At 41.3% G+C, this 110843-nt stretch carries 141 protein-coding genes and 1 riboswitch (1 of these 142 cut by a window edge); of the genes, 72 read left to right on the top strand and 69 right to left on the bottom strand.

The window, feature by feature from the left end:
- The 3 genes in view from smc to IMZ31_RS23085 are tightly spaced (at most 51 nt apart) and all read left to right on the top strand, a layout consistent with a single transcriptional unit that may run on beyond the window.
- On the top strand, positions 1–2620 hold the 3' portion of the coding sequence (gene smc, locus IMZ31_RS23095) for a chromosome segregation protein SMC (RefSeq protein ID WP_207530796.1). Its footprint begins 935 nt before the window's first position; only the last 2620 of its 3555 coding nucleotides appear in the window; its start codon lies beyond the left edge, outside the window; it ends in the stop codon at positions 2618–2620.
- Between the two features lie 51 nt (positions 2621–2671).
- Positions 2672–3361 carry a segregation and condensation protein A gene (locus IMZ31_RS23090; protein WP_207530795.1) on the top strand — a complete coding sequence of 230 codons (690 nt, stop codon included), beginning with the start codon at positions 2672–2674 and terminating at the stop codon, positions 3359–3361.
- A gap of 5 nt (positions 3362–3366) precedes the next feature.
- On the top strand, positions 3367–3840 hold the full coding sequence (locus IMZ31_RS23085) for an SMC-Scp complex subunit ScpB (RefSeq protein WP_207530794.1): 474 nt from the start codon (positions 3367–3369) through the stop codon (positions 3838–3840).
- Positions 3841–3856: 16 nt separating this feature from the next.
- Here the strand turns inward: IMZ31_RS23085 and rpoD are convergent, their stop codons facing one another.
- Both rpoD and IMZ31_RS23075 read right to left on the bottom strand, forming a co-directional pair.
- Positions 3857–4984: an RNA polymerase sigma factor RpoD gene (rpoD, locus tag IMZ31_RS23080; protein WP_242705739.1), complete on the bottom strand. Its 1128-nt coding sequence runs from the start codon at positions 4982–4984 to the stop codon at positions 3857–3859.
- 26 nt (positions 4985–5010) lie between these two features.
- Complete coding sequence (locus IMZ31_RS23075) at positions 5011–5625, bottom strand: hypothetical protein (protein ID WP_207530793.1); 615 nt, start codon at positions 5623–5625, stop codon at positions 5011–5013.
- A gap of 83 nt (positions 5626–5708) precedes the next feature.
- Here IMZ31_RS23075 and IMZ31_RS23070 point away from each other — a divergent pair, with 83 nt between their 5' ends.
- Positions 5709–6314, top strand: coding sequence for a hypothetical protein (locus IMZ31_RS23070; protein WP_207530792.1), 606 nt, complete (start codon positions 5709–5711; stop codon positions 6312–6314).
- A gap of 319 nt (positions 6315–6633) precedes the next feature.
- Here IMZ31_RS23070 and IMZ31_RS23065 read toward each other — a convergent pair whose 3' ends face one another.
- The 3 genes from IMZ31_RS23065 to IMZ31_RS23055 all read right to left on the bottom strand — a co-directional run bounded on the left by IMZ31_RS23065 (position 6634) and on the right by IMZ31_RS23055 (position 10052).
- Positions 6634–7782 (bottom strand): PHP domain-containing protein, encoded by a 1149-nt coding sequence (locus IMZ31_RS23065; RefSeq protein WP_207530791.1) that lies wholly within the window; start codon positions 7780–7782, stop codon positions 6634–6636.
- Positions 7783–7854: 72 nt separating this feature from the next.
- Positions 7855–9129 (bottom strand): hemolysin family protein, encoded by a 1275-nt coding sequence (locus IMZ31_RS23060; protein WP_207530790.1) that lies wholly within the window; start codon positions 9127–9129, stop codon positions 7855–7857.
- An 89-nt stretch (positions 9130–9218) separates the two neighbouring features.
- A complete protein-coding gene (locus tag IMZ31_RS23055) occupies positions 9219–10052 on the bottom strand; it encodes a hypothetical protein (protein ID WP_207530789.1) in 834 nt (277 codons plus the stop codon).
- A 155-nt stretch (positions 10053–10207) separates the two neighbouring features.
- Here IMZ31_RS23055 and IMZ31_RS23050 point away from each other — a divergent pair, with 155 nt between their 5' ends.
- Complete coding sequence (locus tag IMZ31_RS23050) at positions 10208–11932, top strand: FMN-binding glutamate synthase family protein (RefSeq protein WP_207530788.1); 1725 nt, start codon at positions 10208–10210, stop codon at positions 11930–11932.
- Between the two features lie 40 nt (positions 11933–11972).
- Here IMZ31_RS23050 and IMZ31_RS23045 read toward each other — a convergent pair whose 3' ends face one another.
- The 3 genes from IMZ31_RS23045 to IMZ31_RS23035 form a co-directional block, all read right to left on the bottom strand.
- Positions 11973–12833, bottom strand: coding sequence for a V-type ATP synthase subunit I domain-containing protein (locus IMZ31_RS23045; RefSeq protein WP_207530787.1), 861 nt, complete (start codon positions 12831–12833; stop codon positions 11973–11975).
- Position 12834: 1 nt separating this feature from the next.
- Positions 12835–13752, bottom strand: a complete 918-nt coding sequence (locus IMZ31_RS23040) for a tyrosine-type recombinase/integrase (RefSeq protein ID WP_207530786.1) — start codon at positions 13750–13752, stop codon at positions 12835–12837.
- A gap of 95 nt (positions 13753–13847) precedes the next feature.
- Complete coding sequence (locus IMZ31_RS23035; protein WP_207530785.1) at positions 13848–14609, bottom strand: sigma-70 family RNA polymerase sigma factor; 762 nt, start codon at positions 14607–14609, stop codon at positions 13848–13850.
- 127 nt (positions 14610–14736) lie between these two features.
- On the opposite strand from IMZ31_RS23035, the gene IMZ31_RS23030 reads away from it, so the two are divergent.
- Positions 14737–15456: an HD-GYP domain-containing protein gene (locus IMZ31_RS23030; protein ID WP_207530784.1), complete on the top strand. Its 720-nt coding sequence runs from the start codon at positions 14737–14739 to the stop codon at positions 15454–15456.
- A gap of 51 nt (positions 15457–15507) precedes the next feature.
- Here the strand turns inward: IMZ31_RS23030 and IMZ31_RS23025 are convergent, their stop codons facing one another.
- Together IMZ31_RS23025 and IMZ31_RS23020 are read right to left on the bottom strand one after the other, a co-directional pair.
- Positions 15508–15774, bottom strand: coding sequence for a hypothetical protein (locus IMZ31_RS23025; RefSeq protein ID WP_207530783.1), 267 nt, complete (start codon positions 15772–15774; stop codon positions 15508–15510).
- Positions 15775–15781: 7 nt separating this feature from the next.
- The gene (locus IMZ31_RS23020; RefSeq protein WP_207530782.1) at positions 15782–16066 is read right to left on the bottom strand and encodes a hypothetical protein; all 285 of its coding nucleotides are present in this window, start codon (positions 16064–16066) and stop codon (positions 15782–15784) included.
- Positions 16067–16164: 98 nt separating this feature from the next.
- Between IMZ31_RS23020 and IMZ31_RS23015 the strand changes: the two genes are divergently transcribed.
- The 5 genes from IMZ31_RS23015 (at position 16165) to IMZ31_RS22995 (ending at position 20240) form a co-directional block, all read left to right on the top strand.
- On the top strand, positions 16165–16689 hold the full coding sequence (locus IMZ31_RS23015; RefSeq protein ID WP_207530781.1) for a PilZ domain-containing protein: 525 nt from the start codon (positions 16165–16167) through the stop codon (positions 16687–16689).
- Between the two features lie 96 nt (positions 16690–16785).
- Complete coding sequence (locus IMZ31_RS23010; protein ID WP_207530780.1) at positions 16786–18012, top strand: N-acetylmuramoyl-L-alanine amidase; 1227 nt, start codon at positions 16786–16788, stop codon at positions 18010–18012.
- A gap of 73 nt (positions 18013–18085) precedes the next feature.
- Positions 18086–19180, top strand: coding sequence for an RNA-guided endonuclease InsQ/TnpB family protein (locus tag IMZ31_RS23005; RefSeq protein ID WP_207530779.1), 1095 nt, complete (start codon positions 18086–18088; stop codon positions 19178–19180).
- 111 nt (positions 19181–19291) lie between these two features.
- Positions 19292–19621, top strand: coding sequence for a hypothetical protein (locus tag IMZ31_RS23000; protein WP_207530778.1), 330 nt, complete (start codon positions 19292–19294; stop codon positions 19619–19621).
- A complete protein-coding gene (locus tag IMZ31_RS22995; protein ID WP_207530777.1) occupies positions 19584–20240 on the top strand; it encodes a TerC family protein in 657 nt (218 codons plus the stop codon). The genes IMZ31_RS23000 and IMZ31_RS22995 overlap by 38 nt, the downstream gene beginning before the upstream one ends.
- Positions 20241–20260: 20 nt before the next feature.
- Here IMZ31_RS22995 and IMZ31_RS22990 read toward each other — a convergent pair whose 3' ends face one another.
- Positions 20261–20419, bottom strand: coding sequence for a hypothetical protein (locus IMZ31_RS22990; protein WP_207530776.1), 159 nt, complete (start codon positions 20417–20419; stop codon positions 20261–20263).
- A gap of 53 nt (positions 20420–20472) precedes the next feature.
- Positions 20473–20847: a hypothetical protein gene (locus IMZ31_RS22985; RefSeq protein ID WP_207530775.1), complete on the bottom strand. Its 375-nt coding sequence runs from the start codon at positions 20845–20847 to the stop codon at positions 20473–20475.
- 176 nt (positions 20848–21023) lie between these two features.
- On the opposite strand from IMZ31_RS22985, the gene IMZ31_RS22980 reads away from it, so the two are divergent.
- Together IMZ31_RS22980 and IMZ31_RS22975 are read left to right on the top strand one after the other, a co-directional pair.
- The gene (locus tag IMZ31_RS22980) at positions 21024–22058 is read left to right on the top strand and encodes a D-alanine--D-alanine ligase family protein (RefSeq protein ID WP_207530774.1); all 1035 of its coding nucleotides are present in this window, start codon (positions 21024–21026) and stop codon (positions 22056–22058) included.
- Complete coding sequence (locus IMZ31_RS22975; RefSeq protein ID WP_207530773.1) at positions 22055–23065, top strand: NAD(P)H-dependent glycerol-3-phosphate dehydrogenase; 1011 nt, start codon at positions 22055–22057, stop codon at positions 23063–23065. The genes IMZ31_RS22980 and IMZ31_RS22975 overlap by 4 nt, the downstream gene beginning before the upstream one ends.
- Before the next feature lie 58 nt (positions 23066–23123).
- Here IMZ31_RS22975 and IMZ31_RS22970 read toward each other — a convergent pair whose 3' ends face one another.
- Positions 23124–23585: a hypothetical protein gene (locus IMZ31_RS22970; RefSeq protein WP_207530772.1), complete on the bottom strand. Its 462-nt coding sequence runs from the start codon at positions 23583–23585 to the stop codon at positions 23124–23126.
- A gap of 78 nt (positions 23586–23663) precedes the next feature.
- On the opposite strand from IMZ31_RS22970, the gene IMZ31_RS22965 reads away from it, so the two are divergent.
- Positions 23664–23894, top strand: a complete 231-nt coding sequence (locus IMZ31_RS22965) for a hypothetical protein (RefSeq protein WP_207530771.1) — start codon at positions 23664–23666, stop codon at positions 23892–23894.
- 415 nt (positions 23895–24309) lie between these two features.
- Here IMZ31_RS22965 and IMZ31_RS22960 read toward each other — a convergent pair whose 3' ends face one another.
- The 6 genes from IMZ31_RS22960 to IMZ31_RS22935 form a co-directional block, all read right to left on the bottom strand.
- Positions 24310–25137, bottom strand: a complete 828-nt coding sequence (locus tag IMZ31_RS22960; protein ID WP_207530770.1) for a sigma-70 family RNA polymerase sigma factor — start codon at positions 25135–25137, stop codon at positions 24310–24312.
- 137 nt (positions 25138–25274) lie between these two features.
- On the bottom strand, positions 25275–25658 hold the full coding sequence (locus IMZ31_RS22955; RefSeq protein ID WP_207530769.1) for a hypothetical protein: 384 nt from the start codon (positions 25656–25658) through the stop codon (positions 25275–25277).
- Positions 25659–25795: 137 nt separating this feature from the next.
- Positions 25796–25975: a hypothetical protein gene (locus tag IMZ31_RS22950; RefSeq protein ID WP_207530768.1), complete on the bottom strand. Its 180-nt coding sequence runs from the start codon at positions 25973–25975 to the stop codon at positions 25796–25798.
- A 391-nt stretch (positions 25976–26366) separates the two neighbouring features.
- Positions 26367–27566: an ABC transporter permease gene (locus IMZ31_RS22945; RefSeq protein WP_207530767.1), complete on the bottom strand. Its 1200-nt coding sequence runs from the start codon at positions 27564–27566 to the stop codon at positions 26367–26369.
- A complete protein-coding gene (locus tag IMZ31_RS22940) occupies positions 27563–28453 on the bottom strand; it encodes an ABC transporter ATP-binding protein (RefSeq protein ID WP_207531579.1) in 891 nt (296 codons plus the stop codon). Before IMZ31_RS22940 ends, IMZ31_RS22945 begins: the two co-directional genes overlap by 4 nt.
- 60 nt (positions 28454–28513) lie before the next feature.
- A complete protein-coding gene (locus IMZ31_RS22935) occupies positions 28514–29443 on the bottom strand; it encodes a 3'-5' exonuclease (protein ID WP_207530766.1) in 930 nt (309 codons plus the stop codon).
- Between the two features lie 193 nt (positions 29444–29636).
- Between IMZ31_RS22935 and IMZ31_RS22930 the strand changes: the two genes are divergently transcribed.
- Positions 29637–32705, top strand: coding sequence for an efflux RND transporter permease subunit (locus IMZ31_RS22930; RefSeq protein ID WP_207530765.1), 3069 nt, complete (start codon positions 29637–29639; stop codon positions 32703–32705).
- A 74-nt stretch (positions 32706–32779) separates the two neighbouring features.
- On the opposite strand, the gene IMZ31_RS22925 is transcribed toward IMZ31_RS22930, so the two are convergent.
- The 3 genes from IMZ31_RS22925 to IMZ31_RS22910 form a co-directional block, all read right to left on the bottom strand.
- Positions 32780–33286, bottom strand: coding sequence for a hypothetical protein (locus tag IMZ31_RS22925; RefSeq protein WP_207530764.1), 507 nt, complete (start codon positions 33284–33286; stop codon positions 32780–32782).
- 165 nt (positions 33287–33451) lie between these two features.
- On the bottom strand, positions 33452–34471 hold the full coding sequence (locus IMZ31_RS22920) for a 5'-3' exonuclease (protein ID WP_207530763.1): 1020 nt from the start codon (positions 34469–34471) through the stop codon (positions 33452–33454).
- 587 nt (positions 34472–35058) lie between these two features.
- Positions 35059–35196, bottom strand: coding sequence for a hypothetical protein (locus IMZ31_RS22910; RefSeq protein WP_207530762.1), 138 nt, complete (start codon positions 35194–35196; stop codon positions 35059–35061).
- A gap of 648 nt (positions 35197–35844) precedes the next feature.
- On the opposite strand from IMZ31_RS22910, the gene IMZ31_RS24810 reads away from it, so the two are divergent.
- The 8 genes from IMZ31_RS24810 (at position 35845) to IMZ31_RS22875 (ending at position 40430) form a co-directional block, all read left to right on the top strand.
- Positions 35845–35964: a hypothetical protein gene (locus IMZ31_RS24810; RefSeq protein WP_371825514.1), complete on the top strand. Its 120-nt coding sequence runs from the start codon at positions 35845–35847 to the stop codon at positions 35962–35964.
- 110 nt (positions 35965–36074) lie between these two features.
- Positions 36075–36497: a glutamine synthetase beta-grasp domain-containing protein gene (locus tag IMZ31_RS22905; RefSeq protein ID WP_207530761.1), complete on the top strand. Its 423-nt coding sequence runs from the start codon at positions 36075–36077 to the stop codon at positions 36495–36497.
- Positions 36498–36567: 70 nt separating this feature from the next.
- The gene (locus IMZ31_RS22900) at positions 36568–37617 is read left to right on the top strand and encodes an IS1595 family transposase (protein WP_207528076.1); all 1050 of its coding nucleotides are present in this window, start codon (positions 36568–36570) and stop codon (positions 37615–37617) included.
- 95 nt (positions 37618–37712) lie between these two features.
- Entirely contained in the window at positions 37713–37937 is a 225-nt protein-coding gene (locus IMZ31_RS22895; RefSeq protein WP_188653570.1) for a hypothetical protein, read from the top strand.
- 214 nt (positions 37938–38151) lie between these two features.
- Positions 38152–38496: a DUF6176 family protein gene (locus IMZ31_RS22890; RefSeq protein WP_207528075.1), complete on the top strand. Its 345-nt coding sequence runs from the start codon at positions 38152–38154 to the stop codon at positions 38494–38496.
- 117 nt (positions 38497–38613) lie between these two features.
- On the top strand, positions 38614–39591 hold the full coding sequence (locus tag IMZ31_RS22885) for a glutamine synthetase family protein (protein ID WP_207531578.1): 978 nt from the start codon (positions 38614–38616) through the stop codon (positions 39589–39591).
- A gap of 50 nt (positions 39592–39641) precedes the next feature.
- Positions 39642–39989 carry a hypothetical protein gene (locus IMZ31_RS22880; RefSeq protein ID WP_207530760.1) on the top strand — a complete coding sequence of 116 codons (348 nt, stop codon included), beginning with the start codon at positions 39642–39644 and terminating at the stop codon, positions 39987–39989.
- 84 nt (positions 39990–40073) lie between these two features.
- A complete protein-coding gene (locus tag IMZ31_RS22875) occupies positions 40074–40430 on the top strand; it encodes a hypothetical protein (RefSeq protein WP_207530759.1) in 357 nt (118 codons plus the stop codon).
- Between the two features lie 51 nt (positions 40431–40481).
- Here IMZ31_RS22875 and IMZ31_RS22870 read toward each other — a convergent pair whose 3' ends face one another.
- On the bottom strand, positions 40482–42068 hold the full coding sequence (locus tag IMZ31_RS22870; RefSeq protein ID WP_207530758.1) for a M20/M25/M40 family metallo-hydrolase: 1587 nt from the start codon (positions 42066–42068) through the stop codon (positions 40482–40484).
- A gap of 81 nt (positions 42069–42149) precedes the next feature.
- Positions 42150–43220 carry an RNA ligase gene (locus IMZ31_RS22865; protein ID WP_207530757.1) on the bottom strand — a complete coding sequence of 357 codons (1071 nt, stop codon included), beginning with the start codon at positions 43218–43220 and terminating at the stop codon, positions 42150–42152.
- A gap of 813 nt (positions 43221–44033) precedes the next feature.
- Between IMZ31_RS22865 and IMZ31_RS22860 the strand changes: the two genes are divergently transcribed.
- The 3 genes from IMZ31_RS22860 to IMZ31_RS22850 all read left to right on the top strand — a co-directional run bounded on the left by IMZ31_RS22860 (position 44034) and on the right by IMZ31_RS22850 (position 46541).
- Positions 44034–44738 (top strand): ATP-grasp domain-containing protein, encoded by a 705-nt coding sequence (locus IMZ31_RS22860; RefSeq protein WP_207530756.1) that lies wholly within the window; start codon positions 44034–44036, stop codon positions 44736–44738.
- A 64-nt stretch (positions 44739–44802) separates the two neighbouring features.
- On the top strand, positions 44803–44994 hold the full coding sequence (locus IMZ31_RS22855) for a hypothetical protein (protein ID WP_207530755.1): 192 nt from the start codon (positions 44803–44805) through the stop codon (positions 44992–44994).
- 80 nt (positions 44995–45074) lie between these two features.
- On the top strand, positions 45075–46541 hold the full coding sequence (locus IMZ31_RS22850; RefSeq protein ID WP_207530754.1) for a methyl-accepting chemotaxis protein: 1467 nt from the start codon (positions 45075–45077) through the stop codon (positions 46539–46541).
- Positions 46542–46595: 54 nt separating this feature from the next.
- On the opposite strand, the gene IMZ31_RS22845 is transcribed toward IMZ31_RS22850, so the two are convergent.
- Together IMZ31_RS22845 and IMZ31_RS22840 are read right to left on the bottom strand one after the other, a co-directional pair.
- Entirely contained in the window at positions 46596–46934 is a 339-nt protein-coding gene (locus tag IMZ31_RS22845; RefSeq protein ID WP_207530753.1) for a hypothetical protein, read from the bottom strand.
- Between the two features lie 286 nt (positions 46935–47220).
- Positions 47221–47691, bottom strand: coding sequence for a macro domain-containing protein (locus tag IMZ31_RS22840; protein ID WP_207530752.1), 471 nt, complete (start codon positions 47689–47691; stop codon positions 47221–47223).
- Between the two features lie 137 nt (positions 47692–47828).
- Here IMZ31_RS22840 and IMZ31_RS22835 point away from each other — a divergent pair, with 137 nt between their 5' ends.
- Positions 47829–48329, top strand: a complete 501-nt coding sequence (locus tag IMZ31_RS22835) for a hypothetical protein (RefSeq protein ID WP_207530751.1) — start codon at positions 47829–47831, stop codon at positions 48327–48329.
- Positions 48330–48417: 88 nt separating this feature from the next.
- Here the strand turns inward: IMZ31_RS22835 and IMZ31_RS22830 are convergent, their stop codons facing one another.
- The gene (locus IMZ31_RS22830; protein WP_207530750.1) at positions 48418–49800 is read right to left on the bottom strand and encodes an HD domain-containing protein; all 1383 of its coding nucleotides are present in this window, start codon (positions 49798–49800) and stop codon (positions 48418–48420) included.
- 295 nt (positions 49801–50095) lie between these two features.
- Between IMZ31_RS22830 and IMZ31_RS22825 the strand changes: the two genes are divergently transcribed.
- Positions 50096–50359, top strand: a complete 264-nt coding sequence (locus IMZ31_RS22825) for a hypothetical protein (RefSeq protein WP_207530749.1) — start codon at positions 50096–50098, stop codon at positions 50357–50359.
- On the opposite strand, the gene IMZ31_RS22820 is transcribed toward IMZ31_RS22825, so the two are convergent.
- The 3 genes from IMZ31_RS22820 to IMZ31_RS22810 form a co-directional block, all read right to left on the bottom strand.
- A complete protein-coding gene (locus IMZ31_RS22820; RefSeq protein ID WP_207530748.1) occupies positions 50335–50532 on the bottom strand; it encodes a hypothetical protein in 198 nt (65 codons plus the stop codon). The genes IMZ31_RS22825 and IMZ31_RS22820 overlap by 25 nt on opposite strands.
- 178 nt (positions 50533–50710) lie before the next feature.
- Complete coding sequence (locus IMZ31_RS22815; RefSeq protein ID WP_207530747.1) at positions 50711–51697, bottom strand: DHHA1 domain-containing protein; 987 nt, start codon at positions 51695–51697, stop codon at positions 50711–50713.
- 78 nt (positions 51698–51775) lie between these two features.
- Positions 51776–52747 (bottom strand): DNA methyltransferase, encoded by a 972-nt coding sequence (locus IMZ31_RS22810; protein ID WP_242705737.1) that lies wholly within the window; start codon positions 52745–52747, stop codon positions 51776–51778.
- Positions 52748–52854: 107 nt separating this feature from the next.
- Here IMZ31_RS22810 and IMZ31_RS22805 point away from each other — a divergent pair, with 107 nt between their 5' ends.
- Positions 52855–53022, top strand: a complete 168-nt coding sequence (locus IMZ31_RS22805) for a hypothetical protein (RefSeq protein WP_207530746.1) — start codon at positions 52855–52857, stop codon at positions 53020–53022.
- Between the two features lie 57 nt (positions 53023–53079).
- On the opposite strand, the gene IMZ31_RS22800 is transcribed toward IMZ31_RS22805, so the two are convergent.
- The 7 genes from IMZ31_RS22800 to IMZ31_RS22770 all read right to left on the bottom strand — a co-directional run bounded on the left by IMZ31_RS22800 (position 53080) and on the right by IMZ31_RS22770 (position 60762).
- Positions 53080–54117, bottom strand: a complete 1038-nt coding sequence (locus tag IMZ31_RS22800; protein ID WP_207530745.1) for a hypothetical protein — start codon at positions 54115–54117, stop codon at positions 53080–53082.
- A gap of 39 nt (positions 54118–54156) precedes the next feature.
- Entirely contained in the window at positions 54157–54621 is a 465-nt protein-coding gene (locus IMZ31_RS22795) for an NUDIX hydrolase (RefSeq protein WP_207530744.1), read from the bottom strand.
- An 84-nt stretch (positions 54622–54705) separates the two neighbouring features.
- Positions 54706–57363 carry a COG1361 family protein gene (locus IMZ31_RS22790; protein WP_207530743.1) on the bottom strand — a complete coding sequence of 886 codons (2658 nt, stop codon included), beginning with the start codon at positions 57361–57363 and terminating at the stop codon, positions 54706–54708.
- Entirely contained in the window at positions 57360–58049 is a 690-nt protein-coding gene (locus IMZ31_RS22785) for a hypothetical protein (protein ID WP_207530742.1), read from the bottom strand. Before IMZ31_RS22785 ends, IMZ31_RS22790 begins: the two co-directional genes overlap by 4 nt.
- A 116-nt stretch (positions 58050–58165) precedes the next feature.
- Positions 58166–59704, bottom strand: coding sequence for an Ig-like domain-containing protein (locus IMZ31_RS22780; RefSeq protein ID WP_207530741.1), 1539 nt, complete (start codon positions 59702–59704; stop codon positions 58166–58168).
- 23 nt (positions 59705–59727) lie between these two features.
- A complete protein-coding gene (locus tag IMZ31_RS22775; RefSeq protein ID WP_207530740.1) occupies positions 59728–60069 on the bottom strand; it encodes a helix-turn-helix domain-containing protein in 342 nt (113 codons plus the stop codon).
- Positions 60070–60414: 345 nt separating this feature from the next.
- Positions 60415–60762 (bottom strand): fluoride efflux transporter FluC, encoded by a 348-nt coding sequence (locus IMZ31_RS22770; RefSeq protein WP_242705764.1) that lies wholly within the window; start codon positions 60760–60762, stop codon positions 60415–60417.
- Positions 60763–60861: 99 nt separating this feature from the next.
- Here IMZ31_RS22770 and IMZ31_RS22765 point away from each other — a divergent pair, with 99 nt between their 5' ends.
- From IMZ31_RS22765 to IMZ31_RS22755, 3 genes are all read left to right on the top strand, one after another.
- Positions 60862–62562: a hypothetical protein gene (locus IMZ31_RS22765; protein WP_207530738.1), complete on the top strand. Its 1701-nt coding sequence runs from the start codon at positions 60862–60864 to the stop codon at positions 62560–62562.
- Between the two features lie 559 nt (positions 62563–63121).
- Complete coding sequence (locus IMZ31_RS22760; protein WP_207530737.1) at positions 63122–63562, top strand: hypothetical protein; 441 nt, start codon at positions 63122–63124, stop codon at positions 63560–63562.
- Positions 63541–64161 (top strand): zinc metallopeptidase, encoded by a 621-nt coding sequence (locus IMZ31_RS22755; protein ID WP_207530736.1) that lies wholly within the window; start codon positions 63541–63543, stop codon positions 64159–64161. Before IMZ31_RS22760 ends, IMZ31_RS22755 begins: the two co-directional genes overlap by 22 nt.
- A gap of 29 nt (positions 64162–64190) precedes the next feature.
- Here IMZ31_RS22755 and IMZ31_RS22750 read toward each other — a convergent pair whose 3' ends face one another.
- The 4 genes from IMZ31_RS22750 to IMZ31_RS22735 form a co-directional block, all read right to left on the bottom strand.
- Positions 64191–64652: a GIY-YIG nuclease family protein gene (locus tag IMZ31_RS22750; protein WP_207530735.1), complete on the bottom strand. Its 462-nt coding sequence runs from the start codon at positions 64650–64652 to the stop codon at positions 64191–64193.
- Positions 64653–65021: 369 nt separating this feature from the next.
- On the bottom strand, positions 65022–65450 hold the full coding sequence (locus tag IMZ31_RS22745; RefSeq protein ID WP_207530734.1) for an HD domain-containing protein: 429 nt from the start codon (positions 65448–65450) through the stop codon (positions 65022–65024).
- Between the two features lie 21 nt (positions 65451–65471).
- Positions 65472–66053, bottom strand: coding sequence for a lysophospholipid acyltransferase family protein (locus tag IMZ31_RS22740; RefSeq protein ID WP_207530733.1), 582 nt, complete (start codon positions 66051–66053; stop codon positions 65472–65474).
- Positions 66029–66268 (bottom strand): hypothetical protein, encoded by a 240-nt coding sequence (locus IMZ31_RS22735; protein ID WP_207530732.1) that lies wholly within the window; start codon positions 66266–66268, stop codon positions 66029–66031. Before IMZ31_RS22735 ends, IMZ31_RS22740 begins: the two co-directional genes overlap by 25 nt.
- 736 nt (positions 66269–67004) lie before the next feature.
- Here IMZ31_RS22735 and IMZ31_RS22730 point away from each other — a divergent pair.
- Entirely contained in the window at positions 67005–67268 is a 264-nt protein-coding gene (locus tag IMZ31_RS22730; protein WP_207530731.1) for a hypothetical protein, read from the top strand.
- A gap of 14 nt (positions 67269–67282) precedes the next feature.
- Positions 67283–68263, top strand: a complete 981-nt coding sequence (locus IMZ31_RS24550) for a phosphatidylglycerophosphatase A (protein WP_242705736.1) — start codon at positions 67283–67285, stop codon at positions 68261–68263.
- A gap of 47 nt (positions 68264–68310) precedes the next feature.
- On the opposite strand, the gene IMZ31_RS22720 is transcribed toward IMZ31_RS24550, so the two are convergent.
- From IMZ31_RS22720 to IMZ31_RS22705, 4 genes are all read right to left on the bottom strand, one after another.
- Entirely contained in the window at positions 68311–69330 is a 1020-nt protein-coding gene (locus IMZ31_RS22720; RefSeq protein ID WP_207530730.1) for a rod shape-determining protein, read from the bottom strand.
- A 168-nt stretch (positions 69331–69498) separates the two neighbouring features.
- A complete protein-coding gene (locus IMZ31_RS22715; RefSeq protein WP_207530729.1) occupies positions 69499–69882 on the bottom strand; it encodes a GIY-YIG nuclease family protein in 384 nt (127 codons plus the stop codon).
- A 17-nt stretch (positions 69883–69899) separates the two neighbouring features.
- The gene (locus IMZ31_RS22710; protein ID WP_207530728.1) at positions 69900–70793 is read right to left on the bottom strand and encodes a DUF4349 domain-containing protein; all 894 of its coding nucleotides are present in this window, start codon (positions 70791–70793) and stop codon (positions 69900–69902) included.
- Positions 70794–70860: 67 nt separating this feature from the next.
- Positions 70861–71556 carry a DUF3603 family protein gene (locus tag IMZ31_RS22705; protein ID WP_207530727.1) on the bottom strand — a complete coding sequence of 232 codons (696 nt, stop codon included), beginning with the start codon at positions 71554–71556 and terminating at the stop codon, positions 70861–70863.
- A gap of 142 nt (positions 71557–71698) precedes the next feature.
- Between IMZ31_RS22705 and IMZ31_RS22700 the strand changes: the two genes are divergently transcribed.
- From IMZ31_RS22700 to IMZ31_RS22675, 6 genes are all read left to right on the top strand, one after another.
- Positions 71699–72148: a hypothetical protein gene (locus IMZ31_RS22700; protein ID WP_207530726.1), complete on the top strand. Its 450-nt coding sequence runs from the start codon at positions 71699–71701 to the stop codon at positions 72146–72148.
- A gap of 91 nt (positions 72149–72239) precedes the next feature.
- Complete coding sequence (locus tag IMZ31_RS22695) at positions 72240–72563, top strand: YbjQ family protein (RefSeq protein WP_207530725.1); 324 nt, start codon at positions 72240–72242, stop codon at positions 72561–72563.
- Positions 72560–72796, top strand: coding sequence for a hypothetical protein (locus IMZ31_RS22690; RefSeq protein ID WP_207530724.1), 237 nt, complete (start codon positions 72560–72562; stop codon positions 72794–72796). Before IMZ31_RS22695 ends, IMZ31_RS22690 begins: the two co-directional genes overlap by 4 nt.
- A gap of 79 nt (positions 72797–72875) precedes the next feature.
- The gene (locus IMZ31_RS22685; protein WP_207530723.1) at positions 72876–73757 is read left to right on the top strand and encodes a fibronectin type III domain-containing protein; all 882 of its coding nucleotides are present in this window, start codon (positions 72876–72878) and stop codon (positions 73755–73757) included.
- Positions 73658–74977, top strand: coding sequence for a fibronectin type III domain-containing protein (locus tag IMZ31_RS22680; protein WP_371825513.1), 1320 nt, complete (start codon positions 73658–73660; stop codon positions 74975–74977). The genes IMZ31_RS22685 and IMZ31_RS22680 overlap by 100 nt, the downstream gene beginning before the upstream one ends.
- Before the next feature lie 92 nt (positions 74978–75069).
- Positions 75070–75777, top strand: coding sequence for a metallophosphoesterase family protein (locus IMZ31_RS22675; RefSeq protein ID WP_207530721.1), 708 nt, complete (start codon positions 75070–75072; stop codon positions 75775–75777).
- Positions 75778–75961: 184 nt separating this feature from the next.
- Here IMZ31_RS22675 and IMZ31_RS22670 read toward each other — a convergent pair whose 3' ends face one another.
- Positions 75962–76924 (bottom strand): hypothetical protein, encoded by a 963-nt coding sequence (locus tag IMZ31_RS22670; protein ID WP_207530720.1) that lies wholly within the window; start codon positions 76922–76924, stop codon positions 75962–75964.
- Between the two features lie 163 nt (positions 76925–77087).
- Between IMZ31_RS22670 and IMZ31_RS22665 the strand changes: the two genes are divergently transcribed.
- Complete coding sequence (locus IMZ31_RS22665) at positions 77088–78524, top strand: DNA cytosine methyltransferase (RefSeq protein WP_207530719.1); 1437 nt, start codon at positions 77088–77090, stop codon at positions 78522–78524.
- A 55-nt stretch (positions 78525–78579) separates the two neighbouring features.
- Here the strand turns inward: IMZ31_RS22665 and IMZ31_RS22660 are convergent, their stop codons facing one another.
- Positions 78580–78765, bottom strand: a complete 186-nt coding sequence (locus IMZ31_RS22660; protein ID WP_207530718.1) for a hypothetical protein — start codon at positions 78763–78765, stop codon at positions 78580–78582.
- A 62-nt stretch (positions 78766–78827) separates the two neighbouring features.
- Complete coding sequence (locus tag IMZ31_RS22655; RefSeq protein WP_207530717.1) at positions 78828–79157, bottom strand: hypothetical protein; 330 nt, start codon at positions 79155–79157, stop codon at positions 78828–78830.
- 87 nt (positions 79158–79244) lie between these two features.
- Here IMZ31_RS22655 and IMZ31_RS22650 point away from each other — a divergent pair, with 87 nt between their 5' ends.
- Positions 79245–79532, top strand: coding sequence for a hypothetical protein (locus IMZ31_RS22650; protein WP_207530716.1), 288 nt, complete (start codon positions 79245–79247; stop codon positions 79530–79532).
- Between the two features lie 69 nt (positions 79533–79601).
- Complete coding sequence (locus tag IMZ31_RS22645) at positions 79602–79817, top strand: hypothetical protein (RefSeq protein ID WP_207530715.1); 216 nt, start codon at positions 79602–79604, stop codon at positions 79815–79817.
- Between the two features lie 34 nt (positions 79818–79851).
- Here the strand turns inward: IMZ31_RS22645 and IMZ31_RS22640 are convergent, their stop codons facing one another.
- The 3 genes from IMZ31_RS22640 to IMZ31_RS22630 all read right to left on the bottom strand — a co-directional run bounded on the left by IMZ31_RS22640 (position 79852) and on the right by IMZ31_RS22630 (position 82501).
- Positions 79852–80979 carry an Ig-like domain-containing protein gene (locus IMZ31_RS22640; RefSeq protein WP_207530714.1) on the bottom strand — a complete coding sequence of 376 codons (1128 nt, stop codon included), beginning with the start codon at positions 80977–80979 and terminating at the stop codon, positions 79852–79854.
- Between the two features lie 30 nt (positions 80980–81009).
- A riboswitch (cyclic di-GMP riboswitch) is annotated at positions 81010–81092 on the bottom strand.
- 266 nt (positions 81093–81358) lie between these two features.
- Positions 81359–81574, bottom strand: a complete 216-nt coding sequence (locus IMZ31_RS22635) for a hypothetical protein (RefSeq protein WP_207530713.1) — start codon at positions 81572–81574, stop codon at positions 81359–81361.
- Between the two features lie 132 nt (positions 81575–81706).
- On the bottom strand, positions 81707–82501 hold the full coding sequence (locus IMZ31_RS22630) for a hypothetical protein (protein ID WP_207530712.1): 795 nt from the start codon (positions 82499–82501) through the stop codon (positions 81707–81709).
- Between the two features lie 196 nt (positions 82502–82697).
- On the opposite strand from IMZ31_RS22630, the gene IMZ31_RS22625 reads away from it, so the two are divergent.
- From IMZ31_RS22625 to IMZ31_RS22585, 9 genes are all read left to right on the top strand, one after another.
- Complete coding sequence (locus IMZ31_RS22625) at positions 82698–83477, top strand: apurinic/apyrimidinic endonuclease family protein (RefSeq protein ID WP_207530711.1); 780 nt, start codon at positions 82698–82700, stop codon at positions 83475–83477.
- A gap of 126 nt (positions 83478–83603) precedes the next feature.
- Positions 83604–83924 carry a hypothetical protein gene (locus IMZ31_RS22620; protein ID WP_207530710.1) on the top strand — a complete coding sequence of 107 codons (321 nt, stop codon included), beginning with the start codon at positions 83604–83606 and terminating at the stop codon, positions 83922–83924.
- Positions 83925–84002: 78 nt separating this feature from the next.
- Complete coding sequence (locus IMZ31_RS22615) at positions 84003–84377, top strand: hypothetical protein (RefSeq protein WP_207530709.1); 375 nt, start codon at positions 84003–84005, stop codon at positions 84375–84377.
- 89 nt (positions 84378–84466) lie between these two features.
- Entirely contained in the window at positions 84467–84940 is a 474-nt protein-coding gene (locus IMZ31_RS22610) for a hypothetical protein (protein WP_207530708.1), read from the top strand.
- A 77-nt stretch (positions 84941–85017) separates the two neighbouring features.
- Entirely contained in the window at positions 85018–85527 is a 510-nt protein-coding gene (locus tag IMZ31_RS22605) for a hypothetical protein (protein WP_207530707.1), read from the top strand.
- Between the two features lie 66 nt (positions 85528–85593).
- On the top strand, positions 85594–85776 hold the full coding sequence (locus IMZ31_RS22600) for a hypothetical protein (RefSeq protein ID WP_207530706.1): 183 nt from the start codon (positions 85594–85596) through the stop codon (positions 85774–85776).
- Between the two features lie 87 nt (positions 85777–85863).
- Entirely contained in the window at positions 85864–87249 is a 1386-nt protein-coding gene (locus IMZ31_RS22595; RefSeq protein ID WP_207530705.1) for an SNIPE associated domain-containing protein, read from the top strand.
- 191 nt (positions 87250–87440) lie between these two features.
- The gene (locus IMZ31_RS22590; RefSeq protein WP_207530704.1) at positions 87441–87728 is read left to right on the top strand and encodes a hypothetical protein; all 288 of its coding nucleotides are present in this window, start codon (positions 87441–87443) and stop codon (positions 87726–87728) included.
- A gap of 186 nt (positions 87729–87914) precedes the next feature.
- Entirely contained in the window at positions 87915–88175 is a 261-nt protein-coding gene (locus IMZ31_RS22585; RefSeq protein WP_207530703.1) for a hypothetical protein, read from the top strand.
- A gap of 51 nt (positions 88176–88226) precedes the next feature.
- On the opposite strand, the gene IMZ31_RS22580 is transcribed toward IMZ31_RS22585, so the two are convergent.
- Positions 88227–88430: a hypothetical protein gene (locus IMZ31_RS22580; protein WP_207530702.1), complete on the bottom strand. Its 204-nt coding sequence runs from the start codon at positions 88428–88430 to the stop codon at positions 88227–88229.
- A gap of 184 nt (positions 88431–88614) precedes the next feature.
- Between IMZ31_RS22580 and IMZ31_RS22575 the strand changes: the two genes are divergently transcribed.
- On the top strand, positions 88615–88920 hold the full coding sequence (locus IMZ31_RS22575; protein WP_207530701.1) for a hypothetical protein: 306 nt from the start codon (positions 88615–88617) through the stop codon (positions 88918–88920).
- Between the two features lie 49 nt (positions 88921–88969).
- Here the strand turns inward: IMZ31_RS22575 and IMZ31_RS22570 are convergent, their stop codons facing one another.
- From IMZ31_RS22570 to IMZ31_RS22555, 4 genes are all read right to left on the bottom strand, one after another.
- Positions 88970–89200 carry a hypothetical protein gene (locus IMZ31_RS22570; RefSeq protein ID WP_207530700.1) on the bottom strand — a complete coding sequence of 77 codons (231 nt, stop codon included), beginning with the start codon at positions 89198–89200 and terminating at the stop codon, positions 88970–88972.
- 128 nt (positions 89201–89328) lie between these two features.
- Positions 89329–89523 carry a hypothetical protein gene (locus IMZ31_RS22565; RefSeq protein ID WP_207530699.1) on the bottom strand — a complete coding sequence of 65 codons (195 nt, stop codon included), beginning with the start codon at positions 89521–89523 and terminating at the stop codon, positions 89329–89331.
- A gap of 2 nt (positions 89524–89525) precedes the next feature.
- Positions 89526–89735 (bottom strand): hypothetical protein, encoded by a 210-nt coding sequence (locus IMZ31_RS22560; protein WP_207530698.1) that lies wholly within the window; start codon positions 89733–89735, stop codon positions 89526–89528.
- Between the two features lie 16 nt (positions 89736–89751).
- Positions 89752–90060 (bottom strand): hypothetical protein, encoded by a 309-nt coding sequence (locus tag IMZ31_RS22555; protein WP_207530697.1) that lies wholly within the window; start codon positions 90058–90060, stop codon positions 89752–89754.
- A 195-nt stretch (positions 90061–90255) separates the two neighbouring features.
- Here IMZ31_RS22555 and IMZ31_RS22550 point away from each other — a divergent pair, with 195 nt between their 5' ends.
- Complete coding sequence (locus tag IMZ31_RS22550) at positions 90256–90630, top strand: hypothetical protein (protein WP_207530696.1); 375 nt, start codon at positions 90256–90258, stop codon at positions 90628–90630.
- 33 nt (positions 90631–90663) lie between these two features.
- Here the strand turns inward: IMZ31_RS22550 and IMZ31_RS22545 are convergent, their stop codons facing one another.
- Positions 90664–91236 (bottom strand): hypothetical protein, encoded by a 573-nt coding sequence (locus IMZ31_RS22545; protein WP_207530695.1) that lies wholly within the window; start codon positions 91234–91236, stop codon positions 90664–90666.
- 570 nt (positions 91237–91806) lie between these two features.
- Between IMZ31_RS22545 and iscB the strand changes: the two genes are divergently transcribed.
- The 7 genes from iscB (at position 91807) to IMZ31_RS22510 (ending at position 98873) form a co-directional block, all read left to right on the top strand.
- A complete protein-coding gene (gene iscB, locus IMZ31_RS22540; protein WP_207530694.1) occupies positions 91807–93126 on the top strand; it encodes an RNA-guided endonuclease IscB in 1320 nt (439 codons plus the stop codon).
- A 465-nt stretch (positions 93127–93591) separates the two neighbouring features.
- Positions 93592–95583 carry a phosphoadenosine phosphosulfate reductase domain-containing protein gene (locus IMZ31_RS22535; protein ID WP_207530693.1) on the top strand — a complete coding sequence of 664 codons (1992 nt, stop codon included), beginning with the start codon at positions 93592–93594 and terminating at the stop codon, positions 95581–95583.
- A 13-nt stretch (positions 95584–95596) separates the two neighbouring features.
- On the top strand, positions 95597–96811 hold the full coding sequence (locus IMZ31_RS22530; RefSeq protein WP_207530692.1) for an adenine nucleotide alpha hydrolase family protein: 1215 nt from the start codon (positions 95597–95599) through the stop codon (positions 96809–96811).
- Positions 96774–97274, top strand: a complete 501-nt coding sequence (locus IMZ31_RS22525) for a hypothetical protein (RefSeq protein ID WP_207530691.1) — start codon at positions 96774–96776, stop codon at positions 97272–97274. The genes IMZ31_RS22530 and IMZ31_RS22525 overlap by 38 nt, the downstream gene beginning before the upstream one ends.
- 89 nt (positions 97275–97363) lie before the next feature.
- A complete protein-coding gene (locus IMZ31_RS22520) occupies positions 97364–97558 on the top strand; it encodes an FmdB family zinc ribbon protein (RefSeq protein ID WP_207530690.1) in 195 nt (64 codons plus the stop codon).
- A 33-nt stretch (positions 97559–97591) separates the two neighbouring features.
- Positions 97592–98023 (top strand): IDEAL domain-containing protein, encoded by a 432-nt coding sequence (locus IMZ31_RS22515; RefSeq protein WP_207530689.1) that lies wholly within the window; start codon positions 97592–97594, stop codon positions 98021–98023.
- Between the two features lie 226 nt (positions 98024–98249).
- A complete protein-coding gene (locus tag IMZ31_RS22510) occupies positions 98250–98873 on the top strand; it encodes a hypothetical protein (protein ID WP_207530688.1) in 624 nt (207 codons plus the stop codon).
- 103 nt (positions 98874–98976) lie between these two features.
- On the opposite strand, the gene IMZ31_RS22505 is transcribed toward IMZ31_RS22510, so the two are convergent.
- From IMZ31_RS22505 to IMZ31_RS22480, 6 genes are all read right to left on the bottom strand, one after another.
- Positions 98977–99339 (bottom strand): hypothetical protein, encoded by a 363-nt coding sequence (locus IMZ31_RS22505; protein WP_207530687.1) that lies wholly within the window; start codon positions 99337–99339, stop codon positions 98977–98979.
- A 207-nt stretch (positions 99340–99546) separates the two neighbouring features.
- Positions 99547–99996, bottom strand: a complete 450-nt coding sequence (locus IMZ31_RS22500; RefSeq protein WP_207530686.1) for a hypothetical protein — start codon at positions 99994–99996, stop codon at positions 99547–99549.
- Between the two features lie 324 nt (positions 99997–100320).
- On the bottom strand, positions 100321–100878 hold the full coding sequence (locus IMZ31_RS22495; RefSeq protein WP_207530685.1) for a hypothetical protein: 558 nt from the start codon (positions 100876–100878) through the stop codon (positions 100321–100323).
- A gap of 128 nt (positions 100879–101006) precedes the next feature.
- The gene (locus tag IMZ31_RS22490; RefSeq protein ID WP_207530684.1) at positions 101007–101297 is read right to left on the bottom strand and encodes a hypothetical protein; all 291 of its coding nucleotides are present in this window, start codon (positions 101295–101297) and stop codon (positions 101007–101009) included.
- A gap of 159 nt (positions 101298–101456) precedes the next feature.
- A complete protein-coding gene (locus IMZ31_RS22485; RefSeq protein ID WP_207530683.1) occupies positions 101457–101768 on the bottom strand; it encodes a hypothetical protein in 312 nt (103 codons plus the stop codon).
- A gap of 64 nt (positions 101769–101832) precedes the next feature.
- Positions 101833–102180 carry a hypothetical protein gene (locus IMZ31_RS22480; protein WP_207530682.1) on the bottom strand — a complete coding sequence of 116 codons (348 nt, stop codon included), beginning with the start codon at positions 102178–102180 and terminating at the stop codon, positions 101833–101835.
- 236 nt (positions 102181–102416) lie between these two features.
- Between IMZ31_RS22480 and IMZ31_RS22475 the strand changes: the two genes are divergently transcribed.
- On the top strand, positions 102417–103136 hold the full coding sequence (locus IMZ31_RS22475; RefSeq protein WP_207530681.1) for a hypothetical protein: 720 nt from the start codon (positions 102417–102419) through the stop codon (positions 103134–103136).
- Positions 103137–103178: 42 nt separating this feature from the next.
- Here the strand turns inward: IMZ31_RS22475 and IMZ31_RS22470 are convergent, their stop codons facing one another.
- Positions 103179–103862, bottom strand: coding sequence for a serine/threonine protein kinase (locus tag IMZ31_RS22470; RefSeq protein ID WP_207530680.1), 684 nt, complete (start codon positions 103860–103862; stop codon positions 103179–103181).
- Between the two features lie 304 nt (positions 103863–104166).
- Between IMZ31_RS22470 and IMZ31_RS22465 the strand changes: the two genes are divergently transcribed.
- The 3 genes from IMZ31_RS22465 to IMZ31_RS22455 all read left to right on the top strand — a co-directional run bounded on the left by IMZ31_RS22465 (position 104167) and on the right by IMZ31_RS22455 (position 105151).
- A complete protein-coding gene (locus tag IMZ31_RS22465; RefSeq protein WP_207530679.1) occupies positions 104167–104532 on the top strand; it encodes a hypothetical protein in 366 nt (121 codons plus the stop codon).
- 26 nt (positions 104533–104558) lie between these two features.
- Positions 104559–104756 (top strand): hypothetical protein, encoded by a 198-nt coding sequence (locus tag IMZ31_RS22460; RefSeq protein WP_207530678.1) that lies wholly within the window; start codon positions 104559–104561, stop codon positions 104754–104756.
- A gap of 92 nt (positions 104757–104848) precedes the next feature.
- On the top strand, positions 104849–105151 hold the full coding sequence (locus IMZ31_RS22455) for a hypothetical protein (RefSeq protein ID WP_207530677.1): 303 nt from the start codon (positions 104849–104851) through the stop codon (positions 105149–105151).
- A gap of 17 nt (positions 105152–105168) precedes the next feature.
- Here IMZ31_RS22455 and IMZ31_RS22450 read toward each other — a convergent pair whose 3' ends face one another.
- A complete protein-coding gene (locus IMZ31_RS22450) occupies positions 105169–105498 on the bottom strand; it encodes a hypothetical protein (RefSeq protein WP_207530676.1) in 330 nt (109 codons plus the stop codon).
- Positions 105499–105614: 116 nt separating this feature from the next.
- Between IMZ31_RS22450 and IMZ31_RS22445 the strand changes: the two genes are divergently transcribed.
- Entirely contained in the window at positions 105615–105998 is a 384-nt protein-coding gene (locus IMZ31_RS22445) for a hypothetical protein (protein WP_207530675.1), read from the top strand.
- A gap of 24 nt (positions 105999–106022) precedes the next feature.
- Here IMZ31_RS22445 and IMZ31_RS22440 read toward each other — a convergent pair whose 3' ends face one another.
- Entirely contained in the window at positions 106023–106361 is a 339-nt protein-coding gene (locus IMZ31_RS22440) for a hypothetical protein (protein WP_207530674.1), read from the bottom strand.
- 35 nt (positions 106362–106396) lie between these two features.
- Positions 106397–106657: a hypothetical protein gene (locus IMZ31_RS22435; protein WP_207530673.1), complete on the bottom strand. Its 261-nt coding sequence runs from the start codon at positions 106655–106657 to the stop codon at positions 106397–106399.
- Positions 106658–106801: 144 nt separating this feature from the next.
- Between IMZ31_RS22435 and IMZ31_RS22430 the strand changes: the two genes are divergently transcribed.
- The 5 genes from IMZ31_RS22430 to IMZ31_RS22410 all read left to right on the top strand — a co-directional run bounded on the left by IMZ31_RS22430 (position 106802) and on the right by IMZ31_RS22410 (position 109741).
- On the top strand, positions 106802–107512 hold the full coding sequence (locus IMZ31_RS22430; RefSeq protein ID WP_207530672.1) for an NUMOD4 domain-containing protein: 711 nt from the start codon (positions 106802–106804) through the stop codon (positions 107510–107512).
- Positions 107513–107612: 100 nt separating this feature from the next.
- A complete protein-coding gene (locus tag IMZ31_RS22425) occupies positions 107613–108047 on the top strand; it encodes a hypothetical protein (protein WP_207530671.1) in 435 nt (144 codons plus the stop codon).
- Positions 108048–108127: 80 nt separating this feature from the next.
- Positions 108128–108406: a hypothetical protein gene (locus IMZ31_RS22420; RefSeq protein ID WP_207530670.1), complete on the top strand. Its 279-nt coding sequence runs from the start codon at positions 108128–108130 to the stop codon at positions 108404–108406.
- A gap of 69 nt (positions 108407–108475) precedes the next feature.
- Positions 108476–109123, top strand: a complete 648-nt coding sequence (locus tag IMZ31_RS22415) for a hypothetical protein (RefSeq protein WP_207530669.1) — start codon at positions 108476–108478, stop codon at positions 109121–109123.
- A 117-nt stretch (positions 109124–109240) separates the two neighbouring features.
- On the top strand, positions 109241–109741 hold the full coding sequence (locus IMZ31_RS22410; RefSeq protein ID WP_207530668.1) for a hypothetical protein: 501 nt from the start codon (positions 109241–109243) through the stop codon (positions 109739–109741).
- Here IMZ31_RS22410 and IMZ31_RS22405 read toward each other — a convergent pair.
- The gene (locus tag IMZ31_RS22405; protein WP_207530667.1) at positions 109721–110095 is read right to left on the bottom strand and encodes a hypothetical protein; all 375 of its coding nucleotides are present in this window, start codon (positions 110093–110095) and stop codon (positions 109721–109723) included. The genes IMZ31_RS22410 and IMZ31_RS22405 overlap by 21 nt on opposite strands.
- A 123-nt stretch (positions 110096–110218) precedes the next feature.
- Here IMZ31_RS22405 and IMZ31_RS22400 point away from each other — a divergent pair, with 123 nt between their 5' ends.
- Positions 110219–110497, top strand: coding sequence for a hypothetical protein (locus IMZ31_RS22400; RefSeq protein WP_207530666.1), 279 nt, complete (start codon positions 110219–110221; stop codon positions 110495–110497).
- A gap of 60 nt (positions 110498–110557) precedes the next feature.
- On the opposite strand, the gene IMZ31_RS22395 is transcribed toward IMZ31_RS22400, so the two are convergent.
- On the bottom strand, positions 110558–110773 hold the full coding sequence (locus IMZ31_RS22395; RefSeq protein ID WP_207530665.1) for a hypothetical protein: 216 nt from the start codon (positions 110771–110773) through the stop codon (positions 110558–110560).
- Positions 110774–110843 lie beyond the last annotated feature (70 nt).

The following is a 110843-nucleotide window of genomic DNA, read 5'->3' as shown; positions in this document are numbered from 1 at the left end:
GCATATTGATGAAAAGTTAACAGGCGCTCAGGAACAAATACAACAAATCGAGTCTCAGCACTCTATGTCAACAGATGTGTATAAAGATAAAGAAGAACGTTACAACATGGTCGGAAATGAGATCCTATCCACTGTTGATGAACTTGAAACCATCCAAAACCAACTAGACACGACGCAATCCCAATTAGTGATTACAAAAGACAGAATCGAAGCTTCAAGATCAGATTCCATAGAAAAATATAACGAATACAAACAAGCGGAATACAGTCAAAAGCAACTAGAAAACGAATTAGAAACATCAAAGGAACTGTTAACCTCTCTCAAAGAAACCATGACCGCCAAAGAAACGGGACGGACAGCCATCAAACAAGAACTCCTCTCATCAGAATCTCAGATGCAACATCTCCAACAAACAATCAACGATTCCGAAGTCCTTATAATCGCGAAACAGAACGAAGCTGAACGTATACGCAAAAAGCACAGCACCCTTACCCAACGTATACAAGAAGACGAAAAGACACTTTTTCGCGTTTCCACTAAACTTGATGCCCTAAAGCAACAATTGGAAAATAAAGAGGGGTATCATCAGGGCGTGCGCGAAATTCTCAACGAAAAAGAAAACGGGCATCTGTCTGGTATACACGGGATTCTAGGCGAATTAATCAAAACAAACGAAACGTACGATGTAGCATTGGAAACGTTATTACAATCCGCTTTTCAGCATATCGTTGTAGACAATGAGGAATCTGCTAAGAAAGCAATTGCCCATCTTAAGAAGCATAACAAAGGGAGAGCCACCTTTTTGCCGTTAAATATAGCAAAGACTAAAACCATACGACCAACGGAAGCCGAACACCTATCAGAAAAGGTCGTCAGTACAATGAAGCACATTACGTTTGATCCTTTGTTTCAAAACGTGGTATCTCAGGCTCTTGGCAGAACTCTGATCGCTTCATCGATCGACGAGGGGCTTCTGTACCTAAGAAAAACAAACGCCCCATTCCGAATTGCCACCCTCGAGGGAGAAGTCGTGCAACTCGGTTCTATAACAGGAGGCACAAACAAAAACAACTCATCATTCCTAACGAAAAAGCGAACCTTATCTCGATTAGAGAAAGAACAAGAAACCGTTACGACCCGTTTAACCAGCGACAGCCAATTGCGAAACACCCATCAGAAGAAGCTGTCTTCTCTTGAGGAAGAGATCAAATCTATAAAAGAACAACAAACAAGCACGCTAAAGGAACTCGAAAAAGTAAGAGATTCCCATTATCAACTTTCCCTTTCCAGTAACCGAAGCGAGGAACAATTAGAAGCGGCCTCTTATGAATTCAGCCAAAAAGAAAACGAACATAAAGAAAAACACAAGTTGTACTTAAAAACAAATGAACGGGTGCAAAAGAGCGTTACTGCCCACCACGCTTCTCAAGATGTCCTTAATGCTCTTCTTCAGGAAGAAGAAAATTATAAAAGAGCCATAGAATCCTTGCAAGATAAGAAAACCGCATTCACTGTGAAACTGGAAAAATGGAAAGACGAGCAGCAGCGCTTGCGTGAATATTTAGAATCTTATAATCAGGATTCTGTTCCCGAACGAATTCACTCTCTGTCTATAACCATCGAAGAACTTCAAAAAGAAAAGAAAGCACATCAAGAGGGCATCAAGTTAATGGGTAAAGAAGCAGAAAATTTGGGTGCCGTTGTTGGCGAAAAAGAAACTTCTCTGCAAAATCTCAAACGTTATCTGTCTGATTTTGAACAGCGACTCCAGAAGATTGAAGCAAAAATCAAGGAAAAGCGGAACCAACTCCATGAAAAAGAAAAGAAACACAATGAGCTAACCGTAAAGATAAACAAAGAAACTTCTGAAAAGGATTCGATTTTACAACGAATAACCGAAGAATATGAAATGGATACAGAGGCGTTTATGCAGTTTGCTCCTAAAACGAACGTTATCGAACCTGATACAAAAAATAGAATCAAAAAGATGAAGAAGGAACTCCACGCCATGGGAGCCGTCAATCATACCGCAATAGAAGAATATGAAAAACTGAAAAAACGGTACGATGAGGAATCCAAACAGCACGAAGATATTAAACAAGCAGAACACGACTTAAAATGCTTATTGGAAGATATCAAACAGGAAATGTCTTCAAGATTTAGAAAAACATTTTCAGAAGTCTCTGCTAAATTTTCTGAAGTGTTTGTTGAACTCTTTGAGGGCGGTAAAGCGGAATTGTCCCTCGAAGATCCTGATTCTCCGTTAGAATCTCCTATCACCATCATAGCTAAGCCTCCTGGAAAAAAGCCTCAAAATATCTTGTCTCTATCAGGAGGAGAAAGAACGCTCACATCCGTCGCTGTTATATTTGCTATTATTTTCTCCAAACCGAGCCCATTTGTCATATTAGATGAAGTGGACGCAGCCCTTGATATTGCGAACGTTGCGAGGTTTGCATCCTATTTAAAAAAGATAAAAGATAAAAGCCAATTCATTATCATTACACATCGCGAGGGCTCGATGACCTCTTGTGATTACTTGTACGGGATTACTCAAGAGGAACGCGGCGTTTCGATCATTTTCCCTCACAAAGTGGATGTAACCAAACGAACGTCATAACCTTCCCGTATTCAACAGGGAAGGCTTTTTAGAATAAAAGGAGGGATTTGCGTGGATTACATCATACGAACGGATGGTTACGAAGGTCCGCTTGATTTACTGTTGGAGTTGATAAAAAAAAGAAAAATGGATATCAAGCAATTAAGAATCTCTGAAATTACACAGGACTATTTAGACACCCTTCAGCAAATGGAAAAAGCGAACATGGAGTTAGCTTCTGAGTTCACAGAAATGGCCAGCCTATTGTTGGATATAAAGTGCAAATCTCTCTTACATGATGAAAAAAAGGATGAAAGCAAGGATGAATTGATCAAACAACTTGAAGATTATCAACGGTATAAAGAATCTGTGCAACTAATGAAACAATTAAAAGATGTGGAGGAACGACACTTCAAACGAACGTTTGTTACCCCTGTAACGAAAAGGAAACCCGTTTGTGTGAGCGACTTGGTCCGCCAGTACCAGACGTTTATGGAGTCCGCCCTACCCTCGGTTTCGCCCTTAGACAGAATGGATGAGGAACGAAGGCGCATCCCTTACACATTAGAAGGAGAATTAGAGAATTGGAAAAAAGCAATTGATAACCAAAACACTCCATTCCTTCCTTACTTGCGATCTCTAAAAGAGCGCGAACAAGTGATCATGGCCTTCGGGGCTCTTCTTGAACTTATAAAAAGCAACATGGTTTTAATAAAGAAAGAGGGAAACGCGATTGTCATTATTAAGAACAAAGAGGTGTGAAATGCATGAAGAAAAATGACTTGGAAGCGTTATTATTTGTTTCTAAAGAGCCGATTAAACTGGAGGATATAGCAAAAAATGAAGAGGAAGAATACCCCATCCTTTTAAGGTGGATTTTGGAGCTCCAAAAAGAATATGAAGGGAGAGGGATTGGGATCAGGCAAGTTGCGGGAGGCTTTCAAATGTCTACAAACCCCCAATGTTCTGCGTTTGTGGAACACTATTTACCTAAACATGTTGAAACGTATATGAGTAAAGCCCAATTGGAAACGTTAACGTTAGTGGCCTACAATCAGCCCGTATCTCGCTCAACCATCGCAAAATACAGGGAGGTTAAAAACCCAGACGATGCCATTCAAAAATTAATCGATAAAAATCTCATAGCCCCAGAAGAAAAGGGGTATGTTACAACCCCACAATTTTTGACGTTTTACGGGATTAACGACTTAAAAGAACTGCCTACAATACAAAACAAATAAGAACGCCTAAGCGTTCTTATTTGTTCATAAAACCGCGCAATTTTTGACTTCTGCTAGGATGCCTTAACTTCCTTAAAGCTTTAGCTTCAATTTGTCGAATCCTTTCTCGTGTCACGCCGAACATTTCCCCTACTTGTTGCAGCGTTTTGGTTTCCTGGTCGTCGTTAAGCCCGTATCGATAGCGCAACACCATGGCCTCTTTTTGAGAAAGAGAATTCAATACCTCTTCAATCGTCTCAGAACGCAAGTCATTGTTCGTGCTGACTGCTGGGTCAACAGCACGTTCGTCTTGTATAAAGCTTCCTCTGGTGCTATCATCATCATCACCGAACTTAGCATCCATCGAAACAGGGTCTAAGGCCGTTTTAATAATATCGTTCACTTTATCCTCGGTGATTCCCATTTCTTCTGCAATTTGTTTAATCGTTGGCTCTTTGCTCAGTTGCTGAGTAAGTTCTTTTTTGACTCTTTTATATCGATTTAATGTCTCATACATATGAACTGGAACCCGAATGGTTCTTGATTGATCAGCGATAGCCCGTGTGATCGCTTGTCTGATCCACCATGTGGCGTATGTACTGAATTTAAATCCCCTTCTGTAATCAAATTTTTCAATCGCTCTCGCAAGCCCCATGTTTCCTTCATTAATTAAATCCAGGAAATCCAAGCCCCGATCCATATATTTCTTCGCTATGGAAACGACTAAGCGCAAATTCGATTCCGTCAATCGTTTTCTAGCATATTCATCTCCTGCTTCGATTTGTTTAGCTAAGATGACTTCTTTTTCAGCAGATAGCAAATCAAATCTCCCTATTTCTTGCAAATAGAGCTTTACTGCATCATCCGTCTCTAGCATTTTGTCTTCCTCGTTTTGCTTTTTCTCTTCTTCCTCTTCTTCCTCTGGCATTTCTTCTATGTACATTCCATCCTTATCCTGTAAATCATCAGCATCTTCTTCTTCAACGATTTCTATCCCCAAGTCTTCAATAAACAAATCATAAAGAGCTTCTATCTGTTCTTGATCTAACGAAACGCCCTTCACGATCTTTTTTATTTCGTGTAGCGTTAGCATGCCTTTTTTCTTGCCTTTGTAAATTAACACCTTCAGCTGTGTTTCTAACTCTTCCGTCCTTTTTACCCCCACCTCACCACCCCCTCAATGGAAAAACATTATACAAGGTGATCTTCATCAATAATATCTATTTTATTGTACTCTTCGTGTATTTCAGAAAAGTAACATACAAATTTTTCTAACGAACATTTGACGTATATTTTTTCCCCACTTATAATAACCTCGTCTGCGACGACCCTTGCTTTTTGATAAACAGATTGCAAATGCTGACTCAAAGGTTTTATAACAAACGTTGAACGGGCTTTTATCAATCCATTGATTGAACTCAATTCAAAAATATAAGAGGTTTCATATAACGACACAATATCCTCATATTTCACCCATCCATTAAAGCGCAAACGTTCTTCCATTTTCGTCACGATGGAAACATCGATCTTTTCCTTCAATAAAGCTGAAAAATCAGAAAAAGAAACTTCTCCCACGCATAGAAAATATTCTTTTCCTGGATACTCCACTTTGTCCACAATCATAGAATGCTTCGGTAAATCCCTAAGGAGGGATCCCATGGTTTCCGCTTTCCTCAATCTTGAAGATACACTTACTTTTTGTTTCCCTAGTCGTTCCACGTCTGATTTATATACGTCAATATTTAGGTTTTCTTTAAAATTTTCAATAAAAGCAAGCACTTCTTTTTTGGGGATGTATATATTCATTTGCATCAACTCCTGAACGCAAATATATATATAGAATCGTTTTTTTCAAGAATATTAAGCTTTTTTATGAGGAGGTGGTTATAATGAAATTGGACCTGCATATATCTGATTCATTTGATGAACAAAAACAAAATGAATTGTCAGACATCAGTGCATCCTTAAAATTTAAATGCAAAAAAACGGCTTACCATTATCAGCAAGTCCAAAATCTTACTAAGCGATCCAGCATCTTTGATACCGCGAATTATTACGAAGAAGTGAACTTACCTATATACTATGAATCCGAGAATTTTTTAATAGCCATTCGTTCTTCTGTTGATGTACTTATGCATTACCTTTCCGTTTTCTTTGATCTCAATCTTTCGGCCAAAGATGTTAACGTGCATTCAGTCTACAAACACAACAAAATTCCTAAAGGCGTCAAAAATACGTTCCATCAGTACACTCGACCTTATCAAAATAATATCTGGTTGTTTATATACGAACATCGAAACGAGATCGTTCACCAAAAAAGTTTTGATCAAATTCTCCCGATCCGAATCGACCTATTCTCATCGGACGTCCCCCTCATCTTTTTGGATTGGAAAGGCGAAGAGAAAGAACTGTTAACTTTGTATGGAGCTAGTTTACGTTTTTTAGAAAACTTCATATCACAAATTAACCAATCTATAAAATTGTCAATTCCTTAAAAAAACGAAAACTATCCATCCCTCCTTCATATCTTAATTCTAAGGGGGGCTTGATGAATGTATATTAAAGAAAGCAGCTTTAAAAACTTACTTTTGAAGTCTGAGATCATCATGTTCAGGAACCAACCTTTATACATCAAAAAGAAGCAAAAAAACATGGATATTGACTCCCTGTATTCTGTATTAAGCCATGATTGCGAATATCTCATTTACCCATGCCGCGACGGGAAGATCATCAAAGCCATTTCTTCGTCAGGAGAAAGCATTCTGGTAGGCATTCTGTTGGACAAAAAAAGCACCCTATATCGATAGGGTGCTTTTACATATATAAGGGAACTCTTTGCTTTCTTGTATCAAAGATTTCAAAACCAAAGTACTGAGCTTCATCGTACCCGAGCTGGACAGATAATACAGCGTCTTTTGATGAACGATACAAAGGTACCCCCTGATCAGCCATTATATAAAAATGTGGGTCGGCGGTAATCTTTTTGATTTTTCCTCTTAACCCAAAAGCCATGTTTACTTCCTTTTGAATTTCTTCTTTATTACACATGTCCTCAAGCAATAAGTCACTTTTAATCATTTTATTATACAAATATCGTCCTAATTTGTACTTTCGTTTTGAGAAAAATACCTTCTTTAACGCGTCAGCATCCTCGTATTTATGAATAACACTAAGAGGGAATCCTTCCTTTTGCGAGAGGGATTGCAATACGCTTTTATAATCCGCATCACACCGCTCACTTATAACATTTGACTCTTCTAATACGCAAGGTTCAAAAAGGCATTCCATTTCACTTGTTGATTTAAAATAGTTGTGCTGATTATAAGGAACGAGCTTTCCCTGCGTGTTCATCTTTACTAAATTCCTATGAACCTCAAAATCAGAACGCTTCAAATAGTGGCAGTCGTTTGTAGCTACGGAACGAATTCCCAACTTATCACCAATGGTTAACAGGTTGTTGACATTCTTTTGACTGGCCAGTGTATGATAGCTTTGTAATTCGATATAAAAACGATCTCCAAAATGCTTCTTATAGATGTTAGCTTCAAGTATGGCTTCCTTGTATTTCTTTTCTCGGATTAAAGTAGGGATTTTTCCTTTTGAACAACCACTTAATGCAATAACTCCATCGCTACATTGGAATAATTCTTGTTCGCTAATGTTTGCTTTTCCACAATGTTTATACCCAAAGTTGTTAAGCTGAATGATGTTTCTTAAACCAATATCATTCATGGCAATTACCGTGAGATGATGCTGACCAACATTTAATTCACACCCGTATAGAGGTTTTATGTTTGTATTTTGGCACTCTTGATGCAACGAACTCCAAGCGAATACATTATGGTGATCTGTAACGCAAACAGCCCCCATATTATACCGATTCGCTTGGTCAATCAGCTGGTGCATTTCAATAGCCCCATCAAATGGACTGAAAATGGTATGGAGTTGCAAATGTACGTGCATGACATCTACCACCTTTGGTAATAACATGTCCATAATTAAAATTTTTATACAAAAATACAGGCAACGCCTGTATTAATTGTGTCTAAACTTTAACTGCAATATTCTTCGATCCAACACATCTATAATTTCAAAGACCCCTTTTTCTACTTCAACTGTATTCCCTTCCTTCAGCCCTTCTTCCATTTGAGTAGCGATAAAACCACCAATTGTGTCCACTCCATCTATTTTCTCCAAACGTATCCCCAACTGCTCCATCACGTCATCAACCAATACGTTTCCTTCTATTAGAATCCCGTCGGTTGTTTCCTGGAATGGTTCTACTTCATCGTCAAACTCATCCTGTATTTCCCCCACAATTTCCTCTAACAGATCTTCTAAAGTGACAAGCCCTGATACACCGCTATATTCATCGATTACAATGGCCATCTGGTGATGCCCCTCCTGCAACAGGCGCAACGCTTTATGAAGAGAACACGTTTCATAAATTGTTTCCAAATTTCTTATTATAGGCTCCAATGAAAAGACTCCTTCTTGAGACTGATTATACAAATCTTTCACATTGATGTAGCCGACAATATCGTCTTTATCTTCTCCACATACTGGAAACCTAGAATGCGGGCTCTCCTTCACGAACGCCAGTGTTTCTGCTAACTCATCTTCAAGATAAATGCAATCCATATCCCGCCTGTGAACCATAACCTCTCGAACAAGCCTGTCGTGAAAATTGAACACCCTGTTAAACATTTCTTGCTCTTCTGGATCTATATCAGGGCTATTTGTAAGAATCATTTTGATTTCTTCTTCAGAATGGTGGTCCTTGTCTTTAATAGATGCAAAACCGATCATTCGAACAAATAAATTCGCTGTCCCATTTAAGGTGAAATTCACGGGGTACGTAAGCTTATAAAACAGGATAAGTGGTTTGCTTAATATCAAACTCAATTGTTCGGACTTTTGAATTGCCATTGTCTTGGGGGCCAACTCGCCTAAGACAACGTGAATAAACGTGATAATGCTAAACGCTATCAAGAAAGACAGGGTATGCGTTAAGGAATTATTGAAGCCAAGATCATGAAATAAAGGCTCCAGCAAATCAGCTAAAGCTGGTTCTCCTACCCACCCCAAAGCCAAGGCTGTTATCGTTATGCCTAACTGACATGCTGAGAGGTACTCGTCCAACTTATCAAGGATCTGAAGAACACCTTCAGCAGATTTTCGACCTGCATTTTTCAACTCTTCCATCCTCGTCCGCCTCACTTTTACAATGGCGAATTCAGCCCCTACGAAAAACGCCGTCAGCAGTACTAGAACGAAAACAATCAGCAAGTTTAAAATTTCAGAGTCCAAAAACATCCTCCTCCTATGTACACTATTTACGTTGTAATACGGGTTCGTGTTTTTGTCTAGAACCTATAAAAAAAAAGATGCCCTAACCATCAGACATCCCCTCGGTGAGTCAGTTCTTTTAAGGACTCGTTATACAAATCCACGGAAACCTCTTCGGTTCGGTTTTTTGTTTTACGCATAATGCCTTTTAACAGATCTGAAGACAAACTGCTGATCAATTGACCTTTCCACGGATTGATCGGAATAACATACGTACTGGGCGGCGCTTCCTTTCTCTCTTCTTTTGGTGGTCTCTCTTTCTGATTCTCACGTTGCCCCCCCGATCCCGTTTTAGGCGTATACGTAATCAAAGGCAGCCCCTTCACGGCACCGATTAGCTCCTGGTCTCTTATATAGTCGTAAACTTCATGTGCCAGCTCCATAGCCTCATGTTCAGGAATATACCTGGACACGCTTTTTTCTGACTTTCCAGCAGCGTCTATTTTTCCGTTTTTCCCTCTAACTCCAGGACTATCGTCAATACTAATAAGGTACTGATTTCTGTTTGTCATCTTAATTTTCAAAACACGTCTTCGCAACGGATGCTTTTCATTTTTGTCATATTTCATCCCGTAATCCTCATATGAATCACCGTAAATATCCTTGAAGTTTCGATTTAATATCGCTGTCAGTAACACCTTAGCTGTTTCTTTTTTAATGAAAAATTGCAAAAAAGCTGTTTTCTTATTTTCAAAATGCTCCGTTATAGAAAAAACAACGCTTCCCTTATACACATGTTCTTTCTTTGTATTTTCCTCCCAGTAATGCAGAGAAGGAGAAACATGCAACGTGCTCTTGTCGTTAGAGCTTTTGTAAATTTTTAAAAAAGGCGCAGTATGCCTCTCCCCGAAAAGTCCTTTTAATTCCTTTTGAATATCATTCACAACCTATCTCTCCCCATATCTCTTTTGCTACTATTTTCAAAAATACGAAAGAACCCTCGTTTTCACTCTTCGAAAACACAGAGGAATCTATTTGGTTTTTAAAAAAAGGAGAAATGACGTTTACCCTTTATTACAAGTTAAAGGAGGTGCAGGACATGCTCGATATGCTCACTATTATGAAATGGATTCCTATGGCCCTTTTTTACTTCGTGGTGGGATTTTTGATTGTTCTATTCTTAAAAGATAAGTACCAATCTCAACATTCCATCCTAAAGACGCATCCTTTGATCGGCAGGCTTCGATACGTATTTGAAATGATAGGCCCTGAACTTAGGCAATATTGGTTCAGTGGCGACAAAGAAAACCGACCGATTGACCGTGATACGCAGGAGACCATAGCAAAGGCTGGTAAATATGCGTCAACTGTTATCGGTTTTGGGTCAAAAAAGGATTTCTCAAAACCTGACATTTATCTATCTAACTCCATGTTTCCAAAAAACACGTCAGAATTGCGCGTTGACAATACAGCTAAAACGTTGACGCAAGTTTATGAAATTTTAAATGAAACACTCACGCAACGGAAAGAAAAAGTTAAAAAGACCTCCATTGAACCTTGGCATTTGGCTCCGCAAGACACAATTGTGATCGGGCCAAACTGCCCTCATCCATTTCGCGTCACGGGCCTTGTAGGAATTTCAGCTATGAGCTACGGCGCTCTGTCTAAATCAGCTGTTAAAGCTCTTGCGCAGGGTGTTGCTATATCAGGCGGGTCTTTCATGAATACGGGGGAAGGTTCTATTTCCAAATACCATTTATCCAAAGTTTACACGATCAATAAAGATGCTTCGTTTAAAGCCCTCTCCCCCATCGAACAAAAGATCTTCCATTACGTAGAAAGAAAACCTTATAAGTCAAACTTTAAAATCACCCAGCGCTTCAACCTTTCAGACGAAGAAATATTGTCAGGACTCGTCCAAAAAGGAGCGTTGCAAGAAAAGAGCGCTGACCTGATATTTCAAGTCGGATCTGGACTATACGGGGCCAGAGGTGAGGACGGGGAGTACTGTGAACAGACGTTCTTACGGAACGCCAACAAAAAAGAAGTGAAAGCAATTGAAATTAAACTGGCCCAGGGAGCAAAAACCAGAGGCGGAAAGCTCAATAAAGAGAAAATCACAAAAGAAATTTCAGAAATCAGAGGGGTCCCTATGGGCAAAGATATCGAGAGTCCTAATCGCTTCCCGCTATTTCAGGATATGGAAGGACTATTCGATTTGATTCATCATTGGCGAGATATAACAGGAAAACCTGTTGGGATTAAAGTCGTAGCAGGTAACGAACTATCTTTCGAAGAGATGGCATCCTATATGAAAAAGACAAACAGAGGTCCTGATTACATAGCCATTGATGGCGGTGAAGGAGGCACGGGAGCAACCTATGCCGAAATGGCCGACTCTCTCGGCTTACCTATATATGCAGGTCTATCAATACTGCAAAACACCCTATTAAAATACGGCGTACGTGACCGTGTAAAAATTATCGCCTCTGGCATGCTAGCCACTTCTGATAAAATGGCGATCGCGCTTTCTTTAGGCGCCGATCTGATATATATTGCCAGACCTGCTATGAACACAATAGGGTGCATCAACGCTGGTAAATGCCACACAAACCACTGCCCAACAGGCGTTACGAGTCACCTCCCACACCTTGAGGCAGGTCTGGTGGAACAAGAGAAACGTTTCCGTACAGCGAATTATTTAACGACCATGCGAAAAGGGTTGTTCATGCTAGGGGCTGCCTGCGGAATAGAATCTCCTGTTTTATTCGATCGCCACCACATCACTTTCCATGAAGGACGAACAGGTAAAAAAGGAATGTAAAAAGCATTGCACCTGCAATGCTTTTTTCTCATCACGTTCCTCAAAACACCTCACTTATTGGCAGCGTTTCTATTGAGGCGTGACGGATTTGCACCATTTTACATTTGTGAGGATTAGCTTTTTTCCATTCTTCTGTTATCTGCTCGACATTTTTTTTACTTCTTTCATCCTTACAAACGAACCCAATATTCATCAGCGCATGTTTCCGATTTAATATTTTAAACACTTCTTCCTTTCGGGCTTCGTCACTTAGTAATGTTATGTAACAATGGACACCATTTTTCGTAACCTCTATTTCGTTCACCGAAGAATCATCAATAACATATTCTTTCTCTTGGAATGCATTTTCAGCCTCGTATAAAAAAGCTCCTTTGTTCAGGGGAATATATTCCTTCTCGAAACTTTCTTTTAACGAAAGAGCGGGAGAAAACCCGAACCACTCTTCAAAACTCTCCTTCCCTTTATTTGTAAGAGAGCAAAGCGCATTCTCTTTACCCCCTACTTCTACTACTTCATAATGAATTAAGTTTTTTCGTTTTAATTCTTTTATTTCCCCTAATTCATAGTCCCCATCCTTTAGACAGGAAGATGAATTATATCCGATCTTTTCGATAAGTTCTTTCTCGCGTTTCGTCGGCATTTCTTTTTCGGAACTGACTTCTTCCCCTAAAAAAGAGCTAACACTTATTAATAATTCTTCGGCGTTCGTCGTAACCGACAACCTGGCAATCATCTCAGTATACGATATGAGTTGGTTCGCTTTTTTGTAATCGTCTTCTTGCACGGCTTCATGCAGTTCCTCCGAAAGACGTCGCTTCACTTCCTTTTTTAACACCTCAAACGACGATTCCATTTGTTGGATCGATTGAACAAAGCCGTCCGTCGCTTTTATCATATCCATGTCAATCCCTCCCTTGTTGTTTTTTTAACTCTTTCGATAGAATGCTTTTAGATCGGATTTCTTGTTTCATTCTTTCGGAGTCGATATTCAAATAAATCATAGTCGTATTGATGGAAGAATGACCTAAAAACATCTGAATCTTACGCAAGTCCACTCCTGCTTCTAATAAAAGGGTGGCAGATGTCCGTCTTAAACTATGGCACCCTATATTTTTATATATTCTGGCCTTTTTTGCGTGATGTTTAACAATCGATAAGGCCGCTCTTTCGGTCAACGGTTCATTTGTCTTTTTCCGAGTGAAAAGGAATTCACCTTTTTTCTTATTCGCTTGGATATACGTTTTGAAATAAGGAATAATCTCATCAAACAAAGGTACTTCACGGTCTTTCCCATTTTTACCTCCTTTGATGTAGACGGTTTTATTAGAGAATGAAATATCCTCCGTTTTTAAGTGGCACAGTTCAGAAACTCGTATGCCAAAAAATAAAAAAGATAGTATTAAGACTTTATTTCGCAGACGCAAATAAGGAATACTGTTTTTTTCCACCATATCTATAAGGCGCATTGCTTCTTTTAATGTTAAATTTTCTTTCGGCTTTCGGTCTTGGTCTTTCACTTTAACTGTCTTGATTTTTTGCATAGGATTTGTACCGATATGCTCGCGGGATTCCAGATAAGAGAAAAAAGATCGTAACACGGATATTTTATTTACCAGCGTGTTTGAACCATTCCCTTTCTTAAATGAGTCCGCCTGATATAAATCAATATGCATGGTTTTGATGTCTGCAATATGGCTCACCCCTAATGACTCTACAAAATCCACGAACGATTCTAAGTTACTCTTGTATTTGCGTAACGTATGTTGGCTTGCGTTCTCATATTCCATGTATCCTAAAAAAAGTTCTACATAGTGCTTCACTCGCGTCACCCCCCTCCTCGTATTGCAAAAAAGGATGCCATTTCCTAAAAAAGATGGTCAACCAACTGGAGGGGCTGACCATCTTGTGAGAAACACTAAATAATTCGCTTTAATTTTCCTAATGCTGCTTTTTCAATCCTGGATACGTGAGCTTGAGATATACCTAACTTATCTCCTGTTTCTTTTTGGGTTTGATCAAGGTAATAACGCATTTTAATAATGGCTTTCTCATTCTTATTCAGATGTTCAATTTCATGCTTTAATGAAAATGCGTTCACCCATTTTTCTTCACATACCGTGTGGTCTTTTAACTGATTTTCAATCGTTGTTTCTTTGTTGTCATTTCCACCGTTACTCGGCGCTGCAATAGAAATGATTTCTTCTGCCGATCCGAGTGCCACAGCCACGTCTTCTGGCTCTAGATCCAACGCTTTTGCAATAGTGGATACCCGCGGCTTATGATGGTTTACTTGTTCGTATTTTTCCACAAAGGAAAGGATCTGATAATAATTGGTCTGAATGATCCGACTAACCTTTACAGGCTTGGTGTCCCTGAGGTATTTCTTGGTCTCCCCGAGGATCATAGGCACCGCATAAGTGGAAAATTGAACGCCTCTTGAGACATCAAAGCGATCCACGGCTTTAATTAATCCGATCACCCCGACTTGAAATAAGTCTTCCTGAGTATTCGTGTCCCTTTTGAAACGTTTCATCAAATTCAGCACAAGTCTGATATTGTGTTGAATCACTGCTTCACGACTTTTCTCACAACCGCCTTGCGCTTTTCTTATTAAATTCATTACTTCTGATTGAGTGAGCACGTGTTGTTTCTTATACTTTGGTATTGGACTGTTCATTATCATCCTCCAAACTTGATGCACACTTTATTCTATGCAGGCTCTTCGTGGATTTTGATAAAACGTTAGATGTTTATTGTCATACCGCGCTTTTCCGCTATACTTATAAAAAGGCGGTGATGCATTCATGGGGTACACGTATTCGCTAGCCCACCTCGACCTCCTAAAGCTAAAATCAAAGAGCGACTTAGTTAACGCTATGAAAAATCATGATCTTGATTCTTATACATATTCTGTTCACACTGGCCAATTAAATATGGCGATCGGCAAAGAGCTAGGCTTCAAGCACGAATACACGTATTTGCTTTTCCAATGCGGGATCTTTCATGATACTGGAAAACTCGGCATGAACACGGAGTTTTTAAATTATCCTGGCGCCTATACATTATCTATGTACAAAGAAATGAAAAAACACACAAGCGGAGGAGGCATGCTTTTGGAAAAAATCGGGGCGGAAGAAGAGATCATTAACACCGCCAAACATCACCATTGCAATTATGACGGAAGCGGCTATCCAGGAGGATTCTATGAAAAAGAAATCCCTTTTGAAGCAAGAATCACAAGAATTTCTGATTCCGTGGATGCTTATATGACGAAGCGGTGTTATAAAGAAGGTGGTCCTGCTAACGGGGTGCTAGATGATTTAAATCAATATATCCACTCCAGCTATGACCCCGCTATTCTGCAAGCCTTCTCCAGTGTTCACGCTGCGATTATGAATGCGAGTCATAAAGACGGAAACGATCGTCCGTCCCAACATTTGTACATGCATTACTTGTCAGCTCACTACGGGGAAGCGGAAAAGGAACGCTTTGAAATCGAACTCTTACAATCAAAAGCCAACTAAATTGGAGGCAGGCTACCCAATTTAGCTGGCTTTTTGTGATTCCGCCCCTTTTTATAGGCGTTCATCGCTTATAAACATCTCAACTTCAGCCCATAAACACTCATCTTCTATATGGAAACATCCTCGTCTTATAAAAAGTTGAATCAGGCTTTTCCCCCCATATAAAAGGTCAACTCTCCCCCTTTGTTCAGAAACGATAAACCCCTTTTTCTCCAAATGCTTCATATCGCTTACGAACTCTTCAGAAAAAACAGCTTCCCTCCCTTCCCATTTTTCCAATTCTAAAGCAACGTGTGTCAGCTCTAGTGCTCTTAACATCTGGCTATCAACACCTTTCTTTCTGATAGCGAAGACGGTATTTCCGTTCATTGTTTCTTCTTATTTTCAACGTTTGTTGGTTTACAGCTATTTCTCCTTTGCGAACCAATTCTCTAAATGCTCTTGTAATGGATTCAGAAGGCGTTGTATGTGCTATATCTGAGATGTGCTGATATCCGTCGAAATGTTGCCAATATAAAACAATCAACATGTTGTAGTTGTTTTTTGAGTCGGGAAACTTCTTGACCAATAACTTAATATTGTGTTTCACGGTGTCCATTTTTCTTCCCACAAAAATCACCCTCCGATAGTTCATTATATAAAAGAAAAAAATAAATATTCTTGTCTTTTTCTATGAACCATGTATAAGCAATTAGCGGGGTGATGAAGATGATCTATTCTATTGATGCTGAGTTAGTTTCACACACGTTGGGTTTTGCGGCAAATGTACGTGTTTTAAGGGCCAACAACACAAATATATGTACAAGCATCCCAACAAAGAAAAAGGAAGAGGTTGCGTTTCTTGAAAATCAAGAAGCTAAAATTTCTTATTTTTACGGGGAATTTCAATACATCTTTCATGTGATGTTTATTCGAGAGGAAAGCATTGAAGGGAGACGAGCGCTCTTGTTTAACATCGTAGAAGTCGAAATTTTAAATAATTATCGCCAAGAAAAGCGGGAGCATGTTGAGATTAAGACCCTTCTATTAACCTCAAAAGATATGATTTACGGCGTTATTTTAGATCGGAGTGACAGCGGACTTAGAGTTGAAACAGACCAGCCCATCCGAAAGAAAAAGTGCGAACTTCACTATGTGAACGAAAATGGTGAGTCCGTGTGTTTTAAAGGGAAAATCTTATGGTCCAAGAAGAACGATGAGGGCAAATTTCAGTACGGTCTTAAAGGGAAATAAAGAGAACTTTTAAGTTCTCTTTAAAAATTTAAAGGGACTGGAGCGTTATGACCTAACTAATAAATGGCTCACTGAGCCTACTTAAGGGGGGATTTTATGAAAAGGAAGCTGCTGTGGTTCGCCTCGTCTGTGGTGTTGTCGTTTGGTTTATTGTCTAGCCCTTCGTCTCATGTGGAAGCTGCAAGTTCAATAAAGGAAGGGACAATAACAGCCTATTGGCTAACGTTTCGCTCTGGACCTTCCACTTCTCACAAAGCCTTGGATTACATTAAAAAAGGGGAAAAAGTCATCATCCTAAAAGATGGATCTACTTGGGATCAGGTTCTTTACCAAGGGAAAACAGGATACGTTCATGACAACTACATCACCGTTAAAACCTTGCAACAATCTGTTGAAACGAAAACCGTCAATGCGGGTTCTGAACGATTGAATGTTCGAAAAGGGCCTTCAACATCTTATTCTATAATAGGAAAATTAAACACAGGGGCAACCGTAGAAATCCTTAAAGACCTTGGTACTTGGGAATATGTCAAATCAGGAAGCACAGTTGGTTATGTTCACAGCGACTTCCTGGAATCAAAAGGATCATCTGGCATAAATGTTTCTGACATTCATGTTGTTAACGCTGGTGAAACCCTTTGGTCAATCAGCCAAAAATACGGCGTGTCTGTTCAATCGTTGCTCGATCGCAATCAACTCAATTCCAATCTCATTTTCCCTGGTCAACGTTTATCTATAACCAAAAAGGCAGAAACCATCGATAATCGCTTAGCTGGGAAAGTTATTGTGCTTGACCCAGGGCACGGTGATGACCGATCTGGTGCCGTAGCAAATGGGCTGGTAGAAAAAGAAGTGAACTTAGATATAACCAATCGAGTCAAAAAGAAGTTAGAGTCTTCTGGCGCTAAGGTCATACTTGCTCGTACAGGAGATACGGACTGCATGCCTCTTGGAAGTTATTATGAAGACTTGTATTGCCGACCTGAGGTTGCCACGGAGAACAAAGCTGATATCTTCGTTAGTATACACGCAAATGCATTCACTTCGACTGCAACAGGTGCCGAAACATTCTACTATAAGCAATCGGATCAAAAATTAGCCCAATCACTTCAAGATGCGTACGTAAAAGAAACAGGATTACATAACCGACGCGTCGCCAAAGAAGACTTTGCCGTATTAAGAGTCAGCACGGTCCCTTCAGCATTAATTGAGACTGGCTTCCTTACGAATGTCAATGACTCCAAACTATTCAAAACAGAATCAGGTCTTAATAACATGGCGACAGGCATTTACAAAGGAATATTAAAATATTTTGGATATTAATAAAACACCCTCTAGAACAGAGGGTGTTTTTCAAGGGAGTAGCAGATTATATACATAAGAAAGGATGATGACCATGAGTGTCCGTACCTATAAATTCGTTCTTCACCCATCAGAAAGACAGCGCGCTTTGCTTGATACGCTGCAACTTTTCTGTTCTTACGTAAGCAATGCATACATGTATATTACTACGAAATATAGTAAATCGAATGATAAAAACATGAAAAATAGCGAAGTGAATGATTTGTTAAATGCGATAAAAACCAAATATAGCAGTTTTTCATCCCTCTCGACTGACATCGTTCACGCAGTTGGAAAAGAAGTGATCAAAGCACCTCATCAGCATACCCCCATCACTTTCATCCCGTTGAAAAAAACATCCATAAAAAATGAGTTCGTATCCATCGGTTACCACACGTTCATCCCCTACAAACAAACCCGCCCACTTCCCGAATCTCCAAATTCCATCTCTAACGTTCAAATCAAAAAACAAGGTCAAAACTGGTTTGTTTACTGCTACATTTATCAACCTACCACTTCTGTAAACCCTCGAAATCTACATAAATTTGTCGGTATCGATGTAGGGTTAAAGGAGTTCGCTATCCTTTCAAACGGGACAAGGATTCCTAACCCCAGATATTACAGAACCATGGAACACAAGATTAAAATGGAGCAACAAAAATTAAATAACAAGATCAAAAACTCCAAAAGGTGGAGCGCCCAAAAAGAAAGATTGGGGCGTTTGCATCAAAAAATTCACAACCAGCGAAAGGACTTCATACATAAGACGGCTAACGATATAATAAAGAACTTTGATGTGATCGGAGTCGAGTCCCTTTCTATACAAAAAATGAATCGAAACAGGAAATTTTCTAAATCCATTTTGGACGCCTCCTGGGGAGACTTTATTTCTACACTAAAGTACAAAGCTGAGGATCAAGGAAAAGCGCTTGTGGAAGTTGATCGCTTCTATCCTTCTTCACAATTGTGCTCTGTGTGTGGAAGCAAACAAATAATGCCGTTGAAGTTGAGATTGTTTAAGTGCAATACCTGTTCTGCTATTATCGAGCGGGACTATAACGCTTCACTGAACATCGAAAGGGAAGCAAAAAACAAGTTCCTGGAGCAATATGTGTTCGGTGAACAGAACCTCAACGACATGGGGGGATAGCCTGTTTGAAACAGGAAACGAATACCGTTGTCGAGGGAGTAGTGGATTGAAAGTCCAGGGCTTCGCTCTGGACTTTATGTTTGGATAAGCCTTTATCGAGGAGGGCTTTTTATGTATTATGAACGCTTATCGCAAGGCGAAAAAATAAGCTTTGTGCACTCCATGAGAGAGATGATCAAAAAATTTTTACAAAGTTATCAGTACCAGATTAGCGCTTTTGACAGCGAAGAGGCCTTGATCAATGATATGTACTTCTATTGGTTTCGACACTCTGTATATAAAGACTACGTCTGGTGCCGTGAACTTCGGACGACGAATTTCGATGATGAATTTATATATGAAACAAAAACGCTTTTAAGATTTTATTATTGCAGGCACAAAATAACAGAGGAGAGGTGTATGCATGACCGTATTCGGTATACCGTTAGACGATTTACTTAAAGTCATTCTCATAGATCTGTTGTTGAGCGGGGATAACGCTCTGATCATCGCAATGGCGGCCAAAAACGTTCCAAAAGAAAAAAGAAAATATGCTATTTTTTGGGGTACGTTCGGAGCCATATCGTTACGTATTATATTTGCATTCTTAATTGTCTTCCTTTTGGGCATCCCTTACTTAAGCACCATAGGTGGCGTGTTATTACTGTGGATTTCATTTAAACTGCTTGTGGATAGCGGTCATCACAACACGAAAGAAGGCGGTGCATCCATCTTGTCTGTCATCGCTACGATCATATGGGCTGATGCAGCTATGTCTCTTGATAATGTGTTAGCGTTAGCGGGCGTAGCACACGGAAATGTAACGATTATTGTCATCGGGATTATCATCAGCATTCCTATCATCATTTGGGGGAGCGCGCTTATCGTATCAGCAATTGATAAGTATCCTATTGTTATTTTTATTGGAGCTGGACTCCTCTCCTTCACGGCTGGGGAAATGATTATTGCGGACTTTGATGCAATAGGGCACGGCCCGCTTCACTACATCATTCCCACCATCCTTGCTTTATTTGTCATGGGAGCGGGGTATGTCTTCAAAACAAAAAAAGGTCTTCATTAAGACCTTTTTTTGGTGAAGCGTTATAAAGCCGAACTGTTTTTCTCTGGATGCTGCTTTTGGATCGGCTTTTGGAACATGGCGTGAATATCTTTTTTCTTTATTCGTGTTTTACGTTGCCAATGCTTTTGTCCTTCTGATTCTTCAATCATCTGTTTTACTTCGAGGAATTTATTAACCAAATAAAACACCTCCGCATATTCTTATGTTTCTACTCACCTTGCGTTTTCAGGAATTAATTCTTCTTATATTTTTTTTCAAGAATTCTTCCTTCAAGGAACAGACACAAATCTTCTACGGTTTCGAAATGATCCAGTTCTGATTCAACGGGCAAAGCGTTCGATTGATCGACTGCTAATTCCCAATATTCAATCAGATTTAAATAGGCATTTAAGAAAGATTCGGAATCGTTTTCGAATAAGTCTCTGATTCTGACTTCTGGTCGGAGAGCCTCCATGCGATCCTGTGTATCTTTTTTGTGTTCTGGCATCCATAAAAAAAGATACTTGATCACTGTAAATAAGATCTCGCACTCCAATTGATCACCGAAGAAATGTTTCTTGATGGTTTTGTTAATGAACTTTTTTTCGAATTGAATAATTTCTGCCATTTTTATCACCCTTTGTTATAGTCTATGGCAACGAAGAGGGAATATGACCGCCTCTTTATATACATTATACATTCACGAGTATGGGAATCGTAGCGATTTGTACGAAATACTTTTATTCATTCTGTCCTAGGGGGAATGGCTTTTTTTTATAAAAACTAAACAGAGGAGTGATAACAATGAAAACGGTTTTAGTTGTTTTTGGCGGAATGTCATCTGAACATGACGTTTCTGTCCGATCTGCTTATTGTGTTAGTAACCAGCTCATTTCAAATGGTTACCCTGTTCAATACATGTATCAGACCAGAAAAGGGGTATGGCTTCACAGCTCGGGAAGGCACACTCATTTTATTTCAGAAAACGAGATGCTAAAATCCCTATCCCCTGTTCGCGACGTATTATCCTCTTTAAGACAAGCGGATGTCGTATTTCCTTTAATACATGGTTTCCAAGGAGAGGACGGAACCATACAGGGATTCTTAACATTTATGGGGATTCCTTATGTGGGATGCGGTGTTAAAGCCTCTTCCCTCTGTTTTGATAAAAGTCTCGCAAAACGTATGTTAAAAATTGACGGTATTCCCCAATCTCGTTACATCCATTTCACAATAGAGGATTACGAGACCAATTACCGTTCTAAGTTAAAAGAAATTTTGCATTTCTTCTCCTTTCCTTTATACGTTAAACCAGCATGTTCTGGTTCAAGCATTGGAATTACAAGAGTAACACATGCTTATGATCTTGAACGTGCAATCAGGCAAGCGTTCAAACATGGTGAGGTATGTCTCATAGAAGAAGAAATCGTAGGCAGGGAAATTGAAGTGGGGGTTTTGTACCAGGATGGAAAATGGCTGATCTCACCTCCTGGAGAAATCATAACAGACAGTGAATTTTATGATTATGAATCTAAATATCACAAGCCTTCCACTCTTACGAGAGTGCCAGCTGACTTGTCTCAACACACACTCGGTGAGATTCATACTATTACACGACAGGTTATCGACACGTTAGGCATCACTTCATACGCTAGACTTGACCTATTCGTAAAAAAGGAAACAGAACGCGTATACGCCAATGAAGTCAACACTGTCCCAGGTTTCACCTCGAGGAGCATGTATCCCCTCCTGATGGAAGCGGCAGGTATTCCTTACGAAAAATTACTAGATACGCTGATTATGAACGCTTTTCACCATAATAAGGGGGCTGTCATATGAAAGTTTCTATTCTTGGTTCAGGGAGCTGGGGAACAGCCTTAGCTTCCCTGTTAGCGGACAACCATCACGAAACTATTCTGTGGAGTCGACGTGAAGACATTGCGCATGAGATAAACACACGTCACACTAACGAACGCTACCTTCCTGACGTTTCCCTCCCTTCTTCATTGTCCTGCACGACAAATTTGACTGAAGCCTTAAAAAATAGTCCCCACATCGTCCTCTCCGTCCCATCATCCTCCATTCGTTGCCTGTGCCACCTTATAAAACATTGCGGAGTTGATCTTTCTCATTCTTATATTGTCCATACGTCAAAAGGGATCGAGAAAGAAACCCACAAGACGATTTCATCTATGGTGGAAGAAGAATTAGGGAGATCTTACAGAAATGGGGTGAGCGTTCTTAGCGGCCCCAGTCATGCCGAAGAAGTGGCGAGAAAAATGCCCACAAGCGTCACGATTGCCTCTCCATCAGCATTAACCGCTTACTGGATTGAAAAAGCGTTTTCTAATGAATATTTTCGCTGCTATATCCAAAATGATGTTACAGGGGTAGAGCTTGGTGGGGCCTTAAAAAATATTATGGCTTTAGCAGCAGGGATAAGTGACGGTTTAGGGTATGGCGATAATACCAAAACGGCTCTTATCACCAGAGGACTTCATGAAATGATTCGTTTAGGAATGGTCATGGGAGCCAAAAAAGAAACCTTTTGCGGTCTTTCGGGAATCGGCGATCTTGTGGTCACATGCACAAGCCAGCACAGTCGAAACTGGAAAACTGGTTACATGTTCTCCAAAGGAGCCTCTCTTTCCTCTATTTCAGATAAGATAGGGATGGTGGCAGAAGGAGTCAAAATGACCGAGTGCGCTTTTGCACTATCGCAAAAACTGGGTGTAGATATGCCGATCACAACGTCGGTTTACCGTGTGCTTTTCGAAAACGCCCAACCTGAGGAGATGGTTTCAGAATTGATGAGCAGGGCACCAAAAGACGAACAACTCATGTAGCCTGTAATCTGTCTTGAATACAAAAAACGCAGCTGGTTACCCTCTGCGTTTTCTTATGTCATTTCACTTTTAGCTTTTTAGGCTCTCTCTTTACACGCGTAACTTTGGTTTGCAAGGATGAAACGGTCTCTGTGCATTCAGCTATCATTTTAGGGGTAATTCGTTCTTGTTTGGTCAGCATTGAAAAATCCCAATGCGTTTTTAAGTCAGAAGGGGATATGTAACTTTGCCCTTCTTTCGACTTCTCATTAATGTCATGAGCCAAAGCTTCTTTGTTAAGCACTTCTTTCACATGCCCCTTCAGATACACCTTGCCGTAGCCTTCCGATGGGAGAGGGACGACCAATTCGTGTTCTTTCCGTTCGTCGAATTTTTTCTCTATGTATTCTTTTAACATCTTATTTTCTTCGTTGTATTCTCTGACCATTTCTTTGTTCTGAAAATATTGAATGACTGCCTCTTCAATCGTCAACTTTCCTCGGGTTAGGGAAACATTTACTTTTTCATTTTGTTTAAGCATGAATCCATCTCCTTCACAAACGTTGTTTTTGTCATATGTAGCTTTACTATGAAATACCTTTATACAGAGGTGAAAACAATGATCTTGTATATTGAAAACGAAGACGTGAATGTCGTAAAACTGGGGTTATTTCTGAAGAACCACCAAACTGCAACCCTTGTTTTTTCTTCCCTAGATGTAAGGGATGCGATAAAAAACAAACTTGATTCTCTCCTGCGCTACGAGGAATTCAAGAATCTTGATCTGACGTATAAAATCATGAAACCAAATTCAGTTTTATGGGGAATCAGACCAGATCAAATGATGTAACCACGTTTTTTCGTTTGTTAACAAAAACAAGTCCAATAACCGATTATTGCAAAACGTTTTGTAGGCAGAGGATCTGAACATAAGATGTCCGTCTTTTACAATTAAGACCAGTTCTCCCTTTAAGTAGTAATAAGTTCGTTCCCCTTTTTTAGACTTTACAGATCCGTGGTTAAGAATGGCGAAGGATGAGACGAGTCGCGATATGTAGGGGCAGGAGAAAGACCCTTCGAAAGAAACAATTGGTCTGTCCCCGCTCCTTTTTATGATCCCGACGTGTTCTTCTCCTCCCGAATCTACAATAACCCACTCTTTCTCGGAAATATGATACGACAGGGACAACAATTGAAGCTTCCTGCAAAACGTTTTCTCCATAGGCGAAGTGATCGGAAACTCAGCCACCATCTCTGTCCTCACGTTAACTCACGTACCCCTTAAGCTTTTTGGAGCGATTAGGTTTTTTTAGCTTTTTCAAGGCTTTAATCTCAATTTGCCGTACGCGTTCTTTTGTAATACCGAAGTGTTTCCCGATTTCCTTCAATGTTTTCCCTTCGCCTTTATCCAAACCAAAACGAAGGCGCAAAATTCCTTCCTCTCTTTCTGTCAAAGTCGACAATAACTCCTCCAGCTCGTCTCTTAATTCCTGTTGTTCAATGTCTACAAAAGAACGGAGAGAATTTTCATCATCGATAAAATCAACGATTTCCGTTGTGGATTCGTCCTTTGCTTTTTGCTCCAAAGAAACAACATCCATGGATGCCTGACGATACTTTTGAAACTTTTTCATATCCATATTCATAAAAGAGGCCAGTTGCTGATCAGTTGGGAACTCATCGAATGTTTCTATGTACTCCAACTCAGCTTGCTGAATTCGAGTAATGATCTCATGCAAATGAACAGGAAGACGGACCGTTCGTGTTTTTTCGTTTATAGCGCGGGTAATGGCTTGTCGAATCCACCAGGTAGCATACGTGCTGAACTTGTATCCTCTTCTGTAATCAAATTTCTCAACAGCCCGAATAAGTCCAAATGTCCCCTCTTGAATGCAATCAAGTAAAGGCAAGCCCTTGCCGTTATAGTGTTTGGCAATAGAGATGACGAGCTTCAAATTAGACGTGACCATTTTATCTTTTGCGAACAAGTCCCCTGCTTCCACAAGCATAGCGAGCTCTTTTTCTTCATCTCCTGTTAACAAATCAACTTCGCCAGCTTGTTGCATGTACAATGTCGTGATATCGACTGTCATTCAACCCAACCCCTTTTGATTTATATATGAATTTTCTCACAATTAACAAAAGTGAGCAACAGTTATTTTGTTAAAAATACATTTTTTTATATTTTTAAAAGTTTCCAACAAAAAACCGCAAACAATACGTTCGCGGTTTAGACTATGGGCGCTTCAATGAATTCTGCGATTTCTTGAAACACCTTATCGTGCTGCTGATATGTCTCGGGCTCCCTTTTCGCCAACGCTTTCTCTTTCAAATCGTAGACCCGAGCTTTTGTTTGATCATCAATGAAAAGAGATAGGGTTTTCTGTTCAAAGAAAATCTTTATTTCTCCGTATTTGAACAAAAGAGTCAGCTCTCGTTCCTCATCCTTCCTTAGCGAAAAATAGGACCTTTCCACTCCCGTTTCAAGCATATATTTAAATTTATCCGTATTCTTTTTGGTTGTCGGAAGCCCATGGAATGAAAACAGAGGACCGATCCATATTCTTATCATTTCCCAATCTTCTTTGATCTCTTTTTGTCTTTCGCTTATCATGTCAACCACCTCTTTTTATGTATTTTCATCCTAACACTCATCTTGGGCTACGAGGGAAAAATACGCCGATATTTTCCACGCTCCCCCCTTTTCATTAATTGTACATAATATAAAAAAAGAAATAAACCACAAAAGGCTTATTTCAAATACATAAATGGATGAACAGCTTCGCCAAGACCTAAAATGTCGTGAAATCCTAGAAGGAAAAGGGAAAAGGCCACTAGAAACGCTCCTATTACCGTTAATTCACTTTTATTCGCTTTCATAGCTGTTTTTACTTCTCTTTTCATCTCTTGCCCGTTGATTTTAATAACCATGGTTGAACACCCTTTCTGAGTTTTGCCCATTATACAAAACGATGCTAATTTGTGGTTTTTTTTTCTGCATCTTTTTACTACCGTGTTCATATGATTGCCAATAGGTTTTATATCGGGGGAATAAAAGAAAGGGGCGTAGCGGTCTTGTAAATTGAAACCCTGAACCTTCCAGAGCCCGTGTCGGCAGACCTTTTTCCAACTTCTTTCTTGATTTGCTCCCATTTCTATCTTTTTTCTCACAACCCTTTTCTTCGTTTTTTCTATCTGTTTTCATAGGTCTTTCTGTGTTCTTTCTGTGTCTGTTCCGCGTACCCGTTCCTCCGACCAAAAACCAAAAACATGTTGGAACTTAAAAGTGGTCCATGCGGTGTGCTCTTTAAGAACTCGAACTTTACAGTTCGCTTTTCAGCCCCTTCTTCATTCGGACTTTTTTGCGTTTCCCGACCGTGACACCATGCTGATACCAGCGCTGGCACCAATACGAGATGATCCAGGTTGATCCACTGAACACAATTAATGAAGCAACAATCTCCGCTGTTGCAATTTCATCCAAAAGGATTCTAGTGAATAAAACCATCGGTGTGAAGAAAGGCAAATACGTAGCAGCGATAATCAGCGGGTGATCAGGGAAAAACGTAGCGGCAATGCCAACACCAAAAGAAATCATCCCTAAGAACACAAGAGGAGTGAGAAGCGGTTGCAGTTCCTCGATTTTCTTAACAAGAGAACCAACCGTGGCGTAGAGGAGCGCATAAAAACCAAAACCTATTACAAAGAAGAAAACAAACCACAAAACATTCCCCAGAGCCAGTTCACTTAATGACACACTCATAATAATAAAATTCATGGTCCCTTTCTGTTCAAAACCTAGCGATTTTACAACCAACAAACTTCCGACCAGAACTCCGACCTGGATCATTCCAGCTGTTAACGCTGAAGCAATCTTTGCGTAAAGAAAATAAAGGGGCTTTGCTTTTGGTAACAATAATTCCATTACTTTTGAAGATTTCTCGCTCGCCACACTCATGGCAACCGATTGAGCGTACCCCATGATAAAGACATACATCAGGAACAAGAACGGGTAAATTAACTCGACATTCGTATCCTGATGTTGGATTGGGTAGTGGTGAATGGGGATGGGGTCCTTTAAGCTCATGGCTGCTTCATGGTCTACTTCATATTGTTGTATAAACTGAGACACTTGAACCGTTTTAACGTCACGCATAAATGAATCGACAAGCGCTCTGTTCTGTTGATGGCGGAAGTAATAATCGATCGCAAACGTCCCCTCTTGGCTCGTTACAAGCAGAACGTGATCCACATTGTTTTCATTCACCTCTTTTTGGATATAATCCCTGGTCATGTCCTCGTAATATTCCAGCTGGTAGGTTTCCCTCAATCCATCATTTATCTGCTTATCTTCCAACCCCACAACCCAAACCTTCGGTTTTTCGCTCGTTAGAGAAGCCTGATAGTTAAAATAAGAAGCGGCTAAAATAAATAAAATCATAATAGAACAAGAGATTAAAAACCCTTTTTGTTTCAACATTTCCTTAACATGAAACGTGTATATCGTTAGAAAAGTTCTCATGTAGCACTCACCTTCTCTACGAAAATTTCATGAAGGCTTTTTTCTCTCAATATAAAACGACGAACCCCTATACCTGCTTCAACCATCTCTTTGTGGATCTCATATGCTTCCAGCGTATTCAAAATGGGAATCTTATAGACCTCGTTTGTTTCTGTATACTTGATTTTTCTACTTTCAAACCATTGACTCAACGAACATTCCGCCTTTACTTCGACAAAACCTGCCCCCTCTTTCTTTTGTATGCTGTCTAACTCTCCTTTTAGAACAACCTCCCCATTTTTGAGAAGTACTATATCCTGACAAAACCGCTCCATTTGTTCCATTCTGTGACTCGACAGGATCACGGTTTTCCCTTTCTCGATTAATTCCGAAATGATGTTCGAAAACACTTCCGCGTTGATGGGATCGAGGCCACTAAATGGCTCATCTAAGATAATAAGTTCAGGATTATGCAACAGGGCAGCGATGAACTGAATTTTTTGTTTGTTCCCTTTTGACAATTCATGAACATATTTTGTTTTATATGATGGAATATCCAATTTATTTAACCAGTAATTTATAGAAGCTTCCGCTTCGTCCTTTGTCATATTCTCTAATTTACCAAAATAAAAGAGTTGTGATCCGACCTTTGTTTTTTCATATAACCCCCTTTCTTCTGGCAAATACCCCACAGAAACCTTGGATCGTTTAAAAGGTTCCCCGTCCCAGGTAATACATCCCTCATCGCTTTCAATAATTCCGAGTATCATTTTAATGGTTGTAGACTTCCCTGCCCCGTTATGCCCGAGAAGACCGAGCACCTTCCCTTTACCTACGGTAAACGAAACATTTTGGACGCCCACGCCTCCTCCAAACATTTTCCTCAATTCTTCCACTTTCAACATCAGCCTTCCCCCTTTTGTTTTATCTTTTCTACACAAAAAGAAAAACCCATTTTATTACGGGTTTCAGCTTACACTTTTTAGAAGGCGTTTCTTTTCTTGCAGCTCCCTTAAGACGGATTGAGAAACACTTCCCTGAAGAACAGCAGGGTATGTCAGCTTACGAGAAATCTCGTCCAAATTTAACTCCGAAAGGATCGGGTTCCCCCCTAATGTTTCCAATTCTTTTCGCACGTTATATAGCTTCCTAACCCCTTTTTGATAGCGGTCGTTTTGGTCATGCTTTGTAATAACCTCAATCGATCTTTTCAGTTTTGTTTCATAGACTTCAATGACCCTCAGCTGAATTCGGCCCTTTTCAGCTTCTGATAGACGAGCACCCGCCTCATCTTTTCCGTTTTTTTCGATGCAAAGTGAGTCCGTACCCAACACTCGTTCCTCAATCGATAACAAGGAATTATATAGATCGTGTTGATTCACTTTCTCCCAAATTCGATATGTATTATAAGCATCAAACTTAGGATTATGTCGTTCTCCTATAAAAACTTGATCATAAAGCCCTAAGGCATATTCCAATGACCTCGTGCAACCTGCTATCTCCATAAATTCTTCCTGGAAATTTACGTACCGTTCCCTAATGGTGTTCCACTCCCGCTGGAAGGGGGTCCCCGCTAAATCCAATTCCAGTCTTTTGATATCGTTGTTTCCCCATGCATAAAACATGCACCCTTCTACATCTCCGACAAAAGAAAGGAATTCTTCGAATACTTCAAGGAACGATTTAGCGTTGTTCATGTGATGATTTTTGATACCTGTAAGTCTTGTGCAATAAGAGGAAATCCTCCCTTTGTCAGGTTTCACATAGCGGTCGAAGAAATGAGGTGTCTTGCTTTGGTTATTTAATAGGCAAGCCCCTAGCCTAATGGTTTTTTGTTCAGAAAAGCATTTATATTGAGGGCCGCACAACATTTCCAAATCGAAGAAAACTCGTTTCACTATATTCACCCTTTCGGTTTTATATAGTTTAGTTGATATCTCATAAAAGTGAACAGCCTTTTACGCAGAGACTGTCACACCAAATGCTAAACGTTTGTACCACAGGAAAAAAACACGTTTCTTTGACTTTTTCTTAGCCTTGAAGCGATTTTGGTGCTAATATCCCTCTGTTTTAGACAAGGGAGATGATAATGTGAATTTCACAAAGTGGTCGGTTAAACAACCTATTTCGATAATAATGATCATGTGTTTTGTATTGATCATGGGAGGCGTTTCGTTTTCGAATTTAAAAACGGAATTGATGCCTAACATTTCCCCTCCTGTTGTTGCGGTTATGACATCGTACCCTGGAGCTGGTCCAGAAGAAGTCGAACGAACCCTGACAGAACCCTTAGAAGGAATGTTAGGAACCGCTTCTGGTATCAAAACACTGGAATCAAGAAGTTCTCAAGGGTCTTCTCTGATTATTATCCAGTATGATTGGGAAACCGACATAGCAGAAAAACGCAACGAAACCGCTGCTCTGTTAGAACAAGTTTCGCTTCCTGATGATGCCTTAGACCCTGTTGTTTTAAAATTTGATCCCACTATGATGCCCCTTATGACATTCAGTGTATCTAACGGGCAACAGCTGGACGAATTACAGGAAAGTGTTGAGGATGATTTGATCCCATCACTTCTCTCTGTTGAAGGAGTAGCTGATATTACGGTTGCAGGAAGCAGAGATGAAGAAATCCTTGTTTCTCTGGACCCTCATAAATTAGAAGATTTTAACCTTACCCAACAAAGCGTGACTCAATTCATCCGCTCACAGCATATCACCTTTCCTGGCGGAACGGTTGAAGATGACGGGCGGTCATTGAATCTTAGAGTATTAAGTGAAATAGATAGCATTAAAAAACTGGAAGATACACCTGTTTCACTTCACAATGGTCTGGTTTTATTAAAAGACATAGGCACGATTTCAAAAGTGCAGACGGATAAGATGGTCAGTGCTTATCAAGATGGAAAAGAAAGCCTTCTGCTAGAAATCAAAAAAGAAGGTGACGCAAACTCTGCTCTGGTCGCAAAAGATCTTCGCGAGATTCTCGCAGAGTACGAAGAAGACGGTTTTGCCTTCTCTGTATCCTTGGACCAGGGGGAAGCAATAGATAAGTCCGTATCAAACGTTACCAAAGCTCTATTATATGGCGCACTATTCGCCATCGTTGTCATTCTACTATTTCTGAAATCAATCCGTGCCACCTTGATAATCGGAGTAGCCATCCCGTTTTCGGTGGTATCAACGTTTGTCCTTATGTATTTCACGGACTTGTCCCTCAATATTATGTCACTCGGTGGTCTGGCGCTTGGTATCGGGATGCTTGTTGATAATGCCATTGTTGTTATCGAAAACATCTACCGTCATTTACGGTCTGGGAAACAGAAACACACCGCGGCCATAAATGGAACACTAGAAATAAGCGGCGCTGTTACGGCTTCGATGCTGACAACACTTTCCGTCTTCCTCCCCATTGTATTCGTGGGCGGAATGATTGGGGATCTTTTCAAAGAATTGGCGATAACCGTTGTATTTTCCCTACTCTCATCCTGGGCCGTAGCTTTGACGGTTGTCCCGTCCCTGGCAACCCTTATGTTAAAAGAGAAAAAGAAAAACACAGAACGAAACCGCTGGTATGAAAACATCCTACGCTACTCCTTGCGTCACCGTTTGGCAACGCTATTCGGCGCTTTTGTTTTATTTCTCTTTTCCTTTCTTCTTATCCCCTCAGTTGGAACTGAGTTCATGCCACAGCAGGACGAAGGAAGTTTTGTGATTGATATTGAAACCCCGCACGGCAGCACGACGGAGACCACATATAAGACGGTTCAGGAAGTTCAAGGCATTCTGGATGACCTCAAAGAAGTAGACCGCTACACGTCCACCATCGGTAGCACAGATGCTATTCGATCAAGCGCATCTGGAACATCCTACAATCATGCGAGCATAACGGTAAACTTAATCCCTGATGAAAAGCGTTCTTTAAGCACTAGAGACGTCCTGCAAGAGATAGACCAACAGATCAGCTTTTCAGACAACACCTCCATCACTCTTACAGAAACCAATTCAATGAGCGCATTAAGCGGAGATGGGAACACGATTGATATTTTGTTATCAGGAAAAGACTCAGACCATCTGTCCCATGTTTCAAAAGAACTTTCCCGCTCTATCGAAGAAAACATCGATTCCGTTACAGAAGTTATTTCGAGCGAAGAAGAATCAAAACCTGAAATTCAGTTTCTTATTAATCGAGAAAATGCGTTTAAACACGGGGCATCACCTGTTGCCATCGGCACCTTTATCAATGAAATGGTAAAAGGACAACACGTATTCACAATGAGCGAGAACGGGGAAGATTGGAAAGTTCACGTTAAAACACTTGATGTTCGGTCCGACCTCTCCTCTCTCGGAAACACGGAAATGACAACCTCCCTCGGCCGAGTACCGCTTTCTGAACTCGGCACATTTAAAGAAGGAAATGGACCTGTCCTGATCACACGCCAGAACGGAGAACGCGTCATTTCTTTAAAAGCTCACTACGAAAACGGGGACATGGGTTCTCTCATTCGACTCATTGATGACGAGATCGAAGCGTTCATCGATGAAAATGATACAGGACATGTCAGCATCGATATTTCAGGCGGTGCCGAAACCATGAAGGACTCATTCCAAAAACTCACACTAGCACTTGTATTAGCCATTGTGTTTGTGTACATGGTTATGGCAAGCGTATTCCAGTCTCTTTCTCAGCCGCTTATCATTATGGCAAGCCTTCCGTTTGCCCTGATTGGTGTGGTGTATGGTCTTTTCCTATCAGGATATGCCTTCGGTATCACCGCTTTTATCGGTATTATTATTCTTGTTGGGATCGTCGTAAACAACGCCATCGTTTTCATTGATTACTTCAATACGTTATCTCGAGAAAAAGAACTTCCGATTCATGAGGCCCTTATGGAAGCTGGAACCACTCGCCTTCGTCCGATTGTCATGACTGCCCTGACGACGATGCTTGGGCTACTTCCTCTCGCTCTTGGCACTGGAGAAGGAGCACAGATGCAAGCCCCGATGGGAATAGCGGTCATAGGCGGTTTATTAACATCCACCCTTCTAACCCTTGTTGTCATTCCTGTCATGATCAGTTTGTTAGGTAGTGCAAAAAACGTGCGGAAAACCGTAAAAGCAGTCCTAAAAAAATTGAAGGAAGAAGACACTTTGAAATAAAACGAATGAGCCAAACCCAGACAAAAAAGACGCTTGGATTTCTCCATGCGTCTTTTTAGGTGTAGTATTACCATTTACTTTTCGACAATTGTATCTCCTTGAAATTCATAGGAGTCAAATTCAAACTTATTAATCGATATACTAAAGTATTTCGTTTCACCAGGGTTTATCCCTCCATCAGGGATATGCGTCATGTAGTCTTTTACAATCTGATCATTTTCATCAAAGAAATACACGCTGAAATACCCATCGAGAGCAACAGAACCGTTGTTCGTGATCTCCCCTGTTAAATCACCCGTACTTGTAGACGTTGACCATTGTACCGACGTATTGGAAATATGGAGATTCTCAAAGTTGCTTTTATATTGAACCTCTTTTGTTTTTTCAGGATCTTCATCCTGTATGTAGGTTTCGCCACTTCGCAAGGCGTTAATTTCCTTTTGTACTTCGGTCGCTTTCAAATACTCCCCCTGAACAACCAAACGATCCACCTCTTTATTTAACTCTTCAATTTTTGCTTCCGTTGAACATGCGGATAACACGAACAACGAAACGATTATCATCAATATGACTCTTTTCATGTCCCTCTCCCTTTCCAGCTAAGTACAACATACGTGTATGTTCCATAGAAAAATTAACATAAATTCAATAGGTGTACCATAAAAAAACCAAAACCAGGCGATTTTTTGAAGCAAAAAAGAGACGGAGTCCACGGGGGATTTCGTCTCTCTAATCCATTATGGATCTCATATTTTAAGAATACTGTAAAATCCGTATTTCTTAAAAATGCGTTCTTTCTTATCGTGATTGATTCTTACTTTCAATCGTTCCAACGGCAGGGTACTATATGCCTCAAGATTTCTTTCGATCGTGGCAAGCTCTTTGCTCAGCAAAGCTGCTTTTTCTCCCGCATATTCCTCATCTGATTTCTTTAACAATGCGCCAAGAGGTACGCGTGTAATACCTTTTTGAGCCAACTGTTCTTTCAGTTTTTTCAATTCCTTCTGATCTTTACCCTGGATGGACTCATATAATTTCTCAATCGTTCCATATTCTCTGAGCAACTCCGTCGCTTTAACAGAACCCACTCCCTTAACACCAGGGATGTTATCGCTCGAATCCCCTTCTAATGCTTTTAAATCAATGATTTGATGAGGCTCTAACCCGTATTCATCCTCGAAAGTTTGAAGATCATAGACAAACATATTGTGAGGAACCTCGAGATCCCTCGGATCAATGCCCCTTTTTTTATATTTTAGAGCCGCTTCCCTCGTAGGCATCCATACCGATGTGTGTTCAGAAACGAGCTGTAAACAATCCTTATCTTTTGTAATTACGATAACTGGGATCTTACCCTCAAACCTTTCAACAAGCGTTCCAATAATGTCATCCGCTTCATGCCCTTCAAGCCTCGTTTGAGGAATTCCCATGTGCGCCAATATGTCTTGCATCACAGGGAACTGTTGACTGAGTTCAGGCCTTGTTTCTTCTCTTGTAGCTTTATATCCCGCATATTTTTTTCTTCGTAACAAGATATCCCGATTCACATCCCAGCATACCACCATATGAGTAGGCTTTTGGTGTTTGATCAACTTCAATATCTTATCTGTCATCGTAAACGCTCCATTGGTATAAACCCCGTCCTCTGTTTTCATAGCCTGTTTAAACGCTTTTTCTTTCTCTTCTTCCGTTTTATACCTTGGCAAACTCCCATAAAATGATGAATGAAGCATCGATGACCCGTCTATCAGCATCAGTTTTTCCAAGCCGATCCCTCCCTTATGGTCTTCTTATTGTAATCGGAAGGATGAGCTTGTGAACAAAAAGCCATAAGAAAATGGGAAATCACTCGTTTTGCTACGATAAGAACCGATTTTTTTCTTCTTGGGACGGCAACTCGCAAACACCTTTAGAACAAAACCATTTGTGCCTATGTTTTGCGAATACGCCATACCAAAAACCTCTTAGAGGCTTCGGTTTGATGATCAACACATAAACATACGCTCACAATCCTTTCAAATTTTTGCAAAACACAAAGAGCCCCCGCAGATTGCAAAAAATAACACGTGCCCCCTTCAATAAATACGGAACGATCCGCATTCCCTGGTACGTTATGCTCGTCCATTAGCCTCTTCCCTATATCACTGTTCAAGGAAGCGAATGGAAAGAGCCTGTTCGGGCCTCTTTTTATGATGAATTGGACACTGCTATCGCAAAAAATGGCACATGCCGTCAAACAAAATAATTCGTTCCATCTTCTCCCCCTTTTAGCTAACCCTTCCTCGATAAAATCTCATAAGTTTTAAAAAATGGAAACTCCCCATAAAAAAACACCCTTCTAATAAGAGTGTTTTCAGCGCTCATCCCTCCATCTATCTGTATTGTTGCATTTTTCGCACCAGACCAGATTTTGGTTGGCATCACTATTAATCCGACCTCCGCAGTCTTTACAAAACCCTTCTTTTGAGATCCAAGTTTCCCGTTCGTACATATAATCCCCCCTTCTCTGTTTTAGTTATCGTTTAACATGAAAGCGAAAACATCCTTTAGATTACTGTATGTTCTTCCGAACCCCCTTATACGAAAAAGCACGCAATAACCGTCACGGGTACCATAACGAGACAGGGGACGGATAAAAGGATCAGGCTCATTAACCTACTCCCCAAGATAGTAAAACCCAATTTTTGCAAAGGCCACAACATTAAAATGCTGCTAAGAATATGTATTCTCTGTTGCGAAGGTTGCGGCAAAAGGATACAATATCAGTACAGGGAACGGACGTTCGTATTTCGTCTCCAGAATAGCCTTTTTACGATCGCTCACTGTCCGTTCCCTCCCCTTTTCATTAGGTTGGATTAGATGTCTGGTACATGTAAGAAGCACGAGCTGTGGTCGTACACGCTCATGCTTTTTTTATTTTTTCGCCTTAATACACGTTGATCGCCTCCCATAGGGTTAATAAAAAAGAAAGGGTGATCCTATGACGATTTATTTCTACTCTTGGAAAAAAGACTATTCCGAGTTCAGCAATTTCAGCCTTCATCCCATCGAGGTAAAAGGGCTAGTGTACCTCACAAATGAACACTACTTTCAACCTATCAAACATAACCCAGAGTAACCCTTCAAAATTTATGATTTAGTGGGGGGTGCTCCCTATGATCAGTTCTGGGGATGCGGGAAGAGCAGGAAGGGACACAATAAATTAGGCGAACTGTTAATGGAATTACGGAAAGAGTTAAGAACTCATAACACACGCTAAAAAACTCCCTCTCGGGAGTTTTTTACTCATGTTACATTTCCTCACATAGAAAGAGGATTCCTCAAATTCTTTCGTAAATACTTTCTATTACGAGAATAGGAGTGATAGAAATGACCCCAAAAGAAAAGGTTTTAGAAGCGGTCAAAGATGGTTGGGTTGAATTCATCCGATTGCAATTCACGGATTTATACGGAAACTTGAAGAATATAGAAGTGCCAGTAAACCAAATTCAAAAAGTATTAGATAACGAGATTATGTTTGACGGTTCCTCTATCGATGGATTTACAAGCATTGATTGCTCAGACCTCTATCTCGTCCCTGACCTTTCAACATGGGCTGTGTTTCCTCGTTCCATGGAAGGAGAAGCCCGAGTCGGCCGCTTCATATGCGATATCTATCAGCCAAACGGAGAGCCCTTTAGTGGAGACCCCCGTTACATATTGAAGAAAAACCTGGAGAAAATGAGGGATTTCCAGTGCCAGTTCGTTGTGGGACCAGAACCTGAATTTTTCTTATTCGAAAGGCTCTGTTAAAGTTTGTTGTTGATATTTGCCTAATTCGAACATTTGTTCTACAATAGAGTCATCAAATATGAGCTAGGTGATGACTGTGAGAGCAAGCGATATCCTTAAAGCCATTCAAAAACTTAATCCTTCAGAGAAGCATCGTTTACGAGAATATTTAATAGACGCTCTTACTGCGTCATCCTTAACAGGAACCGTACTGGATGAAATCTCAGAACGTAAAAATAAGGATGGCTATCGTTGTCCTGATTGCGAGTCAGAACATATTGTGCGGTTTGGGAAATACTCCACCACCGTGGATGGTGAAGAAGTGAAAAAACAACGTTATCGCTGTAAAGCCTGTCGAAAGACTTTTACTGACCTCACCAATACGGCATTATATAGAACTCGTCATCTCCACCGTTGGATGAAGTTTATCGAATGTATGATAGAAGGTTATTCGCTTCGTAAATCATCAGAGTTGATTGGTGGCGTTACTCATGTGACCTTGTTCTATTGGAGGCACAAGCTCTTGTCGGCATTAAAGCAAATGGAAAGTTCAAAATTCCAAGGTATCGTTGAAATGGACGAGACCTATTTCCTGTACTCTGAAAAGGGGAAAAGAAAGATAAAGGATAGAAAGCCTCGTAAACGTGGCGGGTCCGCTAAGAAACGTGGCATAAGCAACGAACAGGTATGTGTCTTAGTCGCAAGAGACCGTGACAAAATGACCTTTTCCCAGACGTTAGGGATGGGACGATTAACAAAAGAGCAATTAGACAAAGCCATCGGGCATAAACTTTCCCACGAGAATGTGTTATGCACAGATGCTTGGCGTGCTTTTAAAACCTACGCTGCTGAAAAGGAGTTATCGATTTACCAATTCAAATCTGACGGTAAAGTTCGCACCAAAGGTCTTTATCACATCCAAAACGTTAACAACTACCACCGAAGACTTAAAGGGTGGATACAGCGATTTAACGGTGTGGCGACCAAGTATCTGAACAATTATCTTGCGTGGTTTCAAGTGTTAGAGAGCATCCATCACCAAAGAAACGAAGTCACAATGAATGATATGATAATAAAAGGGAATTTAATTCCAAGTGTGGAAACTTATGATACACTTAGATTATCTAAGTTTACTGTATAAAGGTTATTTCTTTATTCAACTAACGAAGCAGGTTTGTTCAACAAGCTATACCTAGTTTATTGTACTTGCACGATTAAGAGAAAGAGGTGAATGAATTGAAAAAAGATGAAAAGATAACTGAATCCAATGAAGGGTACAGAAGGTTTAAATTAGTGTTTCACTCCATTATTCTCATTTTTGCATTATGTTTAATAGCTTCATCGTTTTTAGGTTTTGATGATATGGAAAGGGCTCCACTTTATTTATCAATAGGTATATTATTTTCCATCCAAAGCTTGTTTGGGTTACATAAAAGTGGAAAGCAAAAACTTGAACACTAAAGTTAAGGTATTAGGCTTGGTTCAACTAAAGGGTGCGATTGTTCAATAATGACGACCGCTTTTTACTAACGGGTGCAATAACAGGTTCGCTTAAGCAAAGATGAGTTAAAAACTTAGTGGAAATTGAGATTGTGGGTGCTTTTTAATATTAAATATCTAAATTTTCTGTTAAGATACAGTGGATTTTGAAACCCAAAAAAGGGAGGAGTATATTGTGAACGCAGAAATAACGAGATTTAGGGTTAAAGAGGGCAAGTCAGAACGAGTGGATGAATGGTTAAAGTTTTTGAACGATAATATGAAAGATGTTCTCGTTACGTTAGAGGGTGAAAAAATGTATGTTGAAACCATTTTTAGAGAGCATTTGAACGGAGAAGAGTTTTTATACTGGCATTCAGTACAAGGTGAAGGCGGACAAGAAGTAGAGCAATCGGATCATTGGATAGATAAAAAGCATTTAGAGTTCTGGGATGAATGTATAGACGACACCTTTAAGCCAATTGACTTGAAGACAGAAGTAGTTATGATCCCTCAAAAAGTAAGAAACAGCATGAACTAAGAGTAAATTAAACTGGACTTCTATTGAGAGGTCTCTTTTTGTGGAAACCTTGGTAACGCTCTAGTTTTGGAGATAATATTGTTCTTCAACAAACGGGTGCGTTAGTTTAATAAGACAATAAAACAAACAGAACTTCCATATAATTGGAAGTTCTGTTTTTTCTATAAATATCAACACTTAACTTTAACAGAGCCATTCGAAAAAGGAACACACACTCCTCACGATGAAGGGGCTTATTTTGATCTTCAACCTACGGATAAAGGGGAAAAGTGCCGAAGGGACATCGCTCATGCATTACAATCCCTCGGATACGAAGTCGAAGCTCTCCATCATGAGGTGGCAAGAGGGCAACATGAGATTGACTTCAAATTTTCGGATGCTTTAAAAACCGCTGATCACATCATCACATTTAAATACGTGGTACGTGCCATAGCCAGAAAACACGGACTAGAGGCAAGCTTTATGCCAAAACCGATAAAGGGCGAGAACGGGTCTGGCATGCATTGTCACCTATCCCTTTTCGGGTCAAACCGTAATCTCTTTTACGATCAGAGCAAGGAAAATGGAATGTCCGACCTTATGCGCCATTTTATGGCAGGTATTCTCCATCACGCCTCCGCTTTACCTGCTATCACGAACCCTACTGTCAATTCATATAAACGCCTGGTGCCTGGATTTGAAGCCCCCGTCAATATCGCATGGTCAAGAAGCAACCGCTCTTGTATGATTCGAGTCCCAGCCAAGTCAGGGGATGGAACACGATTTGAGGTCCGAAACCCCGATCCTAGCGCCAATCCTTATTTAGCCCTTTCCGTGCTGCTTACAGCAGGTCTTGATGGGTTGAATCGAAAATTACCATTGCCAAAAGAGTGCACACGAAACTTGTTTGCTCTGTCACAGAACGACATTGAAGACCTCGGTATTGAATCCCTACCATCTAATCTTGCAGAAGCGGTATCCTCATCCTCAAGAAACAGGTTAATCCAGCATACATTAGGGGACCACGCATTCACCTGTTACATGGAGAAGAAGCAAGATGAATGGAATACCTATAATCAGTATGTAACCACCTTTGAGCGCAACCTTTCTTACTAGGTTGCATAACCTCTTTCTGCCACTCATAGGGTAGGATAGGAGGTGATTCGTTGGCCGACATTTTATCGTTCGAAGACCATGTAGCGAAAAAACAAAGAGAACCATCTTTCAACGAGGATATGATCGTCTTTCACACGTGCTTTGATTATCTTATGCTGATGAATATCAATGCGCTTGGTGTAAAAGGAAGAGATCAGACCCTTCAACTATTCGAAGCCGATAAGGATAAGTTTCAAATGTATTTTTATTCCGTAGCAGCTGACCTGAACCTAACCCCGCTGATCCCAGATGAAGATTTACCAGAAGAGGATCCTTTCGGAAAGTACCCTACCTTCGATAAGGTGTTTATGTACTTTATAAGAAAACGACATCAACAGCTCACCCCTAAACGTCAGTGAACAACTGACGTTTTTTAACTTTTTTGGTACAATATGATAAACGATACATAAGGCGGTGTTCCTATCCTCATTGTCAGTAAACGCGTGGGAGAAAAACTGAAAAAAGCAAAAGTTCCGAAACACAACGACTTATTATCTCGAATAATCGAAGGAGAACCAGAAGGCTTACGTCTCCCATTGGATATCGTTTTGTGGGCAGACAGTTTAGCTCCTTTCAAAGAACACCCTCCTAATATGATCCTTATTCATCAATCTGATATCATCATGCAAATAGAAGGAGATGCTTTCTTCACTTCGCACGATGGAGATGGGAACCCTGTCGGACTGTCTCTCCAACAAAAAGAATGGCTCCAAAAAAACGTTAAAGTCGTCGGTGAAGCTGGAAAGGACGAAAAAAATACGTACCCCTTGTATGGGATTCTTTTTGAAAAACCACTTTAAAGAAGAACGCACAAAGGGTGTGCGCTTTTTTTCATCCATACCGAGGTCTGCCTACTCTCGAAACAAAGTATGCAGGCTTTCCTCCAAAATCTCAGGCAATATTCCGAAGCTGTAAACCGCTTCAACCCTTTCCGTTCTTTGGTGAGGGTCCTTCCCATATGGTCCAATGTTTAAAACAGGTGCCTGTAAATCGCGGATATCCTCAAACGGCAATGCGTATCCCCTTTGGTACATCGGCACGTTTTGTATGAATTCCTCCATTTCCTCTTCTGTTTCATTGATTTGAACGAAACTTAAATCGCTCATCCCGTTGAAATATTGCTGAACCTTTACTGGTGAATGACATAAGGATTCCAGTGCACGGGATGCCTCTTCCGCCACACGGCGGATCTCTTTATTATGGTGCGAAGAAACAGCTGGATAAAACGGCGGTGCATAAAACAGAACGATCATAGGAGCCAAGTCTTTACAAAGAAAGGACAAGTCTTGAACGATGGAAGCGGTAAAATCCCGATCTCCCGTTCCGCCTCTTTTGCTTTCTAGGTAGTCTAAACGCCGCCTGACCTCGCCTTCCCCATGCAATCGGACAGCTTCTTGCTTTAGCTCTTCAAACGTGAACACGTTCACTTTCTGAGTTACCCCTTCGTCCATGTACTTCTTTTCTATATTTCCAACCGCTTCATGCGCAATTTCTAACAGTTCTTTTGTAAGTTGTCGGATGGGTTTCTTCATATAGAATACATTGAACATACATACCGATGAATGAGGAGTTTGAACAGAATAGTGTTCTTTATAATCTTTTTGTATAAGATTAACGGGAGGAGGCGTTCGTTCCCCCTCCACTTCTTCACAAAATGTTCGGTTCAGTTCCATTAATCCTGTGAGGGTAGCTGTCATATAATTGGAATTAAGCCCCCGATACGGCTCTCCGACATGCGTTTCTTTTCCCAAGCAAAAAAAGCCAGGAAGAACCTTTCCAATTGAACCCGTATAAATGTATTTGTTAGGATCATCAGGGATGTTTTGAAACATTGGCTCTCCGTTTAATACAGCACAGTACTCTAAACCGTACCGCTTTTTAAAATCCATCAAAAGAGGAACGGCTGACAACATTCCCGCGCTGTTTACTTCTTCGTCTGGAACACTGACCATCAATACATTTCCTTGGAATGCTCCAGATGCTGCTTTTTCGATCATGGACATATGGAGGGCAACCCCTGCTTTCATATCCATAGACCCTCGGCCGAACTTCCATTCTTCCCCGCCTCTATTCACATCTTCCGTTACCGCAGAAGGAAAATTGTCTAGCTTTGTTTTATACTCCTTCGTCAAATCTTCCGTCATAAATGCAAGGTGTCTGAAGTTTCCGTAATCTTCAACATCAACAACATCAAAATGACTCAACAAGATGACCGTGCGAGAGGCGCCTGGTTTTTTCACCAGCGCTGTCAGAAACTTTCGCCCATCGTTTGTCGGGTGTAACCTGAGGTGATCTCCGTTCGTTTTAAAATAAGGCAAGGAGCGGAGCTCTCGTTGGATCATCTCTGCCTGGGCAATCTCGCCATGTGTCCCCGTCACACTAGGCACCTCTACAAGCCGTTTGTGCAATTGAATCAGTTCATTTTTTGTTTGCCACATAAAAACCCCACCTTCCCCAAACACTGCTGGCGTTACAGCGCCAGTAATCGCTTCAATTATTGATGCACATACAGCTGCTGTTTATCCCTCTTGTTCAAAGGGGAAAACCATTTGTTTATAGTGATGATGGAAATGCTTCCTAATAATCGGAGCCAATTCCTTTCCATCCAATAACGCGAACATCAATCGCTTCATCAATGGATCAAGGTGTTGAATGGCTTTTTTATACACCTTCCGATCCTCTGTATTTCCAACAGAAGAGAAAAGCATTTCTGCTCGTTCACAAAGATCATAAAGGTTATGGTTAATATACACCACTTTCCTCTCCGCTTCTTCGTGAAATTCTTCGGGCAATCGTTCCAACACACTTTCTATCCCCCCAGCAGCCCAACTCTGAATGATGGTTTTATCCAGCTTGTTGTGCATACGGTGATGATTCAAGTACCCGTTCGTTTTGTACTTGACCCGAAGATCCTCCCCTGGCCACCAGGCGACAACCCCCTCTAACGCATGGCTGGTCGAAAGAAGGAGTGCTTCAACATCCCCCTCATAAAGCTCAACGACAGGCATCCCCCAACGTTTCCCCCATTCCATTAACTGCTCATAGAGGTATTCCTCGCCCGTGAAGCGGTTGTAAGCCCCGATGACTACGAGTTGTTCCTTCTCTTTATAGTCAACGATGACTTTTGTTTTGGGACTGATAATCTCTGCTAGCACGGTTACTTCATCAGGTATAAGGGCTCCCTGATAGTGATTGCTCCACAAGCGGTCAGCTTCCTGAGATTGCTCACTCGTAAAACTTCCTCTTGTTGCCCACTTGATCTTTCCGTCTCGCCGATAAAGGATTCCGAGGGAACCATCATATTTAATCCCGTACAGTGGGGTTTTATCCTGAGCCGTTTTAACACTTTGTAATGGTTCGTTGATGCCAAAAAATTTCGGGAAAGGTTTAGCCAACACCTCACCCGTTCGCTCATGCAATATAAGTCCTCGGCAAGCCATTGTTACACGATTCCAATGACGCTGATTAACAGTCTTCTTTGTATAATTGTATAAGGAAACCTCATGATCTTCTGGATGAGGAACCCTTGAAATATACCCCAACTGTTCGTGGCACTTCAAATCCTCCAGCGTGAAACCTAAGTAATCCACTAAGCATCACCCCTTTGTTAGGCAATGCTCCTGAAAATACCAAAACCCTTTTCTCAAAAAAATGAAAAAGACCTTTTGAGAAAAAAATTCACACGCTCTTCTTACTCTAAATCTTTTTTGAGATTCCTAGTCTCACTTTTTGGAACTCAATCTCTACATACGTTCCTGTATATGATTCTTAGTAGACGTTTTGCCACAAAAAACACTTTTACCAATCGGACTGTTTTGGCCCTTTTTCTGTTAAGACACGAGTCCTTCTTCGCATTTTTCTAAAAAGCATCAAAAAACGGTATTTTTGTTTATATTTTGCGTATTGATTCTCATTTTACTGAAACAAACCCCCTGCTTTTTAAGTGAATTTTCATCGTGTTCCCCATTTTCTTGTGAAACTCACAAAAAACGCCCTCAATCCCTTATGTAACAAGGGTTTGGGGCTTGTCAGACGAACTTCTGATAATATCCATTATCGGAAATTATACCCCGAACTTCTGACCACCCTTTTATTCACCTGCTATGTGTTGTTTTTTGGCGCCTATTCCTTCCTGCCCTTCTCCTTCTAGGAATCTTTTTTATTCTTTATAGCCCGTTTTCTTTTCGTTTTTATTTACTCCCAATCCTATGCAAGATTGATAGTTCGTGTTTTTTGAGTAAAACAAGCACTCGCATTCTCGTTTTTATCACGTTTTTTCTCCCTCTCGCGGCCAATGGGTCGTTTTACATAAGAAAACAAAGAAAACAGGCCTTTCCGTTGTTTTTCTGAAACCTAGCTTCTTGCACCTGATCTTGTATAATTCATTTAAAGGAGGATTTATCATGACCAAGACGTTTTATATCCAAACGGCAAACGAGCAACCCATTCATGATTTCACATTTCATTTACTTGAAGCCATTCGCTTCCACGCCTGGTTGAACACTGACCCTGACCACCCTTCTTATACGTTCAGAAAAAGCGATACATCCGCCTTCCAAAAAGGGATGATTCCCGTAGGAAGTCTTGAATTTGTTGAAGAACACTGGGGCGCCCCGCTTATCCCTGATTTCATCCCGCACCCTCTCCGTCACAACAAATTTCTTAAACGCCGCATCCGCTTCTTGTCCAGTGGGGATCTGACGGAAGAAGTGCTCCCTGCCTTCGTTAAAAGAAACGATATGTTCAAATCATCCCCCATGATCCTTTCTTCTCTCACCCCTTTAGAAGAAGGAGAATACTTGATTTCTGAAGTGGTCACTATTCAATCAGAGTGGCGCGCTTTTGTTTTTCACAACAGACTTGTGGGGCTTCACCCTTACAGTGGTGATCCCACTGTTTTTCCTGACGCTCCGCTTATCCATAGAATGATAGAGGACTATGATCACTCCCCGCTGTGTTATACGCTCGACGTTGGGGTGAATGATGATGGCACCTTCCTGATTGAATCTCATCCTTTTATCAGCTGCGGGTTATATGGCTTTCAAAATTACAAGATATTGCCCCAGATGTTTGTGGCAGGGTATCTTGGCGGGACCAAAAAAACTTAATTGTTTCCCCTCTATTCTTTTGTTGCTGATACAATTCCCGAAACCAAAAGACAGGAGCGATGTTATGAAAACAAGAGATCGAGTTATCATAAAAATGAATCGGGATGAAACGGTGACACAATTAATGCTTCGGGTTTTACCATTCGTTACAGATGAAGAACTCCCTCAATTTTTAAACGCATACAAAAAGGCCCATAAACCCATGCAAAAAATAGGGATTATGGAACAATACGTTCGCTTCGAATTATGGGATTAGACTTCTTTTTCAGGAAGTCTTTTTTTATGAAAAGAGTTAGGGGATAGTGGTCGAATAGCTATAAGAAAGGAGGTGGAACGGTGGACGTAATATCAAGACGAAATCGCGTCATGTTCTACATTTTATTGTTTTTCGTAATCGCTGTTGTGACGATCAACGTCGTCGAACAAGAACCGTTGCTCAATATCAGCATTGTCGCAGGGCTCGGTTCAGCCTCGTTGCTGTTTGTTTATATCGCCGTATTCATCCGAAAAACCTTAAATGTTTTAGTCATGTATTTTATGGTGATTAATTCATTTCTGATTTTGAACCTTCTGCTTTTTATGACTCCTCGATTCGATACCCTTCTCTTCGTTTATCTGGTTGCCGTCATATGTATCATCTACCAACGAAAAGACCTTATTATTTTGGCCACTGTCATGGCCAACGCTACCGTCCTTTGGTTTTACATGGTTAATCGACATACCATCTTCGTGAATGAACTTGACCTTCCGATCGTCTACTTCTTCTTTACCTTACTTATGATGGGAGCTTTCATGTATTTCCAATCAGCCATATCGGAGCAACTGCGAACGAACGCCGAACGAAATGAACAACTATCGAATGACAAAAACAGGGAGTTAACTCAGGTTATTAGCCAAATCAAGAGAAGCACAGAAGCCTTTGAAGACTTCAGCGCAAAATTAAATCACATTATCGTCTCAACCAAAAATTCATCTGACTCCATCACAAATGACTACCAGGACGTTTCAGAAAACATATCGAGACAAAACGAAGCCTTGGATGAAATCTCTCAAAACACCCACCAAATTCATACGAGCGTCGAATATGTCTCTCAATCAGCTGAAATACTAAAACATCATTCTCAATCCACAACAAACGTCACCGCTGAAGGAACCACAAACATCGACACGCTTATATCAAGCACTTCTAAAGTTGTTGATTCCGTTAACCGTTCGTTTGATGTGATGAAAGGGCTGGAAGCAAAAACAAATGATATTATGGGGTTTTTAAATTCCATCAACGACGTTTCAAACCAAACAAACCTCCTTGCGTTAAATGCGAACATCGAAGCGGCTCGGGCAGGAGAGAACGGAAAAGGATTTATGGTGGTGGCGGACGAGGTGAAGAAATTATCCGTTCATACAAACTCCCTCACCAACGAGATTCAATCCATTGTCGAAAGCTTCAAAGAACAAATGGATGCCGTTATGATTCATTCTCAAAACAGCATGGATGAAATGAAAGCGAATGAACGATTCCTGAATGAAGTAAAGGAGCTGTTCGACCGCATCAAAATCCAAACGAATGATGTGCTGGATCAATCCGAAATCATCGAAAGCATGATTCAAAAAGTCACGGAATCCATAAGCGTCGTGAACGGAGAAATCCAAAATTTAAGCGCTCTTTCAGAGAACACATCCGAAAAATCCCAATCCACATTAGACGAAATCCGCATGCAGACCAAATCAATCGAACAAATCCTCAATCATCTCACTCAATTACAGGAACAAACCCACAAGTTGAAATCGTTTATCCACGATTAAAGAAATAACAAAAACCTGCTCGTAAGCAGGTTTTTGTTATTCAATATATTCCCTCTATTTTTTCCGCATGATATATAAGAATACAGGAAACGGGATGACAATCCAGCCGAGACTTTTGATGAAGTTGGATAATGCCCGCTCTTTCATATTTTTCTTCTCACTATCTATCATTTCGGTGTACTGTTTTTTCATCAAATCATCCTCTAAAGCGCACGTCACACTCTTGTCCGTGCATTCATATTGCATCTGCATCTCTTTATAGGATTCATACGTCTGGATATAAGGTGTAGGATACACATAATCCGAAAGAGCCGAAAACGCTGCCACACTGCCTCCTATTGTCATCATAAGGGTGGCAAACAAAACAAGGTATACATAAATCGTTTTAACCATTCCATCTCCTCCTCGCTTCTTGATTCTCTCCTACACCTTTTCTCCCATTCTTTGCACATCCCTTGCTCCCCTTGCATATAATAGATGTAAAAAGAACACCAGAAACGGGTCCATTAAAAAAACGATAACGGGGGATGAACATATGCTAAAGAAGTATAAAAAGGTATTTCATAAGAATAAAAAAGTATTTTTAGCGCTGTTGGCCTTAGATTTACTCGTGTCCCTTCTGTCTCTCTTGTTTTTAGGAAGCCTGATGTAACAAAAAAAAGACACCTCTAGGGGTGTCTTACTTATTAAAATCCTCTTCTTTTAATGAATAAACGATAAACCGCTCATCTAACCCCTTTAAGACTCTCTTCACATCAGACCAGCAGAGTTCTCCGTTGCTGCACCCTGGTATCGGTATATACACTCGTTTCAGATGGAACTTATCAGCCATCTCCACTAATTGCTCGGCACTTTTTTCGATCAAGTGTATATCACTCTTATCTCGCCAGTGATGTTTGGTCGGAAAGGAAACAAGTGTAATGGTTTTTCCTTTATAAGGGTAGTTGCCAAGTATAAAGGCGCGATTACCATATTGTTTCAAGTATTCTGCCAGTATCCCGTCCGCTCCGAACGTGTCTCTTGCAAATTTAGCACTCCCCCTCCCCATAACAGCCTTCCCGTCTTTGCGTATCTGGCCGTTTGTGGTTACACATATCGTATCCCCGTCTCTGCACGTCTCGTAAGGATTTCCAACATATAGATTATACATCCTATCACTTCCTTATCTTTAGTATTATAGCAAAGCAGCCTACTTCTGTTAGAATTCAACCCGATTATTATCGATGAAAATGAAGGGATTCCGTTCAAAAAAATCAAATCACTCAATAGAACTTAGGAGGTGATGGGATGAAAAAATGGTTACTGGTCATATTAGCTCTGTTGTGCGTGTCGGTTGCGGGGTGCAGTGAAGCGAAAGAAGAGTTCGTTGACGCGTTCAACCAAAAAAGCGAACTCGGTCCTTTTATGGTCAATCACGATGAGGTCATGGAGGTATTCAATACCTCGATTGATGATTACAACCTTCTAATGGAACAAGAGGATTTGAGTGTGATCGTTGCAGGAATTGAGGACGAGTTGATTCCTGTGACAGATGAGGCAGTGTCGTTAAGCAAAAAAATACCTTTCGATTCTGAATCATTTTCAGACCTCCAATCAAAGCGCACCGAAGCCATAGAAAAACACCGTGAATCTTTCGTTTTATTGGCTGATGCTTATTCGAATGAAGACTGGGATAAAGAAGAAGAGGCGTACGGGCTGATGGATGAGGCGTATGAGATGTTTCAACTCTTTGAAGCGGAATTGATCCGAGCAGGAGAAGAGATGAACGAAGAAATTGTCCTTGAATAAAAGACTCCCTTAAAGGGAGTCTTTTTAACTGTAAGTTGTGAAATACACAAAATGCTTTTCTTCGTTCATCTGTATTTCCAATATGATTTTATCGAATCCCTCGGTACAGCTGCAAGGCAAAGGACGGGCGCTCTACCGCCTCTTTTGTTCGCAACTGAGCTACATCTAAATCACCCAAACGAACCCGATCTAACCCGTCAGCATCCTTAAATATATGAAGAAGTTCCTTCGTCTTATCTTGCCATTCTTCCTCAACCTCGTTTTGGATAAGCTGATCCGTTTCTTCATCAGAATAAGCATGATAGGTGATGATATGAGCCATAATTTGCTCTGACTCTATCGGCAGACCAGGCGTGATGCCTAGCTCTTTCATTTTTTCCACACTTTTTCGGCCGTGTTCAGAGTCAACGCCATCATGCGTGCGACCGATATCATGATAAAGTGCCGCTTCACACAAGATGCTTTGGTCATCCTCAGACAACTGAAGGGCTTCAGAAAGCGAAAGCACGTGAAGAAGAACCCGCTTTGTATGCAACACGCCGTGAGTTCCGTAAGGATCTTTAAACCATTCCTCCTCTAATTCACTACCATAGTCATGATAAACATCCACAAGTCCCATCTCTTCCAAGTGAGGAATCTCTTCGCTGGCTTTCAACAGAGGCATGGTCATTCGATTGCAAACAGAATCAGGATGAACTAAGACCTCTTCTTCCCCTCCCTCGTCCTTTACATAATCAAGAACATGTTGTTTTTTCACCACACCCTTTAAAACGTCTCCTTCTTCTTCGAAACGATTGGAGAAGAATAAGGCTGTATGGAGGGATGTGGTCCATGAATAGGCTTTTTCGGGCGAGGTCGAACGGCTGGTATGCCCTCTGTACACGGTAATCTCATTTCCACTCGAGAGAGCGTCCAGCTTTTCCTTGATCTGTTCTTTGTATCGTTCTGTCTGATCGTCCCAAACATGCTCCAAAATATCAGGGCGAAAATGGCCGAATCCGTATTCCCCTGATTGATATACCTCTAAAAACAAGTCATACCTTTGATCCGCAGGAATCTGATCAAACAAGCAGTTATAAAGATGTATACGAATGCGGTTGTCCGCATGCATAAATAAACGTTTGTAATCCCCTTCCAGCACACTCTCGTTAGCGGCGCGGAGAGCCTGGTGAATCCGTTCTGAGGTATCAAGCAGGTCGAGTTCTCTCTCTCCTGCACCGAACATTTCAACGAGTACGGCTGGTGCGTCGTAATAATAATATGAGCTGACCCCTTTTGTTGAAAAATAAACCTTCTCGCTGGATAAGTCCATATGTTTCATGAGGTCACATATTTCATCAAAAGGAATAAGAGTTTTTCCGATTAACCCACCATAATAGTCAGCTTCTTCTTTTGTCTGAATCGAAGAAGCGGGGATGAGGTCTTTCGGAACAATGATATCGTTCACTAGCCTAAACAAGGAACTCGTCATCTTCATTCCCCTTTCTGTTGTATCGTATAGTGACGGGGCACCTCACTCATTGTAGCACACAACCCCTTGTCACGATCACACAAAACTTTTGACTCACCATGGATAACTTCAAAGGGAGAGCGGGGATAATAACACAAACGAAAGGAGAATCGATATGTCCCTGTGCGATAAAAAAAACTGCAACATCTCCCTCAGCAATACCCTGGTAACCTTAGATAATGGTTCCAAACGCTTCTCACTTTGCCCCAACCATCTTTTAGTGTGGTCATTGGATCCAGAGGATGGGCATCCTGAATTGGAGATCACAAAACACCCTTCCCGCCAGCGTCCAAACACTTGTCTCGTCTGCCATCAGAAGACCCTCAATTGGCTTATTGAGGACACCGACACCTCTCTATCTCTCTGCGATAAACATACGAACGATTTCATAAAGCGCCAGTTAGACCCTCAGGCGTATTTTACCCTTCGGGCTGAAACGGGGGTTATTTATCTAATCCATGAGGACTTTTACGACCCTTATACTGGCGTTGCTCTTCAACCTGTTGACCGTCGTTCATAAATGCGTCTGATCACATTTTCTTCTGTCTCGTTTAAACTCTCCCATTCATAACGATGGGACCGAAACAAGACCCGAACATATCGTTTAAAAGAGGGGTCGCGTTGGCTTTTCAACACGCCGTACCATTCATGATCTACCTTAAAAATTTCATCCACATTTAAATCAAACACCATAGTATCGCCTCCCACCTCTTTTATTAAGAAGCAATGAGGCTGAACCTTTTTCATGAAGCGGATGAAACGTCCCCGAGTAACCAAGACGAAGTAACATAAAGTAATGTAATGTACTGTAACGAAAAGAAAAAACACGTAGCGGCCTACGTGTTTTTTTGGACTCATAGTCTGGTCTTTTTTAAAATAGATGCTCACCCATAACAAAATCTTTAAACGCAGACATCGTAATTGAAGCCCCCGCTGCTTTCGGGTGCCCTCCGCCGCCATAGGTGCCAGCAACCTCATTCAAATTAACAAGCTCTTTTTCCGTTCGAAAACTTAGTTTCTTCTCTCCCATGTTAATAAGGACGACAAAATGAAGGTCCTTGTTTTCTTTCGCAATGGCGTGCCCTATTTCTGATATATACTGCTCGGCAAACAAAATTCCCACCCGATACACAGTTCCCCCGATCAGCATCTCCTGTTTCACCAGCTGCTTTCGTTTTTCATCCGTATAGGCCGCAATCCGTTTCTTTTCAGACTCTAACAATAAGCTCTCCTCTTTTGTGAAAAACATATGTTCATCTGCTCCATAACGGAGTTTATGTTCGATGGATTGAACAAATTCCTTCTGCCCTTGAAGGTAGTACAGATCGTTTAAATCTTTTGCCATCCACCCGTATTGCTCATCTCTTGCCCAACTCCACGTGTCATACTCCCGAACCGCAAAAGCAAAGTCATGGAGTCGATCGTCAATGATATCTTCTGCTAATATCCCATTCCCTCCGTTTTCTTTTGTGAGTTCCTGGTAAAACAAGTAGGTAGCAGACTCTTGCTTTCCTCCTTCGTTTTCCGTCACAACAGAAGCCCACGGATACCGATTCATCCATAGGTTTTTCTCGTGATGATCAAGGAAGCGGACGTTCACACCTTCATGATACAAGTAGTCAAGAAGATCAGCGGTTTCGTGATTTACGGACACATCACAGATATACAACCTGGCATTCTTGAATCCTTCCACTGACACTCTTTCAATTAAACTTTTGATCTCTTTATCTACTTTCTTCAACGGTAGACACGTATAGTGAAATGGAACATCCTTTAAAGCAAAATGAATTCCCCCGACAATAGGCGAACCGATTCCATCAAAATCATCATGACTCACCATATACACACGTTCTTCCATTATCATCATCCTTTTCTATAAGATTTGGTTTCCTTTATTGTATCACCGTTGAATCACTCTCAATAAAAAAGACTTCCGTTAGGAAGTCATCACGTAAGGTTCACGTTCAATCCCGCAAAAGGACGTCAACCTGTCTTTTATCCCCTCTACGCTTTCTTTTAACAACTCATAGAGGATTCCGAATCGTTTCTTCGTGATCGCAGCAATCCCCATATTCCCACTACCTGCAAACTGATCGAGCACAATTTCACCTGGTTCTGTGATCAGCTCTATAATTTCCTCGTAGAGTTCGATTGGTTTTTCAGCCTGATGCACCCGCTCTTTCCGTGAAGGAGGCTGTACATCAAACATGGTCGGAAGCATCCCTTTTGCTCCGCTCATCGTATGATGAAAACCTGTCGCTTTAATCTTTTTCTGATCAGGCCGTAGATTCCTGGCTTTCCCTTTTGTGAAAAAGAGCACTTCTTCTGTATTCTTGCTCTTTCGGCCTGTATTGGAGACAAATGTCCCCTTTTTCCATGCTACTTTTGAGTAGTAGCGGAACCCTGCTTTCTCAGCCATCCGCTTCATTTCATATAAATACTGGTAATTGTTTTCATTCTCAGCAGGAATAAACTCCACAAGGAAAGACCCTTCACGAAGAACCCTCGCTTTTTCATCGAAATCTTCCTGCGTATACCGAAACGCCGTGTCCTCATAAGACGATACAAATTTTCTGGACCCGCCAGTATTCGACTTTTTATCTTCCCACGGATGATCCGTCACGATCGCATCAACTGACTCATCCTCGAGATTCGAAAGATCACGTCCATTTCCTTCCACAACCAGGCACGAAGAGGTTATGCCCTCCCCGACAATCCAATAAACCCCTCTAGCTACGCGTACGAAGCGGTCCTTCAGATGTCGATACAAGCGCCCTCTGATCGTCGTTTCAGGCTTGTCATCAATTTCACTGGCGATTTCTTTTATCTTCATCGGTTTCCCGTGATTCTTAATCGTGGTATAAATGCGTTCGGCTAATGTCGTGTTCATCACAATCATCCTCTCCATATATTCCCTCTCATTATACAAACTTTTACAGAAATGGTTATGTATTTTTCCGTTTTTTCGCAGGCGTTGTATACTGGAGGTATATCAAAAAAAAGCGAGGGATCATAATGAGCATAGATTTTCACCAAACAGGATACGGACGAACGTTTTTTGAACACCAATTACCCACTTTAATGGACAACACAAACCGAATCGCCGAGGAATTGAAGCGGGCGAACGATTTAAAGGAGCGGGAATTGAAACTGAAAGAAATGGAGCTTGGTTTAGAAACATAAAGACTGATCGCAGAGACTCCAAAAAAAGCACTCAAATTTAAATTTGAGTGCTTTTTCTTATACTAGCTTCGTTTCCCCGATCCAGTCACTGTATCCTTGTCCTTCTGCAAGGAATTTATAATAGCACTCATGTCGATACCGCACATCCCCCTTACCCAGGGTTCGGTCTGCGACTAGGCCCCATTTTGTTTTTTCGCCAACTTGATATTGGAACCGACTGTTCCATCTTTCTCCTCTGTACCCTTCATCCAGCTGCCTCATATGAGGGCTCCAAAACAGCAGTTCTTCCGTATTCTCCTGAGCCACTTTCTCGATCAGAGAAAAGCAGAATGCGTCATGCTTGTTTCGATCCACAATCGTCTGTGATCCTCTTTTCTTTTTGAACCGTTCATCATACATCTTCTTTGGGCGCTTCGTTACTTTTAAGGCCTCTTTCCAAGGAGAAACTTTTTCGCGGGGCTTTTGAGTCTCTTTATTATAACGTTCAAAATCAAACTCTAGCAGCCCTGTCTTTCTTGGAAGCTCTTCTTTTGAAATCAAACCCTTAGGCACCAAAACATAACTATATTCTGGGAGGGTCGAAAATCCCTTTTTAAAATCTTCACGGCTCACCTTAACCTCTATTCCGCGCATTTCGTAGTCCATGAAATAAATCCACTTCATTTGTTCATAAAACCGTTCAGGATACCCGAGCTCTTCACAACCTCGCTGAAAACACCACAATTTCTTAACTTCAAGTTCTTCTTTTTCTTCCTTGTTTAATCCAAACCCCTGAATGAAACGCATTTCTCCCATCTTCCATTTGTCAGGCTCCACAATACTTAGTTGCTCTCCATACAAAAGGGCACGCCCCTCTATCTTCTTCATGACCCTGATGGATACCTCGCTTCTTTTTTCTTTACGAAGGACACCCACGACATCAATGATTTCTTTTGTCTTTCCAGAAATCATTGGTTCATGCGACATCATTCCATTCACTTCAAGTCCGATATAACGCATACCCTGTTGAAACAAAAACGCTCTTCCAACCTGCTTCAGGAAAAAATGCTCCCAGGACTCGTTTTGTGGCATAAAATCGTTCAAATTAATGATCATAACAATCCCCCTCCTGAACAAAAAGCAGGTCCCCCTGCTTTAGCTGGCTTCATAATTCACGATGGTATCCCCGCGGTAATAGAACGCATGCGATAAAGGGAAACAATCCAATACAAAGGGGAGAAAGTACGGTATATTTTCGACTACACCTTGGTTTTGGAACTCCATGATCCAATCAATACCTTTCCAATCAAGGATCCCCTCCTCCGTTTCTCGAATCGTTTGAAGATGTTTGGGTTTCGAATCCATTTCCACCAGATACACATGCATTCCCTCTTCCCCGTCCTCGCCGATCCAACGGACGGTTCCCGCGTCGATAAGGTCATTCTCCTGAACAGTAATACCCGTTTCTTCTATTAATTCACGCTGAGCCGAGCGGACGGGCGTTTCTCCTTGTTCAATCTTACCTCCCACCCCATTCCACAGCCCCATATTAGGAGCTTTATTTCGATTCACCAGTAATACCTCATCCCCGCAACGAACGAATATGATTGTATATTTCAATGGACTCACCTCGTTTTCTTTTCATTATAAAAGAAATATCGAGATAAGAATGAACAAAAACGAAAAAGATGCCGAAGCACCTTTTTAGTTTTCGATAAACCCATAATTAATAGGGTCTGACCATTTGTACGTCCAATAATGCCAGTCCTGATCATGACGGTGCACACAATAGTTGTCAGGTGCATCCTTTTCATCGAAAGTTGTCCCTTTCCACTCACCCGTCTGACCGAACGCATCTTCTTCACTTCCGCAATAGTTTAAGAAGTCATCCTGTATAATCCATTCATTCGATCCGCCAGGACCCGTTCCGTATGTCACTTGGTGCGTAGATACAGGGCCTTCTCCTATTTCCGTCATGGTTCCTTTTTGGCCTTGGGTTTCGTGTCCCTCATCAAACTGGTAATAGTAGACTTGTTCTTCCGATACCTTCAATTGGAATGTGTGTATTCCAGGGTTTAAGAACTGGAAACGATCTTCTTCATCAGGCACCTTCCATGCCTTATGAAGTTGTTCTGGCACTTTCACAGGTTTTGCAGAAGAAGATTTAACCGTTTTTGGTATGTATAGCATGATATTGCGGCACTTTTCTTCTACTTCAATCATGTCTTCTCGGTAACATTTATCTGGATCCACTTCAAAAACCACTGTCCCGATCCCTTTTGCTGCTTTATTTTTGTCTTCAACAATCTGACCGTTTGGATCTGTAATCGTAAAATCAAATGTTATGGTCTTTGGCATCATCCGACCTCTGTACATATAATGAAAATCATCGTGAGGTCCAGCCGTGTACGGCCCTTTCAAACCAGATACGTTACTATGGTCTTTCGGATAATAAAGGAACGAATCGATTTCTCGGCACTCGGTATCAGCTGTTCCAGGTTCGCATGCCCCTAACTTGTCCGTCGGTTCCTTGAAGCTGAGTTGCTGTCGGAAGCCTTTATCATCCAGGTTTGTAATCTCGTAAGCTGGAAACGGCATAGGGAACAGCTTATAGTCGATGAAGAAGTAGGACCCCTGTCCGCGTTCAACAATGGTACTCGGATATTTCGGCACCGTACCTAAACATAATTTCGTCAATCCGATATTAGGACCACCTACCACTTTCGTGTAATCCACCCCCAGATCTTTACATTCCAGATTATCAGGTGTGAATGGAAGATAACTAATATTATGCGTATCCCGATTATCAGAAGAGTCAATCGGAACCCCGTAGTCTGTTTCCCCTGGATAGCGGTCTATCGTAGCTCTGATAACGTAATTGGTGTTCGTGCCCAGAACAATGTTATCATCTGCTATATTATACGAGCTTGTTTTACCTGGTCCGATTGCCGTATATGAGCGATTGATGGTCTGAACAATTGTGTTGGTTTCATCCAGGAATACGATTTCCAGGTTCCCGTTTATCGGATTCAGCATATTATTTGTAACAGAAACGACAGCGTCCACTTCTTCTCCATCCTGGAATATATCTCCCCCTGTCACTTCTACTTTCGCATTTTCAACTGCATCCACAGTGATGGTAAACGTCTTCCTGTTGTTCGAATAATCCACTTCATCCTTATATTCTGGGGCCTGAACGGTAACTGTCCAATTTCCTTTTTCAGGAAGAACGACTTTATCTTTTGTCACAGAACGTGTTGCGGTTTGTCCTGGTTTTAAATTTGAGAAGGAATACAACTTCTCGATCACCGTTCCGCCCTCTGACACGAACTTATAACTAAACACTTCTTTATCAGAAGAAATACCGCTTCGGCATTCGGCGTTTCCTGGGTGTTTCCCACATCTTGAATCCACCTTTATCCCCTTATAATCGGAAGTCATAGAAATTTGCATCGTGATTTCTTCATTTGGCTTATACGTTTTTTTATCGATTTGGTAATCTACGGATACATCTTTGTCTTGTTGCTCAACTGGCTTTTTAAGAGGCGGGATGAAAAACGTTTTGTAACACATTTTCCCTATACACGGCCATGTATTTACGTATACATCGAAGACTCCAGGTGTATAATCTTTTGGGCGGGTATAGTTAGAGATAAAATGCTCAAGCACGTTAGGTTCTGTCACGTCCGCTGGTTCATAATTACTCCAGCACGGAATGTCGTCCTTTCTATTATCATCCTCATTGTACTGAACGTAAATGTGATTGGCTCCAGGATCCGTGACACCTGTTCTTTTACAGATATATTTGGATTTTTTCCCTTTCCCCCCTGCTACCACATTGCGCAAATACCCCAAATCTTTTGACGTAAGGTTAGGAGCTTTTGGCTCAGGGAAAGAAGGACTCCATTTCCCTTTGTTTACAATCGCGCTATTTTTCCAAGGCTCCAAAAACACAGGATTGTTATTCAAATAATCGCTACGCCCTGTGTAGTCGTCTGGGAAAAACGGATCTTGGAATTCACGATTATCATAAGTATACCCGAGAATACGATGTGTTCTGAATGTAAGATGTTTTAATTCAGGCTGATGACATCGCAATGTGTAGCTCGGCCCGCTACGCGGAGTTCCGTAGACCACTAACCCGCGCTCCGCTAACAAATCTCGGTCCAAAAGCTTTCCTGCTTTATTCTTTTCTTTAATATTGTAGTAGCTTATGATTCCCTGCACGTCGATCGTTGAAGTCGTATTCCCCGTACACATCCCCGCCGTCGCATCCGTGTCGTTCCCAAAATCGTAAGCGGCATGAATCACACCAGGCGCTAACACCAACAGGCTAATCAAGAAAAACATCAGCTTTTTCATCGTATCCCACCTCCTTTTCCGAAAGCCAGAACAGCACTAAATAAAATTCCAGCTACGAGCAAAACCGACAAAAGAATGGTCCAAAGATCGGAATCCTGGTTTTCCTCTTCACGATCCGCTGATTCATCCCCTTCTGACACGTCCCACTCTGCGAATGATTCCCCTCGTTCTTGTTCGTATTGCTTTGCCATATATTGTTCTGCTTCTTTAAAGTTCATCAGATAAGGATCAGGTAAACTGTATCGTTCTTTTTTTGCGTCATCCGATAGCGCCTCCCACTCGTTGGCCTTTTCAGCGGCAAAAGCCTCTGCCTGCTCTTTTTGTTCCAGGAACGTACGCTTGTAATCAAAACCTACCTCAATTTGATCCGTCCCCATATAAAGGTAAGAAAGATACAGTTCCTCCAATCGTTCTTCCGCATCAAGCAATATGTAAGCAGCTGTTAATTCGTTTTTGACATCTTGCAAGGAGGGCTGATCCCCTAACTTGTTTACGATTTGCTCCGATACCATTATACGGTGCTTGTATTCGGAATCATCATTCAGGTGATCGATAAATGTCCGTTCAATCTCCCCACCTTCATACACCTCACCAACAAGCGTTAAAACAGGGCCCTCCCCGTTTGCCCGCACCAAAGAAGGTGCCATCAACATGGTAGCCAATAAAACCATCATCACTTTCTTCATAAACTCCCTCCTTTGCCATCCTTCGGGTTATACCAAAAAAACCAAAAAATACAAACAGAATCGCCCCTTTTTACAAAAAAACAACCCCTGACTATAAAAGCCAGAGATTGTTTTTATTATTGAACAGTTAAAAAAGAGAAACGAACTTCATCTTTTAATGGAACGCCTTGTTCACTCGTTACCGTGGTCGGAATAAGGATGGTGTATGTTTGGCCTCGTTCATACTTCTCAACTGGAGTGATGATGGCTTTTTCTCCTTCCCCTTTCACCATAATGTCTACTGAGTTCCCATCATTGTCTACAATATTGATATTTTTCAAGGATTTTAAATCCATTGCTGTATTAAACGTAACCGTCCATATTTTGTCTGTGGAATACCTTTTTACCACTTTCTTTTCAGGAAGATCGATTTTGTACATCACGAGCTCATCCCCGTCACTGGAATTCCAATTATGACCGAACAACAGACCCGATTCCTCCTCAAATACGCTGTCATCAATAGGGGCAGGGAGAGGCATTTTCTTATGAACATGACCGTTATGATTAAGGATTATGATTTCCTTTTCCCCTAACACCAAGACTCCTTGTTTGCTTTCTAAAAAATCAATAATTCTTTGGTTTGTTTTATGCTGCCATAACACTTCTCCCTTGTAGGATGTCAGAGTCAGAACTGCGTTGTAGCGCGTAATATAATCATCCCCCCTGATAGGGAAGTTTGTCGCTTCAAGAACATTCTCGTTCTTCATCTTGATCACTTTCACAGGTTGTTGATCATCCTTTTGGAAGGTCTTTTGATCGTAAGACACATCATTTGCCTCGCCCGTTTCAGGGTTAAAGGACACGTAGCCACCCTTATCACCATCTAGTGCAGGCATAAACACTTGGTCGGGAGTATTAATTAAGAATTCGTATTTCATGTCCAACTCACTTGTGGTTCGGTTGAGAATAGAGCCGTTGTTCAGATCAATCGTCAGAATCTGTTTATCGTAAGTGGCCGCCAACACTTGCTCCCCGCTTATTGCAAAGAATTCCACATCTTCTTTAAGTGTCCACATCCGTTCTCCTGTTGACGAAAAAGCTTCTATTTGTTTTTGGTAGGATCCTGAACGATCAATGGTTTGGAAAACAGTTATCCCACTAGAGCTGACTTCGTAATCACTCACATCATACTCTGTGTTCAAAACTACTTCTTTTCCCGTGAGTAAATTCACAACATGGAGCTCGCCATCTTCTCCATATCCATCTGCATACAAAAAGTCCCCTGCAATCCTGTTGAATCCGCTATCCGTTATAATCTGGCCTTTTAACTGGTGCTCTTTTTGGATGTTCATGGTATCCATATCATAAACCGACATCACCTTTGAATTGGCATTCAACAAAACCATAACACCAGTATCAGTATTAAAAAACGGGTCCTCCGCTGTAAGACTCAACTTATCAATATACTTCCCGCTTTTCGTATACGTGTACAATCGGTAACTTTGCCCAGAATAGTTTCGGGTAACCACAAAAATTTTATCATTATACGGAACTACTTCCGCTACCCTTCCTTCCAAACCTTGTTTAAACCAAACTTTTTCCACGCCTTCAGCCGCAGCAACATGACCTACTCCAAAGAAAAACACTATCATTAATGCAAACATAACCTTTTTCATTCTACATATCTCCTTTTTCGTCGTTATTTTTTAATAGCCTGTAACACGTTGTTTATAATAGTGATCACTCTTCTGGCTTGATCTGGATCCTCCTCTATTAATTCTTGTATTACTATATATTGTTCATCCAAATACGACGCAAGCGTTTCGTGATTATCTTTTTCCTGCATTTCTGCCGCTACTAATCCGCCCAAACAAGCATTCAATTTCACTAAGACGTCCATATCAATAGTTTTAGTTTTCAATGTTTCAAAATTTGCCAAATACCCGCGCGACACACCCACTTTAGAAGCTAATTCTTCAATAGTATATCCCCGTTCTTTCCGTTTCTCACGTATTACAGGGCCTACCTTAGCGTAATTCACAACCCTCCTCCTCTCCACTGTTATATGCTTTATAGTTTCATTATATCCACTGCGATGGAATTTTAGACCACTTTTTACCACTTGAGTAAACAATTGCATCGCATAGTTTTCAACCTACAAAAAAACCACAAGGAAAAGGTTCCTTGTGGTTTTTGCAGTCCTTTATATCGGCACTGTTGTTCTATGTATACCTGAATGATGATGTAATCCTTCTATATAAATAAAGAAGCTGCCAATGGAGGGCAGCTTCTTACGACGGGGAAGAGACCGAAAAACAAAACACCTATTTAAGGAGAACAAAACGCCCGTCTATGAATCTCATAATACCACAACAAATTTCCATATTCAAGAAACCGTTTTCTTTCCCGCCAATCCGCATATCAGGACACCCATTAAGGTGGCCACAACATATTGCAGGGCAACCGTGACGTTGCCGTTTTGCAACAATACAAACGTCTCATAGGAAAAGGGAGCTAATACCGCAAACGAACTTACCACCCCCATCATTGCGTACAAAAACAAAGAACGTCGTCTTTGATCCAGATGATAGCTGTATAAAACCCCAAGCAAAACACCGCCAGCAAGATTCATCATCAATAACGGAAACGGAAACCCCCAGTCTGCATAAACCCAATACCCTACCCAAAACCTCAAAACAACGCCTATAACTGCCCCAACTGTGTATGTACCCATTCTCAAAGTTCTCTCCCCCTCTTATGTTTCATGCGTTCTCTTGTCTACATTTAAGGGTTTTTCTTATTGTGGTCGAAGAAGATACAAGAGGTGATGCATGTGAGTTTCAAACTGGAAATGGCGCTTTACCACATTAAAAGCAAAAGCCCCAAAAAAAGGCTGAAAGGATATCAAATCCTTGAAAAATACAAGGAGGATACCGTTGATTCCCATGACCTGATCCGTTTTTTGAAAGAAGCAAAGACCATCAAAGTTGAAAACCCTTACGATACATGGGATGACCCTAGTTATCATTTGACCAACTTCGTATCAAAATACCATTCACAGGAGCTATATGAAGAGGCCGTACAAAACTTTTCTTCATATTCGGTCATGGCCAAGGGAATTGTCCTTGATTTGCTCCTTATGATCGACACGGATGAATCCATTCAAAAATATGTAGATTTTTCCTGCTCCTATATGAATGATATCCCATATCTCCGATTTGAAACCTTTCATAAAACTGCTCGATACAGTTCCATACTATTTCCATCTCTTTTCAAACTTCTCGAACACCAAAATTTCAGGTACGGAATCCTTCAGCTTTTCTTTATTCATGTCCTTGAAGGATGGACAGATCGGTCGCTTATCAGAGACCACAAAGAGAGTGTTATGGATGAATTTGAATACCTTCATACCAGCCTTCTTCCTTATCAAGAATCATTTGAAGATAAAGCCTTATATGTAACATATAAAGATGACTATATGGATCACCGTTACCCTTTCAATTTAATTCTCCATATGCTAAGCTACATCAACGATAAAGAAACAAACAGAAAATTAAAGCAAGTTTGTTTAACTTTTAAAGATAAACTCATCCTAGCTGTTGCTTGTTGCGGCCTCTTAGAAAACAACCAAAAAATCGGGAAAAAATTGCAAAACTGCATTGCACGAAATGATGAATCGAGAAACTATTTCTATGAACAATTGAGAAGACTGGATCGTTTGAATTTGTTCCCAGAAGAGTTCAAAACACAAGAACACCTTGCCAAAAGTCAATTGATCACCTGGTTAACTCAACCCGATAACCTTGGTCATTTCCCCAGCGATACAAAGCTAATTGACGTTTATACCGAAACATTAAACGGAGAAGATTATGAATTTTATCTTTTCAAATTCCGTTCTACCGTATATGAATGGAAAGAAAAAGGGTGGATGATCGCTGTATCGGGCGGTTATAAGAAGTCCGAGAAACCAACGGTGGAATCAACAGGCAATACGTATAGCCAGTTCGCAACCTACCAAAAAGATCAGGTGGACGAGCATTTCCTTGCTTTGTTGGACACTGTTGAAAAAGCTAATCGCGATTATAATGAAGAGGTTGTATACGAATTCAAAAGCCCTTACTCATTCCGATTAGCTTTTATCGGGTTGGCTTGGTTTAATTCATTTTGGATTTTCCCTTCCCTGTTCAGTGAACAAAGAGCTCTTATGGTTCCTGTGACCCTTGGCATTGTTGGCCTTTATGCCCTCCATGCCCGTAAAATTAACCGTACCCGAGTTCGCATAACGAGGAGCAGCATCGTATTTATTTCATCAAAAAAAGAAGAAATTATCCCCCTCACTAGAGTCCAAAGTTTCAAGAAAGAAAAACGTAATGTTAAAGGAAGCAAACGACTCGACCTGTTAAAACCAAAGGAAATTGGATTTGTATTATTGGATGAAGAAAAAAATGAAATTGGTTTTATACCTGAGCGGTTATTAAGTGAAGAGATCTTGCATCAGACTACCCGCCACAACATCCCGATGAAACAAGAATAAGAACCGCTTCGTTTTACGATTAAGAGTTACATAAATTTATAGAACAGGAGGGATGCCTTATGATGTTCTGGTGTGTCTCAGCTGTCTGTATGTCTATATCCACCGTATTGATAATAGCTTCTGAGTTAACGAACGAAGAGCAGGCGGATTAACCATCGTAGTATGGTGTTCGTTTCCTCATTCGCAGAAGCACTTCTATAATCCTCGAAAGAGGATTAAAAAAGAAGGTTTGACCCATTCTCCATCTTATTCTTTTGACTTTTTCGCCAAACTCATGGACAACTTGGTTCTTCCCTGTACACATGGAAACGAAAAGGAAAAAAGAGAGAAAATTGCTTTTTGGGGGGGCTTCTTACGCGATCACTCGGAAAATGCCTTGAACCAACGAAGAAAAAAGGGTTTTTATAACCAAGAATACAATGAGATCAAAAAACGAAATAACAGGGAAAAAGGGAGTTCACCTTCCCTTTTTGAAAAGCTAGGTGGTTTCAATAAACAAGCCCGCTACGCCCCTTTCTTTAATTCCCTCCCTATTTCACCACAAAGGAGTTGTTTAAACGTGAAAAAATGGTTCATTACTGGCGGCAGTTTTGCCGCTTTAACATCTATCATCGGCTTATCCTATTTAAAAAAACGCCCGAAGTCAAATGCTGCGGAAACGCAACGAAAAACGTTGCTCGCCCATTTCAAAAAAGAAGGATATACCGTTCACTCTCATAACCAGTGTTCTGACTTCATCTTGTTCCACCCTGATCAATCGCAGACACAGTATATTATGGTCCTCAACGAAAGCATAAGCGAGAATGAATTGACTCAAAAATTGGACGCTTATGCTCACTTCACCTCATCTCTTTACTTTATAACGGAAAATCCTGATCTTAAAACAATTATTCTAAATTGGCATTCGAACAGAGCATTGAATATAACGCTATATATATCCTCTTTTGACAACGTCATCGACTCTGCTGTAAAAAAACCATGGATCAGACTGCGGCCATGATCTTGATTATCTTTTCTGTGTTATGTCTCTTGTTACATATTGGCCTTATGGTTTATTGGCACTGGACGAACAAAAAAACCGTACCCTGGTTCGGAAGAGATGACATCGACTCCCATCTGAACGTTTTAGAAATTTCGGATGTCACCGTCTTTTTAATTAACAAAAACAGTTTCTCTCCTTTCGCTAAACGCATAAATATGGATACAAGGAAAGGGTTTACCCTTTATTCCGTAACAAGCTTCTTGCATGAGTGCGGACACGCTCTTCAGGAAAAAGACGATTCAGGCCTAACACGCATAAGAACATTTACATACGCTATGCAGTTATTAGGAACGATCGGAATCTTGGCGTCTACCATTGTATATTCTTACCCGATTCACAATGCCGTTTTCTTTATAGGTATCCTTATCGTCATTCATTACGCGGTTACAGTTATGAACGAGTGGGATGCTAATAAAAAAGCGAGAAAGCAAATTTCCATCCTCCCTTTCTCACCAAAGGAAAGAATTCAATGTATGATTCTCACTCACTCTTACACGCTTTCCTATATGAACCTTTTAACCCTGTTTGCCATTTGTTTTATCCTGTTCCTTCTATAAAAGCCGACAGTACAAGAAGTCGGCTTTTATTAACCTGCAATAGATTTCTGAATTTGCTCTTCATAATACCCACTCTGAATATAGTTGATATCTTCCCGAGACAGTTCAAACCATTCCGTAGAAGCAATACGTTTCTCTTTAAAGTGTTCATGAAAGAGTCTTTCCGTTAACATACTGTTGTTTGTCTCGATCGTATGAAGTGTAATCATATCCCAAGGCATCTTAGCAATGAATTCACTACCTCTTCGTTCCAAATCTTTGGTTCTTCCGATTTTGACCTTGTTGGTAACACTTTCTTGAACGAAATACACGAAACCACGCTGTTTCTTTCGTTCAATCTCAGCGTCTACGCATTTACGTAACACAGAACTGATTGATATCTCCTCTTCATCTGCCCATCCGCCGAGCATGGCCCACATCTCATTTTCAAGATTTACAGATCTGGAACTACTTGCCTTCAAACGCTTTCGTGGCCCTCTTTTGGTTTGCATATTTAACGCCTCATCTCTCAAAATATTTAATTCGGACTAATTCGAATCCTATATGTATTCTGTATATGGATGCGTAATAATCAGTCATTATTAGTAAGTGTTAGCTATTTTCGTTAGATTTAACCAATTTAGACGAAAAAAAATGAATAATAACGAATTTTGGCCAATGCTTTGCTATGGTTTTTTTGTGTTTTTTTCCGCAAAATTACGAACGTTTGTTCTATTTCCCTTTGTTTCACTAAACTATTCTGAATGATGGGAATAATAAAAAATCAGACTAGTTCTACAAGTTTTAATAATCATTCCATTCTTAACAATCAAAAAATTCTATATATAAAGGCAACTGACTGCTATCAGTTGCCTTTGAAACTATTCCAAATATTCTAACGCTTTTTTATAACGTGTATTTACCCGCTCTATATCTCTTTTGGTCGGATTAGGAATTCGGCTCAAATCGCTATTTTCTAAGAGGTCACCTCTTTTCACCTTTCTCCCTAAAGCGTTTTCTTTGCACCTTTTGATGAATTCGTCATACGTTTCGTTTTCTTCTCTCGTGACACTTCTAACTCCGTCTATTATGTCTTCAGGAAACTCCTCCTCCTCGAGCGTTTCAAATGTAACATCTGTATCTTCCACAATGTCATGAAGCAAAGCTACCGTCTTTTCCTCCAACGTATCCATCCTGCTCATAACGGCTAAAGGATGAAGGATATATGGATTGCCACCTTTATCCGTTTGACCTTTGTGTTTTGAAGCGGCTAATTCTAGCGCCCTCTCAAAACATGCTTGTTCATTCATGTTCGGCCTCCTCTTTTTCGCTCATTCTAACATACGTTGAATCTTGTTCATCAGAACATTCGCGTTCCTGCGGGGTGTTTCTAACGGATTTGGATAGTATGGTTTGCCGAAGCGGATTACAATTGAACTGAAGAACCGATAGGACGTTTTGATGGAAACAGGAACAATAGGAACATTCCCATCGACTGACAACCGAACCGCACCCGTTTTCACACTGCCTCTTTCTCCCCGTTTTACTCTAGTCCCTTGCGGAAATACCCCGACTGCCTTCCCTTCCTTTAACAGAGATAGCGCTTCATTCATAGCACTACCCCCTCCTCTACCCCTTTGAACGGGGAATGCACCAAATGACCTCCATATAGCCCCGAATAACTTCCATTGAAACAATTCCGCTTTCCCCATGAAGTATAGTTGTCTATTTTTTCTAGTAATGGCTGCCAGCAAGGGAGGATCAAATAAACTTTGATGATTTGGACAGATAATCACTCCCCCTGATGCAGGCATTTCACCTTCTACCCTTATTCGATAAAGTGAACGAAACCAGATCAAACACAAAAGGGAGGCGATTCTGTATACACTTACACCCCTTTGGACATTCGCCACAGGCTTGCCTCCAACACCGCTTTGATATCCTCTGAATCTCTTATAAATCGAGCTGTTATTTTTTTATGATGCAACCCATTTTGATAAATGGTTAAGAGATATCCAGCATTGTTTTTTTCAACCGAAACCGTTGCCCCTTCTTTCTTGTAACAGAGTTCAACAAGTTCTTCCCCCTGATATTCGCATGTTTTCATTAGAAACCCGAAACGATTCATAAAAAACATTCCCCTTTTCCCTCCTACCCTCATTACGCAATATATTCTATACTACGTTTGAGGTGATCACTGTGGAATTTTGCCAAAAAACAGATATTAAAAAGTTGGATTCATTCGTAAAAAGAGCCACTCTTTTCGACTGTCCCGCAAGCGTAGGTCTTCATTTGTTGGGCTACTTGATCCATTGTTCACCCTGCCTAACGGTAGAACGTTTTATCAAAACGATCCTTTTTGATCGAAACCTGTTAGAAAGAACGGTCGTCATGAATGACGACTATTATCTCAGCCACCCTTTTTACCTGTTTCCTGACACTGTTATTTCAAAAGAAAATCACAATCCCTTTAACGCCTTGGCGTCTCGCTCGGAATCGGGGTACATGATATACATTCTTTTGCACCAACAAAACCGAACCCGTTTTCATTATGCTGGCACCACGTTGCGGGGCGACCATCAAGAAATGACAGATATATTGCTTGATACGTACAATACCTCACCCAAAAAGAGAAAAGCTGTCATCCATTTATTGAAAAGCTTATCAACCTCAACTTCATGATGAAAGGAGACCATCCTGTTCAATTATATGAAGCGATCCATATATAATCACACACCAGTATTACAGGTGTGTGATTTTAAGAATTCGCAATACCCTGATACAGCCTTTTTCCTGTCGTGAGGGTTTTACTGTTTTAAAGGAAAGACGCCTCTTTTCCCTAATCTACAATAGGGGTGTCTTTAATGAAAACCATACAAACGACCTTTACTTTAGCCGAGGTCAGCGCATTTATATTAAGTATCCTGATCATGATAGACCTCATTTTCTTCAACGGGAGTTTTTTTAAAGAACTGTTCATTACATTGGGAATATTATTTTTAACAAAAGGACTGAAACATGTCCTGCGTTTCAATAAAACGTTGAAACACATCAAGCATCGTATGGTTATGTTTGGTTATTTTACAATCTCTTCTTCCTTTCTAATCTATGTTATTCTTAATTTCTAAGGGGGTCACAGATCTTGAAATCTTTTTTAAACACAAGAGAGAACGTATTCCTTCATCTATACAAAAAGTGCTTTGCTGTATATCCAAAAAACATGATAATTGAAGCGACTTTCAAGCTATTAGAAGACGTGCCTACTAAAGTCTCGTTTAATGAGCTCGAATACGAACAGGTAGAAAAAACACTTGATTCGATTATGAATAAAACCGAGACATTCAACATCCTCATGACTCTCATTGAATTAGATGAACATATTAAAGAAATGCCTCATATGGTCGAAAGTATGAATGACCCGAGCTACAACCAACACCGAACCATCGCTCTTAATATATGCGACATGTACTCAAGTGGCGCAACGTCTTTCTTTGGGTACATGGACTGCATGTTTAGCCATTTTTTCCCGAATCACTCCACCAAATCTTTCCTCGCAAAAGGAATTTGTGCCCTTGTGGCTTCAACAGCGGAAGTCCTTGTAACAGGGGAAGTTGAAAAAGATTACAAGGATGCTTCTTTAGCGCTGTTAGCTTCCCGAGGCATTGATATGAATTCACTGGTTGAAATGGTATACGACCTGCAATCTCCTTATAACCCTAACCTTAGAATGGACGAATGCATGGAGCACGTGATGGGAGTTCTGAAAAAACAACAAACCTATCACACGATTCAACTATGTATTGAAATTGACAGAGGTGTCGAAAACAGCATATTTGGTAAGCAATTTTTATCGATCGTCGGAAATGACGAGGGGCTATACGGAATTGATGAATGCGTGAACACTTCTATTTCAAAAATGTATGGGATGATTGCAATCACAAATTTCGGCTATTTAGATAAAGCAAAACCAGGTATTATCGGGGAGCTTGACAGTGACCACGAGGGAAACCATTGCAACACATTCGCAGATGATACCGTATGCGCACTTGTATCTGCCGCATGTGCACGTCTTGCCTATAACCATGAGGATACTGAGTCGAAACCCGATCGAAAAATAGAATAATTCTACACATAAAAACCCTACAACAAATACATGTTGTAGGGTTTTTGTTACTGAGCTTTTTGCTGCTTCATAGCTTCAAAGATAATGCCGTTTTCCAAGCTTTTACCTGTCCCGATCGCCACACACCCTAATGGCGATTCAGCGACGTGAACAGGGATCTCCGTTTGTTCACTGATCAAGTCGTCCAAACGTTCCAGCAATGCTCCGCCCCCTGTCAGCACAATTCCTCTTTCCATGATGTCACCAGATAGTTCAGGTGGGCATTTTTCTAATGTATTTTTTACTATGTCCACGATCTTTGACACAGGCTCCTGTATAGCTCCGTGAATCTCACCAGATGTAATTTCGAATTCTTTCGGCAATCCGAGCACCAGGTCTCTTCCCCTTACCTTCATAACCCTTTCTTCATCTAGCGGAAGGGCACACCCTAAACTTATTTTGATCTCCTCAGCACTGCGCTGGCCGACCACCAAATTATATGTTTTGCGAATATAACTCGTTACTGCCCCATCAATCTCATCTCCGCCAACGCGAATGGAATTTGATACAACCGTTCCGCCAAGAGACACAACAGCCACTTCCGTCGTGCCTCCGCCGATATCAACAACCATGCTCCCTATCGGTTCTGAAACAGGAAGACCCGCTCCGATAGCTGCCGCAAAAGGCTCATCGATGATATACGCTTCCTTAGCGCCTGCTTGAATAGTAGCTTCATAGATTGCCCTTTTTTCAACCCCTGTCACACCACTCGGAGCACACACAACAATTCTCGGTTTCCGAAACCAGGTCTGACTTTTACTTTTTTTCAGCTTATCAACAAAATATTTGATCATGGCGAGTGTTGTTTCATAGTCAGCGATCACACCATCTTTCATCGGTCTCACCGCTTGGATATTCCCTGGTGTTCTGCCTACCATTTTTTTAGCTTCACTACCCACTGCCAATATTCTTCCTGACTCGTCCATGGCGATGACAGACGGTTCATCAATGACGATCCCTTTCCCCTTTTGGTAAACCAACACATTCGCCGTCCCAAGATCAATCCCGATATCGTATGTATTAAACACGCCTCATCATCCTTTTGCCGTTTTGTTTATTGTATACCCATTTTCAGGAAACGACAACCACCATTTTGATGAAGGGATCTTTTAATAAGTTTCATGCAAATAGCATAGGATCTAAGATGCGCGACATTCGAAACAGTTTATGACCAAAAAAAGGCAGGGTTCCCTGCCTTAGAAAACGTTCAAAGGAGTTCCGTGTACTTTGGCAACATACGCTTCAAGCATGGCCCTGTCGTATGGGTCATTCACTCTTAGGAACTGAACAGAAACGTCATCTGTCAAGTATTGGCTCGCCTCGTCCAAATCAACCGTACTAAGCTTTGCGATGCGTTTCGTAACATTGGTATCTTTATTCTTGTGATCCACGAGCCTTTGGGCTAAATGCTTGGATCTGCCAACATAGATCACCTGATCTTCGCCATTTACAAATACGTAAACGCCTCCCACAATACCACGATCCTGCAACACACCCCGAACGCGCTGGGCCGTGATAGACTGTAAAGGAATTTTTTCCCCACTCATCATGATCTTCATCCATCCCCTTAATTCTTCCATCCCTTCTTCTTCCGCTCTTAATCTCGTTTTTTCTTTTTCTTATACCAATAGTTTAATACTATCCCGCACAGAATACCTAATGCAATAATCGGAGAATATCCAACGATAAACACAATCAGCCCAGAAAAGAATCCCATCAGCGTATTAATAGATGAAACGAATGCGTGTTTTATTTTTTCTCCCGTCTTCAAATCTTCGCTTTTTGCAACGTCAGGAACATAAACCGAAGCATCAACGAGTTGGATCGACACGCGCGCATAGTCGGTTACCCCTTTCAAATACCGTTGTTTTCCTTCTAATTGTTCAATCTCTGTCTGGACTCGTTCGATTTCATTCGAAACACGAATTAAATCCTCTGTTTCGTCAGCCTTTTCTAATAAATGGATTAAACGTTCTTCTAATTTCTTCTTACCCTTTAAACGGCTTTCATTATCCACATATTGCTCGGTCACATCTTCACCTTGACTCCTTTGTTCTATCACATCGTCCGCTGCTTTTGAGAGAAACCCCAAAAACGTGAGCCGATCGACTGAGGGAACTCGAACTTCCACATTGGCCCTCGTCTCTTCTTTCTCCTGGTTAATGTAAGATGACACAACCATCCCGTCTATCCGCTCTGTTTCCTTCACAATCAGTGTCATAACCGCCTCTGTATCAGCCACCGATAACGTAACAGAATCTCTGTAAGCCATCATCTGAGAAGAACCCTTTTCAACACTTCCTGCGTCTTTATTTTGAACCACTTCAGAAGAGGATATTTCCACATCGCTCATCCCTGAAAAAGAGGTATACATATTCGTCATCTTCTCTTCTTTGTACGCCGTTTTCTTGCTTAGCTCGTATCCCCCAGCCAATAACCCGAACAATACAACTATGACACCCGCCCCGTACAAGAGCCATCTCTTTCTCATATCATCACCTCACTTAGGGCTTCTTCTACCACAAGACTCATCCTTTTGATCGAAAAAAAAGAACAACCTACTGGCTGCTCCGAACTTCTTTCATATTCTCAAAAACTTTGTAGAGACGTTCGTGCGTATCATCCCAACCCACTTTCAGATGAGACACCAGTTCTTTGTGCAGTAACTCTAAGTTCTTTTGCTTCACTTCAGACGATGGCATCTCTTTCCATTCCCCGTATATGTAGCAAAGAAAAGGGGCATTCCCTTCGTATAAGGTCAGCATATTCAGAACCTGTTGTTTCTTTTCCCGTTCTGTTCTTGTCAGGCCTGCCGCCTGTTCAAAACTCAACTGAGGTCGATAGGCATTTTGGGGAATAGGGATGTTATATCCGTAGTGTTTTTGTTCTCTCCCCTTCTCTCCGATAACACTCAGCGCAATCCTTTCATGTCTTGGCAGAAGAGAACTTCTGTACTTCGGATAATCGGTATTGTCTGTCTCAATTGCCATAACGCGCCTCCCATCACAAATCACAAAGCAATACAAAGAGGAGACCCGTTCTTGTTTCTTTCGGTAATATGCTCGTTTCCGTACGTGTTCCATCAATTCCTGAGGCAGAGGTTCATCCGTCTTAACAATCCATTCAAAACACATTTCCGTTACATAAAGCAGGGGGGCCTGATCGATTAAACACACATTATCTTCTTTTTTCCATTCGTGAAACAACGAAACGTCTCGCCCAAAGTTCACCCACAAATCATGTAAATACATCATGTGTAGCCCTCTTTTCTGAAATTTTCCATATCATAGCACACGTTCCGAAAGAAAGTTAGGTAGAAAAAAATGTCTTTTTTCTCACTCTCCATGATTTTTGTTATACAATAGCCTCGTAATCAAAAAAGAAAGGATGATGATAATGAATACAGTTCTAGAGAACCAAACGTTTGCCGTTGCCTGTTATGAGGACGCTTTCCGCAAGATGAAAAAAGAAACGCTTTTTGAGAACGTTTCAGTTCGTTCTTTTAAAGAGCTTTTAAAAGCTGATATAGGAACCATACAAGAACGACTTGTAGGCCCGTATCACGTTTCTATGCGTTCCATCTTGTCTCGTGACTGGGACTTCCTTCTTTCAATGCACGACGCTGAGCAACAGCGTTTAGAGTCCATTGGATGGGGGACATCGAAGGCGTACGATTTTCAGTTTAAAAGAACAGAAACAAATGAAGCTCTCCCTCATTGGATCAGCTTCGAACGTTTCGAGGAATATCATAAGTATTCAAGTGCATCCGTTTTTCATTATCACAACCTTTATTGCTACTACCTAACAGACACGAACCAATTTGGATTTGTGTTACACAGAAAATAAATAATCGCTCAACACCCCTAATCTGGGGTGTTTTTTTATAGAGGAATCATCACTTTGGTTATGGAACCGTAAAAGGAAAGGGAGTGATCGTATGTTAGTCGTTACGACTGAAGGGTTAGCAGGAAAACGAATTACCGAGGTAAAAGGAACCTGTTGCGGGGTGGTTGTGCGGGCCAGAGGGTTAGGCGGCGACATTATGGCTTCCCTCAAAGGACTTGTCGGAGGCGAGGTCAAACAGTACACGTCCATGTTAGAAGATGCTAGAAAGGAAGCAATCGACCGCATGGTTGAAAACGCAGCTTCTATGGGAGCCAATGCGATTGTTATGATGCGTTTTGATTCTGGAGAAGTCGGGCAGAACATGAGCGAAATTATCGCATACGGGACGGCTGTTACCACAGAGGACGATAAATGAGCATAACAGAAGGTATTTTCATCGCTCAGACCCTTTTCGTCATCATCATCCTTTTATTAGGCTGGTTTTTTTGGGATAAACGGTACAAAGAACAAAGAGGTAACGGGATTCCTGAAGGATTTGAAGAAACATCGGAAGTGACCATTGATCCTGTCTCGAAACAGAAACAGCGCGTCTTTTACAACAAAGAAACAGGTGAACGCATCTACATAAAAGAAGACAAAGAGGGCTGACGCCCTTTTTCGTTGACCTTTGTCCTTTTTTTCATATAGTGATTAAAAATAAAAGCGAGCCTATATAGGGGGTGAAAAAATGAATGAGATCAGATATGCGGTAGACAAGCGGGTCATGATCCTTGCTGTTATAGCCATTGTGGCTGCGTTCTTTTTTGTCTTTCTAAAAGAAGAAATGAGGTGCGCTCAAAATGATACAACATTTCGAATCGGAAATGTATTAAAAGACGAGGAAGAATCAATTGAAGACGAAGCCTGCGTAACGGTACAGCATTCAGACGAAAGCACAAATGACGTTACGGATCCTGCTTCAGGAGAAAATGGCTCTTCTGATGGTGCAAGCGATTCCTCTGGTAATGGCGGCGGATCAGACGGTACAAGCGGGTATACAGTGACCAACCCAGGCGCGATCACGGACACAGAAGGGCAAATTTACGTTCCTGTTTCATATTACGCCTCTACTAATGTTCAACTGGACTGTTCAAGCGCGAAATCTTATCACGCATTTTCAATACCTGAAGAAGCCCCTCCTCAGTCTTATGGAACAAAAACCCTTACAATTTCGAACAACAGAGGGTATGACATGTGGATTAAAATCACCAAAGTTGAGCCTGAAAATGGCCTTCTCATCACTCAATTTAACACCAAATACATAAAATTAACGAATGGAACAGAAATTGGATTAAAGGTGAAATGGGATTGGGACGTTTCTCCGACTTACGCTGGCGAAAGAGGGAAAGCCACCGCATATTTTGAAAGCACATGCATCAAACCTGATTCTAAGGACATCGTTACCTTAAGACCTGCTAATCCAGAAAACCTTACCATCTCCAATATCACGAAAAACTCAGCCTCCGTTACATGGGACCCTCCATGTACGCTACTCATTACAAATTGTACCGAAGCGGAGATCTGGTTTATGAAGGATCCTCGACAACATTTCAGGACAAAGATCTTCTGAGCGGCACTTATTACTATTACAGGATATACGCTTACAATGAAAATAAATCCGCCAGGTACAGTGATTATGAGAGCATGTCGACTAAAGGAATATCCCCTTTAGCTGATCGTCCCGCAGGCTTCAAGGTGACCAAAAAAACAAACAACAGCATTTCACTCTCATGGGATGTTTCAGAAAAAGCGAAATCGTATAAGTTAAAACGAGGAAATACCGTTATTTACGAAGGACCGTTAACGTCCTTTACAGCAACAGGACTTGAGTCTGCTTCCTTTTACCGTTTTTACGTGTACAGCGTAAACGACTATGGCCCATCCAGAAGCAGCAGTTATGTTGAGTCTTACACATCAGGAGAGTCCCTGCTTCCAGATGAACCCAGAAATTTCAGAATTACATCAACAACGGACACAAGCCAAACATTAACATGGGATAAAACAGAAAAAGCCTCAACCTATCTTTTAAAGCGAGCAAATAATGTCATTTACGAGGGTCCTCTAACTTCGTTTACAGAAAAGAACTTAACCCCTGGCACTCGGTACGCTTACTATCTTTATCCTGTTAACAAGGAAGGAAGAGGAGATTATGCGTACGAGGTCGGCTACACCACTGGAACAAATCCTTACCCCCAAAAACCATACCTTAAAATCAAAAATGTATCTCACGACCGTTTAACGCTCTACTGGCAGCCAACGGAAAACACCACATCCTATACCGTGAGACTAAACGGGGACTATATCTATAACGGATCTGGAACATCGTTTACGGTCACTAATTTGGAACCAGCCACGTACTATTATTTCTACCTTCGCGCAAACAACCAAAACGGGTCATCAGGATGGGACTATGAAAGCCAAAAAACGAAAGCCAACGCGTATAACGATACCACGTATATCGACCACTCCTGTAAACCTCTAAATTATGAAAACACCTTTCATTTACCCATTCATTTAAAACCTGGCTCTAGCGGACGTTTTGAACTTACAGTTAAGAATAATTTTTCAAGCCCTATTACTGCTAAATTAAACACCCTTACAACTTCAGGTGATCTATTCGAAGGGGATACGCCGCTCGAATTGACCTATTCTGACGAAGCCGCCACAATAGAAGCCGATAAAAAAGAAAAATTTATCTATGCTTGGAAGCTCCCTCAAGACGCCCCTTCCTCTTATGCTGATGCAAGCGGGTCTTTCTCCATTAACGTCGGCACAACATGCTCGAAATAGCCAAAACTCCATTAACAAGTGTGTTTATGGAGTTTTTTCTGTTCCTTTCTTATCTGCTATACTATGCAAAAGAGAAGGGAGGATTTTCCGCCTTGAGAAACATCATCATCTCCGATATACACGGGTGTTACAACACCTTCATGAACCTTCTGAACCTTGTTCAGTATACGACTGGTCAGGACCACCTTATTTTACTCGGTGATTACATCGATCGGGGTCCACGGTCAAAAGAGGTTATCGATTGGATCATAAACGAAAAGGAAACAGGGCACGTTACGGCCTTGAGAGGAAATCACGAAGAAATGTTTTTGTCTTGGCTTCACGAACCCATTCAACCAAATTCTATCTACCTACACCCTGATAATGGCGGGAAGAAAACGATCAAAAGTTACCTGAAACCGAGAGGGATCTATTCTTATAAAGAATACGCACAGGAAGCTATGAAAAGCTATTATCCTCAGCATATTCGTTTTTTTGAGGAACTCCCTTTTTATTATGAGGATAAACACGCTATTTATGTTCACGCAGGAGTTGATCTCAATTTACGAGACTGGAAGAATTCGAGTGATTCATGGTTCACTTCAAGTCGCGAACGTTTCTGGAAATCCTCTAACCCACACGACAAAACCATCATTTTCGGGCATACCCCTGTTTGTTTTCTCCACGACTCTGATGCCCCTTATACGTTCGAGGACAACCGAATCGCAATCGACGGGGGTTGTTCCTATAAGCGTCAACTAAATGCCCTCATTGTGGATAAAGCGGGCTATACCGCCCTTTCCGTTCCTTATGGAGAATAAATTCTAAAAGAGAGGAGTGAAAAAAATGACGCCACAAAAATGCGACAGATGCGGAACATACACCTATACCAAGAAGTATACGTACGGAAGTTTTTATTGGTTTTTCTGCCACCCCTGTTATCGTTCCGCCACCACCAAAGTCAGCTCCTATTTTTAGAGTCGCCTGGTATGGGCGACTTTTTCTTCAGGATATTGTTTCCATCCTTTTCATGAGATGTTTTGTATCCCTGATATCCTGTTCTGTTCGGTTTCTAACCAAGCGCGTGTACACAAAAAACGTATCTTCAATCCTTTTTAAATGCCTTTCCATCTCCTCAATCTGTTCTTCCCTCTTTTTTCTCATGCGAACGAACGACCTTTCCAACTCCTTTTCAAACCCTTGCGGCTTATCATGCATGAACCTGTACTGTCTTTCGTATTCCTCATCATAATCACCCACCCGTTTTTTGCTGTGTTCATGCAGTATGCTGTAAGCTCCGTAGGTTTTTGTCCTTAACTGTGATTGATTGCTCTTCTTTAAAGAATGAGGATATACAAGGAGTTTCTCTTTTTCAAATTTCATGAATCCAATCTCATGTGTTCTGAAGTCATTCCCTGACGCTCCTCCCGCTTCCACTAAACGCTCCAACTCATCAGAAATATCCATCGCGAGCCGATATCCTTTATACCGAAATGGGACGGTCTTTTTATACGAACAGAGAGAGGTATCCTTTATAAGAGAGAATTCTAAGGGGGCTACCCCTAAAAACCGTTCCGCATGCTTCCAAGCCTCTTCCTCTAGATCCAACAAACGAACTGCCCATTTTCGGTAATACTTCGCAAAAGAATCCGAAGAAGGGCCTGTTTCCGCGCAGCGATTTAAACGTGCATTCGCTCTGTTAAACATTGTACATCCCTCACGGTTCTTCTCATCAAACGCATGACCCAGTTCATGCGCAACAAGAATGCGTGGGTAGGACATCCACCCCGTTTCACCCATCGCCCGCTTTATTTTCACTTCGAACAATGTCACTAAATCCTTCGAGGGATCATAGTTCGCAAGTGCCCCTCCTGTTACATCCTCCGACCATTGGAGCATTGTTTCAAGGTTGTGGGTATCCGTAATATCACGAAACAAAACTTCAGCTTCCTGTTTCCAATTTTTCAACGTCATGGCTCCTCTCTTTTTATTATTACTATACACCACAGCAGGGTGATTCTGCGCATTAGTTAGGCTCGCCCACCCATAAAAATCAATCCTATTTCCGCCCATTTATTCCATGATTTTCTATAATGAAGAGGTACCTAATAGATCCCAGGAGGACGATAAGATGAAAAACGCTATAAAAAAACGACTCTATAAAATTAAGAACCGTTTGTACATTGAAGCGAAATATTTAGCTCACTACGGTTTCGGAATAGGGCAGTCTTATAAATACAGCGTAGATCCTGTTCGGAAAAACATAACGATTGTTCCAACTGAACACGATGGCACAAGACGTGTGGCTAAAACGACTCAAAAAACTGGAAAGACGGTTCCTGTCATTGATATCAAAACGAGTGACATTCAATCATTTTTCGAAGGTCACAGTGAATTCGAGGTAGAAATCAAACGCGGGAGCATCGTGTTTTCTGTCAAACAACCTCAGGCTTCAGTTATTTCTCTGGAGGAAGCAAGAGAACAGAAAACGTACAAGGTTTCTGTTCAGGAACTTGCCAAAGTAAGCAATTTTGAACAAATGACGATTTTCGACTTGTTTAAAGGGGATGGCAGAGGAGAGCTAAAGAAAAAAGCCATTGGAATGCTCTCCCTTTTCTCAGGATGCGGATCATTGGATAAAGGGTTCAAAGATGAAGGGTACGACATCCGTTTCGCGAACGATCGGTATGAAAAAAAGGCTTTAAAAGACTATCATATCGAAACGTATAAACAAAACATCGGTGATCATATCATCATGCGGGATGTTCTGGATTTTCAAGCGTCCGATATTCCGCAGGTGGACTTTGTCACAGCTGGCATCCCCTGCGTGAAGTTCAGTGCCCTTAACACAAAAGACAATTTCAGAGATGGGGACTCTCCTTTTCACCCCATGGTCGAACAGACCATTAACATTATAAAATGGAGCAACGCACGATCTTTCTTGATTGAAAACGTAGCGAACTTCATTACGGTCAAAGGAGGAGCAATACTGAAGCGCTTCAAAGAACGACTGAGCGAATTTAATATTGTGAGCTCCGTCATCGATGCCACATCACTTGGCTCACCACAAAAACGGAGGCGTTCCTTTATCCTGGGCATGAAAGACGCCATTCCTTCCATCACGCTTCCGAATCTTACCGAGGTGAACACGGTTCGTGACGCCTTTTACGGAACAGCTGGCGTGAACGGTCAGGATTTATATTTCAAGCCAACCGAAAAGACTTTATCGCGAATGATTCATGTTCCCCAAGGTGGAAATATTCAAAGCGTCCCTGTTGAACTCCGAGCGAAAAAGAAACGGTTCAACAACTACTGCCAACGTCTGAAATGGGACGATTTCGCTCCGACCATCACACATGTTCAGGATGATGTGTTCATTCATCCCGAAGAGCACCGTTATTTGTCTGTAAGAGAAACAGCGAGACTTTTCAGCCTGCCTGATGATTTCACGTTTACAGGCAGCCTGACCAGCATATTTGAGATGCTTAAGAATGCAGTGGATTATCGGGTCTCTCGTTTCTTAGCCAAAACGATCAAAGAACAATTGAATGCAATAAAGCTGCCTTAAGGGCAGCTTTTGTTTTTCTATTTACAAGAAAAAAGCGATAGTTGGGTATCGCTTTTTAGTAGTTTTGTATGTTTGAGTCGTATATGAATGTTTCCGCCGACTCTAATTGTTTCTCTTTTTTTAGCATCTTTAAATCACCTTCTTTGTACACCTTCATTATCTTTTGTTCCTTCTTGCTGTATGTGAAGAGCGTTTTGATCGCTCGTGTTTTGTTCTTTGCTTGTTTCAACAGATTTATCATGTAATTGTCTCCCTTTTTGTTTTTGATTACCCTTATGATAATCAGGAATTTCAATTTGTCATCTACTTTTCTAAAAAAAAATGCACTAAATCTATAAACCTTGGAAAATCTTCAAATTCACGCCCAATCGGAATTTCCTCCTCTCGTAACGCCGATAAACACCCTAAATCATGAACAGCCGCATAGAAAAAACGCCCGAACAACGCACGGTCGTTCTGAAACAACTCCTTCATTTCTCGTTCTGGATCAAAATAAGACGGACTTACAGCAGGAACAAAACAACAGAGACAATGGAGCAATCGTTCCATTTTATCAATCTCACTATCCGTGAACCCAAGCTCCCTTCCTTTTTGGAACCACCTTTCCCGATACGCCCGTCTGATATCTTTCATACCAACACCTCCCCTATTATCCTATGCATCTTTCCTCTTCTTTTATGAAAAGGGATCGAGTAAGATAAAGGTGGAGGTGTTTTGCCTATGAAAATCAAATCAAAAAAAGATATAGCTCTCTTGTTAGAAGACTTCCCTCGATTCACCCCGTTTGATGAGAGAGGAAAGAAACACTACCTTGTTTTTCATGACAAAAAACGAGGAGGAACCTGGACACTCATGCAATACAGGGACGGCGTCATGACACGGCACGGAAAAGGGGAAGGATATTGTGATCAGGGAGAAGAACGATTGTATGAAGAGGATCAAATGAAGTTCCTGTGGGAAAATCGAAAAGCTGTCAATGCCGTGTTGCCTTCTTTATTAGAAGTGTAAAAAAAGCGTTTTCTTTTTCGCGAGATTGGTATTCGTGTTACCCTAAACCAAAAAGAGGGAGCTGATCTCATGACCACGGTTGTTTGCATGATTTCTGTTGTAGATGAGGACGGGGTTCATTTCCAATCACAGCAAAGGTATCCTGCAACGAGAGTAGCTGATATGATGATTATATATGGCGAACGATCAACCCTAGGCATTGAGTACAGTGATCAAAACGAATGGTATAAATCTCACTTTTCTGTCCTTGCTAAACAAGAAACGCCGCTTTTACAGGTCGTCTGATGCAAAAAAACCGATGAGAAATCATCGGTTTTTCTTATCCCTTAATCCAGCTCAGAATCGATTCAATCATGTCATTGAAAGCCTGAAGCGCTTTTTTAAGAACACCTATTTCCTCTTCCTGTGCTTTCAATGTGGATTGATACTTTTCGTTCTTTTCTTTCTCTTTTTGAATTTGTTCTTCTATCGTTTGCTCATAATCCGATTCTTTTTGATCAACTTTTTGTTCCAACTCTTTTTTTGTTTTTTCATTTTGGCTAATTTGATCAGCCAATGCTTTATTGGAAGCAATCAGTTCTTTCAATTCTTCCTCTTTTTTCTTCAGTTCTTTTGGTGCGACAACCTCTTTTTTCGCATCTGTTGGTTTATCTTTCACTTCTGCCTTCTTATCAGCATTCGCTTTAGATTCTTCTTTCTCCACTTCTTTCTTTGTTTCTTCTTTTATATTCTTATCTTCAGCCTGCGCATAAAATTCCTCTGTATGAAGGTTATCGATCACATCTCTTGATGTGTTGACCTTGACGGGTCCTGTATAAGGCGTTCCTGTAACCATTACAGTCGTTTCGTATGTATGGTTCCCCCATTTCGCTTTAACGGTAGCCTTCCCTTCCTTTTTACCCGTTATAACAGGTCTGTTGTTCTTCATTTCAACAGCAGCAACAGAAGGATTGGAAGAAGTCCACGTAGCCTGTCCTGTGACTTCTTCCTCTAACGAAGAGTAAGGATAAGACCCGATTAAATAAAATTCCTCTTTCACATTTGGACGTAACGTTAAATCAGATGGGTAGATTTCTGCTTCCATTTCTGGAACCGTTACAATAAATGATGGAGATGATGCCCCCACGTTTGCCTTAATCTCCGTTTTTCCTGGTCCGACTCGTTCAACAACCATACAGTCTCCCAGGCACTCCCGTAAAACAGCCACACTTTCATCTTCTACCGTATACGTGACGTCTTTTGAGATATTATCTCTTGATCCGTCTTTATATCCGTAAAGAACAAGTGTAGAGCTGTCTAATCTGCCTAGTTCAATTCCTCCGTTCTTAGCCCCCATCCCAAGTTTGAATTCATATCCGTTTTTCAGAGCGGAAGCCGACGAAGGTAAAGCTGAAAGTGCCAATGATAGAGCTAACCCTGTTGCGAAAATCTTTTTGATCATTTTCATATTTATCACCTCTCCTTTTGAAAAAATTCTTCTGGTAGCCAGACGAACGTAGGTCTCCCCTTAGTCTCTAGGCTTTGCGTCCTGACCTTTCGATCAGTTTGCCTTTTTCAAAAAGAATGGTAGGTCTTACGGGGTGTTGATACCATATTTTTGTCTGCTGTGGGTAAAAAAACGATGTTTTTAAAAAGGTATGTACGACAAAAAAAAGGATGCGATGCCCCACCCTTTTCTCTAAGCATATTGTTTCGCGTTTTCTTAGCGCATTCTCTAAAACGGCGAAGAAAAGTCGTTTGTATTTATATGAATTACTCCAAGAACTCCATCAACCACGTATATTGCTCTTTGAAATCTCCTATAAAAATAAAATTCCGTCAAGAACTTAACCTTCTAAATAGTGATACGCTTCTTTCCAACTGTTGAAAGATTTAAAATTAAGATGGTGTAGCCCCTCATTATAATTTTCTGGATCACCTTTAATAACTCCAACAATAACCTTCTTGTTTCTGCTACCTTGCAGTCTATATTGGGGGTTTTGGTTTAGTAAATCACTGTATTTATTTTCTTCTAAAATCTTATTTCTTAATTCTTTTTTCATATTTCAACATCTCCCTTAACTAGAATATTCAACTTGCAAGACGAGAACAAACAGAAATTTGTATATTTAGCCCTATCGCTAACTAAATCCCTGCTCTCAACCACTTGTACACAAAACGCGACCTTATCGATTTTACGCATATTTTTTTGTTTCTTTGATTCGTTCTTCGAGACGACGATTATAAGCCGTTCGGTTTTGTATAAACCGATCGATTTTATGAAGATCATCAACCGTGTTTTTCATGATGAGTTCTACATCGAATTTTTGGATATCCTGGTACATTTCAATATTATTTTTCAATTCACGACGCTCTTTTCGTAAATCCCGATACCACAACATCGCATAATACAATGTAATGGCGTCGCATTTGTCTCGGAGGAGTTGCTTTTCCAGATTTATGATTGCTTCTCCGACACGATTCAAGCTTTCTTTTTCAAGGGTTTTCTCTTTCTTTATATCCTCTTTAAACGAGTGGAAGACCCCTTCTGAAACTTTGACCATTTCTAGCAGCTTCTTTCTGAACTCTTTATAAGCAATGGATAATTTGGGAGGATTTTGCTGAACGAGGATGGTCCTTTGGGTTGTATTCTTAGGCATTTTTCTCGATCGTTTATAGGCATACCATCTATTCAAAACACTTTGAATTTTGTGAACCCTCCTCACGACATTCCCTTGTCCTGAACAAGTCTTTTTCAAACGCCTCGAAAATTCACAAGCTTTTTGAATGGTCGGCCCTTCCCAGTTTTCTATCGCATGAACAACCTGGAAATAGTCATTCCATTCCTCTGTTTTGCGCAAGTTTTTGGATTCTTTCTCAAGAGCGTGTACCATCTCTTCCCCGCGCTGAACCTCTTCCTCATATTCACCAGTTTGATTAAACCGATCAAGAAGACATTCTAAGCTGTAACACATTCCATCCGTTATCACTAGACTTCTTCCTCTCTGGAGTGTTTTCCCTATTATAAGGCGAATGTTAAGCAATTGCTGAAATCTCTATTATTTAATCATTCGGAGTTGCTACTAAGTTTTTATTTGGAGCTCGGGCTCAAAAGCGAAATACCCTTACTCACCCCTTGATTCCTCCTATAAAACTACTATGATTCGATAAAAAGGAGGGATCGCTATGAGCGTCAGCCACCGAGTTAAATCGTCAACAAGCGAAAAAGCGGTTTTAAATCGTTTGCTTTTCTCACCCTGCACATTCGAGTTCCATCTCACAGAACAAGATTTAACCCCAAAAGGAATCCTTCATCTAGAAAAGATGATCACCCTTGTTCAGAGAGAAGGAGCACGTGTTTATCTTCATCACCCTATGACCTACAAAGGGAAACCTCAACACATCCTCTCCCCCGATCTAGAAAGAAAAACCTATTTTCAGTGGAGCACAAAACAATTGGTGGAGATATCCAGGGAATATCAGACAAAAACCGTGCTGCACGGCAATTACCATGAATCGACCCCTATCCCAATTAACGAGCGTAACACAATACAATTATATGAGGAGTTGCAAAAGTATATGGAACGAGGACGTGACCATCTTTTGTTCGAAGACAGCACCTCGGGATTGTTTTCCTACCAAAACAAAGATCTCATCAGCACTGTCATCACTCCTCTTAAGCTCCCCCTCGTTCAGGATTTAAGCCATTCTTTTATCGCGGTAAGAGGAGATCAAAAGCGATTTATCGATCTCGTTCATAGGGTGCATCCTTATGTTCAGTACTATCATGTAGTGGATAGCTTTGGTGAATACCACGACAGCCTCACGATCGGTAAAGGGAAAATCAACTGGAAGGCCGTAAAGCCTTACATCATAGAAAGAGATTACATATTCGAAGTCGGGCTGCGAGATTTTGACCGATGTGACGAAATGGTTGAAAGCGCTTATGTATTTCATAGGATCTAGTACGTTTTTTCCGAAGTGTTATTCCCTTTTCTTTCTTGACTATCGGATTTAGGTCCCTATAATAAGACCGTTTTACACCTCTGTAAGTCCTGACTCAAGCAGGCTTGAGCAAGAAAGGGGTCTTCTATGACGATGTTTTCTACTTTCAAGGATCACTCTCACATTCTCCCACTCCGAAACGCTTACAAGAAAGCTTCAGAAGAGATTGAGAAAGCAAGCGGACTTTACTTAACGCTTAATCCATCTACAAACTCTCTTATGATTTCGCTGCCCGAACACCTCGAACATCCCCTCGTTCAATCAATCCTGACTGTGTTCTTTGACCTGTCTAGTGAAATTGAACGAAAAGAGAACGCCTTTCACCTAAAGGGGTACCACACTCAAAATGCCCACCTGGCGCTTATTCTCCTGTCAGAACTATCGTATCCAAGACACGTTGTATCGTAATAAGGCGATCCTGTTCGCCTTTTTTTACGCCCTCCCTTCCCGCCGTGCTACACTGATAAAAAAGAGAGGTTGATGAAGATGGAAAACGAATGGATCTTAACAGACGATGGCACGGTTCCCCAGTGGGTGAAAAAGGAAACTGAAAAAGAATTTGATGTTCTTGAAATTGTTCCTTTTTATGGGGATGAGGAAGAAGCCTCTTATACGATCAAATCCATCTATGTGGATTTATCTGATTACTCTGACGAGGAAATCCTGAACGAAATCAAACCGTTTGGATATGAATCAAAGGAAGAAGTCCATGAAACTTATAAAGAAGAGGCCAACAGAATTCTAGCCGAATGCATCGCCGAAAATATGACAGAAGAGGACCGCGACAACTTTTCGGAACATGAAGTGAAAGAATTCATGAAAAAAAACTACGGAATCACGGTAGATTGGAAATTAGAGTAACCAAAAAACTCCTTTTAAGAAGGAGTTTTTTTGCTTGCCTTGACTATTTATCTCTCATATATATAAAGGGAAAAAGAGGAGGCGATATTATGAATAAATCAAATACACTTATAGCATTATTAATAGCTGTACTCATCGGCTTGTCTACTGCATTTGCTGAAACCTATACGTACTCTGTTACGATTGAAGAACCAGTGATTGGAATTGATGTAACAGCTACGAACGCAGACAACTCAACAAAACTATTGTCCCAAACCACGTTGAATACAAATCAAATCAATATATCCGACACCATTCAAATCGACAATACGGGCAATACTGCAATTGATGTGATAGTAGAAAATCAATCAAATAACAGTTTGAGCTCTATGGGTAGCGATGCCTACCCTAATTATTACATTATGACGTACAGCGGTACACGATTATACGAAGATACACCAGAAACGATCACAACGCTTAACCCTTCAGATTCCTTTTCTGATACGTTGGATATCGAAATTGGGTGGGACACAAATCCTGGGACTTATGAATTTGTTGTAGAATATACAGCGCAAGCTCAATAGCGATAAAGCAGGATGACATAATAAAAAAGGGAAAGCCCCCTCCTTTTACTAATGAGTAAAAGGAGGAGGCGATTTTTATGAAAAGAATCATACCTTTACTTTTCCTTATATTCTTTTGCACCCCCGCCTTAATAAACGCGGAAGGTCTGCGGTTATCGCCAGCAAAAATCACGTTGAATTCTCCTGTTCCAATTGGCGTGAAAACCCATTTGCAAACGTATACGGTATACAACGACTCCGACCAAGAGAAAGTTGTTTCCATAGAGACAGGCAGCGGAATTTTTTCTGACAAAGAGAAAGTACTCATCCCTCCTGGCAACACTGACACATTTTCCGTTTACGCCATATTAGATTCGAAGGACGCCTCATCAGAACCTTCCACCAAAAAGGTAACTGTCCGTACGAACTCAGGTGATTATTCTGGCATTCGGTTAATTGCCTCTATCACGCTGGAAACAGAACAACTGTTATTTCATGAAAAAATTTTATTGTTTCTCGTAACGCATAAACTGAAAGTGATACCTATAACTGCTTTAGGGTATTTAATTTTGTTACTTTTGAAACGAAAGAAGACAAAACATACATAAATTCTTGTTTGATATTTCCCCCAAATAATCCCTTAAGCGTTATACTGTTCCAAAGGAGATGATCCCTTGGTTGGAACATTTGATGAGGACAAAGAACCCCTGCTGCTCACGAGAGATGAACTGCTCCAGTACCATCGATTATTGAAGCACCTGGATGAATGCTGGTTCTTCCTGCCTTCGCTATGGTATCAATTTCGAATAAAACGTTTGGTGTCAAAAGGTAAAAAACGAAGCGAAGAGGCCGAATAAGCCTCTTTTTCCTTCGTTCAGTTTTTGTGCAAAGACTCAGGGTGGTCTGATATACTGGAAGAAACAAACAGTAAGGGAGAGGATTTCGTGAAAAAACCTTGGTATCTATCGACGTGGTTCATTTCGCTCAATTTTGCGCTTAGTTTTTTATATGTCCCCATCGTTTCGGGCATCATCCTTCTGATCTTGGAACAGCGCAGGCAAAAAAGAATCGATCAAACGATTGAAGAAGCAGGACTCGATGAGCCCGTACGCTTACAGGAGAAAGTCACAGAGCTTGAGAGATCTATCGAACGACTCTCAGCCCAAGAGGAGCAGCAGAAGAAGAAAACAGAAAAATTAAACGAAGAATGGCGAAAAAAGAAAGAAAAAATGGACGAGGAAATCAGTCAAAAGAAAGGCGAACTCATTGTCCTCGATGATGAGCTCTTATTCCAATCGTACGGCTTCTACGATCCAAAATACGACCTTGAATCATCCACGCAATATAAGGTTCGCTTAGACACCATCCGTCAACGCCAGAAAAGCATGGTCAAAGACAACGGAGCCACCCACTATCCAACGAACTTCACACTTGATGGGGATAAGAAAAAAGGCCAGGCGCTCGTCAACAACATTATCAAAATGACGGTTCGTTCCTTTAACAATGAATGCGACTCCACAATCCAGAAAGTCAAACACTCGAATATTGAAGCGAGCGAAAAACGCATTCGCAAATCCTTTGAACAGTTGAACAAGTACAACAAATACAACAATGTTTCCTTAAAGCAATCGTACCTCGATCTGAAATTAGAAGAGCTGTACCTCGCTTATGAATACGCCAGACAAGTGGAAGCCGAAAAAGAAGAACAACGTCAGATCAAAGAACAGATGCGAGAAGAGGCAAAAGTTCAAAAAGAAATCGCCAAGCAGCGCGAGAAACTTGAAAAAGATGAGGCTCACTTCCAAAAAGCCTTAAAACAAGCGGAATCCCGCCTGGCGACGGCAAATGACGAATTACGGAGAGAATTGGAAGCGAAAATGGCGGAATATCAGGCAAAACTTGATAGCCTGAAAGAGGAAAAAGAACAAGTCGATTATCGTGAACAAAACGCCAAAGCAGGTTATGTCTATATTATTTCAAACATCGGTTCGTTCGGTGAGGGGGTCTATAAAATTGGTATGACCCGACGTCTTGAGCCCATGGACCGAGTGAAAGAACTCGGAGATGCCTCTGTACCGTTTACGTTCGACGTGCACGGTATGATTTTCTCGAATGACGCGCCAGCTTTAGAAAACGCCCTACACCATGCTTTCGATGACAAACGCTTGAACAAAATGAATAACCGAAAAGAATTCTTCCGTGTTTCTCTTGATGCGATCGAACAGGAAGTAAAGAAAAATCATGACCGAACACTCGAGCTTACCAAACTCGCAGAAGCAGAAGAATACCGCCAATCGATTGCAAGGAAACAAGAAAGTGCAGCCAGTTAACCTTGTCGTAGCGCATCCCTATCAGGATGCGCTACTTTTATTTTTAAAAAATCCTCCCATAAGCCATAAGTTGGAGTAAGAACGACAGATGCACCTATCTTCATAGTATGTTTCAATAAGAGTAACGAGCTCCTCATACTATCAAATAACCAAAAATCTCTCTGCCAAGATTGGAAGAAAGGACCGTTCTTATGATGCTTATCGAGGTAACCCATATGCGTTCGCCTCATGATTCAATTCCACAAAAGAAGACAGTCGTCCGTGAGAGCTTAACCGATCTTTTTATAGAACTCCTAAAAAACGAAACCTTGCGCATGTTGGTCGACAAAGGATGCTCGCTCGATACAGAACACAGGGGAGAACATGAACTGGTCATCGAATGTTCCCATGACACGCTACCCCTATACGGGTGTTGGCACCTTCGTATGATTAAAGTATTGAAGAAAGAACGAAACGACTCCTCAACAAATCTCAACTAAATGCATCTGGGGCGCGGAAACAATCACCCCTTTGATGATGAAGAGGACGAGGAACTAGAGGAAGAATTTGATACGGAAAGGGAAAAAACGAAGAAGAGGAAACCCAATAAAACGATCCCTGCTGGATCGTTTTTTCTTTTTAAATGACTTCATTTTCCGTATACTTGACGAGAAAGGAGGGTACCCATGCTCACAAAAGCCGAAATGGAACACCAATGGATCCACCACGGGGTGATAACCACTCATGTTGATGTGACACTCGAAGAACTCATCGAAAGCGATTACGGCATCTTTCTAAATATCCTTTCTGAACGGATCACAGGGGACATTCTGACGCTTGATGAAATCAAATATGATATTGCAGCGCATGACGCCAAAACGCTAACCCTGCTCGTTACAGCGGAACCTGCCACATGGAATAATCGTTTTGAATCTTTATCCTCGTAACCAAAATGAACAGGTTCATAAAACGCAAAAAACGCCTTTAAAAGGCGTTTTTTATCCACTGGAATGCTTCTTTTTATATTCATCAAACGAAACAATCTCACCCTGCCGATTATCTTCAGTCTCCTTCATTGACCCTAACACATTTTCCACGTGTGACATCCACCTCTTTTTTATATCCGCATCTTTACCCTTATCAATCTCCCAATCCCCTAGCGCCTCCTCTAATTTCTCTAGTTTTTTTATCACACTTCTCATCACGTTTCCCCCTATCTCCCAGTTCATGTGTAATCCACCTTGCTAGTATAACGTGATCCCAATCCTCGAGAGAAAATTCCCTTCTCTTTTTTATACTGTTTTTAAAATCACAAAGCTTTTCTTTGTTTTTTTCCCAAACCATTAAAATCCAGGTATGATAAGTAAAACAAGAGAGGATGATCATATGTACATCATATCCGTTACTGAAAAATTCGATGGGGAGTTCGCGACAGGGATTGAAGCTGTGGTGGAGGAGAACGCTGTCATCGGTACGTTTAAAGACATTGTCAAAAACAAAAAAGCCATCATGCTCCAAGTTTTGCAGGAAAATGATGAAGACAAAGAATACGAGATTCACGGCGCTTGGAACGATTACTACACGTGTTATCGTTTATCAGAAATGAACGATTGGAATGGGTTCGAGTTTGACATCACCATCACGCGTGTAGAAGGAGATAAAAAAGAAAAGATTATGCTCGACGCTTCGTAAATCAAAAAACCTATGCAACCTGCATAGGTTTTTCTTATTCTTTAACATGTCAGATTTTTTTTCGTCTGTAAAACAGCACCTTAACGGCTATCCCGATAAAGAAGGCAACATCAATTGCGATGATGATAAACCCTTCGAAAAGCATTGGTTCTATGATCGGTGGCGGTTGATTCATGATTCGCGGGTAAATGAAGATAACAAAAATCATCAAAGCATTTAAACCAAGGAATGCTTTTCCATTAACTATCATTTCTCGCTTCAACACCACTTTTTGATTCATAAGCTGCGACTCCCCTCTCCCACTTTCGATCATCTTTTTTGCGCAAGGAGAATGATTCGAAAAGCATCTTATAATCGAGCATAGTATCCGCTTCTTATTAAGAATAAAGTCGGGAACTAGCCTTAATCTTAATAACGCCCTTCAAATTTTGAATCCAATACGGCTCCCCGCAAGTCCTGTTCGTGTTTCTTCGCCTTTTTCGCCTCATCCATATATCTAGCGATAAAGGCCTGGGCCTCCTCTTTGGTTTCTACATGAAACGTACACCCTAACACTTCTTCCATCCATTCAATGCATGAGACTTGCTTTGTCGTGGGTTTCATCGTTACGCCTCCTTCTTTAAGACCGTGAAGTTATAAACCCCGTGCAACTTAGATTTTGGGTGGTCAGGTGGATAGCACCTCGTTCTGACCCCTTTGATCGATGCCAATCTTTCAATATCCCTGTAACAGAATACAGAATGGAAGGTGTAGGTCTGCCCCTCCACCACATAGTCAAAGAAAGAATCACGATTTCGAACCGTTAGAGTCTTCATTGAATCTGCCCCTCTCTTATTTCGTGAACCGTTTATAAAAGAACCTATACTGCTGACACCGCTCTTCTGTTTCAAAGAGCTCGCTGATTTCCCGACGCCACACGACAAAGTATTTGACCATAAACCCAACCAGAAGCGTACCATCCATAACAGCCAACATCGAGTACCCCAAAAACCTCGGGGAGATAATCGGGTTCGGTGGAGCGATGACTTCGGCAAAGAAAACCGTCAGGAGGAGCATGAACCCGTTCATACCCAAAAATAGTTTTCCATAATAGACCCATTCCTGTTTTAAGACCAACATATCGCGCTTCAAATTCTTCAATATACGAACCCTTCCTTCTTCTTTCTTTATAGTATACATGAGGTGATGCTTGCTTGGATGGTTCTTTTGTTGTTTTTTAACTCGGAGTTACTACTTAGTCCTTATAATAAATAATAAAAAAACGACCTCACCTATTACCTTCTGATACTTCCTTTCTTATACTGAAGAAAATTTATGATCTTAGGAGGGAATATGATGAGCCAATCATCAAAAGAAATCAAGCTTGAGAAAAAGGCAAAAAAATCCGAAAAGTTTTGGAATATGCTGGGCAATAAAATTGTTCCACTCCTTATTGCTGCGCTTGTTGTGACAGGTTTAGGTGCAGGTGGCTATCTTTACGCGACCTCCCTTACCCAAAAAGATGTTCTGACAAAGAATATCCATTCATTCCACAGAACAGGAGAACCGCCCATTTCATCTGTTGAAAACCTTTCCTACAAAGGGAAGGATGATGCTTATCTGCTCGGAAACAAACGGTTCTATACGTTCCAAAGCGAGGGCAGTACTTACATAGCTGAAACCGACTATACAGGTCACTCGGTCCTTCGCATTTATCGCCCAGAATCATAAAAACACAGGGGGTCTCAACCCCCTGTGTTTTTATTAAGAAACTCTGTCCGATAGTTCTGTCAACCACTCGTCATAAATGCTTACGATGTCTTCCAGGGATTGCTGGCTTTTAGATTCAACTCGCCCCTTTCCAACTGAATCCGTACCAAGGAGGGCAATGGTATATAGCGGTGTCCTGTCCTCCCTCAAACTCATTCCGACGACCAATCGTCCTTTCTTGCCCTCATAAGAGCAAAAAACCACTTCTCGTCTGTCCTCATAATAATATTCCCCGTCTCCCGTCACGTCCTTGAACCTTTTCCCGATCCCATCAACGAGACATTGCAGGATCTCTCTTTCAATGGCATCAGAGGAAACATTCACGGTCTCCTCTTTCATCACTCTGAACACCATTCCCGCACCCTCTTCTGCCTTTTCGAAATACAAAGGACGTTTCCCGATCACATGCACCGCGTACGGGGTGCTGGATCTTGGCATTTTATAAAAAACGACCCGTCTTCCTTTTGGTAAAGATCCTTCGTACAACAGTATGTTTCCGAATGGGTCTGATGTAACGAGCATCTTTTCTTTTTCCAAATGAGCTAACACATGGTGTAATACGTTCATTATGATCTCCCTTTCTGACTCTTTTCCTTTCACTGTATGCACGGGAAAAGAAGATATACATGATCTCCCCGCCTAAAGATCGCTTTCCTTTTTTCTCACCCCTTTTAGTTTCGGTGCTACAATAAAGCCACAAAACCAAGAGAGGGTGAGCTTCCATGTACTCGAATCGTTCCTGACCGCAAATGAGATTAAAGATAACGATATTGAAGTCGACCCTGAAAGCATCGATACGTTTTATGGCTGTCAACTACCCCACGCTTAAAAGCGGGGGCTTGTCGGGAAATTCCTAACAGGCTCTGAGTTGACCAGCATTGGTTTGTTTATGCAGAAATGCTAAAGCGAACTCCGTTAAGAAGGTGCATACCCTGGAATGCTTCTCCAGTTCTAGGCTCTATGGGGTATAGATTAAACAGCCAGCTAGGGGTGTAGCGAGCGGTGTCTATATTGTTTTCAACCCTTCTTAACATGTGCGAGGAGAGAATGTTGGATGTATCCATCCAACGTCGTTACCGTCTTATGACGAGTTAGATTTAAAATCTCGCCCTTGTGGTGGAAAAGGAGACTGTTTTTATGGTCTTTGTGTTAAACAAAAACAAAAAACCACTGAATCCTTGTTCTCCTGCAAAAGCAAGGAAGTTATTAAAACAAGGAAAAGCAGTAGTACACAAAAAATATCCATTTACGATTCGTATGAAAGAGTTAAAAACACAAGAAACCAATAAACAGTCTTACCGACTTAAAGTAGACCCTGGAAGCAAGACAACGGGTATTTCGATTGTTAAAGACAAAGAAGTTGTTTTCTTAGGAGAAATTCATCACAAAACAGACATTAAACAGAAATTAGAATCAAGAAGAAGTTTTAGACGGGGTAGACGTAACCGTAAAACTCGTTACCGAAAAGCACGATTTTTAAATCGTAAGCGTCAAGAAGGTTGGTTAGCCCCAAGTTTGATGGCACGAGTGGATAATATTCTTTCATGGGTAAATCGATTTAAAAAACTGATTCCTATCCAAGATGTTAGCCTGGAACTCGTTAAATTTGATTTTCAGAAAATGCAAAATCCTGAGATTTCAGGCGAGGAATACCAACAAGGAGAACTGGTTGGTTATGAGGTTCGCGAGTATTTATTAGAGAAATTCGGTAGACGTTGTGCGTATTGTCATACCGAAGGTGTTCCACTAGAAATAGAACACGTTCAACCTAAATCAAGAGGTGGTTCTAACCGCGTTAGTAATTTAACGCTTGCTTGTCGACCTTGTAATGAAGAGAAAGATAATATGCTTTTAAATGAATGGATAGCATTGTTGTCGAAAAGAAAAACAAAACGCAATAAACTCATGATTGAAAACATCAAAAAACTTCAACCAAGATTAAAAAAATCATTAAAAGACGCAACAGTTGTTAATGCAACACGTTGGAAGCTATTCAATGAGTTAAAAGAAGTGGTTGAATGTGGTAGTGGTGCGAGAACCAAAATGCAACGCATTGCTCTCCATCTCCCGAAAGAACATTATTACGATGCAACGTGTGTTGGAGAATCAACACCTGAACAATTGATATTTAAAACGAATACCGTGTTGCAAATCAAAGCGAAAGGAAGAGGTTCAAGATACAGAAGTGGAACAAACAAATATGGCTTCCCAATCCGATACATGCCGAAAACCAAATATATTTGTGGATTTCAAAGTGGAGATATGGTTAAAGCGCTTGTCCCAAAAGGGAAGTACAAAGGTGCCCATTACGGTATGATCGCGATGCGTTCAACAGGGCGTTGCGATATTAAAGATTTGAAGGGTACTCGAATTGCTCAAGGGATTGATTCGAAATTTGCAAAAATTCTGCAACGTTTCGATGGGTATTCCTATTTTCTTCAGAAAAGAACAAGTTAAATAAGTTGGGTAATTCCTCCCCACACATGAATGTGGGGGTTTCCTTGCCTCGTCGTTTGTGATTATTACGGGCAACCACGTCGATGCTGATCTCCCAATCAGATGCCAAGCCACAACGTTACAGCGGATGCAATTTGATCTTGTCAAACCCCTCCTTGAGAAAGAAACAGGAGACACCTTCTACACAAGAACGGTTTTAGACTAAGTTAATACGAGAAACCCCTCAGCTGATCCCCCGATCGGCTGTTTTTTTGTCATTTTCAAGCCAGAACTTATACGTGATGAGTTCCCTACTTTATTGTAAATGGATTTATGCGTATTACATGTGAATAGGCTTTGCGTTTATTGACAGTACCCAACTTTATTGTCATCTATCACCTTCATATTCCATGATAAATCCACGCGATTTCCTCCCTCTCCGCCAAACCGTGATAGTATACGAAAAACAAAGTAGGAGGAACCACGATGAAAACCATTCTTTCAACGTTCCAGCAGGAAGATAAAGATCACATCAAAACGGTTTTGTCCTTTATGGGCATTCTTCATACCAGCGACGTCACACCCGAATGGATTAAAGAAACAGACATCGTCTGCAACAGTTCCCTGTTCATCGATGAGGACAAAGATGTCCTCGAAACACAATTAGATCCAAGCATCCTCCCAGATTTCTTACTCTTCCATAATAAAGACCACAATAGTACTGATCCTTCCCTTTTCCCAGAAAGCGTTCGAGATTCAATAGAAAACATCCGAAATGCGTATCTTGATCCATCAAACAACCGAACCTGGATCATTGCCTTTTCAGGTGGAAAGGATTCCACACTGCTCGGCATCTGCGTATGGTTAGCCGTCAAAGACCTTCCATCCCACCAACGAAAACGAAAGATTCTTTTCTTAACTTCTGACACAGGACTCGAGCACAAGCAGATGCAAGAGTACATGGAAGATTGCGTTGTGAAAATCAATGACGCAGCGGCAGAGGCAGGATTCGGAATGATCCAGTCCTACCTTGTGAAGCCAAGGTTCCAGGACCGCTTCGGACCTAAAGTGATTGGAAGAGGTATGCCGTTACCCACACCACAAAATCCGAATCAATGGTGCACGGATAATTGGAAAATCAAGCCCGTTAACGACTTCATCAAGAATCATCTCGAAACATCAGGTGAAGTCGTCATCTTCACAGGGGGTCGAGACGATGAATCGGAACACCGTGAGGACAGCTTGGATCGAAATGGGGGCGACACCTTTATCTTTCCAAAAATGGAGAATGGAAAGGAAGCGAAAGGGCAATACATGAGTTTCCCGATTCAGCATATTCGAAATGAAGAACTATGGTACACGCTGAAGCAATTTAAAAACTCTGACTTCCCGTGGGGCATATCCTACCAACAACTCTACGACCTTTACGAAAACACAGGCGAATGCCCGATGCAATTAACCACAAATAATTCCAATTGTGGAAATTCCAGGAACGGATGCACAATTTGCCTCATGCCCAAAGACGATAAAATGCTGGAATATTTTTCCAAACAAAAGCAAGAATGGGCGGATCACATGATTATCCTTCGTACAAAAATCCGAACCGTTTTATTCGATGCCTATTTCAGACGAAACCCGTCGAAGTTTAAGATTAAGCACGATTTGGATCAGTATAACGCCTTTATTGAAGACAAACACGAGGTCAAAACAGAGCGGAATTTCAAAGGAAAAGGCGCGACAGCGAAACGACGCGCGTATAATGAGGAGCGTCGTAACGATCAGGCGTCATGGGAGCGAAAGAGTCAGCCTTTATTAGCAGGCACCTCTCCTGTTTACCCTGACAATGCTCTTGGATCTCACAGTTTAGAAGCACGAATTTTCTTACTCAAAAACGTTCTCTATTACCAGAAACTCGCTGGGCTGACCCTCGTTAGTGATGAGGAAATCCCGTATATCCTAGAGTGCTGGAAAGAGGAATTCCACTGGGAATACAACGAAGAAGACGTAAAACCAGAGCCTGTCGAGCGAGATGAAGTCCTTGTATTGAAAAAAGATTACAGAATAAATCGGGGTCAGGTGACCACCATACAAAACCTGGTTCTACCAGAGGAACATGACTATAAAAGCGGGAAGATTCGGATTTTAAACGAAAATAGGAACTCCCCTTACCGTTACCTCTATTATATTCACCGTGACTTCGGAGGGAGCGAAACGTCCATTATTGACCACTTAACCCGTTCTGAATTGGAGACAGGGAAAACCATCCCCTATTTCTTTAACAACGCCTGGAAAACCAATGAGGATGGAGGCATCACCTACTGGAACAGGGTTGGATTCGTAATGGTGATTGAAGGAAACCCATTCTTAGAAGCGCGTGACGATTACCGAGAAGAAGCGTGGGAGCTTGTTGATTCCTATATCAAAAGCGGAGAACAGGAAGAAGAAACATTCTCCTGGGCTCAATCTATGAATCGTTAAGGAGGAAGAACGCATGAACGCCAAAGTATTCAGCGAACGACTGAACACATCACGGATAGTCTGGGACCGAGTGAAAGAAACCATTCGTTCCTCATACAAGGAAGACAGCAAACCTTGGATTATCCCCTACCCTCACGGCCCAAACAGTTTCACACTCCTTCACATCATTTTGGGGATCATGAAAGAAGAGAAAGATCCAAAACCCGTTACCATTGTTCAATCCCAAACAGGGAATGATCTTCCGTTTGTCCTTGAAGAAAGCAATCAAACGTTTCGCTATATCAACCGCTATGCTGCGGCTTACCACCTGCCGATCTCAACAGAAATCATCACACCATCCCTCGAAGATTCCTTTTGGGTGAATGTCATCGGAAACGGGTTTCCGCCACCGAAAACGAACTTCCAGTATTGCGGGGAAACACTCAAAATCAAACCTATGGTCAATTGGCTTAAAGAACACACAAACACACCTTGTAAAATCATTCTATCTGGCCTCTCTTATGATCCGTCATTCCGTGGAGTGGCAAACACAGACGAACTCCAACCCCTGAACGGACTAGAATTCGCTGATATTATCCTATTCTCCCGCCTTTACGGGGTTACGCCGTGGGGCGAGAAAACGAACAAATTTTCCGACCTGTACGAAGCCGTTACTGATTCCGTTTCTCCAATACCCTATTCGCTTCGTAATGAAGAATATAAAGAAGTTCAAGGGCCATGTGGCCGAATGAACACAGATTTCCAGCTCCCGTGTTGGAACTGCCCCCTTATGAATTACCAAACTCTGCTTGCCAAACGGATCGATCTCAAGGATGAACGTTGGTATAAGCACCTGTTTGCGATCCAGCGAAAACTATACACGCTAAGCTTTGAGCAAGGCGCACGGGATGGTGAGGAAAACCGTCAACAGATGCATCACGTGAAACGCGGCCGTAACAATCAGGAAGAAAGTCAAAACACAAAATCCGACGTGTCCCCAAAAGACTACACCGCACCCCAAAGTGAAACCCTGTACTTATCCACAAGACGAGAAATCTTTCATTTCATCAAAGAACGCGAAGGAATCATACGTGATTACATGGACAAAGACTTCAACCAACCCCACTCCCATTTCCGCTTTTTTTCAGAAGAAGAGGAAACGGAAATCAAACGCCTTTGGGACGCGGAACTTGAGAAAAAGGAGGATTCCTATGAACCTGAACGCGAACAAATCACTTTTAACTTCTAGGGAGACGCTCGCAACCATCGACTCCTGCCTGGAACGTTTAGAGGATTTAAAAGAACAGTTCCTCCAGGTTGATGCATCAGAGGAAACATTAAAAGAAAAGCGGAACAGCTTGCTTTATCGGAAGCTGTTAATCGACAGCGAACGGGATGTCCGTGCTGGTCAGATCCCCCTCCTGATCGTCTTGGGTAAAATGCCAGACGTCATCAAATTCGCCGAAGAAAACAACACAGCCTCTGCCGATGAGATCGAACAGCTCAAAACCATCCATGAAGACACAAAAGCCATAGATGTTGACGAGATTCGTTCCATCATGGACCAGTTCAATGAGGTAAAAAAACAGCTATCCTATTTAGAAAAGAGAGTCTCGCAAAGTTCTCACCAACAGAAAAAAGAGAAGCTGATCTCAGAAGTGTACAAAATCGAAGAAACGTTAGATCGTTTACTGCAACACAAAAACCACTGAGGAATCAGTGGTTTTTCTTCTTTTTTTCATTGATAAGCATCAATCATGCTAGAGTAAGTGAGACAAAACCATTCGAGAGGAGAATGAATATGGCAATCATAACAAAAGTCCAGAACTTTGATGAGGAATGGGACAAATGGATCGATTGCAAATGCACAGTATGCAACACCGTTTTTGAAGAATCAACTGAAGATCTTGATTTAGATGCTGAGGACCCTCTTGTCACTTGTCCCGAATGTGGTCATGAAGCTCCCCTTACCCTGATTGGCCCCGTACGTTCTTGAACATCAATAAAAATGAGGAAGGAAGATGACAAAATGAAGATTATAGCGCTTGAGCTCTTCCCGCACTTCAAAGGAAAAATCGAAGGCACCGATATTGTATTTCAGTTCGAAGAGTATCCTGGGAATTATTACGAACCCCCTGAGCAATACTTTCTTCTACTCGAAGGTGGAGAAGAAGTCCCAGCGGATGATGAAGAATATGAAAAATGGGAGTACCAGATTCTTGATCGCATTGCTGATGAAGACTACGTCATCCCTGAGAAAACAAAAAAACGATATCAATGGTTGTTTGAGGAAATAGATCAAGGTTTCGAAGATGCCACTCTAGCTGAAAAACTTTTAGCAACCATGGTTAAACAACGACAGACACGAGAGTTAAAAGATGCGATAGACCTAGCACTTGATAAACGAGACAAAAAGCAGTTTATGCTTTTATCAAACGAGATCAGCAACCTCTCAATGTGAGAGGTTTTTTATTGATACGATCAGGCATACATGTTGAGCATGATATCGATTCAATTAATCATTCAATTATTGTTTTTCATCTTTAATATCCACAACATCGCTGTTCATAACCCACTCAAGATTCATCCATTAAAGGGATATTCCTTGTCACATAAATTCATGGAAAAGGGATCTCGCGTATTTTATCTAAATCCAAAAGAAAGCGTTGTAAGAAGGAAATGACAAAATGAATTATGGAACACGCACCCTTTTCTGTATTGTATTAGCTGTATTTGTCCTATCTGGATGTGTAAATGAAGCAAAAGATGATATGGAGCACGTTCAAATAGAGAAAACGACAGATTTCAAAAACGCCCCAAAGGAATCAGAGGTCCTCAAAAAGAATAACGAGCAAGCGGAAAAAGAGCCAAAAACATCGAGTACAGAGGACGTTACAGAGAAACACAAATCCATCGACCCTCTTTCCGCATACTCCAGCCGTCAAATTGAATATGCGAGAGTATGGCAGCAATTAGCACCGAATCCTCATATCGAAGAACTGAATATACGATTTATCAAAAAAGGAGAACCCCTTAATCCCTACGAGGAAACAAGTGCCGTCTTTCCAGAAGATGTCGTTTTGTTAGAGGGCGAACGCGGTGTGGATGGTTCGGTAACGTACAGCGGAAATGGGGATGGAACGGTCATCGTTTATAACGTTCCTCGAAAATGGGGCGGAGCGGAAGTCAGCGACGATTATTGGGAAAGATACACATCGGAGATTCTTGAAAACGCACAATCCGTTTATATTGAACCATGGAATGACCAACGAACATTAGATTACATCCGTATGCAAGTCGTTCACCCATGATTACATCTCATTTCACCCGTTTGCTGCTCGTTAGATTAAAAAAGCAACTCACGTGAGTTGCTTTTTTAATCCTCATAGCACGAATTTCTTATCTCAACAGCCTTTACGATTGCGCCTTATAAATGGCCACTATGCTCTCTTTGTATCGAGTGTATAACCTTTTGTTCCCTTTCTCTCCCTTAAAAGCAGGGACATCCAAACCAAAGACATAATGAATCTTCCTGATCAGTTCCTTCAACTTGTTATCATCCGCTTTCAGAAATGCGTCGAACACATCATGTGTGTATAACTCTTCCTGATATAACTTCTCAGCCATATGGACGACACCCTGATCGTAGATTCCTTTCGTCGCATTATGATACCCGACAATATGAGCAACATCTACGATATTCCCTTTCAATTTAACCTCTTTTTCCGACGGGTAATGGGCGAACATACGCTCGAGGTCTTGTTTCTTTATAGCCATCCTGATCTCTCCTTCGTATACGTTTTTATTATTATAATATGAAAACAACTAAGGTGCAGAAAATATTCCCGTCAAATGGCCACGCGTCCATTCATAGCGTCAATTACTGCATCAACACGAACGCACTTACTGCATCAATCATGGATCTTCACCAAAAAAAGATGATGGGGATGCCATCATCTTCATGATTGTGACTGCCGATTTTTGTTATCCTATTCCTTCTTTTTGCCGTGCATCCACTTCTTCGTAATCTAAGAGATGTTCCATCGGCGGGTTGCCATACTGAACCGTCGCCTTCCCTTGATCAAATGTAATCAGGTAGGACTCTTCTCTTAGTACGCCTTCATTTTGCAAGAGGTCCTTAAACACCTTTACCCCTCCATTTTCCATCGGGTATATAAACGAATCGGTCCTCCCTACCCCACCTCGGAATTGAAGATAGGATACGCCGTACCCCCCGCTTTCCTTACGTTCCAATAAGAAACCTCCGTGTTCTCCTCGCACTGGATCACCATGTATATCCTTTTGAAGAACCGCTTCTTCTACAAATCCGCATCGCTTGCACATATTGAAATACTCTCTTGTTCGGTATTCAACATCCGTCGTCATCATCCCACTACACTTCCCACACGCTTTCGTATCCTGAACAGAACCCATCTCATCATCTTCCTTTCACCTGTTTCCTCCATAGTACCACCCCATCATCCGCTCCATAAAAATACGCTCCATTCTTTTTTTGTTTTCAACTGGAATTTTCCCCTCTCTTCCGCCATAAAGTAAACCATACCCCTTACAGCAAGGCCTTTCATAAGAAGCAACGCACTTTCAATCACTGAGGTTGTTGTAACCGATTGGCCCTTCCAGTTTTTTAGTGAACATGGAATGCGAAAAACCATACACCATTTTGGATGTATGGTTTTTTGATTGTGCACAAAACTTTTTATAGAAAAAAGAGAGCTTATGCCCCCTTTTTACACGGTTTTAGAAATTCAACTCTTCTTGTATTTCGAGGAGGAGATCTGTGGCTTCTGTTAGTTTAGCATTAGCAAGATTCATATACTCTGTTCCTTCGCCGATTAAGGCGGGATTAAAATCCTCGACTCCCTCTATAAGTTTCTCTCCGCAGAGGAGCATAAGATCAACAGCCTCAAGTTCCAAAGCATGGACCTCCTCTAGCGCTGGAGGCACATCCATCAAAGTCATCTCCGTTCGCATCATCCGAAACTCGTCAAACACACCTTCTAACTCATCTTTAAACGCCTGTTCCATGATGATCAAAGGTTCCTCACCCGCCAACGTAAACAAGGTGCTAATTCGATTCGCTTCATTCCCGTAGGAGGCCAAAAGAGGCGCCATCGCTTCAGAATACGTGGTAATTAGTGCTTCGTTGCTTTCTGTTTCTTTTTCTTCCTCAACAAGCTCTGTGGTTTTTCCCTCCTGCCTCTCTCCTTTTGTTACGTTTTCGGCATCCTTTGCCGCGCTTTCGTCGTTGCAACCGACTGCCATTAAGAGAACAAACAACCATAGTAATCGTTTCATCGGAACACTCCTCTGTGGTTTATGATGGATAAGCTTTATTATTATACGAGGGTTCGGAAGAGAAAGGGAAAATAATTGGTTTTTATTCACAGAAAAAGGTTTATCCCCGCAAGGACAAACCTTTTTTATTATTCTAGTGACCGTTCTATCTCAGAAAACTCTTCCGCTTTCGCCATCGCCTTTTGGAATTCTTTGATTTCCTCTTCGGAATACCCGCCATCAGGAAACCATTCTCCGCAAAAATGGGAGAGATCTCTTATCAGTTCCTTCTGTTCCCCTTCTGATAATGCCTCAGGACGTGCGTCGATCATTTCATTGATGCTCGCTAAATCCTCATCTTCGATAACCCCTTCTTCATCTGGCAAAAACTCGCTCGCCATTCGCTGCATTTCATAAGCCAGGCTCACATATTCATTCATTATAATTTCCTCCTCTTTTTTATTACTGTTAGTGTACGCCGCCCGTTTCAAAAGTAGTATAACTCTAGGCGTTATAACTCCCCTTTCCCTTGTGGCGCAACGGGTTTTGAATGTAATCTTATTGGGAAAACGAGAATGACTCATCATTAAAGAATCCTTTCATACACGACCCAGATCCCAAATATGAACCCGCCTTTCTAATGCTTCTTCTGAAATTCTCCCGTCCTCATACGCCACGCAAGTGATCTGGGATAAGACCGCCTCCGCGGCCTCCTTCATAAAGGAAAACTCATGCGCAATATACTGTAATTGACCGATAAATTCTATATTCGCTTCCACGACAACCGTTTCTTTTATCGTCATGGTTGTATCACCAACAAAATTTTCAATCATAACGTCAGCCCTACGCTCTTGTTGAGCTTGCTCCATAAATGTTTTCCAGATCTGATTCGGGATCGCCCATGTTTCCACTCATAACCACTCCTGTTCTATTTTTAACCATTATAAAACGGATACTTATCATACGGTGAAACGTTCATCCCTTTTCAGAACGCTTCCTGAGAAGGAGAAGTAAAGACAAAAACATGACAAACACAGGAAAGATACCCTCCCCTTTCCAGGTAAGATCCACGGAAGTGAACAAAAGATCAGCAAACCAAAACGATAGATACCCTACCAGTGTTGCGTACAGGATAAAAGCGCTTTCTGACAACTTCAATCCCATACCTGCAAGAAAAAAGAAAAGAAGGATACACACGAACGAGTAAAACCAAAACTCATAATAGGATGGAACCGTACTTTGAAACCAGTTCCATTGCACAATGTGATAAAAAGGATATGGCAATAGTCCAACACCCAATAGGATCATCCATACATACTTCATAGTTGCATCACCTCCCGTTTCCTTCTAAACCAACAGGGAGAGGCTGTCCATGTTTCCTCCGCAAAAACTTCTAGCAGAAACCCCTCTTGTAAATTGGTTTTCATTTTTCAACCAAAAGAATCTTTTGACCAATGATATTGGTTCTTGTTTCCAATATTCTGGTCGCTAAGATATAATAAATGATACGTGACAGTAACGGGATTTCATGAATAGGACTCAGAAAGGCGTGGTGTGCGATGACGGAAGAGGAAAAAGAAAGAATTGCACAAGAGATGGTGCGAGAATGGTTTCAAGAATACCAACACGAGTTTGAACAAGAGATCAGAACCGTACAAAGAGCAAGAGAAGACATTGAGGAAACTAAAGATTTAATCGAAAAACTTGAATCTAAAATGGAAAACTTAGAGGAACACGAAATCGGAAGCCCTGAACATAAGGAGTATTTCAAGCATCATGTAAACGCGATGATTATTCTCATCCAATTAGAAAAGAGAATAATTGATCTTCAGAATAAGATAAAAGGGGAGGCTCTCCCATTTGTGTATCCTCACCTGAGAAAAGCGGAGCAAAAGCAGCCGACTAAAAAAAGCACATCAGAAAAGGTCGCTAAAGCAGCATTTAACGTGGCCACATCTACGTTCCGTCATACAGGGAATATCATTAGCGGAACCGTTTCAGGGCGTATGGACAAGGTAGCGAAAAGCGCTTTTTATTTAGGGCTCGGAGGGCTCGGTGTCGGAATGCTTGTTGAGGCTGTTGAGGCATTTGAAGAAGCTGAGGGTTTTGAAGGAAGTGCCACTGAGCCAACAGGAACTGAAGGGGATCACTACGTCACGCCTCACGAACGGACACTCGAGAGCGGAGAAACCATTTGGGTGGACGGAGACGGAGACACCTCGACGGATCTATCAGCTGGTGAGGGCGGAGGTTTCTCAAGAGGAAATCCAACGCGCTGAACCACATAAAAAGGCTCTGCCATATGCGGCAGAGCCTTTTCTCTATTCCCGTTTGGCTAACTCATTCACGATCCCTTCAATGTAGGATTCAAACTCATCCCCGTCCATCTTATTGTGCAGGGCATCATAGGTTTCAGGCCCGTGGTTATACATGGATATTTTTGGGAAGACGACGAAATCGCCTCCATTATAGGCTCGGATCACGACACGTACCCCTTCAGGAAGCGGGATCTCTCTCCCGTCCTCATCGTAGCCCATGTGTTTTTCTTCCCAGTACGCGCGGTCCGCGTACTCGCCAGGAGACACTTCAAGCACTTCCTCCCCGTAGTAATTCAAGTTCTGCATCGTTTGCTTTTGAAAAGGTGTCTGGTTTGATACATCATGGTTGTCCTCCTCGTACACACCACTCTCCTGAAATGGCTTCGTATTCAGTCGGAAATACCACCATTCGGGATCCTCTCCAATCGGATGGAAGGTTAAGGAAAGGGGATTCACGATTTTTGTGATGAACCCAAAATGGAGTTCCATACATCCTTCTTCATGAGACAAGGCTGCTCCTGTTAGATCTAACCCTCCACCAGATGGCATAAACAGATGGTTCGGAGCGTCACTTTCGCCAATCGTTTGCAACGTTTGAACAATGCGGTTTCGATCCGTGATCGTCACACGTCCCGACGGGCTTTCACCCAACCATGACTCGATCGTGGTTTTCCACTGGATGTTCATCGGATCCCTCACTCTCTATTTTCTGATTTCATTGTACCAAACTCTGACCCCGATCGTCTTTTCATAAGAATGTTCGTTTTCTCCGCCCATCCATCTTACCCGTTGTATAATAAGAACAAGACAATGAGAAAGGTGTGTGATGAAAGTGAGTTATCCCTGCAAAGACTGCGGCGAGGTTTTCTACTATACGGAAGAGGTTATCTTTGATGGAGATGAGGAGAAAACCGTTAATGAGAAAAATCCCCACTGGGGTTCCTGCCAATGCTACGAGTGTTCCAAAACCAATTAGAGAGGAAGATGAAACATGACTGTTGATTTATACAAAGGCGAAATGGTCACCTTCAAAAAAGGGGATTTCAAAGGGAAAAACGGTGTATTTCGGAGCATCACAGGTTATACAAACGGGTACGGGAGCGTTTGCCGTATCGGGATCGATGGGTACGGCGACCGCGAATTCACATCCGACTTTTTTTCCTTTGATAACGAATCCATCCAGGAAACGTGGGACACGGATGAAATCGAACACAGTGATTTGGAAGAAGATGACACGGAACACGCTTGCTTAAACTGTGGAGAACCGAACAACCCTAAAAATCAGCCCGTTTATGAAGACGAGCTTGGGAAGCACATGGTGTGTAAAACATGTGAGGCGAGCTTTGATATTTCATAATAAAACAGAAACAGGAGGCACGAAACATGGATTTAGCGAACGAGATTCAAGAATGGATCGAACAGTATTGCGAAACAAATCGTAAAAGCCTGACACAAGACACGATCGAAGAGATCGCTGTTACGCTTTCCGAACACTTTTCATCACAGGGATATGAAGAAATAGCCGATATCCCTGACAACCTGTTAGCCGAAAAAATTAACGAAGAAGTCGAAAGCGCCTAGCAAATTAAAAGCCACTCTTAGAGTGGCTTTTTTTCGCTGGAACTATATATATACCTATTTGTCGCATATACTGAAAGTAAGGATGTGATTTTGTGGAAAAACTAAAGTTAACCCCAAAACTGGAACGGATTTTAAAAATCCTTACGATATCAATCATCTTCCCTTTTATTGCTTTCCTCCTTTATCTTGTGCAGCTTTTATTCGCAACCCCTCTTTACAAACTTGCGGGTTTAGAAGCCGCGCCGTTTGACATTCCTCTCTACCAGTACATTCATGTGACGACGTCCATTTTTGTAGTCGTGAAAAACCGCTTTCTGCTCATTAGCATCATCGATGAAGCAATAAAAGAGGAACGTGCTAAAGAAGAGGACGGGGACAAAGAAAAAAGCGAGTGAGCTTGGAGCCACACGCTTTATGTAGGTTTATAATTTCTTACTTTGCTGTATACAAATCCAACAAAGTTTCTCGAGTGCCGAAATAAGAATTTCGCCACACAAGGGATGATTATCATAAATATATAAGGGATAACGGTAAAACACAGAATCGAAAGCATAGCAATAGCCGTCTGGACTATTGTTTTCCCAAGCGTTAATACCAGTCTTGCGAAGAAGTTAACACGAAAGATTTTGTCCATTAGTCCTGCAAAAAACAAGACTATAAACATAACCATAAACACGCTAATTGATAAGTTTAACGCCTGATCCCAAAGTTGGTACATTAGCTCTTCTACTGCTAATAACATCTAACCATCTCCCATGTCTTTTTTTGAGATCAGGATAAACCCATCACCCTATTTCCTGCCAGAATTATAGAGAAAGAACCCTTATTGTCAACATAACTATTACGGGAGGTTGTATGATGGATACGAACCATAATCGCTTTACCTTCTCAAAAAATGAGGATCGTTCCTCCTTCAAAGATTGCGAGAGAAATGAGACGATCATCACCCTTCAAGACGGGATACTAAACGGCGAATCAATAGACGAGAAAACCCTGCGCATGGCCGCTGCTTCTGTCGTGTCACGTTTGAATGAAAAAGAGGAGTACTACGCCATCTTCTTGCAACCGCTAGGTCGCACGGTTTTCCTCCGCAGAAAACGAAAACTCGATGAGAAAACGGTCTACACCATCATCGGACTCGGGCGCTCTTTTTATAACACAGGAATGCTTTCCTGGGATTACGAGGATCTCACGATTGAAACACCGACCGCCACCATTTCTGCCAGTCGATCAAGAAAATAAAAAGCCTCCACTGGGAGGCCTTTTCTATTCCGTCATTGTGATTCCATACGTGTCTTTTAGGTGTAGTTCAACTTCCTCTTCTTCCTGGAACGCTTCATCGTACTCCCTGTCAAAAGGGGTTTGCTCCGCAATGGATAGAGCGGCCAATTGCTTCCAGTCTGAACTCCCTTTTGGAAAGTCAGGAGTCAACCCGTGTTCGTTCATCTCGTCCACCAGCGTTTCTTCTGTAAACCCTTCAAGGTCAACGAGCACTTCATGAACTCTGTATTCGTCTTCATATAAGGTGACTCCAACCACGGTGTACCGATGTTCTCCAACTTGTTTCAACCATTCGTTTTCCTCTTGTTTGATCCACTCACTCAATAGAAGCCCCTCCTCGAAGTTTTTGCCACAGACGTTTAATACATGCCCATGTATTTCTTCAGAATCGGCTCATCTTCTTCCGCTACAAGCTGAACCCGTTCTACCTTGATCGCTTCAAGGTCGGTATACTCGTTATACTGAACTCCTTTTTCCACGCATTCTGTTTTCTCTCCCCATCTGTCCTTGAAATGATCATGAACTGCTTCTTTTTCCCCTTGATCCCCTTTAACTAGCACTTTGCAGGAAACATTTGTCTCCCCTGATACAAACGTATACAAGACATAATAAGTTTTCACCTATAATCACCCTTTCCTGAATTCTTCTTCCCTCTTATCATACAGGGTCCCTATTCGGTTTCGGTAAAAAATCCTTCGTTTTTTATGGTGATATTTGTAAGCCCCTCCCCATAACATGTACAATAAATGGCGGAGGAGACGTTTATGAAAACCATTAAAGTGTATGAACCAAAAAGCAATCGCGTTTTTTCAACCACCTACAAACACCTTTCACTTCTGACAGGCATCCCTGTGGCCACGCTCTCGAATTACAAGTCCCGTGAGCAAAAGGTTCCAGAGGTCGGATACTATATACTAAAAGAAGATACATCCATAGAAACCAAACGCCTTTGGTACGCTCGCGAACACTTCCCAAAAGAAATCTGGGTATCAGTCAAGGGAACAGAAGGCGCCTATATGATTTCGAATCACGGGAGATTTAAACGTGTGATGAAAAAGGGAGAAAAATTCCTGCTTCCCTATTGCAAGAAAACCAGTGGCTATATGTGTGTAAAAGTTCCCTATAACGGCGTGTACAAAGAACACAAAGTATGCAATCTCGTGGGGATTCATTTCCTCGGAGGCCCTTATAAGGGGTACGTGCTGAGACACAAAAACGGGATCAAAACAGAGGACAATGTTTTCAATCTTCATTACATCACGATTCAGGAATCCAATCGGTTGAACGGAGCCAAAACGAAAGCCCTCCCCGTAGTGTGCTATGATGCCGAAACATTCTCCGTACGCGGAGAGTACCGTTCAGTCAAAGAAGCAGGGGTAAATGAATACGTATCCCGTCAGACGGTTCTTGATAACTGTTATCGCAAAACAAATCGAGAAGGAGAACACCAATTCCGATTCGCCTGCACCTTATAAAAAAAACGACATATTCCTTCGCTCCCCCGTTTTTTCCTCTACAATAAAAAGGAATACTAAAAAGAGACGGGGTTACCGAGTCTCGACTGGAGGAACCAATATGAGCGCAATCGTATATGTGGATGAAACAAGAGTAGAAAAACCATTTCAACACCTCGATGATGCTATTTTTTACCTTGACCAGCACACAGACAGCAGCCATAAAGAAAAATATCAGTCTCAGCAAAAAGTGCACATCCTTCTCCTGAACGAAGAGGGTGAGCACGAAACATTCTTCAAGGGAACACTCCTGGAACTTTTGACACCAGCCACATTGACCCTGCGTGTAGGACCCCATGATTACGGCGTGTTTACCGAACGAGAACAACTGGACAATACCCTTCGTAATCTCGTAAATGAACAGGGCGCTTCGATTAAGACCAACATCAGCATTATTGATGAGGGAAAAGGCTATTTCATTAACCAATTCCTTGGTGAGATCTGGCACTACCTTGATGATTGGAACGATGAAATGATGCCCCCTAAATCGAGTTAAGACAATTCTATTTTCAAAAGTCGCTCTTGTAGCGACTTTTCCTTTGCAACGCTCCAAAGAACAAAAGGAGGAATCCCATCTTGAAACCAGAACATTTCGACAATCATTACGGCAAAGGCATCATAGACCATTCTCACCTAGAAGAAGCTTCATCCGACAAAAAGAAAAACGCGGAATACTGGAATGACCTTGAGCACTATGTAAGAGAAGCATTTTTACAGGTTGCAAAAGTAGGCGGCATCCATATGGAGGAACTCTATGAATATAACGACGTGAAGGAACTAACGAAATCCATGATGGAGCGCGTAAAAAGAGAATTCCCTGAAGCCGAGTTTCCCTTTGTGGACAAGGACCTGTGAATGGGAAATTCCCTCTATTCAACAGTGTTACAAAAATGTTACAATCATTTGGAAAGAGGAGGAATCAACATGAAAAAACTTTTCCCTGCACTGATGCTTTTATCCATTCTTTTCGTAGCCGCTTGTTCTGATGACAGCGCTGAACCAAAAGAAGATGAAAACACATCACAGGAAAAAACAAACGATACTGAACAACAATCTGAAGAAACAAAAGATGAAGGAAAGATGGAAGTCGACAAAGGCTTATTGAACGTTAAAGTCACCCTTCCTGCTTCTATGGTGGAAGGAGAAAACATAGAAGACATCAAAGCGAACGCCAAAGAACAGGGCATCAAAGAAGTGACCCAAAATGATGACGGTTCTGTTACGTATAAAATGTCGAAATCCACCCACAAAGAGATGATGAGTGAAATCAAAGGAAGCGTCGAAGATTCTATTGAACAGATGAAAACCAGCGGAGAATATGCATCGATTGAAGACGTGACGTATAACGATTCGTTCTCGGAGTTCACCATGATTGTGAACAAGGAGAAGTTTGAAAACAGCATGGATGGATTCGCCTCGATGACCCTTGGCATGTCTGGAATAATTTACCAAATGTATGAGGGCAAAAGCGAAGAAGACGCGAAAGTGACTATCAAAATGGAGGATGCAGAGACAGGCGAAGTCTTTGACGAAACCGTTTATCCTGATGCCATGGACAATATGGGGGAGTAATCCCCTCAAAAGACCGTTCAACAGAACGGTTTTTTTATGGGAAATTGCAGCTGCCTTCTCCCCTCCCCATCCACCCCTTCCCTGTGATAGGATGGAGAACGAGAAAGGATGATCATCATGAACGAACAAAAATGGCAGGCGACAATTCACATTTATGGCAATCCAGATCACATTGTGACGGTCTTAGAGAGAGAATTCAGCAACGTCTCTCTGGAAGATTTCATAAAAAATAAACGAACTATCAATTTATTTAAAAAAGCAGACTTCAATGGTGACTTCAAAACCCGTTTTGGGTTTTTGGAAGATTCCGAGGAATGGAAAAAAATCAACTCGACCATCCGAAATTATGCGCACAAAGGCCGCAAGCCAGTGCCTGCGATCTCTCATATGATAGGCAGTATAGCCCTGACGCTTTATTTGGATGGAAATGACTATGAGCAATTGCAATCGGATCTTATTGGTTTAACTGTGCTAGACGATCTTTACATTACCTGCGAATTAGAAAGCCCTGAACACAACATTATATATTTCGAGACAAGGGATGGAGATGTCGGGATCGAACATACCTTATCTCCAGAAATCGATTCCGATCTCGTCTTAATTGATTGGGATGCATAAATTGCTTACAACATAGAAACAAAAAAACTCCTTGCACAGCGCAAGGCGTTTTTTTTCTCTTATTGAACGACTCGTTTTTTTATACCACTGAATTACATTAGCCATGCCGTTATTCACCTCAGACCATTCGTCCTCATCTTTCATTTCTTCCGCAACATTCGCATACAAATTGAATGCATCAGAAATCTGTTCATTGTCCGTCACGATGAGATAAACGATCTCAATTACCTCATCCTCGGAAAGGACCACAGGTAACTCGATAAAGTTCTCAGTCACAAATGGAACCTCCTGTAAATGGTTCCCAGTTTTCAAGTTGTTGTACGATTCTTCTCGTTTGAATATCGATCTTGTCATTTCCTCCCTGCCCCTTATTTCTTATCGTAGGGCACTCTTCCTTTCAAATAAAAATACAGCGCATTTTCTAGGATAACGAATCCTTATATGGAAGATATAAGAAAATAAAGAGGAGATGATTCTATGTATAAAGCCCCGTCCTTAACGGAAATTGCTACTCACATCAAGGAAGATTTCACCCATTATGTATCCGTTCAAAAACAACCCCTGAGAGATGCCATAGCCAAACTTTGTAACGATTACGAGCCGCTTATTGAAGTAAACATTGACTATGAAAAAATCGTCACGCTCACGCTGCTTACTCTTTCCGTTGAAGCAGGACTCGCTTCAACGGACCTTGATCAGCATTACCGACACCTCACAGACGGAACGCGTCATCGTCCATATCCCTACTGGTCATAAGCCCCCACGCAAAACCGCTATGCTTTATTGCATAGCGGTTTTTGGATTAGAACCTTGGGATTATCCTCGTTTAAATCCCTCTTTATCTTCTTTCATCGCTCTTCGTTCCTGCTCATGCATCAGAAGAACAAGAATTCCAATCAGCGGCAGGGCTCCGAATAGCTGGGCGGTTTTGATATCCCCTTTATATATTGAAAAGGCGACCATGGAAAGCGGGATGAGCGTCAAAATTCCAAAAACTACGCGGACTACCGTTTGAAAATGGTGTTTTAGCATCCATACCCCTCCTTTTCTTCCTTTATATACAGAATTCGAGTGTGTCTTTGTCACGGCCTCGATATAACAT

It is taken from the genome of Pontibacillus sp. ALD_SL1 (genome assembly GCF_017355605.1).
Note: the sequence above shows the minus strand (reverse complement) of the source record. Positions and strands in the feature narration are given on the sequence as shown.

What these genes read in the sequence shown, in the direction of transcription:
- IMZ31_RS23085 (WP_207530794.1), top strand. Translation starts at nt 3,367, where the DNA reads ATGAAGAAAAATGACTTGGAAGCGTTATTATTTGTTTCTAAAGAGCCG.
- IMZ31_RS23075 (WP_207530793.1), bottom strand. Translation starts at nt 5,625, where the DNA reads ATGAATATATACATCCCCAAAAAAGAAGTGCTTGCTTTTATTGAAAAT.
- IMZ31_RS23070 (WP_207530792.1), top strand. Translation starts at nt 5,709, where the DNA reads ATGAAATTGGACCTGCATATATCTGATTCATTTGATGAACAAAAACAA.
- IMZ31_RS23065 (WP_207530791.1), bottom strand. Translation starts at nt 7,782, where the DNA reads ATGCACGTACATTTGCAACTCCATACCATTTTCAGTCCATTTGATGGG.
- IMZ31_RS23050 (WP_207530788.1), top strand. Translation starts at nt 10,208, where the DNA reads ATGCTCGATATGCTCACTATTATGAAATGGATTCCTATGGCCCTTTTT.
- IMZ31_RS23045 (WP_207530787.1), bottom strand. Translation starts at nt 12,833, where the DNA reads ATGGATATGATAAAAGCGACGGACGGCTTTGTTCAATCGATCCAACAA.
- IMZ31_RS23035 (WP_207530785.1), bottom strand. Translation starts at nt 14,609, where the DNA reads ATGAACAGTCCAATACCAAAGTATAAGAAACAACACGTGCTCACTCAA.
- IMZ31_RS23030 (WP_207530784.1), top strand. Translation starts at nt 14,737, where the DNA reads ATGGGGTACACGTATTCGCTAGCCCACCTCGACCTCCTAAAGCTAAAA.
- IMZ31_RS23025 (WP_207530783.1), bottom strand. Translation starts at nt 15,774, where the DNA reads ATGTTAAGAGCACTAGAGCTGACACACGTTGCTTTAGAATTGGAAAAA.
- IMZ31_RS23015 (WP_207530781.1), top strand. Translation starts at nt 16,165, where the DNA reads ATGATCTATTCTATTGATGCTGAGTTAGTTTCACACACGTTGGGTTTT.
- IMZ31_RS23010 (WP_207530780.1), top strand. Translation starts at nt 16,786, where the DNA reads ATGAAAAGGAAGCTGCTGTGGTTCGCCTCGTCTGTGGTGTTGTCGTTT.
- IMZ31_RS23005 (WP_207530779.1), top strand. Translation starts at nt 18,086, where the DNA reads ATGAGTGTCCGTACCTATAAATTCGTTCTTCACCCATCAGAAAGACAG.
- IMZ31_RS23000 (WP_207530778.1), top strand. Translation starts at nt 19,292, where the DNA reads ATGTATTATGAACGCTTATCGCAAGGCGAAAAAATAAGCTTTGTGCAC.
- IMZ31_RS22995 (WP_207530777.1), top strand. Translation starts at nt 19,584, where the DNA reads ATGACCGTATTCGGTATACCGTTAGACGATTTACTTAAAGTCATTCTC.
- IMZ31_RS22985 (WP_207530775.1), bottom strand. Translation starts at nt 20,847, where the DNA reads ATGGCAGAAATTATTCAATTCGAAAAAAAGTTCATTAACAAAACCATC.
- IMZ31_RS22980 (WP_207530774.1), top strand. Translation starts at nt 21,024, where the DNA reads ATGAAAACGGTTTTAGTTGTTTTTGGCGGAATGTCATCTGAACATGAC.
- IMZ31_RS22975 (WP_207530773.1), top strand. Translation starts at nt 22,055, where the DNA reads ATGAAAGTTTCTATTCTTGGTTCAGGGAGCTGGGGAACAGCCTTAGCT.
- IMZ31_RS22970 (WP_207530772.1), bottom strand. Translation starts at nt 23,585, where the DNA reads ATGCTTAAACAAAATGAAAAAGTAAATGTTTCCCTAACCCGAGGAAAG.
- IMZ31_RS22965 (WP_207530771.1), top strand. Translation starts at nt 23,664, where the DNA reads ATGATCTTGTATATTGAAAACGAAGACGTGAATGTCGTAAAACTGGGG.
- IMZ31_RS22960 (WP_207530770.1), bottom strand. Translation starts at nt 25,137, where the DNA reads ATGACAGTCGATATCACGACATTGTACATGCAACAAGCTGGCGAAGTT.
- IMZ31_RS22955 (WP_207530769.1), bottom strand. Translation starts at nt 25,658, where the DNA reads ATGATAAGCGAAAGACAAAAAGAGATCAAAGAAGATTGGGAAATGATA.
- IMZ31_RS22950 (WP_207530768.1), bottom strand. Translation starts at nt 25,975, where the DNA reads ATGGTTATTAAAATCAACGGGCAAGAGATGAAAAGAGAAGTAAAAACA.
- IMZ31_RS22945 (WP_207530767.1), bottom strand. Translation starts at nt 27,566, where the DNA reads ATGAGAACTTTTCTAACGATATACACGTTTCATGTTAAGGAAATGTTG.
- IMZ31_RS22925 (WP_207530764.1), bottom strand. Translation starts at nt 33,286, where the DNA reads ATGAAAAGAGTCATATTGATGATAATCGTTTCGTTGTTCGTGTTATCC.
- IMZ31_RS22910 (WP_207530762.1), bottom strand. Translation starts at nt 35,196, where the DNA reads ATGTACGAACGGGAAACTTGGATCTCAAAAGAAGGGTTTTGTAAAGAC.
- IMZ31_RS22905 (WP_207530761.1), top strand. Translation starts at nt 36,075, where the DNA reads ATGACCCCAAAAGAAAAGGTTTTAGAAGCGGTCAAAGATGGTTGGGTT.
- IMZ31_RS22900 (WP_207528076.1), top strand. Translation starts at nt 36,568, where the DNA reads ATGACTGTGAGAGCAAGCGATATCCTTAAAGCCATTCAAAAACTTAAT.
- IMZ31_RS22870 (WP_207530758.1), bottom strand. Translation starts at nt 42,068, where the DNA reads ATGTGGCAAACAAAAAATGAACTGATTCAATTGCACAAACGGCTTGTA.
- IMZ31_RS22860 (WP_207530756.1), top strand. Translation starts at nt 44,034, where the DNA reads ATGACCAAGACGTTTTATATCCAAACGGCAAACGAGCAACCCATTCAT.
- IMZ31_RS22855 (WP_207530755.1), top strand. Translation starts at nt 44,803, where the DNA reads ATGAAAACAAGAGATCGAGTTATCATAAAAATGAATCGGGATGAAACG.
- IMZ31_RS22845 (WP_207530753.1), bottom strand. Translation starts at nt 46,934, where the DNA reads ATGGTTAAAACGATTTATGTATACCTTGTTTTGTTTGCCACCCTTATG.
- IMZ31_RS22840 (WP_207530752.1), bottom strand. Translation starts at nt 47,691, where the DNA reads ATGTATAATCTATATGTTGGAAATCCTTACGAGACGTGCAGAGACGGG.
- IMZ31_RS22835 (WP_207530751.1), top strand. Translation starts at nt 47,829, where the DNA reads ATGAAAAAATGGTTACTGGTCATATTAGCTCTGTTGTGCGTGTCGGTT.
- IMZ31_RS22830 (WP_207530750.1), bottom strand. Translation starts at nt 49,800, where the DNA reads ATGACGAGTTCCTTGTTTAGGCTAGTGAACGATATCATTGTTCCGAAA.
- IMZ31_RS22820 (WP_207530748.1), bottom strand. Translation starts at nt 50,532, where the DNA reads ATGGTGTTTGATTTAAATGTGGATGAAATTTTTAAGGTAGATCATGAA.
- IMZ31_RS22815 (WP_207530747.1), bottom strand. Translation starts at nt 51,697, where the DNA reads ATGGAAGAACGTGTGTATATGGTGAGTCATGATGATTTTGATGGAATC.
- IMZ31_RS22810 (WP_242705737.1), bottom strand. Translation starts at nt 52,747, where the DNA reads ATGGAGAGGATGATTGTGATGAACACGACATTAGCCGAACGCATTTAT.
- IMZ31_RS22805 (WP_207530746.1), top strand. Translation starts at nt 52,855, where the DNA reads ATGAGCATAGATTTTCACCAAACAGGATACGGACGAACGTTTTTTGAA.
- IMZ31_RS22800 (WP_207530745.1), bottom strand. Translation starts at nt 54,117, where the DNA reads ATGATCATTAATTTGAACGATTTTATGCCACAAAACGAGTCCTGGGAG.
- IMZ31_RS22790 (WP_207530743.1), bottom strand. Translation starts at nt 57,363, where the DNA reads ATGAAAAAGCTGATGTTTTTCTTGATTAGCCTGTTGGTGTTAGCGCCT.
- IMZ31_RS22785 (WP_207530742.1), bottom strand. Translation starts at nt 58,049, where the DNA reads ATGAAGAAAGTGATGATGGTTTTATTGGCTACCATGTTGATGGCACCT.
- IMZ31_RS22780 (WP_207530741.1), bottom strand. Translation starts at nt 59,704, where the DNA reads ATGAAAAAGGTTATGTTTGCATTAATGATAGTGTTTTTCTTTGGAGTA.
- IMZ31_RS22770 (WP_242705764.1), bottom strand. Translation starts at nt 60,762, where the DNA reads ATGGGTACATACACAGTTGGGGCAGTTATAGGCGTTGTTTTGAGGTTT.
- IMZ31_RS22755 (WP_207530736.1), top strand. Translation starts at nt 63,541, where the DNA reads ATGGATCAGACTGCGGCCATGATCTTGATTATCTTTTCTGTGTTATGT.
- IMZ31_RS22750 (WP_207530735.1), bottom strand. Translation starts at nt 64,652, where the DNA reads ATGCAAACCAAAAGAGGGCCACGAAAGCGTTTGAAGGCAAGTAGTTCC.
- IMZ31_RS22745 (WP_207530734.1), bottom strand. Translation starts at nt 65,450, where the DNA reads ATGAATGAACAAGCATGTTTTGAGAGGGCGCTAGAATTAGCCGCTTCA.
- IMZ31_RS22735 (WP_207530732.1), bottom strand. Translation starts at nt 66,268, where the DNA reads ATGAATCGTTTCGGGTTTCTAATGAAAACATGCGAATATCAGGGGGAA.
- IMZ31_RS22730 (WP_207530731.1), top strand. Translation starts at nt 67,005, where the DNA reads ATGAAAACCATACAAACGACCTTTACTTTAGCCGAGGTCAGCGCATTT.
- IMZ31_RS22715 (WP_207530729.1), bottom strand. Translation starts at nt 69,882, where the DNA reads ATGGAAGAATTAAGGGGATGGATGAAGATCATGATGAGTGGGGAAAAA.
- IMZ31_RS22710 (WP_207530728.1), bottom strand. Translation starts at nt 70,793, where the DNA reads ATGAGAAAGAGATGGCTCTTGTACGGGGCGGGTGTCATAGTTGTATTG.
- IMZ31_RS22705 (WP_207530727.1), bottom strand. Translation starts at nt 71,556, where the DNA reads ATGATGTATTTACATGATTTGTGGGTGAACTTTGGGCGAGACGTTTCG.
- IMZ31_RS22700 (WP_207530726.1), top strand. Translation starts at nt 71,699, where the DNA reads ATGAATACAGTTCTAGAGAACCAAACGTTTGCCGTTGCCTGTTATGAG.
- IMZ31_RS22695 (WP_207530725.1), top strand. Translation starts at nt 72,240, where the DNA reads ATGTTAGTCGTTACGACTGAAGGGTTAGCAGGAAAACGAATTACCGAG.
- IMZ31_RS22690 (WP_207530724.1), top strand. Translation starts at nt 72,560, where the DNA reads ATGAGCATAACAGAAGGTATTTTCATCGCTCAGACCCTTTTCGTCATC.
- IMZ31_RS22685 (WP_207530723.1), top strand. Translation starts at nt 72,876, where the DNA reads ATGAATGAGATCAGATATGCGGTAGACAAGCGGGTCATGATCCTTGCT.
- IMZ31_RS22680 (WP_371825513.1), top strand. Translation starts at nt 73,658, where the DNA reads ATGGGACCCTCCATGTACGCTACTCATTACAAATTGTACCGAAGCGGA.
- IMZ31_RS22665 (WP_207530719.1), top strand. Translation starts at nt 77,088, where the DNA reads ATGAAAAACGCTATAAAAAAACGACTCTATAAAATTAAGAACCGTTTG.
- IMZ31_RS22660 (WP_207530718.1), bottom strand. Translation starts at nt 78,765, where the DNA reads ATGATAAATCTGTTGAAACAAGCAAAGAACAAAACACGAGCGATCAAA.
- IMZ31_RS22655 (WP_207530717.1), bottom strand. Translation starts at nt 79,157, where the DNA reads ATGAAAGATATCAGACGGGCGTATCGGGAAAGGTGGTTCCAAAAAGGA.
- IMZ31_RS22650 (WP_207530716.1), top strand. Translation starts at nt 79,245, where the DNA reads ATGAAAATCAAATCAAAAAAAGATATAGCTCTCTTGTTAGAAGACTTC.
- IMZ31_RS22645 (WP_207530715.1), top strand. Translation starts at nt 79,602, where the DNA reads ATGACCACGGTTGTTTGCATGATTTCTGTTGTAGATGAGGACGGGGTT.
- IMZ31_RS22640 (WP_207530714.1), bottom strand. Translation starts at nt 80,979, where the DNA reads ATGAAAATGATCAAAAAGATTTTCGCAACAGGGTTAGCTCTATCATTG.
- IMZ31_RS22635 (WP_207530713.1), bottom strand. Translation starts at nt 81,574, where the DNA reads ATGAAAAAAGAATTAAGAAATAAGATTTTAGAAGAAAATAAATACAGT.
- IMZ31_RS22625 (WP_207530711.1), top strand. Translation starts at nt 82,698, where the DNA reads ATGAGCGTCAGCCACCGAGTTAAATCGTCAACAAGCGAAAAAGCGGTT.
- IMZ31_RS22620 (WP_207530710.1), top strand. Translation starts at nt 83,604, where the DNA reads ATGACGATGTTTTCTACTTTCAAGGATCACTCTCACATTCTCCCACTC.
- IMZ31_RS22615 (WP_207530709.1), top strand. Translation starts at nt 84,003, where the DNA reads ATGGAAAACGAATGGATCTTAACAGACGATGGCACGGTTCCCCAGTGG.
- IMZ31_RS22610 (WP_207530708.1), top strand. Translation starts at nt 84,467, where the DNA reads ATGAATAAATCAAATACACTTATAGCATTATTAATAGCTGTACTCATC.
- IMZ31_RS22605 (WP_207530707.1), top strand. Translation starts at nt 85,018, where the DNA reads ATGAAAAGAATCATACCTTTACTTTTCCTTATATTCTTTTGCACCCCC.
- IMZ31_RS22590 (WP_207530704.1), top strand. Translation starts at nt 87,441, where the DNA reads ATGATGCTTATCGAGGTAACCCATATGCGTTCGCCTCATGATTCAATT.
- IMZ31_RS22585 (WP_207530703.1), top strand. Translation starts at nt 87,915, where the DNA reads ATGCTCACAAAAGCCGAAATGGAACACCAATGGATCCACCACGGGGTG.
- IMZ31_RS22580 (WP_207530702.1), bottom strand. Translation starts at nt 88,430, where the DNA reads ATGAGAAGTGTGATAAAAAAACTAGAGAAATTAGAGGAGGCGCTAGGG.
- IMZ31_RS22575 (WP_207530701.1), top strand. Translation starts at nt 88,615, where the DNA reads ATGTACATCATATCCGTTACTGAAAAATTCGATGGGGAGTTCGCGACA.
- IMZ31_RS22570 (WP_207530700.1), bottom strand. Translation starts at nt 89,200, where the DNA reads ATGAATCAAAAAGTGGTGTTGAAGCGAGAAATGATAGTTAATGGAAAA.
- IMZ31_RS22565 (WP_207530699.1), bottom strand. Translation starts at nt 89,523, where the DNA reads ATGAAACCCACGACAAAGCAAGTCTCATGCATTGAATGGATGGAAGAA.
- IMZ31_RS22560 (WP_207530698.1), bottom strand. Translation starts at nt 89,735, where the DNA reads ATGAAGACTCTAACGGTTCGAAATCGTGATTCTTTCTTTGACTATGTG.
- IMZ31_RS22550 (WP_207530696.1), top strand. Translation starts at nt 90,256, where the DNA reads ATGAGCCAATCATCAAAAGAAATCAAGCTTGAGAAAAAGGCAAAAAAA.
- IMZ31_RS22545 (WP_207530695.1), bottom strand. Translation starts at nt 91,236, where the DNA reads ATGAACGTATTACACCATGTGTTAGCTCATTTGGAAAAAGAAAAGATG.
- iscB (WP_207530694.1), top strand. Translation starts at nt 91,807, where the DNA reads ATGGTCTTTGTGTTAAACAAAAACAAAAAACCACTGAATCCTTGTTCT.
- IMZ31_RS22535 (WP_207530693.1), top strand. Translation starts at nt 93,592, where the DNA reads ATGAAAACCATTCTTTCAACGTTCCAGCAGGAAGATAAAGATCACATC.
- IMZ31_RS22530 (WP_207530692.1), top strand. Translation starts at nt 95,597, where the DNA reads ATGAACGCCAAAGTATTCAGCGAACGACTGAACACATCACGGATAGTC.
- IMZ31_RS22525 (WP_207530691.1), top strand. Translation starts at nt 96,774, where the DNA reads ATGAACCTGAACGCGAACAAATCACTTTTAACTTCTAGGGAGACGCTC.
- IMZ31_RS22520 (WP_207530690.1), top strand. Translation starts at nt 97,364, where the DNA reads ATGGCAATCATAACAAAAGTCCAGAACTTTGATGAGGAATGGGACAAA.
- IMZ31_RS22515 (WP_207530689.1), top strand. Translation starts at nt 97,592, where the DNA reads ATGAAGATTATAGCGCTTGAGCTCTTCCCGCACTTCAAAGGAAAAATC.
- IMZ31_RS22510 (WP_207530688.1), top strand. Translation starts at nt 98,250, where the DNA reads ATGAATTATGGAACACGCACCCTTTTCTGTATTGTATTAGCTGTATTT.
- IMZ31_RS22505 (WP_207530687.1), bottom strand. Translation starts at nt 99,339, where the DNA reads ATGGCTATAAAGAAACAAGACCTCGAGCGTATGTTCGCCCATTACCCG.
- IMZ31_RS22500 (WP_207530686.1), bottom strand. Translation starts at nt 99,996, where the DNA reads ATGGGTTCTGTTCAGGATACGAAAGCGTGTGGGAAGTGTAGTGGGATG.
- IMZ31_RS22495 (WP_207530685.1), bottom strand. Translation starts at nt 100,878, where the DNA reads ATGAAACGATTACTATGGTTGTTTGTTCTCTTAATGGCAGTCGGTTGC.
- IMZ31_RS22490 (WP_207530684.1), bottom strand. Translation starts at nt 101,297, where the DNA reads ATGAATGAATATGTGAGCCTGGCTTATGAAATGCAGCGAATGGCGAGC.
- IMZ31_RS22480 (WP_207530682.1), bottom strand. Translation starts at nt 102,180, where the DNA reads ATGAAGTATGTATGGATGATCCTATTGGGTGTTGGACTATTGCCATAT.
- IMZ31_RS22475 (WP_207530681.1), top strand. Translation starts at nt 102,417, where the DNA reads ATGACGGAAGAGGAAAAAGAAAGAATTGCACAAGAGATGGTGCGAGAA.
- IMZ31_RS22470 (WP_207530680.1), bottom strand. Translation starts at nt 103,862, where the DNA reads ATGAACATCCAGTGGAAAACCACGATCGAGTCATGGTTGGGTGAAAGC.
- IMZ31_RS22465 (WP_207530679.1), top strand. Translation starts at nt 104,167, where the DNA reads ATGACTGTTGATTTATACAAAGGCGAAATGGTCACCTTCAAAAAAGGG.
- IMZ31_RS22460 (WP_207530678.1), top strand. Translation starts at nt 104,559, where the DNA reads ATGGATTTAGCGAACGAGATTCAAGAATGGATCGAACAGTATTGCGAA.
- IMZ31_RS22450 (WP_207530676.1), bottom strand. Translation starts at nt 105,498, where the DNA reads ATGTTATTAGCAGTAGAAGAGCTAATGTACCAACTTTGGGATCAGGCG.
- IMZ31_RS22445 (WP_207530675.1), top strand. Translation starts at nt 105,615, where the DNA reads ATGGATACGAACCATAATCGCTTTACCTTCTCAAAAAATGAGGATCGT.
- IMZ31_RS22430 (WP_207530672.1), top strand. Translation starts at nt 106,802, where the DNA reads ATGAAAACCATTAAAGTGTATGAACCAAAAAGCAATCGCGTTTTTTCA.
- IMZ31_RS22425 (WP_207530671.1), top strand. Translation starts at nt 107,613, where the DNA reads ATGAGCGCAATCGTATATGTGGATGAAACAAGAGTAGAAAAACCATTT.
- IMZ31_RS22415 (WP_207530669.1), top strand. Translation starts at nt 108,476, where the DNA reads ATGAAAAAACTTTTCCCTGCACTGATGCTTTTATCCATTCTTTTCGTA.
- IMZ31_RS22410 (WP_207530668.1), top strand. Translation starts at nt 109,241, where the DNA reads ATGAACGAACAAAAATGGCAGGCGACAATTCACATTTATGGCAATCCA.
- IMZ31_RS22405 (WP_207530667.1), bottom strand. Translation starts at nt 110,095, where the DNA reads ATGACAAGATCGATATTCAAACGAGAAGAATCGTACAACAACTTGAAA.
- IMZ31_RS22400 (WP_207530666.1), top strand. Translation starts at nt 110,219, where the DNA reads ATGTATAAAGCCCCGTCCTTAACGGAAATTGCTACTCACATCAAGGAA.
- IMZ31_RS22395 (WP_207530665.1), bottom strand. Translation starts at nt 110,773, where the DNA reads ATGCTAAAACACCATTTTCAAACGGTAGTCCGCGTAGTTTTTGGAATT.